The organism is Sphingomonas endophytica (genome assembly GCF_014199415.1).
Taxonomy (GTDB): domain Bacteria; phylum Pseudomonadota; class Alphaproteobacteria; order Sphingomonadales; family Sphingomonadaceae; genus Sphingomonas; species Sphingomonas endophytica.
In genome coordinates this window covers 225408-338280 of the sequence record NZ_JACIJN010000002.1, presented here as the reverse complement: position 1 = coordinate 338280, position 112873 = coordinate 225408, and the positions used below count along the sequence as shown (strand labels likewise).

The 112873-nt window shown below is 69.0% G+C and carries 103 protein-coding genes (2 of these 103 only partly in view); 54 read left to right on the top strand and 49 right to left on the bottom strand.

Translation table 11 applies throughout. The annotated features are described in order from the left end of the window. Positions 1-778 carry the 3' portion of a GGDEF domain-containing protein gene (locus tag FHS97_RS04370; protein ID WP_246346476.1) on the top strand. It extends 389 nt beyond the left edge of the window, so only the last 778 of its 1167 coding nucleotides appear in the window; the start codon falls outside the window, past its left edge; the stop codon is at positions 776-778. A gap of 44 nt (positions 779-822) precedes the next feature. On the opposite strand, the gene FHS97_RS04365 is transcribed toward FHS97_RS04370, so the two are convergent. Both FHS97_RS04365 and FHS97_RS04360 read right to left on the bottom strand, forming a co-directional pair. Beyond that, entirely contained in the window at positions 823-2043 is a 1221-nt protein-coding gene (locus FHS97_RS04365; protein WP_184033574.1) for a pyridoxal-dependent decarboxylase, exosortase A system-associated, read from the bottom strand. After that, the gene (locus tag FHS97_RS04360; protein WP_184033572.1) at positions 2040-3539 is read right to left on the bottom strand and encodes an AMP-binding protein; all 1500 of its coding nucleotides are present in this window, start codon (positions 3537-3539) and stop codon (positions 2040-2042) included. Before FHS97_RS04360 ends, FHS97_RS04365 begins: the two co-directional genes overlap by 4 nt. Positions 3540-3636: 97 nt before the next feature. Here FHS97_RS04360 and FHS97_RS17400 point away from each other — a divergent pair, with 97 nt between their 5' ends. Further along, positions 3637-3909 (top strand): phosphopantetheine-binding protein, encoded by a 273-nt coding sequence (locus tag FHS97_RS17400; RefSeq protein WP_184033570.1) that lies wholly within the window; start codon positions 3637-3639, stop codon positions 3907-3909. Positions 3910-4113: 204 nt separating this feature from the next. Here the strand turns inward: FHS97_RS17400 and trxB are convergent, their stop codons facing one another. Further along, positions 4114-5082, bottom strand: coding sequence for a thioredoxin-disulfide reductase (gene trxB / locus FHS97_RS04350; RefSeq protein ID WP_184033567.1), 969 nt, complete (start codon positions 5080-5082; stop codon positions 4114-4116). Between the two features lie 79 nt (positions 5083-5161). On the opposite strand from trxB, the gene FHS97_RS04345 reads away from it, so the two are divergent. Continuing rightward, a complete protein-coding gene (locus tag FHS97_RS04345; RefSeq protein WP_184033564.1) occupies positions 5162-6547 on the top strand; it encodes a leucyl aminopeptidase family protein in 1386 nt (461 codons plus the stop codon). A gap of 447 nt (positions 6548-6994) precedes the next feature. On the opposite strand, the gene tpiA is transcribed toward FHS97_RS04345, so the two are convergent. After that, positions 6995-7738 (bottom strand): triose-phosphate isomerase, encoded by a 744-nt coding sequence (tpiA, locus tag FHS97_RS04340; protein ID WP_184033561.1) that lies wholly within the window; start codon positions 7736-7738, stop codon positions 6995-6997. Between the two features lie 106 nt (positions 7739-7844). Between tpiA and FHS97_RS04335 the strand changes: the two genes are divergently transcribed. Together FHS97_RS04335 and trpE are read left to right on the top strand one after the other, a co-directional pair. Then, positions 7845-9779, top strand: a complete 1935-nt coding sequence (locus FHS97_RS04335; RefSeq protein WP_184033558.1) for a peptidylprolyl isomerase — start codon at positions 7845-7847, stop codon at positions 9777-9779. After that, on the top strand, positions 9760-11277 hold the full coding sequence (trpE, locus tag FHS97_RS04330) for an anthranilate synthase component I (RefSeq protein ID WP_184033555.1): 1518 nt from the start codon (positions 9760-9762) through the stop codon (positions 11275-11277). The genes FHS97_RS04335 and trpE overlap by 20 nt, the downstream gene beginning before the upstream one ends. 58 nt (positions 11278-11335) lie before the next feature. Here the strand turns inward: trpE and FHS97_RS04325 are convergent, their stop codons facing one another. Beyond that, the gene (locus FHS97_RS04325) at positions 11336-12394 is read right to left on the bottom strand and encodes an NAD(P)H-dependent flavin oxidoreductase (protein ID WP_184033552.1); all 1059 of its coding nucleotides are present in this window, start codon (positions 12392-12394) and stop codon (positions 11336-11338) included. A gap of 122 nt (positions 12395-12516) precedes the next feature. Further along, positions 12517-12954 (bottom strand): hypothetical protein, encoded by a 438-nt coding sequence (locus FHS97_RS04320; RefSeq protein WP_246346436.1) that lies wholly within the window; start codon positions 12952-12954, stop codon positions 12517-12519. Between the two features lie 158 nt (positions 12955-13112). On the opposite strand from FHS97_RS04320, the gene FHS97_RS04315 reads away from it, so the two are divergent. From FHS97_RS04315 to lexA, 6 genes are read left to right on the top strand one after another with little or no spacing between them, the layout of a single operon-like run. Further along, on the top strand, positions 13113-13703 hold the full coding sequence (locus FHS97_RS04315) for an anthranilate synthase component II (protein WP_184033550.1): 591 nt from the start codon (positions 13113-13115) through the stop codon (positions 13701-13703). After that, positions 13700-14695 carry an anthranilate phosphoribosyltransferase gene (trpD, locus tag FHS97_RS04310; RefSeq protein WP_184033547.1) on the top strand — a complete coding sequence of 332 codons (996 nt, stop codon included), beginning with the start codon at positions 13700-13702 and terminating at the stop codon, positions 14693-14695. Before FHS97_RS04315 ends, trpD begins: the two co-directional genes overlap by 4 nt. Beyond that, positions 14692-15477 carry an indole-3-glycerol phosphate synthase TrpC gene (trpC, locus tag FHS97_RS04305; protein ID WP_184033544.1) on the top strand — a complete coding sequence of 262 codons (786 nt, stop codon included), beginning with the start codon at positions 14692-14694 and terminating at the stop codon, positions 15475-15477. Before trpD ends, trpC begins: the two co-directional genes overlap by 4 nt. A 1-nt stretch (position 15478) precedes the next feature. Continuing rightward, complete coding sequence (moaC, locus tag FHS97_RS04300) at positions 15479-15949, top strand: cyclic pyranopterin monophosphate synthase MoaC (protein ID WP_184033541.1); 471 nt, start codon at positions 15479-15481, stop codon at positions 15947-15949. Continuing rightward, the gene (locus FHS97_RS04295) at positions 15946-17121 is read left to right on the top strand and encodes a molybdopterin molybdotransferase MoeA (protein WP_184033537.1); all 1176 of its coding nucleotides are present in this window, start codon (positions 15946-15948) and stop codon (positions 17119-17121) included. The genes moaC and FHS97_RS04295 overlap by 4 nt, the downstream gene beginning before the upstream one ends. Positions 17122-17179: 58 nt before the next feature. Beyond that, entirely contained in the window at positions 17180-17842 is a 663-nt protein-coding gene (lexA, locus tag FHS97_RS04290; protein ID WP_159757719.1) for a transcriptional repressor LexA, read from the top strand. Between the two features lie 227 nt (positions 17843-18069). Here the strand turns inward: lexA and FHS97_RS04285 are convergent, their stop codons facing one another. After that, positions 18070-20292, bottom strand: a complete 2223-nt coding sequence (locus FHS97_RS04285) for a ComEC/Rec2 family competence protein (RefSeq protein WP_184033534.1) — start codon at positions 20290-20292, stop codon at positions 18070-18072. Positions 20293-20321: 29 nt separating this feature from the next. Between FHS97_RS04285 and gltX the strand changes: the two genes are divergently transcribed. Genes gltX through FHS97_RS04270 form a run of 3 tightly spaced genes read left to right on the top strand, consistent with a single transcriptional unit; the run spans position 20322 to position 23273 of the window. Next, the gene (gltX, locus tag FHS97_RS04280) at positions 20322-21770 is read left to right on the top strand and encodes a glutamate--tRNA ligase (RefSeq protein WP_184033531.1); all 1449 of its coding nucleotides are present in this window, start codon (positions 20322-20324) and stop codon (positions 21768-21770) included. Positions 21771-21782: 12 nt separating this feature from the next. Continuing rightward, on the top strand, positions 21783-23066 hold the full coding sequence (gene gltA / locus FHS97_RS04275) for a citrate synthase (RefSeq protein WP_184033528.1): 1284 nt from the start codon (positions 21783-21785) through the stop codon (positions 23064-23066). A gap of 6 nt (positions 23067-23072) precedes the next feature. Beyond that, positions 23073-23273 carry a hypothetical protein gene (locus tag FHS97_RS04270; RefSeq protein ID WP_184033525.1) on the top strand — a complete coding sequence of 67 codons (201 nt, stop codon included), beginning with the start codon at positions 23073-23075 and terminating at the stop codon, positions 23271-23273. Here the strand turns inward: FHS97_RS04270 and FHS97_RS04265 are convergent. From FHS97_RS04265 to FHS97_RS04255, 3 genes are read right to left on the bottom strand one after another with little or no spacing between them, the layout of a single operon-like run. Further along, on the bottom strand, positions 23241-24602 hold the full coding sequence (locus FHS97_RS04265; protein WP_184033522.1) for an ATP-binding protein: 1362 nt from the start codon (positions 24600-24602) through the stop codon (positions 23241-23243). The two genes, FHS97_RS04270 and FHS97_RS04265, sit on opposite strands and share 33 nt — an antisense overlap. Then, positions 24599-25699, bottom strand: coding sequence for a DUF2336 domain-containing protein (locus tag FHS97_RS04260; RefSeq protein ID WP_184033519.1), 1101 nt, complete (start codon positions 25697-25699; stop codon positions 24599-24601). Before FHS97_RS04260 ends, FHS97_RS04265 begins: the two co-directional genes overlap by 4 nt. Positions 25700-25740: 41 nt before the next feature. Beyond that, positions 25741-26919, bottom strand: a complete 1179-nt coding sequence (locus tag FHS97_RS04255; protein ID WP_184033516.1) for a hypothetical protein — start codon at positions 26917-26919, stop codon at positions 25741-25743. 227 nt (positions 26920-27146) lie between these two features. Between FHS97_RS04255 and FHS97_RS04250 the strand changes: the two genes are divergently transcribed. Further along, positions 27147-29345: a coiled-coil domain-containing protein gene (locus tag FHS97_RS04250; RefSeq protein WP_343053362.1), complete on the top strand. Its 2199-nt coding sequence runs from the start codon at positions 27147-27149 to the stop codon at positions 29343-29345. Between the two features lie 23 nt (positions 29346-29368). Here the strand turns inward: FHS97_RS04250 and FHS97_RS04245 are convergent, their stop codons facing one another. Next, on the bottom strand, positions 29369-30061 hold the full coding sequence (locus FHS97_RS04245; protein WP_184033510.1) for a PAS domain S-box protein: 693 nt from the start codon (positions 30059-30061) through the stop codon (positions 29369-29371). Between the two features lie 138 nt (positions 30062-30199). Then, on the bottom strand, positions 30200-31024 hold the full coding sequence (locus tag FHS97_RS04240; protein WP_184033507.1) for a class I mannose-6-phosphate isomerase: 825 nt from the start codon (positions 31022-31024) through the stop codon (positions 30200-30202). Positions 31025-31143: 119 nt separating this feature from the next. Between FHS97_RS04240 and FHS97_RS04235 the strand changes: the two genes are divergently transcribed. Both FHS97_RS04235 and recN read left to right on the top strand, forming a co-directional pair. Beyond that, complete coding sequence (locus tag FHS97_RS04235; RefSeq protein WP_184033504.1) at positions 31144-32142, top strand: outer membrane protein assembly factor BamD; 999 nt, start codon at positions 31144-31146, stop codon at positions 32140-32142. 64 nt (positions 32143-32206) lie between these two features. Then, entirely contained in the window at positions 32207-33862 is a 1656-nt protein-coding gene (gene recN / locus FHS97_RS04230; protein WP_184033501.1) for a DNA repair protein RecN, read from the top strand. 41 nt (positions 33863-33903) lie between these two features. Here recN and FHS97_RS04225 read toward each other — a convergent pair whose 3' ends face one another. Further along, a complete protein-coding gene (locus FHS97_RS04225; RefSeq protein WP_184033498.1) occupies positions 33904-34227 on the bottom strand; it encodes a winged helix-turn-helix transcriptional regulator in 324 nt (107 codons plus the stop codon). 126 nt (positions 34228-34353) lie between these two features. On the opposite strand from FHS97_RS04225, the gene FHS97_RS04220 reads away from it, so the two are divergent. Further along, the gene (locus FHS97_RS04220; protein ID WP_221233103.1) at positions 34354-34995 is read left to right on the top strand and encodes a glutathione binding-like protein; all 642 of its coding nucleotides are present in this window, start codon (positions 34354-34356) and stop codon (positions 34993-34995) included. A 47-nt stretch (positions 34996-35042) separates the two neighbouring features. On the opposite strand, the gene FHS97_RS04215 is transcribed toward FHS97_RS04220, so the two are convergent. Both FHS97_RS04215 and FHS97_RS04210 read right to left on the bottom strand, forming a co-directional pair. Beyond that, entirely contained in the window at positions 35043-35387 is a 345-nt protein-coding gene (locus FHS97_RS04215; RefSeq protein ID WP_184033495.1) for a hypothetical protein, read from the bottom strand. Positions 35388-35398: 11 nt separating this feature from the next. Further along, on the bottom strand, positions 35399-36850 hold the full coding sequence (locus FHS97_RS04210; RefSeq protein ID WP_184033492.1) for a L,D-transpeptidase family protein: 1452 nt from the start codon (positions 36848-36850) through the stop codon (positions 35399-35401). A 208-nt stretch (positions 36851-37058) separates the two neighbouring features. Between FHS97_RS04210 and FHS97_RS04205 the strand changes: the two genes are divergently transcribed. Beyond that, positions 37059-39788 (top strand): TonB-dependent receptor, encoded by a 2730-nt coding sequence (locus FHS97_RS04205; RefSeq protein ID WP_184033489.1) that lies wholly within the window; start codon positions 37059-37061, stop codon positions 39786-39788. A gap of 159 nt (positions 39789-39947) precedes the next feature. Here FHS97_RS04205 and FHS97_RS04200 read toward each other — a convergent pair whose 3' ends face one another. From FHS97_RS04200 to FHS97_RS04170, 7 genes are all read right to left on the bottom strand, one after another. After that, a complete protein-coding gene (locus tag FHS97_RS04200; protein WP_184033486.1) occupies positions 39948-40595 on the bottom strand; it encodes a glutathione S-transferase family protein in 648 nt (215 codons plus the stop codon). Further along, a complete protein-coding gene (locus FHS97_RS04195; protein WP_184033483.1) occupies positions 40592-41455 on the bottom strand; it encodes a class I SAM-dependent methyltransferase in 864 nt (287 codons plus the stop codon). The genes FHS97_RS04200 and FHS97_RS04195 overlap by 4 nt, the downstream gene beginning before the upstream one ends. Before the next feature lie 31 nt (positions 41456-41486). Next, the gene (gene recA / locus FHS97_RS04190; protein ID WP_184033480.1) at positions 41487-42560 is read right to left on the bottom strand and encodes a recombinase RecA; all 1074 of its coding nucleotides are present in this window, start codon (positions 42558-42560) and stop codon (positions 41487-41489) included. A 113-nt stretch (positions 42561-42673) separates the two neighbouring features. Next, entirely contained in the window at positions 42674-43507 is an 834-nt protein-coding gene (locus FHS97_RS04185) for a 4-(cytidine 5'-diphospho)-2-C-methyl-D-erythritol kinase (protein WP_184034097.1), read from the bottom strand. After that, the gene (locus tag FHS97_RS04180; RefSeq protein ID WP_246346433.1) at positions 43507-45201 is read right to left on the bottom strand and encodes a tetratricopeptide repeat protein; all 1695 of its coding nucleotides are present in this window, start codon (positions 45199-45201) and stop codon (positions 43507-43509) included. The genes FHS97_RS04185 and FHS97_RS04180 overlap by 1 nt, the downstream gene beginning before the upstream one ends. A 963-nt stretch (positions 45202-46164) precedes the next feature. Then, entirely contained in the window at positions 46165-46626 is a 462-nt protein-coding gene (locus FHS97_RS04175; RefSeq protein WP_184033477.1) for a VOC family protein, read from the bottom strand. 356 nt (positions 46627-46982) lie between these two features. Next, positions 46983-48641 (bottom strand): 4Fe-4S dicluster domain-containing protein, encoded by a 1659-nt coding sequence (locus FHS97_RS04170; protein ID WP_184033475.1) that lies wholly within the window; start codon positions 48639-48641, stop codon positions 46983-46985. Positions 48642-48759: 118 nt separating this feature from the next. Between FHS97_RS04170 and FHS97_RS04165 the strand changes: the two genes are divergently transcribed. From FHS97_RS04165 to moaB, 3 genes are all read left to right on the top strand, one after another. After that, a complete protein-coding gene (locus FHS97_RS04165) occupies positions 48760-49497 on the top strand; it encodes a uracil-DNA glycosylase family protein (protein WP_184033472.1) in 738 nt (245 codons plus the stop codon). A 38-nt stretch (positions 49498-49535) separates the two neighbouring features. Continuing rightward, positions 49536-51323: a lytic transglycosylase domain-containing protein gene (locus FHS97_RS04160; protein WP_184034094.1), complete on the top strand. Its 1788-nt coding sequence runs from the start codon at positions 49536-49538 to the stop codon at positions 51321-51323. A gap of 319 nt (positions 51324-51642) precedes the next feature. Continuing rightward, a complete protein-coding gene (moaB, locus tag FHS97_RS04155) occupies positions 51643-52170 on the top strand; it encodes a molybdenum cofactor biosynthesis protein B (RefSeq protein WP_184033469.1) in 528 nt (175 codons plus the stop codon). Between the two features lie 135 nt (positions 52171-52305). On the opposite strand, the gene FHS97_RS04150 is transcribed toward moaB, so the two are convergent. Further along, positions 52306-52638 carry a VOC family protein gene (locus tag FHS97_RS04150; protein WP_184033465.1) on the bottom strand — a complete coding sequence of 111 codons (333 nt, stop codon included), beginning with the start codon at positions 52636-52638 and terminating at the stop codon, positions 52306-52308. 56 nt (positions 52639-52694) lie between these two features. On the opposite strand from FHS97_RS04150, the gene FHS97_RS04145 reads away from it, so the two are divergent. Continuing rightward, positions 52695-53771, top strand: a complete 1077-nt coding sequence (locus FHS97_RS04145; protein WP_184033462.1) for a PA0069 family radical SAM protein — start codon at positions 52695-52697, stop codon at positions 53769-53771. Positions 53772-53872: 101 nt separating this feature from the next. On the opposite strand, the gene FHS97_RS04140 is transcribed toward FHS97_RS04145, so the two are convergent. Further along, the gene (locus tag FHS97_RS04140) at positions 53873-54304 is read right to left on the bottom strand and encodes a monooxygenase family protein (protein ID WP_246346432.1); all 432 of its coding nucleotides are present in this window, start codon (positions 54302-54304) and stop codon (positions 53873-53875) included. 86 nt (positions 54305-54390) lie between these two features. Here FHS97_RS04140 and FHS97_RS04135 point away from each other — a divergent pair, with 86 nt between their 5' ends. After that, the gene (locus FHS97_RS04135; RefSeq protein WP_184033455.1) at positions 54391-54936 is read left to right on the top strand and encodes a TetR/AcrR family transcriptional regulator; all 546 of its coding nucleotides are present in this window, start codon (positions 54391-54393) and stop codon (positions 54934-54936) included. A 125-nt stretch (positions 54937-55061) separates the two neighbouring features. Here the strand turns inward: FHS97_RS04135 and dnaE are convergent, their stop codons facing one another. Then, positions 55062-58562, bottom strand: a complete 3501-nt coding sequence (gene dnaE, locus FHS97_RS04130; protein WP_184033452.1) for a DNA polymerase III subunit alpha — start codon at positions 58560-58562, stop codon at positions 55062-55064. Between the two features lie 103 nt (positions 58563-58665). On the opposite strand from dnaE, the gene FHS97_RS04125 reads away from it, so the two are divergent. Then, a complete protein-coding gene (locus FHS97_RS04125; RefSeq protein WP_184033449.1) occupies positions 58666-59256 on the top strand; it encodes an HdeD family acid-resistance protein in 591 nt (196 codons plus the stop codon). 201 nt (positions 59257-59457) lie between these two features. Here the strand turns inward: FHS97_RS04125 and FHS97_RS04120 are convergent, their stop codons facing one another. The 5 genes from FHS97_RS04120 to FHS97_RS04100 form a co-directional block, all read right to left on the bottom strand. After that, positions 59458-59937: a glutathione peroxidase gene (locus FHS97_RS04120; RefSeq protein ID WP_184033446.1), complete on the bottom strand. Its 480-nt coding sequence runs from the start codon at positions 59935-59937 to the stop codon at positions 59458-59460. Next, on the bottom strand, positions 59934-60527 hold the full coding sequence (locus FHS97_RS04115) for a GNAT family N-acetyltransferase (protein WP_184033444.1): 594 nt from the start codon (positions 60525-60527) through the stop codon (positions 59934-59936). Before FHS97_RS04115 ends, FHS97_RS04120 begins: the two co-directional genes overlap by 4 nt. After that, complete coding sequence (locus FHS97_RS04110) at positions 60524-61207, bottom strand: ABC transporter ATP-binding protein (RefSeq protein ID WP_184033442.1); 684 nt, start codon at positions 61205-61207, stop codon at positions 60524-60526. The genes FHS97_RS04115 and FHS97_RS04110 overlap by 4 nt, the downstream gene beginning before the upstream one ends. Beyond that, positions 61200-62450, bottom strand: coding sequence for a lipoprotein-releasing ABC transporter permease subunit (locus tag FHS97_RS04105; protein WP_184033440.1), 1251 nt, complete (start codon positions 62448-62450; stop codon positions 61200-61202). Before FHS97_RS04105 ends, FHS97_RS04110 begins: the two co-directional genes overlap by 8 nt. Positions 62451-62974: 524 nt before the next feature. Continuing rightward, positions 62975-65425, bottom strand: coding sequence for a TonB-dependent receptor (locus tag FHS97_RS04100; protein ID WP_184033438.1), 2451 nt, complete (start codon positions 65423-65425; stop codon positions 62975-62977). A 204-nt stretch (positions 65426-65629) separates the two neighbouring features. Between FHS97_RS04100 and FHS97_RS04095 the strand changes: the two genes are divergently transcribed. Next, positions 65630-66097, top strand: a complete 468-nt coding sequence (locus FHS97_RS04095; protein WP_184034091.1) for an Hsp20 family protein — start codon at positions 65630-65632, stop codon at positions 66095-66097. Positions 66098-66217: 120 nt separating this feature from the next. Here FHS97_RS04095 and FHS97_RS17395 read toward each other — a convergent pair whose 3' ends face one another. The 3 genes from FHS97_RS17395 to secG all read right to left on the bottom strand — a co-directional run bounded on the left by FHS97_RS17395 (position 66218) and on the right by secG (position 69462). Continuing rightward, positions 66218-67207 carry an SGNH/GDSL hydrolase family protein gene (locus tag FHS97_RS17395; protein WP_184034089.1) on the bottom strand — a complete coding sequence of 330 codons (990 nt, stop codon included), beginning with the start codon at positions 67205-67207 and terminating at the stop codon, positions 66218-66220. Positions 67208-67365: 158 nt separating this feature from the next. Next, positions 67366-69003: a CTP synthase gene (pyrG, locus tag FHS97_RS04085; RefSeq protein WP_184033436.1), complete on the bottom strand. Its 1638-nt coding sequence runs from the start codon at positions 69001-69003 to the stop codon at positions 67366-67368. Positions 69004-69087: 84 nt separating this feature from the next. Further along, positions 69088-69462: a preprotein translocase subunit SecG gene (gene secG, locus FHS97_RS04080; protein ID WP_184033434.1), complete on the bottom strand. Its 375-nt coding sequence runs from the start codon at positions 69460-69462 to the stop codon at positions 69088-69090. Positions 69463-69728: 266 nt separating this feature from the next. Here secG and FHS97_RS04075 point away from each other — a divergent pair, with 266 nt between their 5' ends. The 8 genes from FHS97_RS04075 (at position 69729) to eda (ending at position 77249) form a co-directional block, all read left to right on the top strand. Further along, complete coding sequence (locus tag FHS97_RS04075) at positions 69729-70073, top strand: MarR family transcriptional regulator (RefSeq protein ID WP_184033431.1); 345 nt, start codon at positions 69729-69731, stop codon at positions 70071-70073. Next, positions 70018-70380: an SH3 domain-containing protein gene (locus FHS97_RS04070; protein ID WP_246346431.1), complete on the top strand. Its 363-nt coding sequence runs from the start codon at positions 70018-70020 to the stop codon at positions 70378-70380. The genes FHS97_RS04075 and FHS97_RS04070 overlap by 56 nt, the downstream gene beginning before the upstream one ends. Next, on the top strand, positions 70377-71306 hold the full coding sequence (gene argC / locus FHS97_RS04065) for an N-acetyl-gamma-glutamyl-phosphate reductase (protein ID WP_184033428.1): 930 nt from the start codon (positions 70377-70379) through the stop codon (positions 71304-71306). Before FHS97_RS04070 ends, argC begins: the two co-directional genes overlap by 4 nt. A gap of 14 nt (positions 71307-71320) precedes the next feature. Beyond that, entirely contained in the window at positions 71321-72784 is a 1464-nt protein-coding gene (zwf, locus tag FHS97_RS04060; RefSeq protein WP_184033425.1) for a glucose-6-phosphate dehydrogenase, read from the top strand. A 110-nt stretch (positions 72785-72894) separates the two neighbouring features. Then, entirely contained in the window at positions 72895-73602 is a 708-nt protein-coding gene (gene pgl, locus FHS97_RS04055) for a 6-phosphogluconolactonase (protein ID WP_376699660.1), read from the top strand. Positions 73603-73733: 131 nt separating this feature from the next. Further along, positions 73734-75563 (top strand): phosphogluconate dehydratase, encoded by a 1830-nt coding sequence (edd, locus tag FHS97_RS04050; RefSeq protein WP_184033419.1) that lies wholly within the window; start codon positions 73734-73736, stop codon positions 75561-75563. Between the two features lie 115 nt (positions 75564-75678). Beyond that, positions 75679-76647: a glucokinase gene (gene glk, locus FHS97_RS04045; RefSeq protein WP_184033416.1), complete on the top strand. Its 969-nt coding sequence runs from the start codon at positions 75679-75681 to the stop codon at positions 76645-76647. Between the two features lie 17 nt (positions 76648-76664). Then, positions 76665-77249: a bifunctional 4-hydroxy-2-oxoglutarate aldolase/2-dehydro-3-deoxy-phosphogluconate aldolase gene (eda, locus tag FHS97_RS04040; protein ID WP_221233136.1), complete on the top strand. Its 585-nt coding sequence runs from the start codon at positions 76665-76667 to the stop codon at positions 77247-77249. Positions 77250-77347: 98 nt separating this feature from the next. Here the strand turns inward: eda and FHS97_RS04035 are convergent, their stop codons facing one another. From FHS97_RS04035 to FHS97_RS04025, 3 genes are all read right to left on the bottom strand, one after another. After that, a complete protein-coding gene (locus tag FHS97_RS04035; RefSeq protein WP_184033410.1) occupies positions 77348-77482 on the bottom strand; it encodes an entericidin A/B family lipoprotein in 135 nt (44 codons plus the stop codon). A gap of 60 nt (positions 77483-77542) precedes the next feature. Next, complete coding sequence (locus FHS97_RS04030) at positions 77543-78424, bottom strand: hypothetical protein (RefSeq protein ID WP_184033409.1); 882 nt, start codon at positions 78422-78424, stop codon at positions 77543-77545. Positions 78425-78486: 62 nt separating this feature from the next. Further along, entirely contained in the window at positions 78487-78855 is a 369-nt protein-coding gene (locus FHS97_RS04025; RefSeq protein WP_184033408.1) for a CsbD family protein, read from the bottom strand. Positions 78856-79096: 241 nt separating this feature from the next. Between FHS97_RS04025 and FHS97_RS04020 the strand changes: the two genes are divergently transcribed. Both FHS97_RS04020 and FHS97_RS04015 read left to right on the top strand, forming a co-directional pair. Next, positions 79097-81880 carry a TonB-dependent receptor gene (locus FHS97_RS04020; protein ID WP_246346430.1) on the top strand — a complete coding sequence of 928 codons (2784 nt, stop codon included), beginning with the start codon at positions 79097-79099 and terminating at the stop codon, positions 81878-81880. Between the two features lie 152 nt (positions 81881-82032). Continuing rightward, positions 82033-83364: an amidohydrolase gene (locus FHS97_RS04015; protein ID WP_184033407.1), complete on the top strand. Its 1332-nt coding sequence runs from the start codon at positions 82033-82035 to the stop codon at positions 83362-83364. 85 nt (positions 83365-83449) lie between these two features. Here the strand turns inward: FHS97_RS04015 and FHS97_RS04010 are convergent, their stop codons facing one another. Further along, entirely contained in the window at positions 83450-83878 is a 429-nt protein-coding gene (locus FHS97_RS04010; protein WP_184033406.1) for an NIPSNAP family protein, read from the bottom strand. 131 nt (positions 83879-84009) lie between these two features. On the opposite strand from FHS97_RS04010, the gene FHS97_RS04005 reads away from it, so the two are divergent. Together FHS97_RS04005 and FHS97_RS04000 are read left to right on the top strand one after the other, a co-directional pair. Further along, positions 84010-84195: a hypothetical protein gene (locus tag FHS97_RS04005; RefSeq protein WP_184033405.1), complete on the top strand. Its 186-nt coding sequence runs from the start codon at positions 84010-84012 to the stop codon at positions 84193-84195. A gap of 32 nt (positions 84196-84227) precedes the next feature. After that, the gene (locus FHS97_RS04000; RefSeq protein WP_184033404.1) at positions 84228-85181 is read left to right on the top strand and encodes a 2-hydroxyacid dehydrogenase; all 954 of its coding nucleotides are present in this window, start codon (positions 84228-84230) and stop codon (positions 85179-85181) included. A gap of 45 nt (positions 85182-85226) precedes the next feature. Here FHS97_RS04000 and FHS97_RS03995 read toward each other — a convergent pair whose 3' ends face one another. Continuing rightward, on the bottom strand, positions 85227-85880 hold the full coding sequence (locus FHS97_RS03995) for a hypothetical protein (protein ID WP_184033403.1): 654 nt from the start codon (positions 85878-85880) through the stop codon (positions 85227-85229). Positions 85881-86006: 126 nt separating this feature from the next. On the opposite strand from FHS97_RS03995, the gene FHS97_RS03990 reads away from it, so the two are divergent. Next, positions 86007-86669 carry a response regulator transcription factor gene (locus FHS97_RS03990; RefSeq protein ID WP_184033401.1) on the top strand — a complete coding sequence of 221 codons (663 nt, stop codon included), beginning with the start codon at positions 86007-86009 and terminating at the stop codon, positions 86667-86669. Beyond that, the gene (locus FHS97_RS03985; protein WP_246346429.1) at positions 86666-87991 is read left to right on the top strand and encodes an ATP-binding protein; all 1326 of its coding nucleotides are present in this window, start codon (positions 86666-86668) and stop codon (positions 87989-87991) included. Before FHS97_RS03990 ends, FHS97_RS03985 begins: the two co-directional genes overlap by 4 nt. An 82-nt stretch (positions 87992-88073) precedes the next feature. Here FHS97_RS03985 and asd read toward each other — a convergent pair whose 3' ends face one another. Next, on the bottom strand, positions 88074-88913 hold the full coding sequence (asd, locus tag FHS97_RS03980) for an archaetidylserine decarboxylase (protein ID WP_184033399.1): 840 nt from the start codon (positions 88911-88913) through the stop codon (positions 88074-88076). 53 nt (positions 88914-88966) lie between these two features. On the opposite strand from asd, the gene FHS97_RS03975 reads away from it, so the two are divergent. Next, on the top strand, positions 88967-90625 hold the full coding sequence (locus FHS97_RS03975; RefSeq protein ID WP_184033397.1) for an aminotransferase class III-fold pyridoxal phosphate-dependent enzyme: 1659 nt from the start codon (positions 88967-88969) through the stop codon (positions 90623-90625). 196 nt (positions 90626-90821) lie between these two features. Here the strand turns inward: FHS97_RS03975 and FHS97_RS03970 are convergent, their stop codons facing one another. Together FHS97_RS03970 and FHS97_RS03965 are read right to left on the bottom strand one after the other, a co-directional pair. After that, positions 90822-91469 (bottom strand): hypothetical protein, encoded by a 648-nt coding sequence (locus tag FHS97_RS03970; protein WP_246346428.1) that lies wholly within the window; start codon positions 91467-91469, stop codon positions 90822-90824. Then, positions 91466-92098, bottom strand: coding sequence for a class I SAM-dependent methyltransferase (locus FHS97_RS03965; RefSeq protein ID WP_246346427.1), 633 nt, complete (start codon positions 92096-92098; stop codon positions 91466-91468). Before FHS97_RS03965 ends, FHS97_RS03970 begins: the two co-directional genes overlap by 4 nt. A gap of 252 nt (positions 92099-92350) precedes the next feature. Here FHS97_RS03965 and FHS97_RS03960 point away from each other — a divergent pair, with 252 nt between their 5' ends. After that, entirely contained in the window at positions 92351-92731 is a 381-nt protein-coding gene (locus FHS97_RS03960; protein ID WP_184033393.1) for a hypothetical protein, read from the top strand. Positions 92732-92851: 120 nt separating this feature from the next. Here FHS97_RS03960 and ald read toward each other — a convergent pair whose 3' ends face one another. After that, complete coding sequence (ald, locus tag FHS97_RS03955) at positions 92852-93940, bottom strand: alanine dehydrogenase (protein ID WP_184033391.1); 1089 nt, start codon at positions 93938-93940, stop codon at positions 92852-92854. Between the two features lie 110 nt (positions 93941-94050). On the opposite strand from ald, the gene FHS97_RS03950 reads away from it, so the two are divergent. After that, on the top strand, positions 94051-94533 hold the full coding sequence (locus tag FHS97_RS03950; RefSeq protein ID WP_184033389.1) for an Lrp/AsnC family transcriptional regulator: 483 nt from the start codon (positions 94051-94053) through the stop codon (positions 94531-94533). A gap of 206 nt (positions 94534-94739) precedes the next feature. After that, the gene (locus tag FHS97_RS03945; protein WP_184033388.1) at positions 94740-96185 is read left to right on the top strand and encodes a methyl-accepting chemotaxis protein; all 1446 of its coding nucleotides are present in this window, start codon (positions 94740-94742) and stop codon (positions 96183-96185) included. Between the two features lie 87 nt (positions 96186-96272). On the opposite strand, the gene FHS97_RS03940 is transcribed toward FHS97_RS03945, so the two are convergent. After that, the gene (locus FHS97_RS03940) at positions 96273-97268 is read right to left on the bottom strand and encodes a Gfo/Idh/MocA family protein (RefSeq protein WP_184033387.1); all 996 of its coding nucleotides are present in this window, start codon (positions 97266-97268) and stop codon (positions 96273-96275) included. 145 nt (positions 97269-97413) lie between these two features. Then, complete coding sequence (locus tag FHS97_RS03935) at positions 97414-98367, bottom strand: MDR/zinc-dependent alcohol dehydrogenase-like family protein (RefSeq protein ID WP_184033386.1); 954 nt, start codon at positions 98365-98367, stop codon at positions 97414-97416. Between the two features lie 38 nt (positions 98368-98405). Here FHS97_RS03935 and FHS97_RS03930 point away from each other — a divergent pair, with 38 nt between their 5' ends. Continuing rightward, complete coding sequence (locus FHS97_RS03930; RefSeq protein WP_184033385.1) at positions 98406-98915, top strand: DUF1003 domain-containing protein; 510 nt, start codon at positions 98406-98408, stop codon at positions 98913-98915. On the opposite strand, the gene FHS97_RS03925 is transcribed toward FHS97_RS03930, so the two are convergent. Both FHS97_RS03925 and FHS97_RS03920 read right to left on the bottom strand, forming a co-directional pair. Then, positions 98890-99807: a glycosyl hydrolase gene (locus FHS97_RS03925; protein ID WP_184033384.1), complete on the bottom strand. Its 918-nt coding sequence runs from the start codon at positions 99805-99807 to the stop codon at positions 98890-98892. The two genes, FHS97_RS03930 and FHS97_RS03925, sit on opposite strands and share 26 nt — an antisense overlap. After that, positions 99804-100592, bottom strand: coding sequence for a TIGR04290 family methyltransferase (locus FHS97_RS03920; protein WP_184033383.1), 789 nt, complete (start codon positions 100590-100592; stop codon positions 99804-99806). Before FHS97_RS03920 ends, FHS97_RS03925 begins: the two co-directional genes overlap by 4 nt. 120 nt (positions 100593-100712) lie before the next feature. On the opposite strand from FHS97_RS03920, the gene FHS97_RS03915 reads away from it, so the two are divergent. Next, on the top strand, positions 100713-101624 hold the full coding sequence (locus tag FHS97_RS03915; RefSeq protein ID WP_184033382.1) for a glycosyltransferase family 9 protein: 912 nt from the start codon (positions 100713-100715) through the stop codon (positions 101622-101624). Next, positions 101581-101979, top strand: a complete 399-nt coding sequence (locus tag FHS97_RS03910) for a DUF6165 family protein (RefSeq protein ID WP_184033380.1) — start codon at positions 101581-101583, stop codon at positions 101977-101979. The genes FHS97_RS03915 and FHS97_RS03910 overlap by 44 nt, the downstream gene beginning before the upstream one ends. Before the next feature lie 177 nt (positions 101980-102156). Here the strand turns inward: FHS97_RS03910 and FHS97_RS03905 are convergent, their stop codons facing one another. After that, positions 102157-102738 (bottom strand): histidine phosphatase family protein, encoded by a 582-nt coding sequence (locus FHS97_RS03905; RefSeq protein WP_184033378.1) that lies wholly within the window; start codon positions 102736-102738, stop codon positions 102157-102159. A 165-nt stretch (positions 102739-102903) separates the two neighbouring features. Between FHS97_RS03905 and FHS97_RS03900 the strand changes: the two genes are divergently transcribed. The 7 genes from FHS97_RS03900 (at position 102904) to FHS97_RS03870 (ending at position 109771) form a co-directional block, all read left to right on the top strand. Next, the gene (locus tag FHS97_RS03900) at positions 102904-104016 is read left to right on the top strand and encodes an NAD-dependent epimerase/dehydratase family protein (protein ID WP_184033376.1); all 1113 of its coding nucleotides are present in this window, start codon (positions 102904-102906) and stop codon (positions 104014-104016) included. Continuing rightward, a complete protein-coding gene (locus FHS97_RS03895; RefSeq protein ID WP_184033374.1) occupies positions 104013-105068 on the top strand; it encodes an SDR family NAD(P)-dependent oxidoreductase in 1056 nt (351 codons plus the stop codon). The genes FHS97_RS03900 and FHS97_RS03895 overlap by 4 nt, the downstream gene beginning before the upstream one ends. Before the next feature lie 14 nt (positions 105069-105082). Then, positions 105083-106150 (top strand): glycosyltransferase family 4 protein, encoded by a 1068-nt coding sequence (locus FHS97_RS03890; RefSeq protein WP_184033372.1) that lies wholly within the window; start codon positions 105083-105085, stop codon positions 106148-106150. Then, positions 106147-107259, top strand: coding sequence for a CgeB family protein (locus FHS97_RS03885; protein ID WP_184033370.1), 1113 nt, complete (start codon positions 106147-106149; stop codon positions 107257-107259). Before FHS97_RS03890 ends, FHS97_RS03885 begins: the two co-directional genes overlap by 4 nt. After that, entirely contained in the window at positions 107256-108344 is a 1089-nt protein-coding gene (locus tag FHS97_RS03880; RefSeq protein WP_184033368.1) for a glycosyltransferase family protein, read from the top strand. The genes FHS97_RS03885 and FHS97_RS03880 overlap by 4 nt, the downstream gene beginning before the upstream one ends. Continuing rightward, positions 108344-109411 carry a CgeB family protein gene (locus tag FHS97_RS03875; RefSeq protein ID WP_184034078.1) on the top strand — a complete coding sequence of 356 codons (1068 nt, stop codon included), beginning with the start codon at positions 108344-108346 and terminating at the stop codon, positions 109409-109411. The genes FHS97_RS03880 and FHS97_RS03875 overlap by 1 nt, the downstream gene beginning before the upstream one ends. A gap of 87 nt (positions 109412-109498) precedes the next feature. Then, positions 109499-109771 (top strand): CsbD family protein, encoded by a 273-nt coding sequence (locus FHS97_RS03870; protein WP_184033366.1) that lies wholly within the window; start codon positions 109499-109501, stop codon positions 109769-109771. Positions 109772-109846: 75 nt separating this feature from the next. On the opposite strand, the gene FHS97_RS03865 is transcribed toward FHS97_RS03870, so the two are convergent. Continuing rightward, positions 109847-110245 carry a response regulator gene (locus tag FHS97_RS03865; protein ID WP_343053360.1) on the bottom strand — a complete coding sequence of 133 codons (399 nt, stop codon included), beginning with the start codon at positions 110243-110245 and terminating at the stop codon, positions 109847-109849. Beyond that, positions 110238-112873 carry the 3' portion of a CheR family methyltransferase gene (locus FHS97_RS03860; protein ID WP_343053359.1) on the bottom strand. 829 nt of this gene lie beyond the right edge of the window, so the window shows 2636 of its 3465 coding nt (coding positions 830-3465); the start codon falls outside the window, past its right edge; the stop codon is at positions 110238-110240. Before FHS97_RS03860 ends, FHS97_RS03865 begins: the two co-directional genes overlap by 8 nt.

Here is a 112873-nt window from a genome sequence, read left to right as displayed (position 1 = left end):
TCTGGCAATGACCGGCGACTTGCTGCGCCGCCGCCATGCGCGCACCGCGCCGACGCGCTGGCTGACGGGCGGGCTGCTCCTGCTGGTCGCCGCCGCGTCGCTGGCGTTCGCCGCCGATGCGGGGCGGCACAGCGTAGCGGTTGCCTCGCTCGTCAGCATCCCGTCGCTGCCGGCGCTGTGGCTGCTGTTCCACACCACCATCTACGTCACCCTGGTGCTGTCGCTCACCACGCTCGAACTCGGCAACGAGGCGCAGCGCCAGCGCGAGGCCGCCACCACCGACTCATTGACCGGCCTGCTCAACCGCCGCGCCTTCATGGAGCGCGCCACCCCCGCCGCCGGGCATCCGCGCGGCGCGACGCTGCTGATGCTCGACATCGACCATTTCAAGCAGGTCAACGATCTGTGGGGCCATTCGGCGGGCGACCGCGCGCTGGTGCTGTTTGCGGGCGCGCTGCTCGACGCGACCGGTGGCGTGCTCGGCGCGTTTGCGGCGCGGATCGGCGGCGAGGAATTCGCGGTGCTGCTGCCCGGCCGTTCGCGCGACGAAGCGGCGGCGCTGGGCCTGCGCATCGCGGCGCGGGTCCGTGAGCTGCGCCACACGCCCGGCGCGACGCGGATGACCGTCAGCATCGGACTCGCCGAAAGCGGCACGGCGATGGCGACGCTCGACGAGCTGCTGAGCGGCGCCGACCGCGCGCTCTACCGCGCCAAGCGCGGGGGACGCGACCGCCTCGAGCAGGACAGCGCGCCCTTCGCACCCAGCCTCGCCGCCTGACACTCTTTCCTTCGTCACCCCGAAGCTGATCGGGAGCGACGATCTCACACCACGATCTCTGCCGGCGCGGGGTGCCCGAGAAACGCCGCCGGGCTCGCGGTCGCACCATAGGCCCCGGCGAGAAAGATCGCGATCACCTCCCCCACCCCGACCGGCGGCAACGCTACCCGGTCGCCGAGCCGGTCGAGCGGCGTGCACAGGCAGCCGACCACCGATACCTCGCCGTCCGCCGTCGACCCCATCCTCGGCGCCACCGCGAGCGGATAATTGCGGCGCACCACCGTCCCGAAATTGCCGCTCGCCGCCAGTTGGTGGTGCAACCCGCCATCGATCACGACGAACGTCTCGCCGCGGCTCTGCTTCACGTCGACGACGCGCGTCAGATAGACGCCCGCCTCCGCGACCAGCCAGCGTCCGAGTTCGATCGCGAACCGGCTGTCGCGCAGCACGTCGGCGCGCGCCGCCAGCGCCGTATCCAGCGCCGCCCCGACCGACGCGACATCCAGCGGCGCATCACCGGCGAAATACGGCACCCCGAACCCGCCGCCGAGATTGACGAGCGGCGGTACTGCGCCGGCCTCTTCCGCCAGCCGCGCGGCGAGCGCCAGCGTCGCCGCCTGCGTTTCGCTCACCGCCGCCGCGTCCAGCGCCTGCGATCCGGCGAAGATGTGGAAACCGCACCAGTCCGCGCCCGCCGCGATCACCTCCCGCACCACCGCCGCCGCATGCTCGGCGTCGATGCCGAACGGCGAGGCGCGCCCGCCCATCTTCATCCCCGACCCGCGCAATTCCAGATCGGGGTTCACCCGCACCGCCAGCCGCGGCACGATCCCAAGCCGCTCGCCCGCCGCCAGCGCGCGCCGCGCCTCGCCCGCCGATTCGAGATTGATCGTCGCGCCGGCGGCGATCGCCGCCGCCAGTTCGTCGTCGCGCTTGCCCGGCCCCGCGAAGCTGATCGCCGATCCCGGTTTCACCGCCAGCGCGCGCGCCAGCTCGCCCGCCGAGGCGACGTCGAGCCCGTCGACCAGCGGCGCGACCCGCGTCAGCAAGGCGGGCAACGGATTGGCCTTGATCGCATAATGCAGATCGACCCCGGCCGGCATCGCCGCGCGAAACCGCGCCACCTGCGCCGCGACCAGCGCCGCATCGTACACGAACAGCGGCGAGCCATGCGCTGCGACCAGCGCCGTCGCGTCCTGCCCGCCGATCGTCAGCGTGCCGGTCTGCGCGGCAAAGGTCGGCGGGATCGGCCCCATCGGCTTCATGCCTTTGCCTCCCTCACCGCCGCCGCGATGGCGGCGCGGTCCAGCTTGCCATTGGCGTTGCGCGGCAGTTCCGCGCGCCACTCGATGCGCACCGGTTGCATGTAAGCGGGCAGCTCGCGCTTCAGCCGCTCCCGCAACGCCGTCTCCGACGGCGCGGCGCCGCGCGCGACCAGCACGATCGCCTGCCCCAGCCGTGCGTCGGGCACTCCGACCGCCACCGCCTCGGCGGTCTCGGTGCCGGCGGTCGCGGCCTCCTCGACCTCTTGCGGGCTGATGCGATGCCCGGCGCTCTTGATCATCTCGTCGTCGCGCCCGACGAAACGCAGCAACCCGTCGCCATCCGCCACCACCGTGTCCCCCGACCACACCGCCGTCCCGCCATAGCGCGACCCCGCCGGCGCAGGCCGGAAGCGCAGCGCGGTCCGCTCCGCATCGCGCCAATAGCCGTGCGCGACCAGCGGCCCGGCATGGACCAGCTCGCCCGGCTCCCCCGCCGCCGCCAGCGCGCCATCGGGCCGCACGACCAGCACCTCGGCGAACGGCACCGCGCGCCCGATCGAGTCAGGATGCGCATCGACCAGATCGGGATCGAGATAGGTCGAGCGGAACGCCTCGGTCAGCCCGTACATCGGGAACAGCCGCGCCGCCGGGAACCGCGCCCTGAGCGCCCGCACCATCGTCGGCGTCAGCGCGCCGCCCGAGTTGGTCAGCCGCCGCAACTGCCCCGCCATTGCGTCGGGCCAGTCGCTCTCCAGCAGCTGCGTCCATAGCGGCGGCACCCCGGCCAACGTCGTCGCCCCGACCCGCGCCACCGCCTTAACGACGTCGCGCGGCGTCAGATAGTCGAGCGGCGCGACCGCCGCCCCCGCCGCCCAGGTCGAGAGCAACTGGTTCTGTCCGTAATCGAACCCGAGCGGCAGCACCGCAAGCACGCGGTCGTCGGGCGTTATCGCGAGGTAATCCGCGACGCTGATCGCCCCCAGCCACAAATTGGCATGGCTGAGCATCACGCCCTTCGGCCGCCCCGTCGACCCGGAAGTATAAAGCAACGCGGCCAGTGCCTCCGGATCGGCGTTCGAGCGCGGCAAGGCATCCCCCGCCCCCGCGTCGGTGACCAGCCTACACCCGTCCGGCACGTCACCCGCCGCCAGCGTCGCCGCGCGTGCGTCCTGCGTCAGCAACAGCGCCGCCCCGCTGTCGGCAAGGATGTGCGCGACCTGCGCGCGCCTGAGTACCGGATTGACCGGCACATGCACCAGCCCGGCGCGCGCCGTTGCCAGCGGCATCCAGCACGCCACCCGCGTCTTCGGCAGCCAGGTCGCGACCCGCGCGCCGGCGGCGAGCCCCAGCCCGGCCAGCCACCCCGCCAGCCGCGCCACCGCGTCTTCGGCGGCGGCATAATCGACCACCCCCTCGCGATCGATCAGCGCGGGCGCGTGCGGTTGCCCACGGAGCACATGGTCGATCGGGCGCGGCGTAGCATCAGGGGACACCATGAGAGTGGCTTCTAGGCTCAGGCGTTGCGGAATCCACCCCTTGCGCCTAACGCGGCGCCGGCTCGCCGACCAACCGTGCGGCAAAGGTGGAGGTTGCGTGATTCCCGAAGGCACGAGCGAGATCGAGGCGACCGTGCGCGCGGTGCTGGTCGACGTACTGGCGCTCGACCGCGCGCGCGTCGCGACCTTCCGCGCCGACACCCCGCTGTTCGGCGCGTTGCCCGAGCTCGATTCGATGGCGGTGGCGGGCGTGCTCACCGAGCTGGAGGACCGGCTCGGAATCGTCATCGAGGACGACGAGGTCGATGGCGAAATGCTCGAGACGTTCGGCGCGCTGGTGACCTTTGCGGCCGGCAAGGCGCTGGTCTAGAACCAAAAGCCGTTATCCGCGCGAAGGCGGGGATCCAGAACCTCTGACCTCGGGGTCTTTATGAAGACCTGCGCGTCTGTATTCCCGCCTCCGCGGGAATGACGGTTGTTCGTCGCCCCGGCCTTGAGCCGGGGTCCCGCTTCTTCTTCGCGCCGCGGGCGAAAAGCGGGACCCCGGATCAAGTCCGGGGGGACGAGAAAACAACTACTCCGCCGCTTCCCTGACCGCCTCGAACTCCGCCGCGGCGAGGAACCGCTCGGCATCCAGCGCCGCCATGCACCCGGTCCCCGCCGCGGTCACCGCCTGGCGATAGACCTTGTCCATGACGTCGCCGCACGCGAACACCCCCGGCACGCTGGTGCGCGTCGACCCGGTCTCGACCGCGATATAGCCATCCTCGTCGAGCGCGAGATGCCCCCGGAACAGCTCGGTCGCCGGATGGTGCCCGATCGCGACGAACCCGCCCGCGACATCGATCCGCGAAGGCGCGCCGGTGACGGTGTCCTCCAGCTCCAGCGCGACCAGCCCGGCGTTGCCGCCGCCGTCGACGAACTCACGAACTTCCTTGTTCCACAGCACCTTGATGCCCGGATGCGCGAACAGCCGCTCCTGCAGGATGCGCTCGGCGCGCAGCGTGTCGCGGCGATGGATCAGCGTCACGTCGTCGCTGTGGTTGGTCAGGTACAACGCCTCCTCGACCGCGGTATTGCCGCCGCCGATCACCGCCACCTTCTTGCCGCGATAGAAGAAGCCGTCGCAGGTCGCGCACGCGCTGACGCCCTTGCCCTTCATCGCATCCTCGCTGTCGAGCCCCAGCCACTTGGCCTGCGCGCCGGTCGCGATCACCAGCACCTCGCCCTCGTAGACGTCGCCGCCGTCGCCGATCAGCCGGAACGGGCGCGCGGTCAGGTCGACCTCGACGATCGTGTCCCACATCAGCCGCGTGCCGACATGCTCGGCCTGCGCCTGCATCTGCTCCATCAGCCACGGCCCCTGGATCACTTCCTTGAAGCCGGGATAATTCTCCACGTCGGTGGTGGTGGTCAGCTGGCCGCCGGGCTGGATGCCCTGCACCACGATCGGCGCCATCCCGGCGCGCGCGCCGTAGATCGCGGCGGACAGCCCGGCCGGGCCCGAGCCCAGGATCAACATGCGAGTCGAATGTGTCGTCATGCGCGCGATGTAGGATGGCGCGCCGCGCAAGGGAACCGCGCGCGTTGCGCCCCGCGCCAAGTCCTGCTTTGGTCCGGCGATGACCGACTTTAGCGCCTTGCTCCAGCCCGACCGCGGCCAGCCCGCTCGCGACCTCCACGTCGTCCACCCCGACCGCTTCGCCGATTGGCTGGCCGGGCAGCCGGTCCGCGTCCGCACCGCGGTCGAAGCCAACAAGGTGACGGGCCGCCCCGGCAACCGCGCGATCCTGCCCGGCGAGGCGGCGGACGACTGGGCGATGCTGCTGGTCTGCGACGAGCCGCTCGACTCGCCGTGGCGGATCGCCTCGCTCGCCGACACGCTGCCCGAGGGCACGTACCGGCTCGCGAACGGCGGCGCGACCGGCGCGGCCGGGCTCGGCTGGCTGCTCGCGCAGCACCGCTTCACCCGCTACCGCAAGGTCGAGCCCGCCGCGCTGCGCGTGCTGCTCACCAGCGACGTCGCCGCGATCGACGAGACCGTCCGCCTCGCCGCCGCCACCGCTCGCGTCCGCGATCTGGTCGACACCGGCGCCAGCGATCTCGGCCCCGCCGAACTGGAGGCGGAGGCCGACGCGCTTGCCGCGCAGCATGGCGCGACCGTCACCGTCACGCGCGGCGACGCGCTCGCCACCGGCTATCCGATGATCCACGCGGTCGGACAGGCGGCGAGCAAGGACCGCGCGCCGCGGCTGATCGAACTCGAATGGGGCGACCCATCTGCTCCCCGCGTCGCGCTGGTCGGCAAGGGCGTGTGCTTCGATTCGGGCGGGCTCGACATCAAGCCGTCGGCGGGAATGCGGCTGATGAAGAAGGACATGGGCGGCGCCGCGCACGCGCTGGCGCTCGCCGCGCTGGTGATGCAGGCGCGCCTCAAGGTGCGGCTCCACCTGCTGATCCCCGCGGTGGAGAATGCCATCGCCGGGAACGCCTTCCGCCCCGGCGACGTGCTGACGACGCGTAAGGGGCTGACGGTCGAGAACACCAACACCGATGCCGAGGGCCGGCTGATCCTCGGCGACGCGCTCACCAAGGCGGTCGAAAGCGCGCCCGATTTGCTGATCGACTTCGCGACGCTGACCGGCGCGGCGCGCGTCGCGCTCGGACCGGACCTGCCCGCGACCTTCGTGCAGGACGAGACGCTGGCGACCGAGCTGCTTGCGGCAGGGAAGGCGGTCTACGACCCCTTGTGGCGGCTGCCGCTGTGGGACGGCTATGACGACATGCTCAAGTCGGACGTGGCCGACATGGTCAACGCGCCGGACGGCGGCTTCGCGGGCGCGATCACCGCGGCCTTGTTCCTGCGCCGCTTCGTGCCGGCGAGCGTGACATGGGCGCACCTCGACACCTTCGCATGGCGACCGTCGCCGCGCCCGGGTCGGCCGAAAGGCGGCGAGGCGTATGGCTTGCGCGCGGCATGGGCGCTGCTGAAGAAGCGCTTCGGCTGATTGGGTTATGTCATCCCGGACTTGATCCCGGATCCCGCTTCTTCTTGCCCGGCTGCCAGGAGGAAGCGGGGCCCCGGATCAAGTCCGGGGCGACGTAGAGGCAGCACCAAAGCCCCCAACTCCGTCGCCCCTGCGCAGGCAGGGGCCCATGTCTGCATCGTGCCGCGGACCGCTTGACAGACAGACCACGACCCCTGTGTCAAACGGCCCGAGAAACGAAACAGCCATAGGCCCCTGCCTGCGCAGGGGCGACGGCGCATTATCCGACCGTCGCCAGCACCCTCACCCCGCCGCCTCGATGATCGGCACGAACTTCTCTGCATCGTGCCGCGGACCGCTTGACAGACAGACCACCACCCCTGTGTCAAACGGCCCGAGAAACGAAACAGCCATAGGCCCCTGCCTGCGCAGGGGCGACGGTGCATTATCCGACCGTCGCCAGCACCCTCACCCCGCCGCCTCGATGATCGGCACGAACTTCGCCGCGGTCAGGCTGGCCCCGCCGACCAGCGCGCCATCGACATCCGGCACCGCCATGATCGCGCGCGCATTGTCGCCGGTCACCGAGCCGCCGTATAAAATCCGCACCGCATCCGCCGCCTCGCCGATCAACTGCCGCATCTTCGCGCGCGCGATCGCGTGAATCGCGGCGATCTCCTCCAGCGTCGGAGTCCGCCCGCTGCCGATCGCCCAGCGCGGCTCATAGGCGAGCGTCAGCCAGTCGCCGTTCGCCTGCTCCGGCAGCGATTTTTCGATCTGCGCCTGCACCACCCGCTCGGCGCGCCCGGCATCGCGCTCCGCCCCCGTCTCGCCGCAGCACAGAATCACCGACAGGCCCTGCCGATGCGCCGCCGCCGCCTTCGCCCACGCATCCTGGCTGGTCTCGTTCTGATATTCACGCCGCTCCGAATGACCGACGATCGTGAAGCGCGCCCCCGCCTCGCGCACCATCGGCGCCGAAACGCTGCCCGTGTAAGCGCCGCTGTCCGCCTCGTGGACGTCCTCGGCACCGATCGCCAGCCCCGGCGCGCGCTGCACCGCCGGCGCGATCAGCGTCGCGGGCACCGCCATCGCCACATCGACCCCCGGATGCGCCGCCGCCGCCGCCGCGATCGCGTCCAGCTCCGCCAGCAGCGCCAGATCGCCGTTCATCTTCCAGTTGCCCGCCACCAGCCTGCGCCGCACCGTCATTCTCCCAGCTTCGCTGTTAAACCTGTTAGACGCGTGCGCGGCTTGATGCCAGCCGGACGTGTGCCTAAAGCGGCGAGCTTCACTCCTGTCCCGGTCTGCCTCTTCCATGCTCAGCTTCCTCCGCGGCATCATCCATTCGAAGGTCGGCATGATTGTCACCTTCGGCATCCTGATCGTGATCGCGCTGGCGTTCGCGGCCGGCGACGTCACCGGTCTGGCGAGCGGCGGCGGCATCCTCGGCCACCCGCTGGCCAGCGTCGACGGCGAGAAGGTCACCGCGGACGACATCCGCCGCCGCGCGCAGGACGAAATCCGCAGCGCGCGCCAGCAGCAGCCCGATCTGGACATGGCGACGTTCGTCCGCGCCGGCGGGGTGGAGAGCCTCATCACCCGCTCGCTGACCGGGCTGGCGCTGGAGACGTTCGGCGAGGAACAGGGGATGCGCGTCAGCCGCGCCTTGGTCGGCAGCGAGCTGAAGGCGATCCCGGCGTTCGCGGGCGCAACCGGCCAGTTCGACCAGCAGGCGTATCTGCGCCTGATCGCGCAGCGCGGGATGACCGACGCGCAGGTCCAGCGCGAGATCGCGCGCGAGACGATGGCGCAGTTCCTGATCGTGCCGACGGTCGGCGCCAGCCAGGTGCCGCAGCAGCTCGCGCTCCGCTACGCCTCGCTGCTGCTCGAGCGCCGCGTCGGTCAGGCCGCGCTGATCCCCGCCAGCGTCGCCGGCCCCGCGCCGACCGACGCCGAGGTGCAGGACTGGTACAAGCGCAACGTCGCGCGCTACACCACGCCCGAGCGTCGCGTGATCCGCTACGCTTTGGTCACCCCGCAGCAGGTCGCGGCGCAAGCCGTGCCGAGCGACGCTGAAATCCAGAAGGCCTATGACGCCGACAAGGCGAAATACGCGCCCAAGCCGCTCCGCGACGTGACGCTGGCGACCGTGCTCGACCAGAAGGCGGCACAGGCGCTCGCCGACAAGGTCAAGGCCGGCACCCCGCTCGCCGCCGCCGCACGCGCCGCCGGGCTGGAGGCGCGCACGATCACCGCGGTCGAGCAATCCGCGCTCGCCACCCAGACCTCGCCCGCGGTCGCCGCCGCTTTGTTCGGCGCGGCGCAGGGCAATGTCGTCGGCCCGCTGCGCGGATCGATCGGCTTCGTCGTCGCGCGCGTCGAGAAGGTCACGCAGGACCCCGGCAAGACGCTGGCGCAGGCCCGCCCGGAGATCGTCGCCGCGCTGACCAAGCAGAAGGCGAACGACGCGATCGGCAAGATCCGCGACGCGGTCGAGGATGCGCTGGCCGACAACGCCAACATCGCCGAGGTCGCGCGCGACCAGAAGCTCAATGTCCAGACCACCCCGGCGGTGCTGTCGAGCGGCATCAACCCCGACCAGCCGCAGGCGCAGCCCGACGCGACGCTCGCGCCGGTGATCGCCGCCGGCTTCGCCGCCGAGGACGGCGACACCCCCACGACGGTCGGCATCGGGCAGGACGGCGGCTTCGCGATCGCCGCGCTCGACCGGATCGTTCCCGCCACGCCGATCCCGCTCGCTCAGGCGCGCGCGAAGGTCGTCGCCGATCTCACCGCCGATCGCGCACGCCGCGCCGCGCAGGCCGCCGCCAACGCGATCGTCGCGAAGGTCAACACCGGCACCCCGCTCGCCGCTGCGGTCGCACAGGCCGGCGTCAAGGCACCGGTCGAGCGCGTCGAGGCGACCCGCGCGCAGATCACCGCCAATCAGGGGCAGGTGAACCCGGTGCTCGCAATGATGTTCGGGATGAAGCAAGGCAGCGCACGTGCGATCCAGGCCCCCGACGGTCGCGGCTGGCTGGTGCTGCGCGTCGAGCAAATCGTGCCGGGCGACGCCAGCAAGCAGCCCGCGGCGATCCAGGCGACCCGGGCCGATCTCGGCCGCGCGATCGGCGGCGAATATGCGCAGCAATTCGCCAATGCCGTCGCCGCCGCGCAGGGCGCCAAGCGCTATCCCGACGCCATCGCCACGCTGAAGAAGGACCTCGTCGGTGGCGACGCCGGCCAGTAATGCCCCCGATGCGACGGCCGCGGCGCTCGCCGCCGGTCGCCCCGCGCTCGTCTGGCGGCGGCGGATCGCCGACACCGAGACGCCGGTCGCCGCTGCGCTCAAGCTGATCGAGCCCGGGCGCGGCGACTTCCTGCTCGAATCGGTCGAGGGCGGCGCGGTGCGCGGTCGCCACTCGATGATCGGCCTCGCCCCCGATCTCGTGCTCCGCGCGCAGGGCGACCGCGCCGAGATCAACCCGCGCTGGCTGGAGGATCGCGACGCGTTCGCGCCCTGCGCCGCGCCGACGCTGACCGCGTTGCGCGACCTCGTCGCCTCGATCCGCATGGATCTGCCGCCCGAACTGCCGCGCGCGCTGGCGTGCCTCGTCGGCTATTTCGGTTACGAGACGATCGGGCTGGTCGAGAAGCTGCCGCAGCCGGAGCAGGATGCGCTCGGCCTGCCCGACCTGATGTTCGTGCGCCCGACCGTGATCCTGATGTTCGATCGGCTCGCCGACGAATTGTTCCTCGTCGCGCCGGTCTGGCCGGACACCGCGCAGACGCCGGACCGGCAGATCGCCGATGCCGAGAAACGCCTCGATGCGGTCGAGGCGCGGCTCGCCGCCGCCGCGCTCCCGCCGCGCGCGCGCGCCCAGCAGACCGAGGTCGCGCTCGCCCCGACGCTCGCACCCGGCCGCTACGCCGAGATGGTCGCGCGCGCGCAGGATTATATCGCCGCCGGCGACATCTTTCAGGTCGTGCTCGCGCAGCGCTTCACCGCGCCCTTCCCGCTCCCGGCGTTCGAGCTGTACCGCGCGCTGCGCCGCATCAACCCGTCGCCGTTCCTCTACCATCTCGACCTGCCCGGCTTCGCGCTGACCGGATCGAGCCCCGAGATCCTCGTCCGCGCGCGCGACGGCGAGGTCACGATCCGCCCGATCGCCGGCACCCGCCCGCGCGGGAAGACCGCGCTGGAGGACGCCGCCAACCGCGACAGCCTGCTCGCCGATCCCAAGGAACGCGCCGAGCATTTGATGCTGCTCGACCTCGGCCGCAACGACGTCGGGCGCGTCGCGTCGCCGGGCACGGTGCAGGTGACCGACAGCTACGGCATCGAATTCTACAGCCACGTCATGCACATCGTCTCGAACGTCGTCGGCCGGCTCGCCCCCGAGCATGACGCGATCGATGCGCTGTTCGCGGGCTTCCCGGCCGGCACGGTCAGCGGCGCGCCCAAGGTCCGTGCCTGCCAGATCATCGCCGAGCTGGAGCCCGAGAAGCGCGGCGCCTATGCCGGCGGCGTCGGCTATTTCTCGCCCGACGGATCGATGGATTCGTGCATCGTGCTGCGTACCGCGGTGGTCAAGGACGGCACGATCCACGTTCAGTCCGGCGCGGGCATCGTCGCCGACAGCGATCCGGCCTATGAGCAGCGCGAGTGCGAGGCGAAGGCCGGCGCGCTCCTCGCCGCCGCGCGCGAGGCGGTGCGGCACGCGTCGACGCCCGACTTCGGGCAGTAGACCGACGCGCTACGTCATCCCGGGCTTGACCCGGGACCCCGCTTCGTCCTGCCCGACATCACCGCCGACTGGCTGCCAGTTCCTCGCCGAGCGTGCGGACAAGCGCCGCCGCCGGCATCGCCCGCGCCAGCGGCGCGCCCTGCCCCGCCCAATATGCGCCGAAGCCATGCTCGCCCTTCGCCACCGCGGCGGCATGGAGCGCCTTCCCCGCGTCATAGGCGATCGGATAATCGGGCGGGCGGCACCCGGAGCGCTGCTCGCCCAGCGCGGTGAAGCGATTGGCGAGCGCCCGCGCCGGCCGTCCCGAGATCAGCGAGGTGAGAACGGTATGATAGCCGCCCTCCCCCGCCAGCGCCGCCCGATAAGCGTCGCTCGCCGTCGACTCGGGGCAGGCGATGAACGCCGTCCCGAGCTGCGCCGCGACCGCGCCCAGATCGAGCGCGGCGGCAATCCCCGCACCGTCCATGATCCCGCCCGCCGCGACCACCGGCAGCGATGTCGCGCGCACCAGTAACCGCGTCAGCGCGACCGTCCCCAGCGCATCGTCCGGTGCCTCGGGATCGAACACGCCGCGATGCCCGCCCGCCTCGATGCCCTGTGCCACGACCGCATCGATCCCTGCCGCCGCGATCCGCCGCGCCTCGTCGAGACTGGTGGCGGTCGCCATCGTATAGACGCCGCGCGCCCGCAGCGCCTCGATCACGTCCCTGCCGGGCAAGCCGAAGTGAAAGCTCACCACCGGCGGCGCGACCTCGAGCAGCATTGCCAGCATGTGTGGATCGTCGGCGAAGCTCTTGTATATCTCCCGCAACGCGGTCGGCGGGGACGCACCGAATTCCGCGAAGAGCGGCGCGAGCCACGCCAGCCACGCCGCCTCGCGCGCCGGGTCGGGAGTCGCCGGCTGGTGGACGAACAGGTTGACGTTGAACGGCCGGCGGGTGCGTTGCCGCAGCTCCGCGATCATCGCCTGCGCCGCCCCGGCATCGACCGCGCCGACCCCGATCGAGCCGAGCCCGCCCGCCTCGGACACGCACGCCGCCAGCAGCGGAGTGGAGACCCCCGCCATCGGCGCCTGAACCACGGGCAGATCGAGTTTCAGCCGATCAACAAACGACATGCCGAACGCCCCGAAGGATCGACACCATCTTCGTCATCGGAACTCCCACTGGTCGCTCTGACCGCTGGGGAAAAGCGGAACCCCGGATCAGGTCCGGGGCGACCGCGCGGGAAAACGCCCCCTCACCGTCCGCCGGGGATCATCGAGTCGTTCTTCTCCGCGGCGCGCCGCTCCGCCGCCCATGCGCGATTGATCGCCAGCGCACAGCCGGTCTGTCCGCCCGACCCGACCGGCGAGCACGTATCCGGCAAACCGCCCGCGACCCGGCTCACCTGATCGGCGGTCGCGACGCGGTTGGTCCACGCCTGGTTCTTCGCCGCCGGCTCGGCGCTGTCGCGCAGTGGCTTGGGAATACGAAATTGCTCGTCGGGATTGAGGCGGCTGCACACCACCACTTCGTCGCCCTGCGCGACCGGACATTTCTCGTCGCCCTCCAGCGTCACGCTGCGCACCCGCTGCGGCGCGCGCCCGGTATCGCCCGCCGGTTCGACCTGCGCCATGGCCCCGGTCGGCAACACCAGCATCGCGGCACTCAGCAGAGCGATCATCGGATGGCGCATCGTCTTTCTCCTTGGTCCCGCGAACGCGCAGGGCGGCGCTTTTTCTCCGCCCCGCGCTTTGCCCTGCCATGACGAATCTTTGCGCCCGTGCAACATTCCTGCGGCGCGCGGAGGCGCTGGGCGGTTGCGGTCGGCGACGCATCGGCTATGGCGGACCGATGATCCTGGTGGTCGACAATTACGACAGCTTTACGTGGAACCTGGTCCATTACGTCATGGAGCTGGGCGCGGAGGTCCGTGTGGTCCGCAACGACGCGCTCACCGCCGCCGAGGCGCTGGCGAGCGGCGCGCAGGCGATCCTGATCTCGCCCGGCCCCTGCACCCCCAACGAAGCGGGGGTCAGCCTCGACCTCGTCGCCGCCTGTGCGGAGGCGCGCCGCCCGCTGTTCGGCGTCTGCCTCGGCCATCAGGCGATCGGCCAGCATTTCGGCGGCAAGGTCGTGCGCGGCGGGCTGATGCACGGCAAGACCTGCCCGGTCGAGCATGACGGCACCGGCGTGTTCGCCGGGCTGCCCGCGCCGTTCACCGCGACACGCTATCACTCGCTGATCGTCACCGACGTGCCCGACAGCCTCGTCGTCAACGCCACGGCCGGCGACGCGTCGGTGATGGGGCTGCGCCACCGCGAGCTGCCGATCCACGGCGTGCAATTCCACCCGGAAAGCATCGCCACCGAGCACGGCCACGAGCTGATCGCCAATTTCCTGCGACTCGCCGGCGTCAACCATGCGGGGCGGATCGCCGCGTGACGAGCGTGGCGTTGCTGCCCGATCCGTCGTCGCCGCTCGCGCGCGAGTCGGCGGCGCAGGCGTTCGCCGACATCCTCGACGCGAAGACCAGCGAGGACGCGGTCGCCGACTTCCTGATCCGCCTCGCCGAGCGCGGCGAGACCAGCATCGAGATCGCCGAAGCCGCGCGCGCCTTGCGTCAGCGGCTGATCCCGATCGCCGCGCCCGCCGACGCGATCGACGTCTGCGGCACCGGCGGCGATGGCCAGCACACGCTCAACGTCTCGACCGCGGTCAGCCTCGTCGTCGCCGCCTGTGGCGTGCCGGTCGCCAAGCACGGCAACCGCGCCGCCTCGTCCAAGGCCGGCGCCGCCGACACGCTGGAGATGCTCGGGCTCGACATGGAGCGCGCAGGGGCACAGGCCGAGGCGACGCTGCGCGAGCTCGGCATCTGCTTCCTGTTCGCCGCCAACCATCATCCGGCGATGCGCCGCATCACCCCGATCCGGCGGAAGATCGGGCGGCGGACGATCTTCAACCTCATGGGACCGCTCGCCAATCCGGCGCATGTCACGCGCCAGCTGATCGGCATCGCGCGCCCCGATTATGCGCCGATCTATGCCGAGGCGCTGGACCAGCTCGGCAGCGACGCCGCCGCGGTGGTCGCGGGCGAGGAAGGGCTCGACGAAATCTCCGGGGCCGGCCCGACGCGCGTCGTCACGGTCGGCGCGGTCCCGCTACCCGCACGGATCGTTCCCGAGGATGCCGGGGTCGCGCGCCATCCGACGATCGCGATCCGCGGCGGAGATCCGGCCTATAACGCCGCCGCGCTCCGCCGCCTGCTGACCGGCGAGCATGGCGCGTATCGCGACGCCGTGCTGCTCAACGCCGCCGCGGCGCTGGTGCTCGCCGGCCGCCAGACCGACCTGCGCGCCGCCGCGGCGCAGGCGGCCGAGGCGATCGACGCCGGCCACGCCAACACGCTCCTCGATCGCTGGATCGCCTGGTCATGACCATCCTCGCCGACATTTGCGCCACCAAGCGCGGCGAGGTCGCCGCGCGTAAGGCCACCACCTCGCTCGCCGACCTCACCGCGCGCGCCGCCGCGCAGAGCGCCCCGCGCGGCTTCCGCGCCGCGCTCGACGCGACCGTCGCCGCCGGCCGCCACGCGCTGATTGCCGAGATCAAGAAGGCCAGCCCGTCCAAGGGGCTGATCCGCGCCGACTTCGACCCGCCCGCCCACGCCCGCGCCTATGCCGAGGGCGGCGCGACCTGCCTGTCGGTGCTCACCGACGCGCCATATTTCCAGGGGCATGAGGATTATCTGATCGCCGCGCGCGCCGCCTGCGACCTGCCGGTGCTCCGCAAGGATTTCACCGTCGATCCGTGGCAGGTCGTCGAGGCGCGTAGCATCGGCGCCGACGCGATCCTGCTGATCGCCGCCGCGATCGACGACGCCTGTATGGCCGAGTGCGAGGCCGCCGCGATCGAACAGGGGCTCGACGTGCTCGTCGAGGTCCACGACGCCGCCGAGATGGAACGCGCGGGGCGGCTGAAGTCGCGGCTGATCGGCGTCAACAACCGCGACCTGCGCACCTTCGCGGTCGACTTCCGCCTCACCTACGATCTGGTCGCACACGCGCCCCCCGGCTGCACCTTCGTCGCCGAAAGCGGCCTCACGGCCCGCACCGACCTCGACGAACTCGCCGCGCATGACGTGCATTGCTTCCTGATCGGCGAAGCGCTGATGCGCCACGCCGATGTCGCCGCCGCGACGCGCGCGATGGTCGGCTAGGGTGACGACGCTGACCCATCTCGACGCCGACGGCGCCGCGCACATGGTCGATGTCGGCGACAAGGCGGTCACCCGCCGCGAGGCGATTGCGACCGGCACGATCACGATGTCCGCCACGGCACTGACCGCGATCCGCGACGGCGCGGTTAAGAAGGGCGACGTCCTCGCGGTCGCCCGCGTTGCCGGGATCATGGCCGCCAAGCGCACCAGCGACCTCATTCCCTTGTGCCATCCGCTCCCGATCACGCGCGTATCGCTCGATCTTGAACCGGTCGCGGACGGCATCACCGCCACCGCGACTGTCGCGACCGACGGCAAGACCGGTGTCGAGATGGAGGCGCTGACCGCCGTCTCCACCGCTTTGCTGACCGTCTACGACATGGCGAAGGCGATCGACAAAGCCATGACGATCAAGGACATCCGCCTGCTCGAAAAGCGCGGCGGCCGCTCCGGCGACTGGCGCGCGGCGTGACCCTGCTCCCGGTCGCCGAGGCGCAGGCGCGCGTGCTCGCGCTCGGCCGCCCGGTCGAATCGATGGAAGTGCCGCTCGATCAGGCACTTGGCCGCTGGGCCACCGCCCCCGTCATCGCCCGCCGCACCCAGCCATCCGCTGACCTGTCGGCGATGGACGGCTATGCGCTGCGCTTCGCCGACCTGCCCGGCCCGCTGCGCGTGATCGGCGAAAGCGCGGCCGGCGCGCCGTTTTCGAGCATGGTCGGCGCGGGCGAGGCGATCCGCATCTTCACCGGCGCCGCGATGCCTGCGGGCGCGGACACCGTGCTCGTGCAGGAAGAGGCCGCACGCGACGGCGACGCGCTCACGCTCGACGGCGAAGGCCCGGCGCACGCCGGCCGCAACGTCCGCCGCCGCGGGCTCGACTTCGCCGAGGGCGACGTGCTCGTCGAACAAGGTCAACGGCTTACCCCGGCGCGGCTCGCGGTCGCCGCGACCGGCGGGGTCGCAAAGATCAAGGTCGCGCGCCCGGTTCGCGTCGCGCTCGCCGCGACCGGCGACGAGCTGGTCGAGCCCGGCACCCCCGGCGACGCGCTTCCCGAATCGAACCGCCTGTTGCTCCGCGCCTTGCTCGCGGGCACCGGCGTCGAGATCGTCGACCTCGGCATCCTCCCCGACCGGCTCGACCGGCTGACCGACGCCTTCGCCACCGTCGACGCCGATATCCTCGTCACCACCGGCGGCGCGTCGGTCGGCGATCACGATCTCGTCCGCCCCGCGCTGCTCGCGGCCGGCACGACGCTCGATTTTTGGCGAATCGCGCTGCGCCCCGGCAAGCCGATGCTCGCCGGTCGGCGCGGCGACATGGCGGTCGTCGGGCTGCCCGGCAATCCGGTATCGGCGTTCGTCACTGCTTTGCTGTTCGTGCGCCCGCTCGTCGCGCATCTCGCCGGCGCGAGCGACCCGTTCCCGCCCGTTTCCCGGGCCTTGCTCGGCGAGGATATGCCCGCGAACAACGAGCGGACCGATTACCTCCGCGCCGAACTGCGCGACGGTCGCGCCTTCGCTTCGACCATTCAGGACAGCTCGATGCTGCGCACGCTGGCGCGCTCGACCTGCCTGATCGTCCGCGATCCGCACGCCCCGCCGGCACACGCGGGCGACTCGGCGGAAATCCTGATGATCGCTTGACGGACAGCGCTATGTTCCATAAAGGTTCGCACTCCGTTCACTAGGAAGGCGCCGGGACATGCTGACGCGCAAGCAGCACGAGCTGATCTGCTTCATCGAGGACCGCCTCGCCGATACGGGCGTCTCGCCCTCGTTCGAGGAGATGAAGGACGCGCTGGAGCTGAAGAGCAAGTCGGGCGTCCACCGCCTGATCAGCGCGCTCGAGGAACGTGGCTATCTGCGCCGCCTCCCCAATCGCGCGCGCGCGCTCGAGGTCATCAAGGCCCCCGAGCGTGGCCCCGAGGCGAAGCGCCCCGCGCCGCCCTCGGTCAAGCGCACGATGCCCGAACCCGCCAACGACGTGGTCGAGATCCCGCTGCACGGCCGAATCGCGGCGGGTGTGCCGATCGAGGCGTTCGAGGGCTCGACGATGCTCCCGGTGCCCGCCGCGCTGCTCGGCGCTGGCGAGCATTTCGCGCTGGAAGTCGCGGGCGACTCGATGGTCGAGGCCGGCATCTTCGACGGCGACTATGCGCTGATCCGCCGTCAGGAAGTCGCGCGCGACGGCGAGATCGTCGTGGCGCTGATCGAGGACAGCGAGGCGACGCTCAAATATTTCCGCCACGAAGGCGCGATGATCCGCCTCGACCCCGCCAACCGCGCCTACGACCCGCAACGCTATGCCCCGGCGCAGGTCCGCGTGCAGGGCAAGCTCGCGGGACTGCTGCGCCGCTATTCGTAAGGCGCGGGAAACCAGTCCCAAACCGTCGCCCCGGGCTCGACCCGGGGCCCGGCTTCTTCTCGATCTCGAAGCGCACCGGCGCAACCTTCGCAAACATCGAAGCGTCCGCAACGCTTATACCACCCCATCCCGGCGAACGCCGGGGGCCAGTCGGGCGAACGTCGGCAAAGAGTTAGCGCGGTCCACCAACTGATTGCTCGACCCACGCAGCACCTCAAGCGACAACGTCACGGTCGCTTCGCTTCCAAGTCCATACCAGGCAACATCGACAACCATCCCGCCAACATCGGCGACCTTCCGACACCGTCCCGCGCTCCGGGGAGCATCCACGGATGCGCATCCCCCGCCGTCCGCACCGTCGCCACCCGCCCGGTTGCAAACGTCACCCGCACCCCGCCGGTCGTCGCGAGCGTCGCCCGGTCGAGCGTCAGCCACCGCCCTTGGCATCCACGCGGCAATCGCCGCTCGCTGACCACCACGTCCGCCTGACGACACAGCAATATCAGCTCGTTGGCCGGCACCAGATAGAGGCTCCGCGTCGCCAGCACCCGCCAGACGCGCCCATCGACCCGCCGCACCATCCAGCACAGATCGCGATTGCACCGCGCGCCCCGCGTCTCGCTCAACAGCTCGGGTACCCCGTCCAGCCCGCCCGCCTCGGCGAGCAGGTCACGGACGTAATCCCCTGTCCGATCACGCAAAATCGCCACGCCGCCGTCATCGCCGCGCAGCGCCAGATGGCGTCCGTCGCCGGTGACGATCAGGTCCGGCACCGGCGTCGCGATCGTCCACACCGCCCCGATCGCCACCGGCACCAGCCCGGCATAGCGCCATCGCGTCCGCCAGATCGCCAGCCACAGCCCGCCCGCCACCATCGCGCCGAACGCCGCCAGCGGCATTACCGGCAGCGCCGTCACCGCCCCCGGTGCCGCCGCTACCGTCCTCGCAATCCAGAGTAAAAGCGCCAGCGCCCGATCCGCGACCCACCACGCCGGTGCCCCCGCTCCAACCGGATCGAGCAGCAACGCCACCGCCTCCGCCGGCATCACCACGAAGGTGGTCAGCGGGATGGCGACGATATTGGCAACCGCCCCGTAAAACCCAGCCTGATGAAAGTGATAGACGGCGATCGGCATCAGCGTCAGTTCGACGAGCAGCCCGGTAAGCAACAGCGACGCTGCCCCGCGCAGCACCGCCCGCCACCGCGGCTCCTCATGCGCCCCGAACCACGAGCGCACACGCGGATGCTCGTGAAAGGCGATGATCGCGGTCACCGCCGCGAACGACAGCTGGAAGCTCGGCCCCACCACCGACTCGGGCCAGCACAGCAGCACCACCACCGCCCCCGCCGCGACCAGCCGCAACGTCAGCGCCTCACGCCCCAGCACCAGCGCCACCAGCACCATCAGCGCGGCGACGCAGCTGCGGATCGTCGGCACCTGTGCGCCGGTCAGCCAGGTATAGCCGATCGCCGCAACCGCGCCCGCTGCCGCGGCGATCAACGGCAGTTGCCCGGTCAGCGCCAGCCGCGGCGACAGCGCGAGCAGCCGCAGCGTCAGCCACATCACCAGCCCGACCGCGGCGGTGATGTGCAACCCGCTGACCGACAGCAGATGCGCCAGCCCGGCTCGCCGCATCGCCTCGGCATCGGTCTCGTCGATCGCCCCGGTGTCGCCGGTCGCGAGCGCCGCCGCGATCCCGCCCGCGCTACCCGCCAGCCGCACCTCGATATGCCGCGTGAGCGCCGCGCGCACGTCGGTCGCACCGGCCGCAGCGGGCATCACGACCTGAACCGGCGCAAAGCCGCGCCCGGTCGCGCCCAGCCCCGCAAACCACGCCACTCGCGCGAAATCATAGGCGCCGGGCACCGCGGGTGGTGCTGGCGGCATCAGCCGCGCCCGCACCCGGATCATCGCGCCGCGCGCCAGCCCGGGCGGTGCGGTCCGCGCGTCGAGGTTGATCCGCACCCGTGCCGGCGCGCTCCCCTCCCCGTCCCACGCCTGCACCGCCAGCGTCACCCGCGTCAGCCGGCGCGCGGGGAGCGGCTCGACCTGCTCGACGCGACCGGTCACCCACGCGATCGTCGGCCGCGCCAGCACCGGCGCCGCGACCCGCTCGGCGCGCGCCCACGTCAGCGCCAGCCCGATCGCCACCGCCAGCGACAGCACCGCCACCAGCACCGGCGCGCGCCCGCCGCGCGCCACCACCAGCGCCGCCAGCGCGGTCGCCAGCGCGAGCAACAGCGACGCCGCCCAGGCGCGCGGATCGGGCAGCACGAACCATGCCGCCGCCCCTGCCCCGAGCGCGACCGGCACCCACAGGACGAGCTGGTCGCGTTCTGCCTCCAGCCGCTGCTCCAGCGCATCCTGTATCAAAGCGCTGCCGTACGCGGCGCGGGTTTGAAGCGCCGACGATGCTTTGCTAGAGGCGGGCGCGGCTGAACTGGCCATCCGATTATCCAGCCTGGGAGCAAGCGCGCTTGAGCGCAACCGACAAAACCGCCAGCGCGGACGGCCGCGCCGTCGTCACCCGCTTCGCCCCGTCGCCGACGGGGTTCCTTCACATCGGCGGCGCGCGAACCGCGCTGTTCAACCTCTTGTATGCACGCCATCACGGCGGCACGTTCCGGCTGCGGATCGAGGACACCGACCGTGCGCGCTCGACCCAGCCCGCGATCGACGCGATCCTGTCGGGGATGCGCTGGCTCGGGCTCGATTGGGACGGCGAGGAGGTCTATCAGTTCGCCCGCGCCGACCGCCACGCCGCGGTCGCGCAGACGATGGTCGCGCACGGTCATGCGTACCGCTGCTATCTGACGCAGGAGGAGCTGGACGCGATGCGCGCCGCGGCGCAGGCCGCCAAGCAGCCGCTGCGCATCCGCTCGCCGTGGCGCGACCGTACCGACTATCCCGCCGACAAGCCCTATGTCGTCCGGCTGCGCGCGCCGAACGAGGGCGCGGTGACGATCGAGGATCGCGTTCAGGGCAGCGTGACCGTCCAGAACGCCGAGCTCGACGATCTCGTCCTGCTCCGCTCCGACGGCACGCCGACCTATATGCTCGCGGTGGTGGTCGACGATCACGACATGGGGGTGACGCACGTCATCCGTGGCGACGATCACCTCAACAACGCCTTCCGCCAGTTGCCGATCTATCGCGCGATGGACGCCATCGAAGGGGGCTGGCCCGATCCGGTCTATGCACACATCCCGCTGATCCACGGCAGCGACGGCGCCAAGCTGTCGAAGCGCCACGGCGCGGTCGGGATCGAGGCGTATCGCGACGAGCTGGGCATCCTCCCCGAGGCGCTCGACAATTACCTGCTCCGGCTCGGCTGGGGGCATGGCGATGCCGAGATCATCTCGCGCGACGAGGCGACCGCATGGTTCGACCTTTCCGGAGTCGGCAAATCGCCGAGCCGCTTCGACCTCAAGAAGCTCGAGAACCTCAACGGCCATTACATCCGCGCCGCCGACGACGCTCGGCTCGCCGATCTCGTCGCGGAGCGACTGGGGTTCGATCACGACGATACCCGTCGTTCGATCCTGCGCACGGCGATGCCCGCGCTGAAGCCACGCGCCGCCAATCTCAACGAGTTGACCGAGGCGAGTGGCTTCCTCTTCGCCGCGCGCCCGCTCTCGGTCGAGGAAGCCGCGCAGCCGCTGCTCGCCGGCGAGGCGCCCGCCTTGCTCTCGCGCCTGCACACGGCGCTTGACGCGGTGCACAACTGGGATACGGAGACGACCGAAGCGGTGGTGCGTTCGGTGGCCGAAGACGCGGGCGTCAAGCTCGGGCAGGTCGCCCAGCCGCTCCGCGTCGCGCTGACCGGCCGCAAGACATCGCCGGGCATCTTCGACGTACTCGTCCTTCTAGGACGCGCGGAAAGCCTGGCCCGCATCGCGGACCACATGACCCCGACAGGGGCCTGACAGGAGAAGATCATGACCGAAGCCGCAAAAGTCACGCTGTCGGGCAACGCGCTCGACTATCCGGTCCTTTCGGGCTCCGTCGGCCCGGACGTGGTCGACATTCGCAAGCTGTACGCGCAGACCGGCGCCTTCACCTACGATCCGGGCTTCACCTCGACGGCGTCGTGCCAGTCGAAGCTGACCTATATCGACGGCGACGAGGGCGTCCTGCTCCACCGCGGCTACCCGATCGGCGAGCTGGCCGAACAGTCGAGCTTCATGGAAGTCTGCTACCTGCTGCTCAACGGCGAGCTGCCCGATCAGGGCGAGCTGGACTCGTTCTCGCGCACGATCACCCGTCACACCATGGTCCACGAGCAGCTCGCGCAATTCTTCCGCGGCTTCCGTCGCGATGCGCACCCGATGGCGATCATGTGCGGCGTCGTCGGCGCGCTGTCGGCCTTCTACCACGATTCGACTGACATCCACGATCCGCAGCAGCGGATGATCGCGTCGCATCGGCTGATCGCCAAGATGCCGACGATCGCGGCGATGGCGTACAAGTACAGCGTCGGGCAGCCGTTCCTGTATCCGGACAATTCGCTGTCCTACACCGGCAATTTCCTGCGCATGACCTTCGGCGTCCCGGCCGAGCCCTATGTGGTCAATCCGGCGGTTGAAAAGGCAATGGACCGGATCTTCATCCTTCACGCCGATCACGAACAGAACGCCTCGACCTCGACCGTTCGCCTCGCCGGCTCGTCGGGCGCAAACCCGTTCGCGTGCATCGCGGCGGGCATCGCCTGCCTGTGGGGCCCGGCGCACGGCGGCGCGAACGAGGCGGCGCTCAACATGCTGCACGAGATCGGCACCCCCGAGCGCATCCCCGAGTTCATCGCGCGCGCGAAGGACAAGAACGATCCGTTCCGCCTGATGGGCTTCGGCCACCGCGTCTACAAGAACTACGATCCGCGCGCGACGGTCATGCAGAAGACGGTGCGCGAGGTGTTCGAGGCGCTCAACGTGCAGGACCCGCTGTTCGAGACTGCGCTTCGGCTGGAGGAGATCGCGCTCAACGACCCGTATTTCGTCGAGAAGAAGCTGTTCCCGAACGTCGATTTCTATTCGGGCGTGATCCTGTCGGCGATCGGCTTCCCGACCAGCATGTTCACCGTGCTGTTCGCGCTGGCGCGCACCGTCGGCTGGGTGGCGCAGTGGAACGAGATGATCACCGATCCCGACCAGAAGATCGGCCGCCCGCGTCAGCTCTACACCGGCCCGACGCAGCGTTCCTACATCCCGGTCGGGCAGCGCTAAACCCGCATGTTCCGGCTCCGCCCGCTTCTGACGGTCGTCGGCGTGCTCTGCACGCTGATGGGCGCGTTATGGATCGCGCAGGGGCTGGGCTATGTGAACTGGCCGCGCTCCAGCTTCATGCTGGGGCGCGGCATCTGGGCCGATTACGGCAGCGGCCTGGCGATCTTCGGCTTGCTACTGGTCCTGCTCGCCCGCCGCCTGCGCTGACGCAGCCGGCAGCGCCAGGGTGAAGCAGGCGCCCTGCCCGATCTCGCTCTCGACGGTCAGCGTGCCGCTCATCGCCTGCGCCAGTCGCCGCGCGATATAAAGTCCCAGCCCGCTGCCGCCCGGCACGCTGTCGTCGCCGCGCACGAACTTCTCGAAGATCCGCGCCTGTTCGTGGATCGCGATCCCGCGTCCCTGATCGCAGACCTGCAGCCGCACCTGACCGTCGCGCTGCCGGGCGCGCAGCCGTACCACCCCGCCGGCCGGTGAATATTCCACGGCGTTGCCGAGCAGATTGACGACGATCTGCAACGTGCGACGATAGTCGCCGATCGCCGTCACGGCCGCGTCGCCGGCCAGCGGCGCGATCGTCACGCCCCGCTCGGCTGCGCGCGCCGCGAGCAGTGCGGTCCCCTCCCGCGCGACCGCAGCCAGCTCGACCCGGTCGTGCGCCACCGCCAGATCGCCGCGCTCGATCGCCTCCATGTCGACCAGATCGTCGACCAGCCCGAGCAGGTGCCGCCCGGCGCTGGCGATATCGGCAGCATAGTCGCGATAATGCGCTTCGAGGCCGCCCTCGCCCGCGCCGCTGATGCTTTCGGCCTGGGTGATGATCGTGTCGAGCGGCGCACGCAGCACGCGGTGCAGCCGCGAATTGAACGCGCCGGTCAGCCCGTCGCGCACCCCGGCGGCGACCCCGGTGTAAACGCCGCCCACGAACCCCGCGAAGCCGCCCGCGGCATCATGGCGCACCCGCCCGGCCAGCGCGACGCGCGCGCCGCTGGCACGCACCACCGCGGCCTGCCCGGCGAAGTCGCGCACGTTTGACATCGCCTCGAGCAACGGCATCGCGCCATCGCTGCGCGCCTCCAGCACGAACAAGGCGGTCAGCGGCTGTCCGAGCACCGCGACCGGATCGATGCCGTGCCGCGCGATCGCCGCGGTATCGATCCGGATGACGCGCAGCCCGGCGTCGACCTCCCACGACCAGGCCGCGTCGGCGGGCGGCTCGGCGACAGCGATCGTCCCTGCGGCCAGCATCGCACCGGGCCGCTCGCGCAGCAGCGTGGCGGCGAGTGCGACGGTTGCGTCGTCGCCGGGCACCGCCCGGACATGCCAGTCGCCGTCGCTATCCTCGTCGCCGATCACGATCATCCGCGCGACCGGGACACGCAGCCCGCGCGCGATCCGGACCAGCGCCGCGACCGCCGCGAGCGCCAGCCCCCCGCCGGTCTGCCCGCCGGCGCGGTCGTTGAGTTCGGCGAAACGCGCGTCACCGCTCAGCACGCGGTCGTCCGCGTCGAGCAACGCATGGAACGACCCGCGCGTCACGCGCCCGTGCGCTTCACGGGCGCGCGGCGGGCGAGCGCGCGGACCGCGGCGCGGAAGTCGCCGGGCAGCCGCAGCGTCGCGATCGCCTCTGCCGCCGCGTCGGGAGCGAGCGCGCCGAGTGGGTCGAGCACTTCGATCAGCATCGTCAGGTCGCGCTCGCGATCCGCTTCGGACAGCAGGAAGCCCGCGCGCGCGATCGCATCGCGATTGAGCCCCGCCGCGCGCAGCGCCAGCCACAGCCGGTCGCTGGCCGAATCGAGCACCAGCGACAGCGCAGCGTCCGCGTCGACCCCGATCGCCTCGGCGAGCAACGCCGCGAACAACGGGGTGCGCGCGCTTTCCAGCGCACGGACCATCAACGTGCCACGATTGCCCTCGGACGGTGCCATTGCCCGTACCAGCCGCGCCGCGGCCTCGCGGATCTGCCCCTCGCCGGCGCGCGCGATGCGATGCTGCGCCGCCTCGCACAGCGCGGCATCCGCTTCGACGCCGCCGTCGCCGCCCAGCCGCTCGCGCAATGCCGCGGCCACCCACCAGACGATCCGTGCCTGCACCGCCGCCGGCAGGATTGCGCGACGCCCCTCGGCCCCGACCCGCCGCATCCCGTCGGCGAGCAGATAATCGCTCGCCGCCGCGCGCTGCGCGGTGTCGCCATGCTCGATCAGCATCGTCACGATCGTCATACCCGCATCGGGCGCGCGCAACGCCGCAAGCGACTCGTCGAGCAGATCCACCCGCGCCTGCGCGATCAGCGCGCCGATCAGTTCGGCATCGCGCATCAATCCCGCGTCGAGCAGCCGCGGCCATGCCAGCGAGCGGTTCGAGCCCAGCACCGCCGCCGCCTCCCGGCGGCCCACCGCCATCAGCGCACGCGCCGCATCACCCGATACCTGTTGCTCGGTCGCGCCGATCGTCGCCTCTGCGAGCCGCAGCGTGGCGGCGCGGGTGCGGTCGTCCAACCGCCCGGGTTGCGAGAGGAAAATATCCTCGACGGCCACGGCCATGCGCTGCTCCGCTGCCCGTTCGGCGTCGGCGGCATAGGATACGAGCCGCGCGGGATCGCCCATGACACTGGCATGAGGAGAGGAGGCCGACATGCCCCCCGCCTTACCGTGCGTTCGTTAAAGCACGGCTAAGTCTAGCGAAGCCGCTCCACCGCCGCGATCAGCGTCGCGACGGCGTAGATGGCCACGACCGCGATGCCGATCGTCGGATAACCGAGCAGCGCGAACAGCGTGAGCACAGCGAGATAGGCAGGGGCGACGCCCCACCACGGCTGACGTCCCCCGGCGCTCGCCGCGCGTTCGCCCACCCCGCCGGCGACCAGCCCGAGCACCGCGAGCAAACGCGCGGTGGTCGTCGCCGCCGCGGTATCGACGACATGCGCGAGCAGCAGCAACACCAGTGCCGGCGCGACGAGGATCGCGATCCGGCCCGCGCGCAGCAGGCCCGGCTCGTCGCGGAACAGCGCGAGCGCCCCGGCCAGTTCCGCGGCGAGCACGCTGGCCAGCACCAGCGCCAGCCCGACCCCGGTGAACCCCGCCCCGACCGTCACCAGCCCGGCGAGCATCGCCGCTCCCGCCGCGGCGCTGCACGCCTCGGTGCCGATGCCGTGCCGCGCGATCCACGGGATCGCCATCCGCGCGAGCGGCCGCAGCACCAGCCGCTCGAACCAGCTCGGCCGCACCGCCATCGACGCCGACAGCACCGCGCGCCCGCGTTCCTCCAGCGCCACCGCGCGGCGTTCGATGCCGTGCCCCATCGCCATATTGTCGAGCCGCAGCGTCACGTAGCGTGCGCCGGCCTGTTCGGCGGCGTGGAGCAGGGTCGATTGCAGGTCGTAATCCTCGGGCAGCCGTGCGGCATCCGCGACGCGACCGGCGTCGATCCGCGCCACCCCCGCCCAGGCCGCCCCGCCGCCGACGCGCTCGAACGTGGTCCCAGCCTGCGTACCCGGCACCACGAGCAACGCGTCGCCCGCCTCGCCCGCCATCCGGCTGACGACATCCTCGGTCGTGACCAGCCCGTCGGCGATCATCACGACGCGCGCCAGCGGGTGCAGTTTCGCCAGCGCGTCGGCGGCGCTGCGGACCGTGTCCACCGCCACCCCGCGCCGCCCGATCCGCGCGAGCGCCCCGATCAGCTCGGGGGTAAGCCGCGAGACCACGACGACGATCTGCGCCGCGTCGCATGCCACCAGCAACCGCGCCTGATACTCGATCAGTGTCGCCGCTGCGAACGGCAGCGTGGCCGCGAGCATCCCGGAGCGATCCTCCGCTTCATGGGTCGCGAATAACAGGCCAGCCAGCATGGTCATGGCTGTTAGGGGGGCGATGAACCGCTGGCAACAATCCCCGACACGACCGCCGCTTGCGCCGAACCGAGCGACGGACGTCACCTGAAACGGGTTCCCGCGGACGGTAAACGTGTTACACCCATGCGATGAACGGGGGGCCGTCTTCCATTTTCGACATTCGACCGGCTGGCGCCGCGACGCCGGCAGAGCAACTCGTCCTGACGCCGTCTGCGGAGCCGCAAGAATACGTGACCGATCCCGTCTTCTCCGACGACGAGAGCGCCGCTCGGCCGCTGCGTCGTCGCACCGTGCTGGGCTGGATCGCGGTGACGGTTGCCGCGATCTGGGTCGCGGCGCTTTCGTGGGTCGCCCGCGGCGCGATGGCGACGATGTCGCCGCTGGAGCTGGCGCAATTCGGCGCCGCCGCCGCGACGGTGCCGACGCTGGCCGGGATCATCTGGCTGCTGGCGCTGCGCACCAGCGATGCCGAGGCGCGCCGCTTCGGCGCGACCGCACGCGCGATGCGGAGCGAATCGCTTGCGCTGGAGGGCGCGGTCGCGGCGCTGGGCGACGAGATTGAGGAGCGCCGTACCGCGCTCGCCGAACAGGTGCGGCTGCTCACCGCGCTCGGCGATGCGGCGACTGCGCGGCTGACCGCGATCGGTCAGGATCTGTCGACCGAGATCGCGCGCGCCGACGCGCATGCGCGCGCGCTTTCGAACGCGACCGGCCACGCCGCCGAACAGCTCGACGCCTTGCTCGCCGCGCTGCCGCGCGCCACCGACGAGACCCGGACGCTCGCCGCGACGATCGATCAGGCCGGGCTGGTCGCCTACGAACATAGCGCCGCGCTCGACGCGCAGGTCGCCACGCTTGCCGCGCGCGGGCGCGAGGCCGAGAGCGTCGCCGGCGGCGCCGCTGAGAAGCTCGCCGCTTACATGCAGCGGATGGAGGCGACCAGCGCCACCGCCGGGCTGCGGCTCGAAGGCGTCACCTCCGATGCCGCGGTCGCGGTCGATGCCTTGCTCGAACGCACCGCGGTCGCGATCGACGAATCGCGCAAGGGGATCGTGGCGCAGGGCGAGGCGATGCTGGCGATGGTCACCGCCAGCCAGCAGGCGCTCGATCATGCCGCGCGCGGCAGCGCCGAGGCGCTCAGCGAACGGATCGCACTGGTCGAGGTGGTGATCGAGCGGATCGCGGCGCGGCTGGATGCGCAGCGCGGCGCGGGCGAGATGCTGTTCAGCACGCTCGACGATGCGATCGACCAGGCGGCGACGCGCTTCGACACGCTCCATGCCGACGGCACCGAGCGCAGCCGGCAGCTCGCCGCGACGATCAGCGCGCTGCAGGCGAGCACCGAGGCGCTGATCGCGGCGATGGACAGCGGCAACGGCACCGCCGAGCGGACGATCGCCACGACCGAGCATCTGCTCGTCGCGCTCGACGCCGCCGCGCGCGAGATGGACGAGACGATGCCCGACGCGATCGCGCGGCTGGAATCGCGGGTCGGCTCGACCAAGCAGGTGATCGTCGCCGCCAAGCCCGAATTGCTGGCGCTCGTCACCGCCGCCGAGAGCACGCATGACGCGATCGAGGCGGTGGCGCAGGTCGTCGCCGAGCAGCGCCAGACGGTCGAGACGCTCACCGCGCGGCTCAGCGAAGGGCTGGAGCGCGGTCGCGCGCAGGCCGGGCTGATCGGCGACGCGGTCGAGGACGCCACCCGCCGCGCCGACGATCTTGCCGAGGAAGCCGCGCCGCGCCTGCTCGAGGCATTGCTGCGGGTTCGCGAGACGGCCGCGGCGGCGGCCGAACATGCGCGCGAAGCGCTGGCGCGGGTTATTCCCGAAGCCGCCGACGCGCTGGAGAGCGCCGGAGTCAAGGCGCTGGAGCGTGCGGTCGAGAGCGGCGTGCAGCAGCAGGTCGAGCAGGTCGCGCGCATCTCCGAGACCGCGGTGGTCGCGGCGAGCCGTGCCGGCGAACGTCTCCAGACCCAGCTCGACGGGATCGAGGCGACGATCGCGCTGATCGACCGCCGGCTCGAGGAAGCTCGCACCGCCACCGAAGAGAATGAGCGCGACACTTTCGCGCGCCGTGCGTCGCTGCTGATCGAGTCGCTCAATTCGGCGTCGATCGACCTCACGCGCACCTTCGCGCCGGAAATCTCCGACAGCGCCTGGGCGGCCTATCTCAAGGGCGATCGCGGGGTCTTCACCCGCCGCGCGGTACGGTTGCTGGATGGCTCGGAGCAGCGCGACGTGGCGCGGCTGTATGACGAGGACGGCAACTTCCGCGAGCAGGTCAACCGCTACATCCACGATTTCGAGGCGATGCTGCGCACGATCCTCGCGCAGCCCGACGCATCGCCGCTTGGCGTGACCTTGCTGTCGTCGGACATGGGCAAATTGTACGTCGCGCTGGCGCAGGCAATCGAGCGCCTGCGCTGACCCCTCCTTGATCTAGCTGATCCCTAGAGGTTTTCGGCTGCGAGCAGATAGTCGCGCATCCGCAGCGATCCCGCTGCCGTCATCCGCAGTCGGATGCGGCGGCGATCGTTCGGATCGGGATCGCGCACGATCCAGTCGCGGTCGACCAGCATCGCGATCTGGCGGAGTGCCGTGGTCAGCGGCGCGCCGGACGCCACCGCCGCGCTGGTCGTATAGGTGTCGCGCCCGGCGAGATCCTGCGCGAACAGGTCGAGCAGCAGGTCGAACGCCGGCTCACCGAACATCTCGTCCTCGAAATAATGCGTTCGAAGCCGCCGCTTGGCGAGGATCCGCTCGGCCGCCCTGCGCAGCATCCGCGTTTCGTCCTCGGCCGGCGGGCCGTCGATCAGCTCGACCGTCGCCATCATCCGCCGCGTGGTTCCGGTATGGAAGAGGCTGATATGGTTGGTAACCCATAGAAAGCGCCCGTCGGCGCCGATGTAGCGCTTGGTGATCGAGAAGGGCGCACCGCCCGCGATCAGCGCATCGGCGCGCTCGCGATTGACCTCGCGGTCATCGGGATGGGTCAATTCCAGAACGTCGCGCCCCACCAGCGCGTTGCGCGCATAGCCGAGCGCCGTCCCGTAATCCTCGTCCGCATCGACGATGCGCAGATGCTCGTCGGTCAGACAACTCAGCAACTTCCGCGCCCCGGCCCGGTCGACGGCCCGATCCATGTCCCCGATTTCCCTGTTCTGTTTGGACGCGCCCGGCCGGCGACCGGGCGCATTTCACGGGAACATCACAAGAAATTAATTGCAGCGCAACATGGTAATAGTCGCATAAGTCACCGTCCTCGGCTGGGCGCGACGGCGTCAGACGCGCCGATCGCCCGGATAGGCGAAGAGCAGGTCGGCGTCCTCGGAGGCGTGGAGTTCCTCGCGGCCGGTCACCGTGACGCATTCCCCCGCCTTCCATGCAACACCCGCCACGACGCCCTCGCCCCGGATCGGCACCAGCCAGCCGGTCGTGCCGTCGGGCAACGCGATGTCGCGCTTTCCGCCGGTCCAGCGCTCCAGCACGAATTTCGGCCCCTCGACCAGGATCGTACGCCCCGGCGCGACCTCGCCCGGCTGCGGTGGGGCGACATAGGGGTTGAGGTCGGCGACCGCGACGCCGTCGTCGAGGTGCAGTTCTCGCGGGCGGCCATAGTCGAACAACCGGTAGGTGGTGTCCGAATTCTGCTGCACTTCGATCAGGGTCAGCCCGGCTCCGATCGCGTGGATCACCCCGGAATGCGAATAGTAAAAGTCGCCGGCTTTCACCGGCTTCCAGTCAAGCTTGTGCTCGAGGCTGCCGTCCTCGGCCGAGGCGCGCAGTTCCTCGCGCGTCATCGGCGCCAGCGGCCCGACCGCGATCGTCGAATCGGGTTCGGCGGCGAGAATCGTCCAGCATTCGTCCTTGCCGCGCGCCAGGCCGCGCTTCTGCGCCTCTTCATCGGACGGGTGATCCTGAACGGACAGCTTCTCGCTCGTAAAAAGATACTTGATGAGCAGTTCCGGCTCCTCCGGATGCGGCGACTGGAACCAGATCTCGCCGATCGGTTCGCCATCCGGCGCCGGATCGGCGAAGCCGGGATACAGATGATGCCGTCCCCACGGCTTTTCGACGCGCTTGGTGGCGAGCAGGGTCGCGGGCATGAGCGTAATCCTTCCTTCCGGGGCGCTGACGGGCGCATCAACGCCTTCCCGCTAGCCACTGTTGCGCGTGCGCGAAAGCCGTTGTTCGCGGGGGTTCCTCTAAGCTAAGAGCCGAGGCGATGCGTATCCTCACCCTTCGCCCGCTCCCCACCCGTTCGCTTGCGATCGGGGTTGCTGCTGCCTTGGCCGTGTCGCTAGCCGGTTGTGCGGGCGGTTCGCGCAACCGCGCCGACCTCCCCTATGTCGCGCGCGACGTCGGCACGCTCTACTCGGCTGCCAAGCAGCGGCTCGACCAGGCGCGCTACAAGGAGGCCGCGGCGCTGTTCGACGAGGTCGAGCGCCAGCATCCCTATTCGGTGTGGGCGCGCCGCGCGCAATTGATGGGCGCGTTCAGTTATTATCTGAGCGGCGATTATACGCAGGCGATCCAGGGCGCGCAGCGTTTCCTGTCGGTCCACCCCGGCAACCGCGACGCGCCTTATGCCTATTATCTCGTCGCGATGAGCTATTACGAGCAGATCAGCGATGTCACCCGCGACCAGAAGATCACGCAGCAGGCGCAGGATTCGCTGGGCGAGCTGATGCGCCGTTATCCGACGTCGCGCTACGCCGCCGACGCGCGGCTGAAGCTCGATCTGGTCCGCGACCATCTCGCGGGCAAGGAGATGGAGATCGGCCGCTTCTACGAGCGTCGCCGCCAGTGGCTCGCCGCGACGCTGCGCTTCCGCCGCGTCGTCGACCAATATCAGACCACGACGCACACGCCCGAGGCGCTGCTGCGGCTGACCGAGGGCTATCTCGCGCTCGGCGTCCGCAACGAGGCGGAGAAGTCGGCGGCGGTGCTCGGCGCCAATTACCCCGGCACCGACTGGTACAGCCGCGCCTACAAGCTGATGAAGGACAACCCGCCCGCGACGATCGCGCCGCTGGCACCCGGTCAGCTGATCGTCCCGACCCCGGTGCGCGCGGCGGTGCCCGGTGAGGCGACCGGCGCCGCGCCCAAGGCCGATGCGCCGCTCCCCAACACCCCGACCACCACCGGCGGCGACGCACAGGCCGGGGTGCCGGCGCCCGGCGTCAGCTCGCCGTCGCCCGCGACGACCCCGATCGGCGGCTGACCGCGCGCCGCCGGAACAAAAAGGGTAACAAAGCACGTTTTTTGCGGGTAAGGAGCGGCTGCCTATGCTGACCGCGCTTGCCATTCGTGACGTCGTGCTGATCGACGCGCTGGAGCTGGAGTTCGGCCCCGGCCTCGGCGTGCTGACCGGGGAAACCGGCGCGGGCAAGTCGATCCTGCTCGACGCGCTGGGTCTCGCGCTCGGCCGCCGCGGCGAAAGCACGCTGGTGCGCGCCGGCGCGACGCAGGCGGTGGTGACCGCAACCTTCGACACGCCGCCTGCCGTTGCCGCCCTGCTCGCCGACAACGGGCTGGAGATCGACCCCGGCGAGCCGCTCATCATCCGCCGGCTGGTCAAGGCCGACGGCGGCAGCCGCGCGTTCGTCAACGATCAGCCCGCCTCTGCCGCGTTGCTGCGCGAGATCGGGCCGATGCTGGTCGAAATCCACGGCCAGCATGATGACCGCGGGCTGCTCGCCGCGGCCGGGCACCGTGCGCTGCTCGACAGCTATGCCGGCCAGGGGGTGCGCGACGTCGCCAGCGCCTATGCGGCGTGGCGCGACGCGCGAACCGCCCTGACGACGGCGCGCGCCGGGATCGCGGCGGCGCAGGCCGATCGCGACTGGCTGGAACATGCCGTCGCCGAGCTGGAGGCGCTCGCCGCCGAGCCCGGCGAGGAGGAAGCGCTCGCCGAACGCCGCCGCACGATGCAGCGCGCCGAGAAGAGCGCGAGCGAACTGGAGGCGGTGACCGAGCATCTGGAGGGCAGCGCCGGCGCGCTGAGCCATTTGCGACAGGCCGCGCGCGTGCTGGAACGGATCGCCGACGATCATCCCGCGCTCGGCGAAGCGCTTGCGGCGATCGATCGCGCGCTGATCGAGGGCGGCGTAGCGGAGGAAAAGCTGCGCGATGCCGCGGTGGCGCTGCTTTACGATCCGCGCCAGCTGGAAGAGGATGAGGCACGACTGTTCGAGCTGCGTGCGATGGCGCGCAAGCACCGCGTCCAGGCCGATGCGCTCGCCGCGCTCGCCGCCGAGCTGCGCGAGCGGCTCGTGCGGCTCGATGCCGGCGAACAGGGGCTGGCCGATCTGGAGGCTGCGGTGGCGCGATCGCGGGCGGCCTATGATTGCGCCGCGGAGCAGCTCACCGCGATCCGCACCGCGGCCGCGACGCGGCTCGATGCGGCCGTGGCGGGTGAGCTGGCACCGTTGAAGCTCGACGCGGCGCGGTTCCGCACCGTGGTGGCGCCGCTGCCCGAGAGCGACTGGTCGGCGGCGGGCCGTGACCGGGTCGAGTTCGAGATCGCCACCAACCCCGGCGCGCCGTTCGGCCCCCTGGCCAAGATCGCGTCGGGCGGCGAGTTGTCGCGCTTCATCCTCGCGTTGAAGGTCGCGCTCGCCGAACAGGGCGGCGCGGCGACGATGATCTTCGACGAGATCGACCGCGGCGTCGGCGGCGCGGTGGCGAGCGCGATCGGCGAGCGGCTCGGACGGCTGGCGGAAACAACGCAATTGCTGGTCGTGACGCACAGCCCGCAGGTCGCGGCGCGCGGCGCGACGCATCTGCTGATCGCCAAGGCCAGCGACGGGACGGTGACGCGCACCGGCGTGCGCCCGCTGGATACCGCCGGGCGCCGTGAGGAAATCGCGCGAATGCTGTCGGGCGCAACCGTCACCGCGGAAGCGCGCGCGCAGGCGGAGCGGTTGCTGGAGACGGCCTGAGCGGTGCCGCAGATCGGATTTGCGGCTTCCGCTTGGCCCGATCACGCGCGATCGCGCTCTTTCAGCCAAAGACCAAAGCTCCGCATAACCTCGACGACCGGGACGAGGCGCAAGCCATCGACGGAGAGGCCATATTGTACGGTCACGGGTACCGTCGGGAAAACCGTCCGCTCGACGAGATCGGCCTCTTCCAGCGCGCGCAAGTCGAGCGTCAGCATGCGTTGCGAAATGACAGGAAGACAGCGCCGCAACTCACTGAAACGTTTGGGTCCGCCAACAAGATAAAAGATAATCAGCAAACGCCAGCGAACACCTAGCAGCCGCATCGCTTCCTCGACCGAACATCCCGTCGCACTATGCTTCATCGCCACCGACCACAGGTATAAAGTTTGTCGCTACGCCACATTATACTGCCTCCTTCCAAATCTGCAGCATGACGCCAGGATCTTGGAACCGGGTCCTGTTGGTCCCGGATCAGGATGGAGCCGTTCGTGAAGCTATATTACATACCCGCCGCCTGCTCGCTCGCGCCACACATCGTGCTTCGCGAGCTGGATCTGACGTTTGACCTCATCAAGGTAGACCATCACAGCCGCCAAACGGCAGATGGGCAGCATTACAATGACCTGAACCCGTTAGGGTACGTCCCGCTTCTTCAGCTCGACGACGGTTTGTTGCTGCGCGAAGGCCCAGCCATCGTGCGATATCTTGCGGACCTGAAGCCCGGCATGGGGCTTGCTCCCGATAACGGCACGATCGCGCGCTACCGTTTGCAGGAGTGGCTGAACTTTCTTGCCTCGGAAATCCACAAGGGCTTCATTCCGCTCCTCTACGCCCGGCTCGCCGGGACCTATGGCACGGCCACCGCCAAGCCGAAGCTGGAAGCGCGCTTCGCGTGGCTCAACGATACGCTCGCCAAACGTCAGTATCTGATGGGCGACACGTTCACGGTGGCGGACGCCTATCTCTATTCGCTCATGCAATGGGGACAAGCGACATGGCTCGAAGACCTATCGCGCCGACATCCATTACGACGAGCTGGAGCATCTTGGATCATGGTATGGACGGGTCAGAGCACGTCCCGCCGTGCGTCAGGCGCTCGATGTCGAGGGACTGCGCTGAGCTCCGGGTAAGCGTCATGCGATGGAGGAACCGACGATCCTCCATCGCCATCGCCACCTCAGTCGCGGCGTCGCGTCTCGACCGGCGCGGTGTCGAAATCGTCGCCACGACCGCTGCGGTCGCTGCGGGCGGTCATGCCGGTCACCGACGCGTCGTCCATCATCTGCGCGTCCGGGGCGGTGTCCTCGGCGGGCGGCAGGATCGCGGTGTCGTTGCCTGGCGTCGGCGTCGGCGTCGGGATGGCGACCGGCGTCGGTTCCTCGGTCGGGGTCGGCTCGGGGGTGGGCTCGAGCTCCTGCACGGTCATGTTCATCTCGGGCGGCTCGGGCTCGGACTTCGAACAGCCGGCCACGCCCAGACCCAAGAGCGCAACCAACGCCAACCGATGCCGCCATACCGTCATTCGTACTTCCTTCACTTCGCCGCCAGCGCCTGCGCGGCGGAACGTCGCTCGACCGTAGCAGCCAGCTTGCCGTCCCAGCCATAGGGATCTTCGCGGAACCCGACCTGCCCGTCCGCGCCGGCGAACGCCGACCAATAGAGCAGATAGACGCTGACCGGCTCGGCCATCTTCGCGCGCACCGTCTTGCCGGCGGCGACCGCCGCGTCGATCGCCTCGGGCTGCCAGTCGGGCGTGGTCGCCATCAGCAATTTGGCGAGATCCTCGGGTTTCTCCAGCCGGACGCAGCCGTGGCTGGCGAGCCGGTCGAACTTCGAGAATCCCGAGCGCGCCGGCGTGTCGTGGAGATAGACCGCGAAATCGTTCGGGAAATCGAATTTGAACCGCCCCAGCGCGCTCTGTTCGGACGCCTGTTGCAACCGCTTGCCGCCGTTGCCGGTGTCGATCACGCGAAAGCCGTTGCGCTTCAGATAGCCCGGATTGGCGCGCTCCTTCGGCCACAATTCCTTGGTCGCGATCGAACTTGGCACGTTCCACGGCGGGTTGATGACGATGCTGCTGATCTGCGACACCAGCATCGGCGTCTCGTTGCCCGGCCGCCCGGTGACCGCGCGCATCGACATGATCGGCCGGTCGCCGTCGAACGCGGTCAGCACCGCCGCGGCGATGTTGACCTGCACGCGTCGCCGATCGAGCGTCGGCGGCAGCCAGCGCCACCGCTCCAGATTGGCGAGGATCGACTGGATGCGCTGCTCGACGGGAACGTTGAGCGCGGCGAGCGTCTGCGCACCGACCTGCCCGGCCGGGTTGAGGCCATAGCGGCGCTGCGCACGCCGCACCCCCTCCAGCAACGCGGCGTCGAAGCGGTCGCCGGTGCCGGTCAGCTCCGGGTCCTCGATCGCAAGCCGCTCGCGGAGCCGCCCCACCGCCGGGCCGCTGCTGCCATAGGCCGGTGCGACCGTCAGCATTGGCCAGCCGCCCGCGGCCACAATCTTGCGATAGCGCGCCAGCCCTTCGACCAGCGCGTCATAGCCCTGATAGGGCGGCGGGAGCGAGCGGACCCAGGTCGTCAGCCGGTCGCGCGCGACCGCGTCGACGAAGCCCGGCAGCGGGTCATAGGCGGTCGGCCGAATTCCCCAGTCCTTCTGGAAATCGGACGGCATCAGCCGCCCGCCGTGCACCGCGCGCGCATGGTCGAGCGCCACGCGCGCCAGCGACGCGTTGTCGAGCCGGTCGAGATCGCTGCGCGGCGTGCGGCTCAGCCCCTGCGCGACCTCATCCTTGGCGATCAGCCGCGCAAGCTCCTGCCGTTGCGCGTCACTCAGCGTCGGCAGCGGCAGTTGCGGCTGGACGAGCGGGATCGGCGTCGGCGCGGCGGTCTCCGGCGTGACCGGGACCTGCGCGGCGGAGGGGGCCGCGGCAACGAGCGCGGCAAGCAGGAGGCTTCGTGAGGCAAACGACATCATGGCAGCCGGCTTATCACCTTTGATTCGTCGGGTTGAGAGGCCGAATCGCGCAATCTCGATTGCGGACGATGCAGCCGTGGCGTCATGCCGGTCCCAACGAGCGGGCCGGCGAAAGGACTCGCAGGCAAAATGGCGCATTAACCAGTCCTTATTCCGCATCCCCTACCAGCAGCGCCATCATTCCAGAGTGACGTTGGGGGAGTAACTGATGCGGAAGGCGCGTTTGTATCGGTCGGTTGCGGTGTTCGCGATCATCGCGGCGCCCGCCGCGGCGCAGGACCTGCGCGGATCGGCGGCCAACCAGCCCAAGGACGCGACCCAGGCCGCCTCCCCCAATACCGCGGATATCGTTGTCACCGCCACCCGCCGCTCCGAGCGGCTATCGAACGTGCCGATCGCGGTGTCGGCCTTCGGGCAGGCGGCGCTGCAGAATTCCGGCGCGACCGACATCCGCCAGATGACCCAGATCGCACCGTCGCTGCTCGTCTCCTCGACCGGCAGCGAGGCGAATGCCTCCGCACGCATCCGCGGCGTCGGCACGGTCGGCGACAACCCCGGCCTGGAAAGCTCGGTGGCGGTGTTCATCGACGGCATCTATCGCAGCCGCACCGGCGCGGGGCTCAACGATCTTGGCGAGGTCGAGCGGATCGAGGTGTTGCGCGGGCCGCAGGGGACGCTGTCGGGCCGCAATTCGTCCGCGGGTGCGATCAGCATCTACACCAAGCTGCCCGAGTTCAAGTTCGGCGGCATGGGCGAGGTCAGCTACGGCAATTACAATGCGGTCCGCGTGCAGGGTGCGCTGACGGGGCCGGTCATCAAGGATCTGCTCGCCTTCCGGATCGACGGTGTCGCCAGCCGCCGCGATGGCTTCCTGACGGACGTGGTCAACAAGACCGACTTCAACAACCGCGATCGTTATTTCGTGCGCGGGCAGTTGCTGTTCACGATCACCCCCGATCTCGCGGTGCGCTTCATCGGCGATTATACGCGGCGCGACGAAAAGTGCTGCGGCGCGGTTTATGTCGACACCCGCCAGAAGGTCGACCCGACGCCGGGTACGCCGGGCGATTACGCGATCAGCGCCGCCAACCCGATCACCGGCATCCTGCGCAGCCTCGGCGGCGTGCTGCCGAGCGAGGGCGATCCCTATAATCGCCGCATCGCGCAGACCGCCGGCCGCGCCTACAGCAACCTGACCACAGACGGTGGCGTGTCGATGCGCGTACGCTGGAACCTCGGCGCGACGCAGCTCACCTCGCTGACCGCGTATCGCGAGTATAAGTCGGGCGGCGCGGGTGACATGGATTATTCCAACGTCGACCTGGTCTATCGCCCAGACGACGGAAACAATTATCGCCAGTTCAAAGTCTTCACCCACGAAAGCCGCTTCTCGGGCACGATCCTCGACAACCGGCTCGACTGGCTGGTCGGCGGCTATTACGCGCACGAGAACCTCGCGCTGGTCGATAACCTGCAATTCGGCGCGCAATATGGCGCGTTCGCCGCGTGCCGCGCGGTGCTGTCGATCAACCCCGCCGCCGCACTGCGCAACGCCGCCAATCCGGGCTGCCTCAGCACCGCCGGCCGCGCGGCGCTGACCGCCGGGATCGGCGCGATCGCGGTGGGGGGGATCGACCGGCTGAGCACGCTCAGCAATCTCGGCAGCCTGCGCGACGTCTACCGCCAGACCAGCGAGAATTTCGCCTTCTTCACGCACAACATTTACCGGCTGACCGACCGGCTCAGTGTGACCGTCGGGTTGCGCTACACCAATGAGCACAAGACGCTGGCGGCCGGGTTCAACAACAACAACACGATCTGCCCGGCGCAACAGGCCGCGCTGCGCTCGCTGCTCGCCAGCAGCAACGCGACGCTGCGCTCGGTCGCGGGCGGGATCGTCACGCTGTCGTGCATCGGCAATTCGAGCGCGGCGCTGACCGATGTCGCGCTGCGCGACCAGATCCGCGAGGGCCAGCTGACCGGCACCGGCGTCGTCTCGTGGAAGCCGGTCGCCTCGACCTTGCTCTACGCCTCCTATGCGCGCGGCTACAAGGCAGGCGGGTATAATCTCGACCGCTCCGACCTCAGCGAGACGGTGCTGACCACCCCGCCCGCGTCGAACGTCCGCAACCTGCGCTTCGACCCCGAGACGGTGAATGCCTATGAGCTGGGGCTGAAATATTCGTCGCGCCAGTTCACCGCCAATGTCGCGGCGTTCCGGTCGGAGTTCACCAACTTCCAGCTCAATACCTTTAACGGCACCAGTTACATCGTCCAGAATATCGGCGGCTGCGACACGTCGCTGAACGGCGCGGACCGCGACAATTCGAGCGCGACCGGCGGGTGCGCGGGCAAGGTCGGCAAGGGGCTGGTGACGCAGGGCGTCGAGCTGGAGGTCGGCATGTACCCGACTCCCGACGTGACGGTGAATCTCGGCTACACGCTGACCCACGCCGATTATGCGCGCAACCTCGTGGGCAGCAAGGCGGGCGAGCCGCTGAGCCCGGCGCTGTTCCTGCTGCCCGGCGCGCAGATGTCCAATGCGCCGCGGCACACCGTGACCAGCTCGATCGGCTGGACACCCGAAATCGGCGGCAACGGGCTGCGCGCGCTGTTCTACGTCGATGGCCGCATGACCAGCGACTACAACACCGGCTCGGACCTGTTCATCGAGAAGATGCAGGACGGCTTCTTCCTGATGAACGCGCGCATCGGGTTGCGCGGCGATCAACAGCGCTGGGCGGTCGAACTCTGGGCGCAGAACCTGCTCGACACCAACTATCAGCAGATTGCCTTCACCGCGCCGTTCCAGGGCGCCGGGTCGCAATCGCAGGTGCAGGCGTTCGGCAGCCCGAGCTTCGCGAGTGCCAATTCGCTGTTCACCTCGTTCCTCGGCGAGCCGCGCACGTACGGGCTGACGTTGCGCACGCGCTTCTGATCGCACGGGCGAGGCAGTCGAGCCTCCTTGCCAACCCCAGCCGTCGCTCCGGAAACCATCCGGGGCGGCGGCTTCTCCGACCCGCTTACGCCGTCACGCCCCGCTCGGTCACCGGGGGCCTGATCCGGAAGCCCGCTTCATGCCGATGCCGACCAGCGATCACGCATAGGCATAAGGCCCGCCCGCCGCGAGCGCGCGCTGATAGGCCGGGCGCGCGTGGATACGCTCGAGCCAGCCCATCGTATTGGGGCGGCTGGCATCGAGCCCGGCGCGACTGCGCGCGGCCTCCAGCGGGAAGCTCATCATGATGTCGGCGGCGGTGAACGTATCGCCGGCGAACCACGGGTGTTCGGCGAGCGACGCCTCGACATAATCGAGATGGCGGTCGATCATCGGCTGGATCTGCGTGGCGACGCGGTTGCCGACCAGCGGGATGCGCGAGACGACCAGCTTGACGAGCAGCGGCGGCATCAGCGAGCCCTCCGCATAATGAAGCCAGAAGCGGTAGGCGAGCGCCGCGTCGCGCTTGGACGGCGCGCCCAGCTTTCCGTCTGCGAGGTCGACGAGATATTCGACGATCGCGCCGGTCTCCGCGATGACGCGCGATCCGGTCACGCCCTGCGCCGCCTGGTCCTCGATCACCGGCGACTTGCCGAGCGGATGGACGCGGCGCAATTCGGGGGGCGCGAGCATCGTCGCCTTGTCGCGCTCGTAGCGCTTCACCTCATAGGGGAGATCCAGCTCCTCGAGCATCCACAGGATCCGTTGCGAGCGGGAATTCTCGAGGTGGTGGACGATGATCGTCATGCAGCTTCCTTCCCCGCGCGCGCGGTTACCACCAATATCGTGGCGGAGAACGTCACCGCGCCCTCGCGTATCCGCGCGGCGAACAGATCGCGGAGCACCGCCTCATATCGGTCGCGATCGCGGTTCTGGCTGGCGGCGAGGAGCGAGGCGAGCGGCCCGATGCGGCGGTAGAAAGCCAGCGCGCTTTCGACCGGCGCGTCACCGCTCCCGACGGGATAGTCGACGCGGTGGCGGACGATCCGTACGTCACGCCAGCCGCTCCGTTCGAGCAGCGCGCGCGTGAAAACCTCATCACCGAGCGCAAACGGCCCCGGCGCATAGCCGCTCGCAAGCATGGGATCGAGGGTCAGCGCGGCTTCGGGGGCGGTGACCCAGTCGTTCTCGCCCCGCGCGGCGAAACAGGAGAAGACCAACGGCGCATCTGCCGCCGCCGCTTTGCGCAATGCGGTGAACGCGACGTCCGGATTGGCGAAGAACATCAGCCCGTGGCGCGAGACCAGCAGGTCGAGCGGCGCCAAGGCCGGCACAAGCTCCACGATGTCGCCGCAGACGAAGGCCGGAGCTTGCGCCCCTGAGACGGTCGGTGCGCCCGCCACTGCCGCAGAGCGCCGCGCTACCGCGATCAGCGCCGCGGACAGGTCGATGCCGGTGACCCGCAGATGCGGCCGCATGCCGGCAAGCGCCAGCGTGGTGCCGCCGACCCCGCAGCCGAGATCGACGGCCCGCCCTTCATGGGGCGCGACGGCGGCGATCGCATTGCCGAGCGCCGCGGCGATACCGCTGAAGGCCTGCTCGGTACGCGCATGTTCCTCCGCCCAGACGTCGCCGACCCGCCCGCGCCAGTCGCTGCCGCTCGTCATCCAAGGCAGGTCCGGGGTCGCACGACCGCGATCAGACGTCGTCGTCCTCGCTCGGCCCGGCCATCATCCCGTCGGCGACTTGCTCGGTACGGCCGCGGATCGCTTTTTCCAGACGGTCCTTCATCTCGGGGTTTTCGCGCAGGAAGTTCTTGGAATTCTCACGCCCCTGCCCGATCCGCACCGAATCATAGGAGAACCACGCACCCGCCTTCTCGACCAGCCCGGCCTTGACGCCGATGTCGAGGATCTCGCCGATCTTCGAGATACCCTCGCCGTACATGATGTCGAACTCGACCTGCTTGAACGGCGGCGCGACCTTGTTCTTGACCACCTTCACGCGGGTCGCGTTGCCGATCACCTCGTCACGATCCTTGATCGCGCCGGTGCGGCGGATATCGAGGCGGACCGAGGCATAGAATTTCAGCGCATTGCCGCCGGTCGTCGTTTCGGGATTGCCGTACATGACGCCGATCTTCATGCGGAGCTGGTTGATGAAGATCACCATGCAGCGCGAGCGGCTGATCGAGCCGGTCAGCTTGCGCAGGCTCTGCGACATCAATCGCGCCTGCAGGCCGACGTGGCTGTCGCCCATCTCGCCCTCGATCTCGGCGCGCGGCACCAGCGCGGCGACCGAGTCGACCACCAGCACGTCGATCGCGTTCGAGCGCACCAGCGTGTCGACGATCTCCAGCGCCTGCTCCCCGGTATCGGGCTGCGACACGATCAGTTCGTCGATGTTGACCCCGAGCTTCTTGGCATAGACCGGGTCGAGCGCATGCTCGGCGTCGACGAATGCGGCGGTGCCGCCGCCCTTCTGCGCCTCGGCGATGACGTGCAGCGCGAGCGTCGTCTTGCCCGAGCTTTCCGGGCCATAGACCTCGATCACGCGCCCGCGCGGCAGTCCGCCGACGCCGAGCGCGATGTCGAGCCCGAGCGACCCGGTCGAGATCGCCTCGACCTGCATCGTCTCCTTCTGCCCCAGCTTCATCGCCGAGCCCTTGCCGAAGGCGCGATCGATCTGTGCCAGCGCGGCGTCGAGCGCCTTTTGACGGTCTGAATTCGCGGTTGCCATGCCGGTATCGATCACCTGAAGTTTGGCGGCCATTGCCGTGGAGCCTTTCGCTAGAGCAACCGCGCGCCGCATTCAACGCGCCGCGCCGTTGTATTCAGTTTGTTCCATGAGAACAAGTAGCGAACTTTCGCCTGAATACAAGCTTTTCAGCCGATCGTGGTTGGACACAGCCACCAATCGGGCGCCGCTTCAGCGATCTGCGCGGCGGCGGAGTCGCGTGCGGCAGCGTCGTGGAACAGCGCGAAGCAGGTCGCGCCGGAACCGGACATGCGCGTCAAAACCGCACCCGGTGCCGAGGAAAGTCGGGAAATAACCGCCTCGATCACGGGCGCGATCGCCTCGGCGGGCGGTTGGAGGTCGTTCCGGCCCGCGATGGCGCGTTCCAGTGTCGTTCCGGTGAGAGCGAGCGCGCCGCGGTCGATGCCGTCCCAATGCGCGAAGACCTGCGCAGTCGACACCGCCACGCCGGGGTTCACCAGCAGCGCCGGCATGTCGCCCAGCCCCGCGACCGGCGCGAGCGCGTCGCCGCGCCCGCGCCCGAAGGTCGGGCGGCCGAGCAGGCAGGCCGGCACATCCGCGCCCAGCCCCGCCGCAATCGTCAGCAAGCGCGGCGTGTCGACGGGCAGGCCATGCAGCCGGGCGAGCGCGCGGAGCGTCGCGGCGGCATCCGCCGAGCCGCCACCGATCCCCGAGGCGACCGGCAGATGCTTGTCGAGCGTTACCACATGCACCGCGTCGGGCGCGAACGCCTGCCGGAACGCCGCCTCGGCGCGGGTGACGAGATTGTCGGCGACCGGGCCGACCGCGGCGGCGAACGGGCCGGTGACGGTGAAGCCCGGCGCCGATGCGGGTGTGACCGTCACGCGGTCTCCATCGCGCGCGAAGACGAACAATGTCTCCAGCTCGTGATAGCCGTCCGCCCGCCGCGCGCGGACATGCAGCGCGAGGTTGAGCTTGGCGGGGGCGGTTTCGGCGATCATCACTGCGGCAATCCCTGTTCGATCTTGGTGGCGAGCCGCGCGGTCTCGACCGGGGTCGCGGTCGCCTGCGCCGCGGTCCAGGCGTAGCGCGCCTCGTAGCGGCGCCCGGCCTGCCAGTAGAGGTCGCCGAGATGCTCGCCGATCTCCGCGCTGAGCGGATCGGCTTGCGCGGCGCGTTCGACCAGCGGCAGGGCACGCACCGGCTGCCCGCGCAGGTACAGCGCCCAGCCGAGCGAGTCGGCGATCGCGGCATCGTCGGGCTTGAGCCGCGCCGCCTTCTCCAGCATCGCCTGCGCCTCGTCGACGCGTTCGCGGTGCTGCGTCAGCGCATAGCCGAGATAGTTGAGCGCGAGCGGCTGGTCGGGGCCCTTCGCGACCGCCTTCTCCAATGCATCGCGCGCCGCGGGCCAGCGCCCCGCCCCGTCGAGCGCCGCGCCATATTGCAGCCAGTCGGTCCAGTCCGCGCCTGCGCCGGCCTGTTTCACCAGCCGCGCATAGAGCGGCACCGCCTGCGCCGGGCGGTCGAGCCGCATCTGCAGATCGGCGAGCCGCTGGAGGTCGCCGACCGGTGTCTTCTTCGTCACCGACAGCGCGTCGAGCGCGGCCAGCGCGGCGTCCTCGCGTCCATCATCGGCGAGCATCTGGACGCGCCCGGTCGCGGCGAGCGAGGCATACGGACTGTCCGCGGGCACTTCGGCGAGCAGCGCCAGTCCGGCATCGAGCGCATCGTCGCGCGCGAGCACCCCGGCGAGCAACAGCCGTGCGCGATCGTTGGCGGGATCGGCGCGCAGCGCGGCGCGGAGCAGCGTATAGGTGAGCACGCCGGGGTCCTCGCCCGTCGCCAGATCGGCGGCGATGCGCGTGAACAGGTGCGACGCGCCGAACGCGAGCGTCGGGCGCGCGCCGCGGTTCGGCTCGATCCGCAGCGCGGTCGCGCCCGCCTCATCGTCGAGCAGGGCGCGTGCCGCCTTGTCCTTGCCCTGCCCGATCAACAGCCGCGCCGCCGCGACCCGCTCGTCCAGCGCAGCAAGCTCCGCCGCCCCGCCGAGCGCGCGCACCGCCGCCACGCCTTCGTCGGTGCGGCCGGTGGCGATCAGCAGCAGCGCGCGCGTCTCGGCGGCGAAGCGCCGCGCGACCGGCTCGTCGGGGGCCTGCGCCAGTGCGGCGAACGGATCGCCGCCGCGCTCGAGCGCGAGCCACGCGCGCAGCGGCGGCGCGAGGATGCGCAGCCGGTCGCCGTCGAAACGCCTGAGCGCCGCCTCCGCACCGGTGACGTCGCCATCGCGCGCGGCGCGGGCCAGCGCCAGCAGCGCGGTGTCGGAGGGCGCGGCTTTTTGCGCGGCGAGCGCGGCGGCGGCGCGGTCGGCGAGCGGCATGTCGCCGGCACGCACCGCGGCGCGGAAGGTGCGCAGCGCGATCGCGATGTCCTGCGGATCGTCGGCGAGCACGCGCGCATAATCCTGCGCCGCGCTGGCGACGGCGCCGTCCGCTTCGGCGATCCGCGCGCGGGCATAGGCGGCCGGGTCGACCGTCGCGGCGGACGCGGGCAGCGCGGTGCCGGCGAGCGTCGCGGCGAACGGGAGCGCGAGGCGGCGGATCAGCGTGATGGCGGTCTTTCGGATGCGGGCGGTCGAGGGCCGATCGGGGTAGAGGCGGTGGACGGCGAGGTCCAGTGGCGGCGGGCGGCGGGTCATGCGTGGCTTAACACGCGAGCGGGCCGGTGCGTTCAGGGGGGATGCTGCGTCAGGGTCGATCGACATTCGACCGCGGCACGCTGGACGTTGGAAGAAGGTTCGGTTCACGCACAGGCGCGGAGGCGCAAAGGTGTACCGCGTGGGGCGTATTTACCCTGTCATTCGAGATCGAGAGAGGATGAGCGCCAGATCCGGCGAGCGCAGTATCGCTGCGTCCTCCGCGCCTTTGCGAGAATACCCCCTTTACAGCAGCCTGAATGTCAACCGGTTCAAGGACGCGGATGGTTGCTTGGGGAGCGCCGCTTCCTGTGCAGGATAGCCGACGGCATTGGCGGACAACATGCGTTCCCGGTTTCCGAAAAGGATCGCAATCGGCCTCTCAAAACCCATCGTCGGCAGGTATATCGAGAAGATTGACGGCGTTTGGAACGACAACAAATGGTGGGAAGCGGACATAGCATCCCGGCCTACGGCTTCCGAACGCTCACGAGCTTCTCAATCAAAACGGTGCGGGTTCCGTCTCCTAAATACCGTTTCTCACGCCGAGCAGTGCTTACCCGTCCTAAAATCTCGACGGTGAACGTTCCCCAAACCGGCTCCGGCTTCGTCCACCGAGCCGCCTTCCGAGCGGCGACGTCAAGCTCCTTACAGCTCTGCGCTACGCATTCGATGGACGCGCCTTCGTCCAAAACGGGAGCGATGTTTCCGGGAATGTGACACTGCACAAACCTGCTGTTCTCAAAATTGCTGAACCAATCGCAAATGAGGAGTTGCTGTGGACCGAAGGAAGTCCCCTTGATCGTCAGGGGTTGGCTTGCCTGCGGGGATGCCGATGCCAGAATGGCTGCGATGACCTGCCACATCCCGCTACCCTAAGGCCGACACCAATGTCCGCAAGTAGGCGACTGCGGACAGGCACCGTTTTCGCGAGGATGGTCAAGCGGGAAAACGTCCGTAAGCCCATTACGGGGCTGGCGGCTGCATAAGCTCGATCGTGACATGATCGGGGCCTGAAACATAGGCCACTAAAGTACCCTTCCGTGGACCACCCGCGATCGGTAGCGGACTACCCTTGGCCTTCCATCCTGCCGCCTCGACACGGGCAATGGCGGCATGAATATCCTTGACGGTCAGAGCCAGGTGGGCCGCTCCGATCGCCCCCGCGCTATTGGGCACCGCCCCGTTCTGGCGCCCTTTCGAATATTGCAAAAGTTCGACCACAAAGCCGTCCGGCGCGCTGACGATCGCCGTTTTGACATTGGGGTCATCGACACCTGTAACCTGATGCAGGAAATCGCCCCCCATCTCCGACTGACGATCGAGCTTGAAGCCGAGTGCTCCGGTCCAGAACCGAATGGCTTCATCCAATGACGATACAGCGAAGCCTGTGTGGTCCACGGCAATCACGTTTGCGGCATCTGTCATCACTGCACTCTCACTAGGCCGTGCTTGCGGTGTTCAGGCTTGCGCCCCGGCTGCAACCGACACCAACAGCATGACGAACTTGATCTTCATGGTGACGCTTTAACGCTTGGCCGTCTTCCCGAAAGGGAACCTGCGAAATGGCAATTCCGCCGCGCCGATCGCGTTGACGGACCCGCACGGCTCACGCTTTTCCGACACCTGTTCCCTATTGTTCTTTCCCGCACCGGCGATTGCGAGACGGGGAAACGAGAACGGTGATCTCCGATGCAGCAGCCGATCCGGCACGCCGCTTCCCGGCTTCATGGCGACAAACTAACCACAGCCCCGGATCAGGTCCGGGGCGACGATAGACCCGCTCACATGTTCGGATAGTTCGGGCCGCCGCCGCCCTCCGGCACCACCCAGTTGATGTTCTGCGTCGGGTCCTTGATGTCGCAGGTCTTGCAGTGGACGCAATTCTGCGCGTTGATGACGAACTTCGGGTCGCCTGCCTCTTCCCCGACGATCTCGTACACGCCGGCCGGGCAGTAACGCTGCGCCGGTTCGTCGTAGAGCGGCAGGTTGTAGGTGACCGGAACGTCCGGATCCTTGAGCGTCAGGTGGACCGGCTGGTCCTCCTCGTGGTTGGTGTTCGACAGGAACACCGACGACAGCCGGTCGAAGGTCAGCACGCCGTCCGCCTTGGGATAGGCGATCTTCTTGACCAGATCCTTGCGCCACAGCGTCTCGTGATCGGGGTGGTGATGCAGCGTGAACGGCATCTTGAGCCCGAGATATTCCGCCCACATCGTCACGCCCGCCAGCCCGGAACCGAGGAAGTCGCCGAACTTCTTGACCAGCGGCACGACGTTGCGGACGATCGACAGCTCCTTCTTCACCCAGCTGCGCTCGAACGCTTCTGGATAGGCGATCAGCTCGTCACCGCCGCGCTGCGACAGGATCGCGTCAACCGCGGCCTCGGCAGCCATCATCCCGCTCTTCATCGCGGTGTGCGTGCCCTTGATGCGCGGCACGTTGAGGAAGCCGGCGCTGTCGCCGATCAGCGCGCCGCCAGGGAAGACCAGCTTCGGGATCGACTGCAACCCGCCGTCGCTGATCGCGCGCGCGCCGTAGCTGACGCGCTTGCCGCCCTTCAGCAGCGCCGCGACCTCCGGGTGGGTCTTCCACTTCTGCATCTCCTGGAACGGGGAGACATAAGGGTTGGAATAGTTGAGCCACGTCACGAAGCCGATCGACACCTGCCCGCCAGCCTGGTGATAGATCCAGCCGCCGCCGTTGCCGCCATGCTCGCTGAGCGGCCAGCCCTGCGTATGGACGACTTTGCCGGGTTCGTGGAGCGCGGGGTCGATGTCCCACAATTCCTTGACGCCGAGGCCGTAGACCTGCGGATCGCAATCGCGGCGCAGGTCGAAGATCCGCATCAGTTCCTTGGAGAGATGCCCGCGGCACCCCTCGGAGAAGAAGGTGTATTTGGCGTGTAGTTCGAGGCCGGGCTGGTAATCGGGCTTGCGCGTGCCGTCGCGCGCGACGCCCATGTCGCCGGTCGCGACGCCCTTCACGCTGCCGTCGTCGTTGAACAGGATCTCGGCGGCGGCGAAGCCGGGGAAGATCTCGACGCCCAGTTCCTCGGCCTTGCCTGCGAGCCAGCGGCACAGGTTCGCGAGCGAGCCGGTGTAGGTGCTCTTGTTGTGGAGGAACGGCGGCGTCCACAGGTGCGGCAGGTTGATCTTGCCCGATTTGGTCAGCACCCAGTGGAGGTTCTGCGTCACCGGCACCTCGGCGAGCGGGCAGCCATCCTCGCGCCACGTCGGGAGCAGTTCGTCGAGCGACTGCGGGTCGATCACCGCGCCCGACAGGATATGCGCGCCGACCTCGGAGCCCTTTTCGAGCACGCAGACCGAAATGTCGGCATCGCGTTCGGCGGCGCGTTGCTTGAGGCGGATCGCCGCCGACAGTCCCGCAGGACCGGCACCGACGATCACCACGTCATAGGGCATGGATTCGCGGTCGCTCACTTCGTCATCTCCTGCGCGCGCACCCGCACCGGGCGCTCGTCGTATCGTGCCAACGTTCTATCGGCATCGGCGGTGCCAGTAAGTTGACCTTCGCGTCAACTCTCCATCCTATGGCGGCATGGGGGCCGATCAGAATCTCGACTGGACGAAGGCGGCGGCCAGCGCGCTCGACTGGTGGCACGATGCCGGGGTCGACGTGGTGGTCGGCGACGAAGGGTTCGCATGGCTCGACAGCGCGGCGCAGCAGCTCGCGGCGCGGCAGGCGGTGCGCCCGATGGCGGCCGAGGTCGCGCGAGCCGGCGACGCGCTGCCCGGAGACGCGGCGGCGTTCGCGGCGTGGCGGGTCGGCGAGGCCGCGCCCGAGGCGCGCTGGGGCGGCGGCGCGATCGCGGCGAGCGGGCCGGCGGATGCCGAGCTGATGGTGTTCGTCGACTGTCCCGAGCGTGACGACCGCGAGCTGCTGATGGAGGGCGAGGTCGGGCGGCTGTTCGAGCGGATGCTCGCCGCGATCGGGCGGACGCGCGCCGATACGGCGCTCGCCTCGGTCTGCGTGCGGCGTCCGACCACGGGCCGCGTGCCGCGCGACATCGAGGCGCGGCTCGGCGAGATCGCGCGGCATCACGTCGCGCTAGCCGCACCTAAACGGCTGCTGGTGATGGGGGATGCGGCCAGCCGTGCGATCCTGACGATGAACGTCGCGGATGCGCGCGGGCGTTTCCACACGCTTAACCATAAGAATGGCAGGGTCACGCAGGTCGTGGCGAGCCATCATCCGCGCTTCCTGCTCGATCGGCCCACCGCCAAGGCGGAAGCGTGGAAGGACCTGTTGTTGCTGACCGGGGAGGTCGAATCGTGAAAATTGCCTATGCCTCCGGGCTGATGGTCGCGAGCGCCATGGCGCTGGTCGCGCCGGCACGGGCGGCGCCGGTCGGCGGCGGGCTGCCGGTGGTGGCGCCCCCTGCCCCGCCGCCGTCGGCGAGCGAGGATGCCGGCATCCCGGCGCAGCTCACCCCCGAACAGCGCAGCGCCTATCGCGCGGTGTTCGCGGCGCTCCACGAAGGTCGGTGGACCGACGCACAGCTGGCGCTCGACGCGATGGCGACCGGCCCGCTCCACGCTTATGCGCGCGCCGAGCTGTACACCGCCAAGGGCTCGCCCAAGGCGGACGGCGCGGCAGTGGCGCGGTTGCTCGCCGAGGCGCCGGAGCTGCCGCAGGCGGAGTCGCTACTGCGTGTCGCCAAGGCGCGCGGGCTGAGCGACCTGCCTGCAATTCCCGAACAGCAGCGGTTGATCTGGAACGACGGCGCGCCGATCCGCATCCGCGCCAAGGCGACCGCGAGCGACCAGATCGCCGCCGATCTTGCGGTCAAGATGCAGCCGCTGGTCAAGGCCGATCTGGGGGCCGAGGCGCAGGCGTTGCTGGAGAGCACCGTCGGCCTGTCACCCGAGGCGCAGACCGAATGGCAGGCGCGGATCGCGTGGATCTATTTCCTGCAAGGGTTGGACCTTCAGGCGCGCGACATGGGCGCGAAGGCCGCGCTGGGCAGCGGCGACTGGGCAATCCACGGACGCTGGACGCAGGCGCTGGCAGCGTGGCGGCAGCAGGATTGCGCGACGACGCAGACCGAATTCGAGAATGTCGCGGCGCGCAGCCCCGATATCGACCTGCGCGCCACCGCGCTGTTCTGGGCGGCGCGCGCCGACATGGCGTGCGGGCGGCCCGACAAGGTCGAGGCGCGCCTGAAGATCGCGGCGCAATATGGCGAGACCTTCTACGGGCTGCTGGCGCGGCAGGCGCTGGGGCTCGGGATGCCGGCGGTACGCGCGCAGCGGGTGTCGGCCGACTGGACGCGGCTCGAGCGGCGGCCGAACATCCGCGTCGCCGCCGCGCTGGCCGAGATCGGCGAGAGCGACGATGCCGATCGCGTGGTGCGGCAACAGGCGCGGATCGGCTCGCCGGGCGAGTTCACCAGCCTCGTCCGCTTCAGCGAGTCGCTCAACCTGCCCGCGACGACCGTCTGGCTGGCGCACAATCTGCCGCAAGGCGCGGTCGCAACCGCCGACACGCGCTATCCGATGCCGAACTGGACGCCGGATACCGGCTGGCGGATCGACAAGGCGTTGGTCTACGCGCACACGCTGCAAGAATCGGGCTTCCGCAACAAGGTGCGCAGCCCGGCCGGCGCGTTCGGGCTCATGCAGATCATGCCCGCCGCCGCGACCGATTACATGCGCGAGCGTGGGCTGACGATCGATCAGAATGCGCTGGCGCGGCCGTCGACCAATATCGACATCGGTCAGCGGCATATCGAAAAGCTGCGCGACATGGGGCTGACCGGCGGGCTGCTCCCCAAGGTGATCGCCGCCTATAATGCCGGGCCGAAGCCGGTCGGCGAATGGAACGCGCTGGTCCACGATAACGGCGATCCGTTGCTCTATATCGAGAGCATCCCTTACTGGGAGACGCGCGGGTACGTGGTGACGGTACTGCGCAATTACTGGATGTACGAGGCGCAGGGCGGCAAGGCGAAGAGCCCGAGCCGTGCCGCGCTGGCGCAGGGCATGTGGCCGCGCTTCCCCGGCCTGCCGGGGGCGAGCGCGGTGCGGATGAACCCCGCGCCGAACACCGCACTGGCGGTGAACGCCAGCGTCGGGGTGCAGACGCCGATCCAGTCGAACTGAGGGCGACCGGCGTTAGGTCGTCGTCCCGGCCTTGATCCGGGATCCCGCTTTTCTCGCTGCGATCGTTGAAGACGAAGCGGGACCCTGGATCAAGTCCGGGGCGACTAGGCAGAACGGCCGGTCGACGCCCACCGGCATTCGTCGGGGGTAACGCGTCAACTTAGAGCGGGATGACGTCAAATCGATCTGTCATTGCGAGCGTAGCGAAGCAATGACGAACCGTACATTCGACCTTACGTCATCAGACTCTAGGTGAGTACGGTCCAGCCGAACGGCCCGCCCGCTGGACGCCTCTTCCCTACCCCGCTACCCCGACACGATGCCGATCGACGAAAGCCGCGCCTTCCTGCCCGTCCGCATTGCGGTGCTGACCGTCTCCGACACGCGCGGGCTGGCGGAGGATCGCTCGGGCGACACGCTGGTGGCACGCCTGTCCGATGCCGGGCATGTGCTCGCCGCGCGCGCGATCCTGCGCGACGATGTCGACGCGATCGTCGCGCAGCTTCATCGCTGGATCGACGATCCGCAGGTCGATTGCATCATCACCACCGGTGGCACCGGCGTCACCGGGCGCGACGTGACCCCCGAAGCGGTCGAGCGCATCGCGGACAAGATGATCCCCGGCTTCGGCGAGCTGTTCCGGTGGCTGAGCTTCCAGACGATCGGCACCTCGACGGTGCAGAGCCGCGCCTGCGCGTGCGTGGCGCGCGGCACCTATGTGTTCGCGCTGCCGGGGTCGACCGGCGCAGTGAAGGATGCGTGGGACGGTATCCTGTCCTCGCAACTGGATAGTCGCCACCGGCCGTGCAACTTCGTCGAGTTGATGCCGCGTCTGATGGAGCGGTAGGAGCGGGTCGACCGGCCTCTTACCGTCATCCCGGACTTGATCCGGGATCCCGCTTCTTACTTCAGGCGCCAGGAAGAAGGAGAAGCGGGGTCCCGGATCAAGTCCGGGGCGACGCGTGGAAGTGGCATCGAATCCTCACCCCGCCTGCGACGCCGCCAGTTCGTGTCCGTCGACATCGCGGAAGTGGAAGCGCCGCCCGCCCGGAAAGGCGAAGATCGGCACGGTGATCGTCCCGCCCGCCCGTTCGACCGCCGCCTGCGCCGCCTCCAGATCCTCGACCTCGATCACCGGCAACGGCGCTGCGACGCGGTCCGGTGCGGCGTCGAGGCCGACATCGGTATCGCCGCTGAGCGTCGCCGCATAATCCGGGCCGAAATCGGTGAAGGCCCAGCCAAACGCCTGCGCGTAAAAGTCCTTGGACGCAGCCCGGTCACGGGTCGGCAGCTCGAGATAATAAAGGCGGGCCACATCGCATCTCCCTGTTTGTTCTTGAAGTGTTCTATATGGCGCGATAGCCTTGCGCAATGGCGAATCCCCGGCCGCACCGCGGCGCGACCCTCAACTCGCAGAGTGCGCGCTTCAATCTGCCGCAGGCGGAAGAGGACGACGACTGGCGCGACGCGCGCACGCTGATCGACGGCGCGCCGCCGCCGGTCCGCACCACCGTCACGGTAGAGCATCCGCGCACGATCATCTCGCGCAATCAATCCCCCGACGTGCCGTTCGACCGCTCGATCAACGCCTATCGCGGCTGCGAACATGGCTGCATCTATTGCTTCGCGCGGCCGAGCCACGCGTACCACGATCTGTCGCCGGGGCTCGACTTCGAGACCAAGCTGTTCGCCAAGCCCGATGCCGCCGCGCTGCTGCGCGCCGAACTGGGCAAGCCCGGCTATGCGTGCGCGCCGATCGCGATGGGGACGAACACCGATCCCTATCAGCCGATCGAGCGCGAGTGGCGGATCACGCGATCGCTGATCGAGGTGCTGGCGGAATGCGACCACCCGCTGGTCATCACCACCAAGTCCGACCGGGTGGTGCGCGATCTCGACCTGCTTGGCCCGATGGCGGCGAAGGGGCTGGTAGCGGTGGCGATGTCGGTCACCTCGCTCGATCCGCGTGTCGCGATGACGCTGGAGCCGCGCGCGACCACGCCAGAGCGGCGGCTGGCGGCGGTCCGCACGCTCAGCGACGCCGGCGTGCCGACCTATGTCAACATGGCGCCGGTGATCCCCGCGATCACCGACAGCGAGGTCGAGACGATCGTCGCGCGCGCGGCGGCGGCGGGGGCGTTGGGCGTGTCGTACATCCCGGTGCGGCTACCATGGGAGGTCGCGCCGCTGTTCCGCGCGTGGCTCGACGAACATTATCCCGATCGCGCCGGCAAGGTGATGGCGATCGTCCAGTCGTTGCGCGGCGGGAAGGATAACGATCCGCGCTTCGGGATGCGGATGAAGGGTCAGGGGCCGTGGGCGGAATTGCTGCGCTCGCGCTTTCGGATCGCGCGCGGCAAGGCGGGGTTTCCCGACCGGCGGCGATCGCTCGACCTGCGGTGCGATCTGTTTCGCAAGCCGGCGGGCGCGCAGGGGGAGTTGTTCTAGCGGTTCAGCCGTCATTGCGAGCGTAGCGAAGCAATCCAGGGCGTCCTGATCCGGCTCTGGATCGCTTCGCTACGCTCGCGATGACGAATGGGGGTCTTGCCTCACCGCCCCAAGCGGCTGCGGCTCGACATCAGCCGCCCGTGCGCCGGCAGCGCCGGGGCGAAGGCGCCGAGGCCGGGGGCGTGCGGCATGTCGACGTAGATCGCCTCCATCCCGCCGCGCGCGGCATAGGCTTCGTGCCAAAAGCCGTTGCCGTGGCGATCGGCGAGAAAGTCCTTCCACCAGCCGGCGTGCGGCATCGAGCGGGTGAATGCCTCCAGCGCGTCGAGGTCGCGCCAATATTGGCGAATGCCGACATGGTTCCAGCCGTGCAGGCATTGGTGCGCGGCGAGCAATCCGTCGGGGGGCGATTGCGCGATCTCGCGCAGCCCGCGGCCGATGCGCAGGAAAGAGGGCAATCCGCGCAGGCTGCCGACGCGAAATCCGAGCATCACCACCACCAGATCCGGCCATGCGGCGAGATCGACGGTCATCCTTCTGGCATCGCTGGCTTGCATGATCGTCGCTCCGCTGCTTACACCGTACACATAGATGGCCATGTATACGGTGTAAACAGACAATGGTTCCTTTGGCGGGATTGCGTGACACGTTGCTCGACCATGCGATCGCGATGCTGGAGGCCGGCGAGGCGGAGCCGGGCATTCGCGCGCTGGCACGCGCGGCAGGGGTGTCGGCGATGGCGCCTTACCGGCATTTCGCGGACAAGGCGGCGTTGCTTTCGGCGGTCGCCGAGCGGGGGTTCGCGATGTTCCTCGCGGCCTTGTCGGCAGCGGATGCCGAGGGGAGCGATGCCGAGCGGCTGGTGGCGCAGGGGGTCGCCTATGTCGACTTCGCCTGTGCGCATCCGGCGCTGTTCCGCGCGATGTTCGCGTGCGGCGCGGGGGCACCCAAGCAGCCGGACGCGCCGGCGTTCGCGATCCTCACGCGGCGGGTCGCGGCGCTGGTGGGGGAAGACGATCCGGTCGCGGCCTTGGGCTGCTGGGCGATCGTCCACGGGCTGGCGACGCTGGCGCTCAATGGCGGGGTGCCGCTGGCGGCGGCGCAGGTGCGCGCGGTGTTGCGGACCTATGTCGCGGGGATTGTGGCGGGGGGGTCGACGGGCTGACTTTCGACGGACTTGTCACGAACAGTCCCGCGCTTCCTTCGTCATTGCGAGCGCAGCGAAGCAATCCAAGGACGGACCAGGACGCCCTGGATTGCTTCGCTGCGCTCGCAATGACGGGGACGGCGTCAGCCCACCGAACGCAGGCGGGTTTCCTCGACCTCGAAGTCGACCTTGGTCACACCGGGCAGCGCCTCGATCTGCTCGGCCAGCTCGGCGTCGAGCGCGAAGTCGCGGTCGAGGATCACCGTCGCGATCTCGCCTTCCCCGATCGGCACCTTGAGCGTCACCTTGCCACGCGCGCCGCGCAACGGGCCGATCAGCGCGGCGAGCCCCGCCACTGCGCTGGCATCGGCGACATGCACCTCCAGCGCGAAACGCGTCGACGTGGCGAGCGTCTCGAACGGCTTGATCGACTTGACCGTCACGCGCGGCGTTTCCTCGCCGGGGCGGCGGTCCAGCTCGACGGTCGCGAGCCCGCAGCCGCCGTTCTTGGCGGCTTCCTCGAGATCGGCGGCGGGGCCGTCGTCGAAACAGGTCGCGACGAATTGTCCGGTCGCGTCGGAGAGCGTCGCCATCATATAGCGCTTGCCGCGCGCCGAGGTGCGCCAGCGCGCGTCCTCGACCAGCACCGCCATCGTCGCCATCACGCGCGCGCCGTCTGCGATCTGCAACTCGCCGAGCGTAACGTAGGTGCGTGCGCCGTGCGTCTTGGCGAGGTGGCGGTAGCGATCGACCGGGTGCGCGGAGAAGTAGAAGCCGAACGCCTCCTTCTCCTGCTCCATCCGCTCGGCGAGCGACCAGCGCGCGTTGGCGGGGAGCTTGATCGCGTCGCCTGCACCGGCATCGTCGCCGAACAGCCCGCCCTGCCCGCTGGTCCGCCCCTCGTGCGTGCGCGCGGCGATCGCGAGCACCGTCTCGGCGACGGCGTGAATGCCCGCGCGGTTGGGCTCCAGCCCGTCGAACGCCCCCCCGGCGGCGAGCGTTTCGAGCTGGCGCTTGTTGAGCAGCCGCGGATCGACGCGCGCGGCGAGATCGTCGAGGCTTTTGAAGGGGCCCGAGGTGGTGCGCTCCTCGCAGAGCTTCTCCATCGCGCCCTCGCCGACCGACTTGAGCGCGGCGAGCGCGTAACGGACGGCGGGCTGGCCCTCGTCGTTGAGCTGGACGTCGAACTCCGCGACGCTGCCGTTGATGCACGGCGGGAGCAGCGGGATGCCGAGGCGGCGCGCATCGTCGACGAAGATTGCGAGCTTGTCGGTAAGGTGCAGGTCGTAGCACATCGATGCGGCGAAGAATTCCGCCGGGTGATGCGCCTTGAGCCACGCGGTCTGATACGCGAGCAGCGCATAGGCCGCGGCGTGCGACTTGTTGAAGCCGTAGCCGGCGAACTTGTCGATCAAGTCGAACAACTGGTTGGCGTAGGGAGCAGGGATCTGGTTGTGCTCAGCGCAACCGGTGACGAAGGTGGCGCGCTGCGCGTCCATCTCCGCCTTGATCTTCTTGCCCATCGCGCGCCGCAACAGGTCCGCGCCGCCCAGCGAATAGCCCGCCAGCACCTGCGCGGCCTGCATCACCTGTTCCTGATAGACGAAGATGCCATAGGTCTCGGCGAGGATCGGCTCCAGCAGCGGGTGCGGATAGGTGATCTCCTCCGTCCCCTGCTTGCGGCGTCCGAACGACGGGATATTGTCCATCGGGCCGGGGCGGTAGAGCGAGACGAGCGCAACGATGTCGCCGAAATTGGTCGGGCGCACCGCCGACAGCGTGCGGCGCATCCCTTCCGATTCGAGCTGGAACACGCCGACCGTGTCGCCGCGCTGGAGCAGTTTGTAGACGCCCTCGTCGTCCCACTGCAACGCATCGAGATCGACGTGGATATCGCGCTTCTTGAGCAGCTCGATCGCCTTCTTGAGCACCGACAGCGTCTTGAGCCCGAGGAAGTCGAACTTCACCAACCCCGCGCCCTCGACATATTTCATGTCGAACTGCGTGACCGGCATGTCGGAGCGCGGGTCGCGATATAGCGGGACCAATTGCGCGAGCGGGCGGTCGCCGATCACCACGCCCGCGGCGTGGGTCGAGGAGTGGCGCGGCAGCCCCTCCAGCTTGGTCGCGAGGTCCCACAGATGCCGGACCTGATTGTCGTTGGAATATTCCTTGGCGATCTCCGGCACGCCGTTCAGCGCGCGCTTGAGGTCCCACGGATCGGTCGGGTGGTTGGGGACCAGTTTGGCGAGCCGATCGATCTGGCCATAGCTCATCTGGAGCACGCGCCCGGTATCCTTGAGCACCGCGCGCGCCTTGAGCTTTCCGAAGGTAATGATCTGCGCGACCTGATCGCGGCCGTATTTTTCCTGGACGTAGCGGATCACCTCGCCACGCCGGGTTTCGCAGAAGTCGATGTCGAAGTCGGGCATCGACACGCGTTCCGGGTTCAGGAAGCGCTCAAATAGCAGGCCGAGCTTGATCGGATCGAGATCGGTGATCGTCAGCGCCCAGGCGACGACCGAGCCCGCGCCCGAGCCACGCCCCGGCCCGACCGGAATGTCGTGGTCCTTCGCCCATTTGATGAAGTCGGCGACGATCAGGAAATAGCCGGGAAAGCCCATCTGGATGATGACGTCGACCTCGAACGCCAGCCGCTGGCGATAGGTCTCGCGCCAGTCGGGATCGCCCTCGGGCTGCGCGCCGAGTTCCTCGATCCGGTCGAGCCGCGCCTCCAGCCCGGCGGCGGCATCGTTGCGCAGCATCGCCGCCTCGCCCTCGCGGTCGCCCGCGAGGCTGGGGAGGATCGGCTTGCGCTTCGGCGCGGCGACCGCGCAGCGTTGCGCGACGACCAGCGTGTTCGCGAGCGCCTCGGGCAGATCGGCGAACAGTGCGGCCATGTCGATCGCCGGCTTCATCCACGCATGGCCGCAGCTGCGCGGACGATCCTCGCTTTCGACATAGCTCGACGAGGCGATGCACAGCATCGCATCATGCGCGTCGCCGAAATCGGCTTCCTCGAAACAGCACGGATTAGTGGCGACGATCGGCCAGTTGCGGTCATAAGCGAGGTCGAGCAGCAGCGGCTCGGCCTTGTCCTCGATCGCGTCGTCGCGCCGGCACAGCTCGATATAGAGCCGGTCGCCGAAGATGGCGTGGAGGCGATCGGCATAAGCGGCGGCGCGCTCGGGCTGGTCCTCGGCGAACAGCCGCGCCACCCCGCCCTCGCCGCCGGCGGTCAGCGCGATCAGTCCCGCGGAATGGCGCTCCAGCACGTCGAACCCGACATGCGGCGCGAGTTCGAGCGGGCGATCGAGGTGCGCGTGGCTGACGAGCGCGCAGAGATTGTCGTAGCCAACCTCGTCCTGTGCATAGAGCGCGATCCAGTCGGTCGCGGTCGCGATACCCTCGGGCATGTCGGGACGCGCGACACCCAGCATCGTGCCGATCACCGGCTGCACGCCCGCGCCCATCGCCGCGTCCGAAAACGCCATCGCGGCGTACAGCCCGTTGCGGTCGGTCAGCGCCGCGGCGGGGAAGCCGAGCTTCGCCGCACGCTTGGCGATCGCCTTCGGCTCGATCGCGCCATCAAGCATGGTGTAGCTGGAGAAGATGCGGAGTGGCACGAACCCGGAATGCGGCATCGCTGCAACCTAGGCCCGGCGACCCGATTCGACCATCCCCGACGACCCGTGCGGAACCGCAAACACGCCGACCCGTTCGCCCAGCCGGAATGGAGTGATCGACATGGCACAATTCGGAGCTTCATCGGAACGCGGGTTCGGCATTCCCGGCACCAAGGCGACGGGCGCCGGCTGGGGCTGGATCATGGCCTACGGCATAGTGTCGGTGTTGCTGGGGTTGGCGGCGTTCGTCTGGCCGTTCGCGGCGACCTATGCGGCGACGGTGGTGATCGGCGTGCTGCTGTTCGTTTCGGGCGTATTCTCGATCGCCGCCGGGCTGTTCGGTCAGGGGCATGAGGGGCGCATCTATGCGGTGCTGTTCGGATTGCTGTCAGTGATCGTCGGCGCGGTGATGGTGTTCGAGCCGGCGACCGGCGCGCTGTCGCTGACCCTGATGGTCACGGTATGGCTGCTGGTGCGCGGGGTCCTGGAGGTCGTGCTCGGCTTCCGCATGCGGCGACGGCGCGGGCTGATGATCGCGCTGGGCGTGGTCAACATCCTGCTTGCGGGCTTCATCCTCGCGACGGTGCCGTGGTCGGCGCTGACGCTGCCGGGGTTCATCCTCGGGGTGAGCTTTCTGGTCGGCGGCGTGACCGCGATCACCGCGGCGAGCGATCACCGCAAGGGTGCCGACGCGTTCGCGATGCCAGGGTGAACGCCACGCCCGTCATTGCGAGCGTAGCGAAGCAATCCAGCGTCGGATCAGGGCGCTCTGGATTGCTCCGCCACGCTCGCGATGATGATCCGTTTAACGCGCCGCGACGTGCACCAGCGCCATCGCGACCAGCAGCAGGGCGAGGAGCGCGAGGATCAGCGCGAACATGCAGCCGAGCACCACGCGATCGCCGAACATCGGCTAGAGCAGCGCCTCGATGTCGGCGGTGATCTCCTCGGGCTTCGTCGTGGGCGCGTAGCGGCGGACGACCTTGCCGTCGCGGTCGATCAGGAATTTGGTGAAGTTCCACTTCACCGCCTTGGTCCCGAGTACGCCGGGCGCCTCCGCCTTCAGCCGCTCGAACAGCGGATCGGCGTGCGCGCCGTTGACGTCGATCTTCGCGAACATCGGGAAAGTCACGTCATAGGTCAACGAACAGAAATTCGCGATCTCCGCCGCATCACCCGGCTCCTGTGCGCCGAACTGGTTGCAGGGGAAGCCGAGCACCGCAAAGCCGCGCTCGGCGTAGCGGCGCTGAAGCGCCTCCAGCCCTTCATATTGCGGCGTGAACCCGCATTTGGACGCGGTGTTGACGATCAGCAGCACCTGTCCGCGAAACTGCGCGAGCGGGACCGGCGCGCCGTCGGCGCCCGTCACCGTCAGATCGGTGATCGCCGTCATAGCGGATGCTCCAGCAGGTAGTCGAGGTTGCGCCGGATCTCCGGCCAATCCTCCGCGGGGATCGAATAGACCACCGTGTCGTGCACCTCGCCGTTTCCACTGACCGAATGCCAGCGCAGCACGGCATCCTTCCGCACGCCGAGCCGCTCGATCACCAGACGTGAGGTGGGATTGCGCCAGTTGGCGCGCAATTGCGCACACTGACAGCCGAGCCGGTCGAACGAATGCCCGAGCAACAGCCGCTTCATCTCGGTGCTGAGCGCGGTGCGCTGCACGCGACGCGCGTAGAGCGTGCCGCCGATCTCGGCACGGTGATGGCCCGGGCTCATCCGCAAAAGCCGCGTGGTGCCGGCGACCTGCCCGTCGGCATCGAGCAGGGTGAAGGGCAGCACGCGCCCCGCATCCCGCTGCGCCTCCAGCGTATCGAACCAGCTATCGATCGTCGCCGGACCGGGGACGGCGGTCGCGAAGACCTGCGTCAACCCGCTGAACGCCGACAGCAGATCGGCGCGGTCGGCGCGGTCCAGCGGACGCAGCGTCACGTGTCGTCCGACCAGGGTCGGCACGGTCCGCCACGCATCGGCACTCATCCAGCAATCTCCAACTGCCCTTCGTGAAGCCGGACGACGCGGTCCATTCGCGCCGCCAGCCGTTCGTTATGCGTCGCGACCAGCGCCGCGGACCCCTCCCCGCGCACCAGCCGCAGGAACTCAGCCAGCACGCGGTCGGCGGTGGCCTCGTCGAGGTTGCCGGTCGGCTCGTCGGCGAGCACCAGCGCCGGGCGGTTGGCGAGCGCGCGCGCGACCGCGACGCGCTGCTGCTCGCCTCCCGACAGCGCCGAGGGACGGTGCGTCAGCCGGTGCCCGACGCCGAGCGCGGTGAGCAGTGCCGCCGCGCGCTCCTCGGCAGGCGCACGCTCCGCCCCATGGATCAGTTGCGGCAGGACGACATTCTCGATCGCGTTGAAGTCGGGCAACAGATGGTGGAACTGGTAGACGAACCCCAGCCGGTCGCGGCGCAGCGCGGTGCGCCCGGCGGCATCGAGCCTGGCCGCCTCGGTCCCCGCGATGCGGATCGAGCCCGAGAAGCCGCCTTCGAGCAACCCCACCGCCTGCAGCAGCGTCGACTTGCCCGACCCCGATGGCCCGAGCAGCGCGACGATCTCGCCGGGGCGCACCGCGAGATCGACGCCGCGCAGGACGTGGATCGTCGTCTCGCCCTGCGTGAAGCTGCGCGCGAGTCCGGTGGTTTGGAGAACCGCATCACTCATAGCGCAACACCTCGACCGGATCGGTATTGGCGGCCTTGAGCGCCGGATAGACGGTCGCGAGGAACGTCATCAGCAACGTGATGATGACGATCGCGGTCACCTCGACCGGATCGACCTTCGACGGCAGCTCGGTGAGATAGCGGATCGAGGGGTCCCAAAGATTTTGCCCGGTCACCAGCTGCACGAAATTGACCACCGACTGGCGGAAGAACAGGAACAGCGCGCCGAGCAGCAGGCCGGCGAAGGTGCCCAGCACCCCGATCGTCGTGCCGACCGTCATGAAGATCCGCAGCATCGCGCCGCGGCTCGCGCCCATCGTGCGCAGGATCGCGATGTCGCGGGTCTTGGCGCGCACCAGCATGATGAGCGAGCTGGCGATGTTGAACGCGGCGACGAGGATGATGATGCACAGCACCACGAACATCGCGACCCGCTCGACCGCGAGCGCGTCGAACAGCTCCGAATTGAGCCGGCGCCAGTCGCTGACCACGCCATAGGGCTGCACCTGCCTGGCGAGCGGGGCGAGGATCTCGCCGACCTTGTCGGCATTGACGGTCTGCAGCTCGATCATGCCGACCGTGTCGCCGGTCAGCAGCAAGGTCTGCGCGTCCTGCAACGGCATGATGACATAGGCCTTGTCATAATCGTAGACGCCGACCTCGAAGACCGCGCCGACCGTATAGATGACGCTGCGCGGCACCGTACCGAACGGGGTCGAGCGGCCGAGCGGGCTGATGACCGTGATCTGCGAGCCGATCGTCGCGCCGAGCTGCTCGGCGAGCCGCGCGCCGATCGCGACATTGCCGCTGTTCGGGGTCAGCGTCGCGAGGCTGCCGGCGACGATCTTGGTGCGGATCGTGGCGTTGGTGCGGATGTCCTCGGGGCGCATCCCGCGCAGCAGGATCGCCTCGGCACGGCCGTTGTAGGTGGCGAACAGCGGCTGCTCGATCATCGGCACCGCGGTGGTCACGCCCGGCGTCGCCTTGGCGAGTTCGACGACGCGCCGCCAATTGTCGAGCTTGTTGTTGTAGCCCTGCACCACCGCATGGCCGTTGAGCCCGACAATCTTGTCGAACAGCTCGGCGCGGAAGCCGTTCATGACGCTCATCACGATCACCAGCGCGGCGACCCCCAGCATCACCGCGCCGAGCGAGAAACCCGCCACCAGCACGATGAACCGTTCACCCTTGCCCGGCAGCAGATAGCGCCGCGCGATCATGCTCTCATAGCCGGACAGCAACATGCCGGCTGCGATAGGGAGCCACCCGGCGATGCGCAATGGGGGCTGTTGCGGAATCGTCACATAGTCGCCGCAATCGGTTCTGCTGCCGTTCATTTGTATCGACAGCGAACAAGGGCCGCCGCATACCTGCGGGCACTGGCACACAGGCAAAAGGCCGTGGTTCGGGGAACGCCATCAAGCCCCGCTGATCCTTCGGGAAAGGCGTGCGGGCGAAGGGCTGGATAGGGGGCTGACGAGCGATCGTCACGCAGGCGCCCGGGTCGTGGATAACGGCCCGGGCGTTTGCCGTTCGGTCGCAGCCCGGTGCCAGCACCGGGCGTCGCGAAGCGGCGACCGAACCGGCCGGCGGGTCGGCCCCGGCCGATCCCGTCCGACGTCATGCCGGCGGCTTCGCCGTCGGCGTCTGGCTGCGCGACCGAGCATCCGGCACAGACTTCGCACTGAGCCTCGCCTTCGCCGGGGTTATTGTGATTGCGCCGTTCCTCCGTCATCGCGCACTTGATCCGGGACGACGGTGTGAAGCGTCAGAACCCGAACCCGACCGTCAAGCCGTACGTCCGCAGGTCGCCGACATTGCCCGCGATCAGCCCGGTATTCCCCGGCGTCGTCACCAGCACCTCGTAATATTCGGTATCGAACAGGTTGCGCACCCAGCCGAACACGTTGACGCCGCTGTCGGTACGGAAGCCGAGCCGCGCATTCACCAGTGTATAGCCGTTGACGTCGGTATAGATCGACCGCGAGGCATTGGACGAGAATTTGGTCCGCGAATTGGCATCGACGCCCACATAGGCCTCGCCCGACTCGCCGAGCACGATACCGGGCAGATTATATTCGCCGCCATAGGAGAAGGCGAACTTCGAGATGCCCGGCAGCCACTGACCGGAAATGTCGCACGCGACCGGACTGTTGGTGCCCGGCTGCCCCGGCGCGCCGATCGTGGCGCCGCTGCCGCCGCCCGACAGCTCGGGCGGGCACGGGGCATTCTTGAAGTCGACATATTTGTGGTCGGTGAACGCGCCGTTTGTGTAGAGGTTGAAGCGGTCGCTCGGCCGCACCGAGAAGTCAGCCTCGACGCCCCGCACGCGCACCTTGCCGGCATTGGCGAGATAGCCGCGCAGCGTCGAGGTCGAGCTGTTGTTGACGACCGCCTGATAGTCGCTGATCTCGGTCCAGAAGCCGGTGACGTTGAACGTGACCTTGCGATCCCAGAATTGCGACTTCGCACCAATCTCGAAATGGTCGACCTTCTCCGGCGCGACCTGCGCCAGTTGTGTCTGCACCACGCCGCCGACCACCGGCACGCCGTTGAGGTTGAGCCCGCCCGATTTGAAGCTGTGCGCATAGGTACCGTACAGCAGCACGTCGCGCGACGGCTTGTACGAGGCGGTCAGGTCATACGAGACGTTCCATTCACGGAATTTCTGATCGCGGAATTCCTGCGGCTGGATCGCGTCGCGCTGCGCCGCCTGCCGCGCGTTGCCGCCGGTCGCGGGGACGAGATTGCCCTGCCCGTCGCGCACCACGCTGATGTAGCTGCCGGTCTTGTCGTCGTAGTTGAGCCGCACGCCCGGCGACAGCGTGAAGGCATCGGTCAGGTTCCAGTTAAGCTTGCCGAAGATCGCGCCCGAGAAGTTCTTGAGGCGGATGTCGTTGGCGGCGGTCAGGCCGTCGAGCACCGACGGGTCGCGCGACAGGGCGCTCGACGGGTTGATGAGCCAGCGGCTCGCCGCCGGCCCCTGCCGCTGCGTGCCGGTGGTGTGGATCGTCTGGTAGAATCCGAACAGCCCCAGCACGTAATCGAAATGCTCGGCCTTGCCGGCGTAGCGGAATTCCTGCGTATATTGATCCTGCCGGGTCGGGTTCTGCGACAGCGTCGTGATCGGCAGCCCGGTGAAGTCGCGATCGTTGGCGGGCAACCAGTCCCAGAAACGATAGGCGGTGATCGAGGTCAGCGTCCCCTCGCCCAGCCGCTGCTCGCCGCGCAGCGACAGCCCGCCAAGCTGGTTGCGCGCGCTGAGCTTCGCGTCGAGATCGGTCAGCCGGTCGAACGGATTGCGGCTCGGCGGCTCATAGCCCTGCGCGGCGGCAAGCTGGTCGAACTGGCGGTTGAGCGGACGCTGCGTCTGACCGAGACGCACGAAGATCTGCGCGCAGCAATCCGGGTTCTGGCGCGAGTAATCGCCCGACAGCGTCAGATCGAGATCGTCGGTCGCCTTCCACAGGATCGCGGTGCGCAGCCCGAGATTGTCCTGCGCGTTGACGTAATCGTTGGTCGCGACATTGTAGATCGTGCCGCGGCGGCTGGTGGTCGACACGCCGAGCCGGATCGCGACGTTATCGGTAAGCGGGCCGGAGATCGACGCCTTGGCCTGCTTGAAGTCGAGATTGCCGACCGACACTTCGGCGCGGCCCTGCAACGTGAAGCTCGGCGCCTTGCTGGTGATGTTGATCGCGCCCGCGACGGTGTTCTTGCCGTAGAGCGTTCCCTGCGGGCCGCGCAGCGTTTCGATCTGTTGAACGTCGAGGAAGTCGAGCGTCGCCGCCGCGACGCGGCTAAGATAGACCTGATCGATATAGATGCCGACGCCTTGCTCAATCCCGTCGTTGGTGAGCCCGAGCGGCGCGCCGAGCCCGCGAATGTTGACCGAGGAATTGCGCGGGTTGGTCGAATAGAATTGCAGCGTCGGCTGGAGTTGCTGGAGCCGCTGGACGTTGAAGCTACCGGTCGCGTCCAGCTCCTTCACCCCGACCACCGAGATCGGGATCGGCACGTTCTGCGCCGATTCGGCACGCCGCCGCGCGGTGACAACGACGTCGGCGGCGGCGGAGCTGCGCTGCACCTGCTCCTCGGTCCGCTCGGGATCGCCCGGCGTGGTCGGGGCCGACTCGCGCTTCCCGACGACGACCGGCGTGGACGGCGGCTGCTGCGCGGTCGCCTGGGCGGCCAGCAGCAAGGCGAGCGTGACGGACATGCGGTTACCCCTTTTGAATCCTCGAAACGGCTCTGTGCCGCACCCCGCATATCCCATCAACAAACTAGGGGTTTGTCGACCCCTTGAAACGCTTCGCATCGGCCCCAAATTCACAGGCGTGCGGTGCCGGACACCGGGCCGCACGAAACAGGCGTCGCGCAACAGCGGGCGCCGCTTTCAAATAGCTCATTGGAGGATTTGACGATGCGTTTCGACCTGACCCCCTATCGCCGCTCCACGATCGGTTTCGATCGGCTGTTCGACCTCATCGAGGCCAACGCACGGAGTGCCGCGGAAAATTACCCGCCGTTCAACCTGGAGCGCGTGGCGGACGACCGTTACCGCATTACGCTGGCCATTGCCGGGTTCAGCCGTGACGAGATCGAGATCGTCGCGCAGCAGAATCTGTTGCTGGTGACCGGCAAGAAGGACGACAAGGCGGACAACAACCAATTCCTCCACCTCGGCATCGCCAACCGTAGTTTTGAACGACGGTTCGAACTGGCCGACTTCGTGTTCGTGGAGGACGCACGGCTGAACGACGGCCTGCTGGTGATCGATCTGGTCCGCGAGGTGCCCGAGGCGATGAAGCCGAAGAGCATCGCGATCAAGACCGGCACGCCGCTGGCCGCCGTCGAGAACAAGGCGGCCGACGAAGCGCAGGCCGCCTGACCGGGATCGGCGTCTCTTTGCTCCCTTTCGAGGCGCCGGTGGGGGCGTCCGGGCCGCAAGGCTCGGGCGCCTTTCCTTTTGCCGCGGCGACCCGGTTGATGTCCGGGGCGCCGCGGATCGTTACCGGGCGAGCAGCCGCCGTCGGTCGCGGCGCAGTGCCGCGCCCACCGTGGCGAAGCCGAGCAGCAGCATCGCCCAGGTCGCGGGTTCGGGCACGGCGCTCAATCCAAACCCGAACTTGCTGTTGATGTCGTTGAACAGCGCCTGGTGGATCGCCGCCGTCGGGTGGGTGCCGTCGAACGAGAAATAGCCGGTGCACGCCGGAAGGGCGCCCGCCCCCTGGCAGGTGGTCAGCGGCTTCTTGTCCTCGGGCAGGATCAACGGTGCCGGCAGGCCGAAGGCGGCCGGGTTCGCCTGCACGCGCCCGAAGAAATCGAGATAGCTGTAGCGCATCAGACGGGTGTCGGCCGCCAGCTTGAGCTTGGCGAGTTCGTCGCCCAGCGCGATCTCGGCCTTTATCGAATAGGCGAGCGGCGCGCCTTCGGTCGCGACCGGGAAGCCGGTCAGCAGGATGTTGCGCGCGCCCAGCTTGTTGAGTGCCTCGACCGCCTCGGCATAGTTCTGCGCCGCGGACAGCAGGAAGGCGGCGGGATCGGTGACGCCCGCATCGACACCCTTCACCGCCGCGAACACGTCGTTGCCGCCGAAATTCAGCACATAAAGGCCGTTGGGATCGACCTTCCCGCCCTTGTCGATCACGGCCTTGTAGAGCGCCACTTGTTCCAGTGCATCGGGCACCGGCGTGGTGTCCGTCGCGCGCGCACCGCCATAGGCGAAATTGCTGCCGCCGTTCAGCGACGCGACCGTCGGCGTACCGTACATCGCGAGGCTCAGCAGGTCGGTGTAATCATAGCCATTGGTGAAGCGCCCGTCGACATAGCCGAGCGCCGGATCGGCGCCGAGGCCGAGCTTGCGGATATTGCCCGCATCGACGAGGCTGTCACCGAACACCGTCAGCGACGAAAAGGGCGGCACGCTCGTCTGCGCCGTCGCCGGGACCGCTACCGTCATCGCCGCCGCGCACAGCAGCGCCGCCACCCGTCCGATCATGTCACCCTCCCATTTATCTTTGTAAACGAGAGGTTAACGTGGACGTAAGCGGTAAGCAATGGGGTGGGCAGTTCGTCATTGCGAGCGTAGCGAAGCAATCCAGGGCGTCCTGATCCGGCCCTGGATTGCTTCGCTACGCTCGCAATGAGGGAAGGGCTTTAAACCAGCCGGCTCTGCTTGACCGCGGCGGCGATGAAGCTGGCGAACAGCGGGTGCGGCTCGAACGGCTTGCTCTTCAGCTCCGGGTGGAACTGCACGCCGACGAACCACGGATGGTCAGGACGCTCGACGATCTCGGGCAGCGTGCCGTCCGGCGACATGCCCGAAAACACCAGCCCGCCCTTCTCCAGCGCCTCGCGATACGAGGTGTTCACCTCGTAACGGTGGCGATGCCGCTCGCTGATCGAGTCGCTGCCGTAGATCGAGCCGACGACGCTGTTGCCGGCCAGCGCGGCCGGATAGGCGCCGAGCCGCATCGTGCCGCCCAGATCGCCGTTCTCCGCGCGCTGCTCCAGCCCGCGCTCGCTCATCCATTCGGTGATGAGCCCGACGACCGGCTCCGGGGTGGGGCCGAACTCGGTCGACGACGCCGTGGTGATCCCGGCGAGATCGCGCGCGCCCTCGACGCACGCCATCTGCATCCCGAAGCAGATTCCGAAATAAGGCACGTTGTGCTCGCGCGCGAAGCGGACCGAGGCGATCTTGCCCTCCGCGCCGCGCGACCCGAACGCGCCGGGGACGAGGATCGCGTGGCACGGCTCGAGATGCGCGGCGATCTCGCCGTCATCGTCGCCCTCGAACAATTCGGCGTCGATCCAGCGGATGTTGACCTTGACGCGGTTGGCGATCCCGCCGTGAACCAGCGCCTCGTTGAGCGACTTGTACGCGTCCTGCAGGCCGACGTACTTGCCGACGACGCCGACCGTCACCTCGCCTTCGGGATGCATCAGCCGCTCGACGATCTCTTCCCAGCGGCTGAGGTCGGGGGCCGACGACGGGGTGATGCCGAAGGCGCGCAGCACCTCCGAGTCGAGCCCTTCGCCGTGATATTGCAGCGGCACCGCATAGATGCTCTTGGCGTCGAGCGCGGGGATGACCGCGCTTTCGGGGACGTTGCAGAACAACGCGATCTTGGCGCGCTCCGATTCGGGCAGCGGCTGTTCGCAGCGGCAGACGATCACGTCGGGCTGCACGCCGAGCGCGGCGATCTCGCGGACCGAATGCTGGGTCGGCTTGGTCTTCAGCTCGCCGGCCGCGGCGATATACGGCACCAGGGTGACGTGGATGCTGATCGCATTGCCGCGCCCGACCTCGTTCTTGAGCTGGCGGATCGCCTCGATGAACGGCAGCGACTCGATGTCGCCGACCGTGCCGCCGATCTCGCACAGCACGAAGTCGAGGTCGTCGGTCTCGGCGCGCGCGAACGCCTTGATCGCGTCGGTGACGTGCGGGATCACCTGTACGGTCGCGCCGAGATAGTCGCCGCGCCGCTCGCGTTCGATGATCGTCTTGTAGATGCGCCCCGAAGTGACGTTGTCCGACTGGCGTGCCGAGACGCCGGTGAAGCGCTCGTAGTGACCGAGGTCGAGATCGGTCTCCGCCCCGTCGTCGGTCACATAGACCTCGCCGTGCTGATACGGGCTCATCGTGCCCGGATCGACGTTGAGATACGGATCGAACTTGCGGATGCGGACGCGATAGCCGCGTGCCTGCAGCAGCGCCGCGAGGCTCGCCGCCATGAGACCCTTGCCGAGCGAGGAGACCACGCCGCCGGTGATGAAAATGTACCGCGCCATGGGACGCAACCCCTAACCTTCAAATGCGCAAAAGGGCAAGCGCGCGGGAAGCCCGCGCGCGACGAAACGACGATATTGTCGCGATCAGCGGGCCAGCGGCACGCCGTTGTCGGCCGGCGCCGGGGCGACGGCATTGTCCGCGGTCGCCGGCGCCGGCTGCGCCGCGACCGGCGGCTGGGCCTGCGTCTGCGCGGCCGGCGCGCGCCGCTGGAGCGAGGTGTCGACCGACACCGCGCCGCGGCTCGCCGCGAGGAACGCCAGCAGGATGCTCATCAGGATGAACAGCCCGGCCAGCACCGAGGTGGCGCGCGTCAGGAAATCGGCCGCACCGCGCGCCGACATCAGCCCCGACGGGCTGCCCGACGAGGTCAGGCCGCCGCCTTCCGACCGCTGCATCAGGATCACGGTGACGAGCGCCGCCGCGATAATGGCCTGGAGGACGATCAGAAAGGTGAACATGGGCTGGGCGCGATTCCGAAGCGAGAAACAGCCGGCGGTCCGCGCTGCGGCGCCCCCGGATCAACGGCCACATAGGGGAGCCGCGCGCCGGGATCAACCGCGCCGCCCGCCCCTGCCCGGACAAGCAGCGTGCCAAATTCGTGACATAGCTGAAACCAGCCGTGAAAGCGGGCGTTAATCCGCCGACAGGTCCGGGATGATCCGGCCTTCTTTCGATGCGGGACGAGGACGTGGCAACATTGGCTCAACCCGAACTGAGTTCGTGGATGAATGCACTGGTCGATTACGTGCGCTCGGGCGAGCCCGATCTCACCAATCGCCAGATGGCGCTTTTGCTGGTGGTCTATCTGCGGCCGGGCCCGCATACCGTGCGCGGATTGGCGCGCATATTGAACGTGTCGAAGCCGGTCGTGACGCGCGCCTTGAATCGGCTGGGGGCGCTGGGCTATCTGCGCCGGCAACGCGACGACAGCGACAAGCGCAACATCTTCGTCGCCCGCACGACCGAAGGGGCAGATTTTCTTGAAGAGTTCGGCCAGTTCATCGGCGAAGGGGATGCCGCCCCTGCCGCCGTCCGCGCCCACGGCACCGGGGACGCGGCCCGAGCGTAACGGTTTCGCGCTCACCGGCCGGTCGCGCGTGCTCGACCCGCGCACCCATGCCGTGCGCCCCGACATCGCCGACGTCCGTCTCGCCGATCGCGTCTTCGCGCCTCATTATGCCGCCCCGCTGCGCCGTACCGTGCTGCGCGAAGCGGTGTTGCGTGAGGCCCGCGACCGCGCCGCCGCACCGCTCGCCACGCTGCCGGCGGGCGCGCCGTTCGATCTGCTCGACCTGACCGGCGGGGTCGCCTGGGGAATTGCCGTGGACAATGGGACGGTCGGCTATCTCGACGCCGACGTGGTGCAGCCGCAATGACGGTCAAGGTCTTCATCGACGGGGCGGTCGGCACCACCGGGCTCGAGATCCGCGAGCGGCTCGAATCGCGGCGCGACATCACGCTCATCACGCTCGACGAGGCACGCCGCAAGGACGAGGCGGCGCGGCGCGAGGCGATCAACGACGCCGATTACGTGGTATTGTGCCTGCCCGACGATGCCGCGCGCGAGGCGGTGGCGATGATCGCCAACGATCGCACGCGCACCGTCGACGCTTCGACCGCGCACCGCGTCGCCGACCGCTGGACCTATGGCTTCGCCGAGCTGGAGCCCGACCAGGCCGAGCGGATCGCGGGCGCACGCTTCGTCAGCAATCCGGGCTGCTATCCGACCGGCTTCCTCGCGCTCGTCCGCCCGCTGGTCCGCGCCGGGCTGCTCGGATCCGATGCGCTGCTCAGCGTCAACGCCACCTCGGGCTATTCGGGCGGCGGCAAGGCGATGATCGCCGAGTTCGAGGGCGGCGAGACCAGCACCGCCTTCCGCCCCTATGCTTTGGGGCTGAACCACAAGCACGCGCCCGAGATGCGCCGCCACGCCGGGCTGACCCATGCGCCGATCTTCCAGCCGGCGGTGGCGCGCGCCTATCGCGGGATGGTGGTCGAGGTGCCACTGCATCTGGCGCAGCTGTCGCGTCGCGCGACGCTGACCGACGTCGCCGAGGTGCTGGCGAGCGCCTATGACGGCAACCGCGTCGTCCGCTTCGCGCACGAGGCGACGACGATGGTGCGGATCGAGGACGACGCCAACACCGATCGCATGACGCTGCGCGTCACCGGCAACGAGGCGACCGGGCAGGCACTGCTGATCGCCACGCTCGACAATCTCGGCAAGGGCGCGGCGGGCGCGGCGGTGCAGAATCTGAACATCATGGCCGGGCTCGATCCCGTGGCCGGCCTGACGCTGTAAGAAGGAGACGCGAGTTGGAGCGCAACCCGGTCGGCAAGCTGCTGTTGTTCGGTGCGACGGGCGATCTCGCCAAGCGGATGCTGTTGCCGTCGCTGTACGGCCTGCACGCCGACGGACTGCTGCCCGAGGGGCTGACGATCACCGGCTCGGCGCGCGGCGACCTGTCCGACGACGATTTCCGCGCGGTGACGCGCAAGGCGCTCGACGAGTTCCTGCCCGCCGATCGCAAGGACGAGAGCGCGCTGTCGTCGTTCCTCGACCGGATCTTCTTCCAGCCGGTCGATCTCTCGGACGCCTCCACCTATCAGGCGCTGGCCGACAAGATCGGCGACGTCTCGGGCGGGCTCGCCATCTATCTGTCGACCGCGCCGTCGCTGTTCGAGCCGGCGGTCAAGGGTTTGCAGAGCGTCGGGCTGGCCGGCGAGACGGTGCGGATCGGGCTGGAGAAGCCGCTCGGCTACGATCTCGAATCGAGCCGCGAGATCAACGACACCGTCGCCTCGGTCTTCCCCGAGGACCGCATCTTCCGCATCGACCACTATCTCGGCAAGGAGACGGTGCAGAACATCCTGACGCTGCGCTTCGGCAATTCGATGTTCGAGCCGATCTGGAACGCGCAGGGCATCGACAACGTCCAGATCACGATCGCCGAGACGGTCGGGCTGGAGGATCGCGCCGGCTATTACGAGGGCGCGGGCGCGTTGCGCGACATGGTCGCCAACCATATGCTGCAGCTGGTCGCGCTGATCGCGATGGAGCCGCCGGCGCTGTACGACGGCACCGCGATCCGCGACGAAAAGGCCAAGGTCTTCCGCTCGATGCGCAAGATTGCGCCCGAGGAAGTGCAGCAGAACACCGTCACCGGCCAGTATGAAGAGGGCGCGGTCGGCGGCAAGGTCGTGCGCGGCTATGACGAGGAGCTCGGCTACGACAGCGACGTCGAGACGTTCGTCGCGATCAAGGCGCATATCGACAATTGGCGCTGGCAGGGCGTGCCCTTCTACCTGCGCACCGGCAAGCGCATGGCCAAGCGCCGCAGCGAGATCGCGATCCAGTTCAAGCCTGTCCCGCACTCGATGTTCTCGGGGCGCGGCGGGCTGCTCCAGCCCAACAAGCTGGTCATCCGGCTCCAGCCCGAAGAATATGTCCAGCTGCTCGTCATGACCAAGGAGCCGGGGCTGGATCGCGAAGGCGTGCGGCTGCGCGAGGTGCCGCTGAACCTCAGCCTCGACGCCACCTTTGCGGGCAAGCGCCGCCGCATCGCCTATGAGCGGCTGCTGCTCGACCTGATTGAGGGCGACCAGACGTTGTTCGTTCGCCGCGACGAGGTGGAGGCGCAGTGGCGCTGGATCGACGCGATCCGGGCCGGCTGGGCCGCGAACCAGACCAAGCCCAAACATTATGCCGCGGGCACCTGGGGCCCGGCCGGCGCGATCGCGCTGACCGAGCGCGACAACGTGACGTGGCAGGACGATTGACCTGATTCACGTCGCCCCTGCGCAGGCAGGGGCCCATGTCTTTCGCCTCCGGGCGGAGTGGCATGAGGATACAGACATAGGCCCCTGCCTCCGCAGGGGCGACGAGGTAGATGATGACCGAAATCGAATGGTGGGAATATGACGACGCCGCCGAGCTGGCCGATGCGGTCGCGGGCGACATCCAGTTCGTCATCGAAAGCGCGATCGACGCGCGCGGCTCGGCGGTGATCGCGCTGGCGGGCGGCAAGACCCCCCTGCCCGCCTATGAGAAGCTGGCCAAGGCCAAGCTCGACTGGAAGCGCGTGACGATCATCCCCGGCGACGAGCGGATCGTGCCGCTGGGCGACGCGCTGTCGAACGTCACCGCGCTGGGCAAGATCTTCATTCCCAAGGGCGCGCGCGTGATGCCGATCGTCCCCAAGGCGACCGACGATTACAAGGCGGCGGGGCGCTCGGCCGACGCGCTGATGCAGGACCTGCACTGGCCGCTCGACCTGTGCCTGCTCGGCGTCGGCGGCGACGGGCATACCGCGTCGATCTTCCCCGGCCCGGACTATGACGAGGCGCTCAACGGGCCGAAGGAGCGCCGCGCGATCGGGGTGATGCCCGATCCGCTGCCGCCCGAGGCGCCGGTCGCGCGCGTGTCGCTTACCCGGCAGGGCATCGTCACCGCGCGCGCGCTGATGATCGCGGTCACCGGCGACGCCAAGCGCAAGGTGATCGAGGATGCGATCAAGGAAGGTGCGGGGTCGCCCTATCCGATCGGGCGCGTGCTGGCCGACGCCGAGCTGCCCGTCGACATCCACTGGGCCGCGTAAACCCGCGAATACGTATGCCGGTCGTCGCCGCGCCCTTGTTCCGAAGGGCGTGGTGACGCAAAGGCTTACCCCTACGGCCCCGCGGGGTCGCAGGCGCCGGGACGCCCCCGGCTTGACGAGGACCGACCATCATGAACCCCGCCGTCAGCGCCGTCACCGACCGGATCATCGCACGTAGCCGCCCGACGCGGCAGGCGTATCTCTCGCTGATCGAACGCGAGCGGCAGGGCTGGATCGGCCGCCCGCGGCTCGGCTGCGCCAATCTCGCCCATGCCTATGCCGGCACGCCCGAAGACCGCGAGGCGATGAAGACGCAGCATCAGGCGATGAACATCGGGCTGGTGACCGCGTACAACGACATGCTCTCCGCGCATGCGGTCTACTATCGCTATCCCGAGCAGATGAAGGTCTGGGCGCGCGAGGTCGGAGCGACCGCGCAGGTCGCGGGCGGCGTGCCCGCGATGTGCGACGGCGTGACCCAGGGCTATGCCGGGATGGAGCTGTCGCTGTTCAGCCGCGACACGATCGCGCTGTCGACGGCGGTGGCGCTGAGCCACGGCACGTTCGAGGGCGCGGCGCTGCTCGGCATCTGCGACAAGATCGTGCCCGGGCTGCTGATGGGCGCGCTGCGCTTCGGCCATCTGCCGATGATCCTGATCCCCGGCGGGCCGATGCCCTCGGGCCTGCCCAACAAGGCTAAGGCGGCGGTGCGCGAGCGCTTCGCAACCGGCGATTGCGGGCGCGAGGAGCTGCTGGAGGCGGAGATCGCCGCCTACCATACGCAGGGCACCTGCACCTTCTACGGCACCGCCAATACCAACCAGATGATGATGGAGGTGATGGGCCTCCACATGCCGGGCGCGGCGTTCGTCAATCCGGGCACCAAGCTGCGGCAGGAGCTGACCCGCGCCGCGGTCCACCGGCTCGCGAAGATCGGCGCGCAGGGCGACGATTACCGCCCGCTCGGTGCGTGCGTCGACGAGAAGGCGGTGGTCAATGCCGCGGTCGGCCTGCTGGCGACCGGCGGGTCGACCAACCATTTGCTCCACCTCCCCGCGATCGCGCGCGCGGCGGGGATCGTGATCGACTGGGAGGATTTCGACCGGCTGTCGGCGGCGGTGCCGCTGATCGCGCGCGTCTATCCGAACGGCTCGGCGGACGTGAACGGCTTCGAGGCGGCGGGCGGGATGCCCTATGTCATCAAGGAGTTGCTGGCGGGCGGCTATCTGCACCGCGACATCATGACGGTCGCGGGCGACGACCTGACCGCCTATGCCGCCGCGCCGACATTGGACGGCGACGCGCTGACCTGGACACCGGCCGGCGAGAGCCGCGACGAGACGATCCTGCGTCCGGCCGACGCGCCCTTCTCGCCCGATGGCGGGATGCGCATCCTGCAGGGCAATATCGGGCGCGCGTGCATCAAGGTCTCGGCGGTCGAGCGCGACCGCTGGATCGTCGAGGCGCCGGCGCGCGTCTTCGCCGACCAGCTGGAGGTGCTCGAGGCGTTCAAGAACGGCCAACTGGAGCAGGACGTCGTCGTCGTCGTCCGCTTCCAGGGGCCGCGCGCCAATGGGATGCCCGAACTGCACAAGCTCACCCCGCCGCTCGGCGTGCTCCAGAACCGCGGGTTCAAGGTCGCGCTGGTCACCGACGGGCGGATGTCGGGCGCGAGCGGCAAGGTGCCGTGCGCGATCCATTGTTCGCCCGAGGCGCTGCCCGGTCTGAACGGACGCGGCGGTGCGATCGGGCTGATCCGCGACGGCGACCTGATCCGCGTCGATGCCGAAGCCGGGACGCTGGAGGCGCTGGTGCCCGCCGACGAATGGGCGGCGCGCGAACAGGCGCCAACGCCAGCCCCGGCCAGCGGCATGGGCCGCGAATTGTTCGGCATGTTCCGCGGCTTGGCGGATGAGGCCGAGAAGGGCGCGAGCGCGGTGCTGGCCGGCGCGGGGCTTTGATGTTTAAGCCCTCTCCCCCGTGGGGAGAGGGTTGGGAGAGGGTCTGCCACGAGCGGTGTCGCCTGAGGCGACCCCTCACCCCAGCCCTCTCCCCACGGGGAGAGGGAGTAAGTATATGCAGGTCGTAGCGGTCGATATCGGGGGCACGCACGCGCGCTTCGCCATTGCGGAGGTCGAGGGCGGGCACGTCGTCTCGCTGGGCGAGCCGACCACGCTCAAGACCGCCGAGCACGCCAGTCTTCAGACCGCCTATGAGGCGTTTCGCGAGCGGATGGGCGGAACCCTGCCCGACGCGGCGGCGATCGCGGTCGCCTCGCCGATCACCGGCGACGTGATCCGCCTCACCAACAATCCATGGGTGATCCGCCCGTCGCTGATCCCCGAGCGGCTCGGCGCGGCGACCTGGACGATCATCAACGATTTCGGCGCGATCGGCCATGCGGTCGGTCAGCTGCCCCATGCCGACTTCGAGCATCTGTGCGGCCCCGACACCCCGCTGCCGACCGATGGGGTGACGACGGTGTGCGGCCCCGGCACCGGGCTGGGCGTCGCACAGGTCTATAAGCAGGACGGCCGGTACCGCGTGCTGCCCACCGAAGGCGGGCACACCGATTACGCCCCGCTCGACGGGATCGAGGACGCGCTGCTCAAGCGGCTGCGAAAGACCTACACGCGCGTGTCGGTCGAGCGGATCGTCGCCGGGCCGGGGATCGTCGCGATCTACGAGACGCTCGCCGAGCTGGAGGGCCGCGCCTATATCCACAAGGACGACAAGGCGATCTGGAGCGAGGCGCTGGACGGCACCGACTCGATCGCGCTCGCCGCGCTCGATCGCTTCTGCCTCGCGTTGGGCGCGGTCGCGGGCGACCTCGCGCTGGCGCATGGCGCGAAGGGCGTCGTGATCGCCGGCGGTTTGGGCCTGCGGATCAAGGACAAGTTGCTGCGCTCGGGGTTCGACCAGCGCTTCGTCGCCAAGGGCCGGTTCCAGTCGCTGATGTCGGCGATCCCGGTCAAGCTCATCACCCATCCGCAGCCGGGCCTGTTCGGGGCCGCGGCCGCCTTCGCGCAGGAGCATCAATCGTGAGCCAGATCGAAACCGTTATGCGCACCAGCCCGGTGATCCCGGTGCTGGTCATCCACGACGCCGCGCAGGCGCGTCCGCTCGCCGAGGCGCTGGTCGCGGGCGGGCTGAAGGTGCTGGAGGTGACCTTGCGCACCCCCGCCGCGCTCGACGCGATCCGCGAGATGAAGCAGGTTCCCGGCGCGATCGTCGGCGCGGGCACCGTCGTGTCGACCGAGCAGGTCGCGCAGGTCAAGGAGGCGGGTGCCGAGTTCATCGTCTCCCCCGGCCTGTCGACCAAGACCGGCGCGGCGATCCTCGAAGCGGACATTCCATGGCTGCCGGGTGTCGCGACCGCGGGTGACATCATGCGCGGGCTCGATCTGGGCCTCGGGCATTTCAAGTTCTTCCCGGCCGAGACCAGCGGCGGGGTGAAAGCGCTCAAGGCGCTCGCCGCGCCTTTCTACCAGTGCAAATTCTGCCCGACCGGCGGCATCACCGAGGCCAGCGCGCCCGACTGGCTGGCGATCGGCCCGGTGCTGTGCGTCGGCGGCAGCTGGGTGACCGAAGGCACGCTGCCCGAGATCGAGGCGCGCGCCCGCGCGGCGGCGTCGCTGGGAAGGTAATCCGACGTCGAACGGCCCGCCGCGACGAACGTCGCAGCGGGTCGTGACAGGGCGATCGGAAGCGCGCCCAACGCTAAGCGGCGCGCTTCATGAGCGGCCTATTTCTCACCCGAGGCCTTCGTCACGGTCTTTCCGGCGGAGCTCAGATCCTTGCCGGCGCCGTGAACGGTGTTGCAGGCCGACAGCGCCAGCATCGCGAAGGTCGCGGCGGCGAGAGCGATCGTGCGAGTCATGTTCGTCTCCTTTCACGAAACGGGTGCGGCGGGCCGGATACGCAGGCCCGCCGCGGGCACTCAGCGCAGGCGGCGGCGGGTGGCCGTCGTCGCGCCAAAGGCGGCCGCACCGGCACCGGCGAGCAGCGCGAGCACGAGGATGAACGAGGTGCCGGCCGCTGCCCCCGCGGCGGCATCGGTCGCCGATTTGGCGGTCGCGACCGCGTCGTTCTTGGTTTCGACGAACTGCGCCTTGGCGCGCGTCACCTGCGCCTGCGCCTGCTCGCGGCTGATCTTCCGCTGTGCGGCGACCACGTCGACGATGCGGTTCTCGGCGCGCTGGCCGGCGGCACCGCCGTGCGCGAGCGCCGGGAGCTGCCGCGCAATTTCGGTCTGCGCCTGCTCCGCGGTCATCTGGGCCGGATCGTTCGGCGCGTCCGACAGATAGGCCGAGGCCTCCTGGCGCACGTCACGCGCATCGATGCCGGCGACCTGTGCCGCCCGCGGTGCGACCGCACCAACCGTGGCGCCCGCCGCGCCTGCGACCGATCCGACGGTGCGGAACGCGCCGCCGATCAGCCCGCCGACCGCCGAGGTCAGCAGATACAGCGTCAGGATCAGCGTGACGCCCCACACGACCAGCCCGTGCGACAGCGCATCGAACTTCTCGGTCACACCCGACAGCCGCGCAGCGGCATAGCCGCCCGCGCCCAGCGCGATCACGGTCGTGATCAGCCAATAGATGCCCGCACCGATCCCGAACCCCGTCGCCCCCGGCGTCGTGCCTTCGACCGGATCGACCATCGACAGCCCGATACCGGTGCCGAGGATACCGAGCAGCAACTGCACCGCCACGGCGATCACCACGCCCGCGAAAATGGCACCCCATGACACGCGCCGTCCGGCGCGCGCGATTACCTGCTCGTCCAGCGGCATTCTGCCTGCCGAATAGTTCGTTGCCATACGCACTCCTGTTACTCTTGTCTCGATAGCGCGGCGACCGGGACGACCGCCGCCGCTCCCCGTCAGTCGCGCCGCGCGAACAGCAGCCAGCCGAGCGCGACACCACCCAGCGCCGCGACCAGCGCCAGCGAGGTCGCGCGGTGCTCGCGGACCGTCGCGCCGGCGACCTGCGTGCCGTGCCGCGCTGCGGCCCCGGCGTGGTCGACCGCGTCGCCGATCCGCTCACGCGCCTCGTCGATCACGCCCGGCGCCATCTCGGCGACGTCGCTCGCGACCGACTGCGCGCGACCGAGCAGATTCTCGGCCCCACCCGCGATCTGGTTCAGCACGCCGTCGCTCTGCCAGTCACGCCGCTCGGCGACGTCGCCGACCGTTTTCTCGACCTTGCCACCGACATAGCGTGCACCACCGTGCAGCTCGTGCTTGTTCATGCTCGTTCCTTCGGAAATAAGGGGAGCGGGGTCACCCTGCCCGTCCGATAACAGTAACCTGCTTTGGATTAGTAAGTTCCATTAAATGCATGGTTCGCTTTGGTCAGGGCAAAATGCTACCGCTGTAAAACCAATTGACAGACCGGTCTTACCAAAGCACCGTAGCGGCGCAGGAGGAGCAGGACCCGCGACCGGACAAACCGGCCGGCGTCACATGCTTGATCTATCGGGGGTAGGGAAAATGGCTGTTGTTGTTCGCGAACCGGCGCGCGTGGCGCGTGCGGTGAAGACGATGCTGCTCGGCACCGCGGGGCCGGTATTGTGGTTCATGGCGCCCGCCGCGCTGGCGCAGACCGTTCCGATCGATCCCAACGCGCCGGTTACCCCCACCCCGGCGACCAGCGAGCCGATCGCCGCCGCTGACGCCGCCGAGGAAGCGGGCGAGGTCGTCGTCACCGGGTTCCGCGCCTCGATCGCCACCGCGCTCGATGCCAAGCGCCGCGACACGCGCGTCAGCGACGGCATCTCGGCGGAGGATCTCGGCAAGTTCCCGAGCCAGAACATCACCGAATCGATCCAGCGCATCTCCGGCGTGCAGATGCAGAACATCAACGGCCGCGGCGCGACGATCAGCATTCGCGGGCTCGGCCCGCAATATGCGCTGACCACGATCAACGGCCAGACCTTCAAGAGCGCCGACTTCACCGACGGCTTCCGCTACGACATCATCCAGACCGAACTGGCCAACGCCGTGCAGGTGCTGAAGTCGCCGACCCCCGACATGGACAGCGGCGGGCTTTCGGGGACGATCAACATCCAGACCGTCCAGCCGCTCGATTACAAGAACCGCAAGATCGTGCTGTCCGCCAAGGCGCAGAACAGCGAATATGCCGGCAAGACGATCACGCCCAAGTTCGGCGCCAGCTATGTCGACCAGTTCGCGGACGGTCGCGTCGGCGTGTACGTCAACCTCGGCTATCAGAAGCTCGAGGATCGCGCCGACTATCTGTTCCAGGATCGCTGGGCGACGCAGACGATCAACGGCGCCGTCATCGCCGTCCCGCGCCGCCCGCGCTATCGCCGCATCGACCGCTCGATCGAGCAGCTGACGGGGAGCGGCGGCGTGCAATGGCGACCAACCGACCGGCTCGAGATCGACGCGACCGCGATCTATGCGCGCGACGACACCAAGTACGACGTCAACCAGCAGGTGTTCCTGTTCAACACCGCGCGGCTGACCGCCGGCAGCATCAGCGACGGCGCGTCGAAGGTGACGACCGCGACCAACTTCACGCTGGAGAACAACCGACAGGAGGAAAGCCGCAAGCTGTCGAGCCAGGGCTATACGCTGGCGATGAAGTGGAAGGACGAGGACGGGCTTGCCGTCCGCGCGGTCGGCAATTTCACGCGCGGCTACGCCTATTCGCGCGAGGATGCCGCGATCCTCGGCGTTACCATCCCGTCGGCGACGCTCGACATCACCGACCCGCGCAAGCCGAAGTACACCGTCGCGGCGAACCTGTCCGATCCGGCGCTCTACAATCAGGCGACGCTGGTGCGGAACGAGTTCCCGAACGGCGCGACCCGTCGCACCACCGGCAAGGAAGTTTCGACGCAGGTCGACGTCACCAAGGACGTGACGCTTGGCCCGATCTCGCAATTCGCGGCCGGCACCAAGTTCCGCCACGAAAGCTTCGTGCGCGATGTCGGCCGCCACGATCTCGGGTCGATCGCCAACCGTCCGGGGCCGACCAGCACGTTGTTCCCCGCGCTGTCGGCGGCCAGCTATGGCGTCGGCGGGTTCCTCGACGGCAACGGCAACCTGCCCAATGCGTGGATCGCGCCCGATACCGCCGGCTATCGTCAGGCGCTCGCCAACGCCGGGATCGCGGTGCCCGACCTGCCCGCGCCGGAGGGCAGCTATACCGTCGATCGCTACATCCCCGCCGTCTATGCGATGGCGTCGCTCGACAGCATGGTGTTCGGCGCAACGCTGCGCGGCAATCTCGGCGTGCGCTACGAACATACCAAGCAGGTCGTGAACGGCAACATCACCCAGCCGCGCACCGGCAGCTACACCGACGTTACGCAGAAGATCGGCGAATATGTCGAGACGCAGGAATATGACAACGTCCTGCCGAGCCTGAACCTCGTGCTGGAGCCGACGCGCACGCTGCAGGTGCGCTTCGCCGCCGCCAAGGTGCTGGTGCGCCCGATCCTCGATTCGCGCAGTTCGCTGGCGCAGACCACCTCGTCGACCGCCAACACCTTCCCGGTCGGCACGCGCACGCTGACGGTCGATCTCGGCCAGTCGGGGCTCAAGCCGCTGACCGCCGATCAGCTCGATTTGGGTGTCGAATGGTATTACGGCCCGGCCAGCGCGCTGTCGATCAACGGCTTCTACAAATGGGTGAAGAACGGCACCTTCTCGTCGCTGGTCTGCCCGTCGGCCTTCAACGGCACCGCGCTGTCCCGCGCCAGCAGCGGCGCGACCAACGGCGACTGCGTCGACGCCGCGGGCAACATCTATAACATCACCCAGACCTCGAACGACCCCAGCACGATCCGCATCCGCGGCGTCGAGGTCAGCTGGAACCAGTCGTTCGACCGCTGGTTGCCGGTCGACGGCTTCGGGTTGCTCGCCAACTATACGCGCGTGATCCCGACCAAGGTGGCGATCGGCACCGGCTTCACGGTGCGCAACTTGTCGAAGAACACCGCGAACATCACGCCTTACTGGGAGGACCGGCTGTTCAGCCTGCGGCTGTCGGCCAATTACCGCAGCTCCTACGAGCAGAATGGCGCGGACAGCTTCTTCGCGACCGAGGGCCATACGGTGCGCGCGCGGACGCAGTTCGACCTGTCGGCGGGCTTCACTCCGACCGATTATCTCAGCTTCGCCGCGGGGGTCATCAACCTCAACAACAGCCGCGAAGAGGCCTATTACAACAACAATCCGTCGATCTGGCAGGAGAGCAGCTTTTACGGCCGCAGCTTCTATCTGTCGGCGACGCTGCGGATGTAACCTCCGTCATTGCGAGCGTAGCGCGGCAATCCAGGGCGTCCTGATCCAACACTGGATTGCTTCGCTCCGCTCGCAATGACGATCGGACCGACAGGTCGCTTGTTGTCGACCTGCGACGCCCCTACCCTTCGGAAAACAACGGGGGTCCTGCCATGCGTTCTCTGCTTCTCGCCGCCGCCGCGCTCGGTGCGTTCGCGCCGCCGGCGTCCGCCGAGCCCGATTATGCCGCCGCGATCCGCGCCGATTACGACAAATCGCTCGCGACGATGTGGGACGACTTCCACCGCCACCCCGAACTGTCGTTCAAGGAAGAGCGCACCGCCGCGAAGATGGCGGCGGCGCTGCGCGCAATTCCCGGCGTGCAGGTCACCGAGAAGGTCGGCGGCACCGGCGTGGTCGGCGTGCTGAAGAACGGCAACGGCCCGGTCGTGCTGGTCCGCGCCGACATGGACGGCTTGCCGGTCGAGGAGAAGTCCGGGCTCGCCAACGCCAGCATTGTCCGGCAGGCCGGCATCGACGGGGTCGAGGCGCCGGTGATGCACGCCTGCGGGCATGATACGCATATCGTCGGGCTGGTCGCGACCGCGCGCCGGCTGGCGGCGATGAAGGATCGCTGGGCCGGGACGGTCGTCTTCGTCGTCCAGCCCGCCGAGGAACGCGTCGGTGGCGCGGCGGCGATGGTCAAGGACGGGCTCTACACGCGCTTCCCCAAGCCCGATTATGCCTTGGCCTATCACTCCAATTCCGAAGGGCTGGCGGGCACCGTCTCGGCGTCCGAAGACATCCAGTACAGCTCGTCGGACAGCGTCGACATCGTCGTCCCCGGCATCGGCGCGCATGGCGCGAGCCCGCAGGCGGGCAAGGACCCGGTCTATATGGCCAGCCAGCTGGTCATCGCGTTGCAGGGGCTGGTCAGCCGCGAGCGCCAGCCGCTGCGCCCGGCGGTCATCACCGTCGGCAGCTTCCACGCCGGGCTGAAGCACAACATCATCTCGGATCAGGCGAAATTACAGGTGACGGTGCGCGCCAACGACGAGGCGACGCGCGCGCAATTGCTCGCCGGGATCCGGCGCGTCGCGCGCGGCATCGGCGAGCTGAACGGGATGCCGGCGGACAAGATGCCGGTCGTGACGGTCATCGAGGGCACGCCGACAACGGTCAACGACGCCGCGCTCGCGCGCCGGCTCAACGCGGTGATGGCGACCACGCTGGGGGCGGACAAGGTGATCCCCTTCCAGCAAAAGGGGATGGGCGCGGAGGATTTCGCCGCCTTTATCGAGCCGAAATACGGCATCAAGGGCTATTATTTCGCGGTCGGCGGCACGCAGCAGGCGGCGTTCGATGCCGCCGCGAAGGGTGGGCCGCCGATCCCCTCGCACCATTCGCCGTTGTTCAAGGTCGATCCGCAGGCGGTGGTCGCCACCGGCGCGACCGCGATGACCGCCGCGGTGCTCGACCTGCTCAAGCCGGGCGGCGCGGCGTAATCGTCATTGCGAGCGTAGCGAAGCAATCCAGGGCGGCCTGATCCGGCACTGGATTGCTTCGCTACGCTCGCAATGACGAACAAGGTTATTTCGGCAGAATACGCGGCGAGTAGTCCGTGGCGGCCATGAACACGCTGTCGACCTTCGTCACCAATTTGCCCGCCGCCTCGGAGGCGGCGACGACCTTCTGCCACTCGGGATCCTTCCCGAACGCCGCCCAGTCTTCATCGCGCGCCGCGCGGCTGGGATAAGCGAGCACATACACGACCCGCCCCTCGGGCGCGGCGTCGGTGGCGATCTCGTTCCAGTACGCGACATTCGTCATGCCGTGCTTGGCGAACAGCCCCAGCGTATGTTCGCGGAAGCGCGCGTTCAGCGCCGCCGCCTTGCCGGGTGCCGGGTAATAGGTGCGCAATTCATAGACCGCGGTCTTCGCATCGAGCTTCGCCGGTTCGGCCTGTGCCACTCCGTTGGCCAGCACCGCCGCCACGCCCGCCCACAATATCCGTCGCATCCAGCCCCTCCTTGTGTTCTTCACCAACATATCGCCGCTAAACTGTTGAACGGACAAGCCCTTCCTCTTTCCCTCACACAAAGAAGGGCTTAACCTCGGTCATGCCCGATCGTCGGGCTGGAGGATGTCCGATGCTTCGTTTGCTCGCCGTTGCCGCCGCGCTGACGCTTGCCGCCCCGCCGGTCGCCGCCGCGCCGTGCAAGGACCCGAAGACCGGCAAGTTCGTCAAATGCCCGCCCGCCAAGGCGACACGCTGCAAGACCGCCAACGGCAAGTTCGCCAAATGCGGCACGCCCGGGGCGCGTCCGGTCGGCTGACGCGCGGCGCACGACGCGCTACACTGGCGGGCATGACCGACACACAGATCCTCATGTCCGCCCCGATGCCCGCCGCGGTGATCGCCGCACTCGAGGCGCGCTTCACGCTGCACCGCTTGTGGGAGCAGCCCGACGCGGACGCGTTCCTCGCCGAACATGGTGCGGCGATCCGCGGACTCGCCGCCAATACGCTCGCCGGCCGGGTCGATGCCGGGTTGTTCGACCGGCTGCCCGCGCTGGAGATCGTCGCCAATTTCGGCGTCGGCTATGACAATATCGACGCGCAGGCGGCGGCGGCGCGCGCGATCATGGTCACCAACACCCCCGGCGTGCTCGACGCCGAGGTCGCCGACCTCGCGCTCGGGCTGTTGCTCGCGACGATCCGCCGCCTGCCGCAGGCCGACCGCTATGTGCGCGAGGGGCGCTGGGAACAGGCATCGTTCCCGCTTTCGCCGACGTTGCGCGGGCGGACGGTCGGCATCCTCGGGCTCGGCGCGATCGGGCAGCAGATCGCGCGGCGGCTGGACGGGTTCGATGTCGGGATCGCCTACCACCAGCGGACGCGGCGCGACGACGTGACCTATGCCTATCACGACAGCCCTGTCGCGCTCGCCCAAGCCTGCGACGTGCTGATCGCGATCGTGCCCGGCAGCGCGTCGACCCGGCATCTGGTCAACGCAGAGGTGCTGGAAGCGCTCGGCAGGGAGGGCATCTTCATCAACGTCGCGCGCGGCAGCGTCGCGGACGAGCCGGCGCTGATCGCGGCGTTGCAGGCCGGAACGATCCTCGCCGCCGGGCTTGACGTCTATGCCGACGAGCCACATATGCCGGCCGAGCTGCGCGCGATGGACAATGTCGTGCTGCTGCCACACCTCGGCTCGGCCTCCGAACAGACCCGCGCGGCGATGGGGCAGTTGGTGGTCGATAACCTTATCAGCTGGTTCGACACCGGCGCGGCGCTGACCCCGGTCCCCGAAACCGCCTGACGCACGAAAGGGGAGCAGCGCGCGTGGCGCTGCTCCCCGATGAGATTACGCGCGCGGTGCGACCGGCGCGAGGGGGACCTGCCCGTTCACCGGCGGCGGCGGAGCGCCGGCACCCGGCGGGGGCGGAGGCGATGCGCCAGCGCCCGGTACGGGCGGCGGAGGCGGAGCGCCCGCACCCGGCGGAGGGGGCGGCGGGGCACCGGCACCCGGAGGCGGAGGCGGCGGCGCACCGGCCCCCGGTGCGGGCGGCGGTGGCGCACCGGCATCCGGCGGCGGAGGCGCACCGGCCCCCGGTGCGGGCGGCGGCGGCGGCGGGGCGCCGACCTCGCGCACCCCACCCTGATCGGCGAGGAAGCGCGCACGCAACTGCCCGTCGTCGAAGCGGCCCTGCACCAGCACCGGCGCGCCCTTGGTCAGCGTGCCCGCACCGCGCCCGGCATCGACCAGCGTCCGCCCGCTGGCATCCTCGACCAGAAAGCGCGTGCCATAGACACCCGCGACGCGCCCGCGCACCGTCACGATGCCGCTGGTGGCGGGCAATTTGGCGATCGCGGTCGGCACGGTCGGCGCCATCTCGACGCTCGGCCGGGTCAGCTGCACCGCCCCCGCGCCGCCCGCGGCGCCCATCGCCAGCAAGGCCGCTCCACCCAGCGCGATACGCTGGCCGCGCGACAGATGCGGGATCATCGAAGCCTTCATCACTCACTCCTCTTCGGGTTGATGAGCGATGTTTAGGCGCGCCCCCTGCCACCCGCGCTGAACCGGATCGTTCAGTTTCGGTTTAAGCGATCGGCATAGGGCGCGGCGCAGGAAGGAAGGGGCACGATGCGTATCCTGCTGGTCGAGGACGACCGCGATCTGGGGCCGGCGATCGCGCGCGCGCTGCGCGAGGAGAATTTCGCGGTCGACCTCGCCACCGATGGCATCGACGCCGCGCATCTCGGCGAGACCGAGCGGTTCGACGCCGCAGTGCTCGACCTCGGGCTGCCGGGGCGCGACGGCATCTCGGTGCTCAAGGCGTGGCGCGACGCGCACCGCGACCTGCCGGTGCTGATCCTCACTGCGCGCGACGGCTGGTCGGACAAGGTCGCGGGGTTCAAGGCCGGCGCGGACGACTTCCTCGTCAAGCCGTTCCGCGTCGAGGAACTGGTGATGCGGCTCCGCGCCTTGATGCGCCGTGCGGCCGGCCATGCGCAGGCACTGGTCGCGTGCGGCCCGCTGTCGTTCGATTCGCAAACCGGCGTGTTCGAACTGGACGGTTTGCCCCTCAAGCTGACCGCCTTCGAATGGCGCGTGCTGTCGCAGTTGATGCTTCATCGGAACGCGGTGATCGAACGGCTCGACCTGCTCGAGCGGGTCTACGAGGGCGATGCCGATGTCGATTCGAACAGCCTCGAGGTGATCGTTGGGCGGCTGCGCAAAAAGATCGGCGCGACGCTGATCGAGACGGTGCGCGGACGCGGCTATCGGCTGGTGTGCCCGGCATGATCCGCTGGGCGCCGCGGTCGCTACAGGCCCGGATGCTGCTGGTGTCGGCAGTGGCGACGTTGCTCGCGCTGGTGCTGGCGGGGGCGGTGATGGCGGGGCTGCTCGGGCGGTTCGTGACCGAGGGGCTCGACCGGCGGCTCGACGCGCAGCTGCTGGTGCTCGCCTCGGTCGTCGATGACGAGGGACGCGTCGACCGCGCGCGACTGACGCAGCGCGTCGCGGCGTTCGGCAGTGATCCCGGCTGGCAATGGCGGATCGTGGGACCGGACGGCGCGATCGGCGCTGCCGATGTTCCGACCCCGCCGGCCGGACCGCCCACGCCGCCGGCACCCCCTGCTCCGCCCGCCCCGCCCGGCCCGCATCCGGTCGAGGCCAAGGCGGTGGACGGCGGCGCGCTCCACGCCCGCACGATCACGCTCGCCACGCGCCGCGGCGATGTCACGCTGACCGCCGCCGCGCCGCGCGCGGTGATCGCGCGCCCGATCGAGGGCGCGCTTGCGCCGTTGCTGATGGCGCTCGCAGGCGTCGCGGCGCTGCTGACCGCCGCGTTGCTCGTCCAGCTCCGCGTCGCGCTGCGGCCGCTGCGCCGGTTACGCGAACAGGTCGCGGCGATCCGCAACGGCGCGCGCGAGCGGGTCGACGACGATCAGCCCGCCGAACTTGCGCCGCTCGCCACCGAACTCAACGCGCTGACGACCGACAACGCCGCCGCGCTGGCGACCGCGCGCGCTTCTGCCGCCAACCTCGCCCATGCGCTCAAGACCCCGGTAGCGGCACTGGCGATCGACCTTCGTGACCAGCCGCGCCTCGCGGCGACGGTGGCACGGATCGACCGCACGATCCGTCACCATCTCGCCCGCGCGCGCGCCGCCGCGGTCAACCGCCGCGTCGCTACACCGCTCGCGCCTGCGGTCGCGGACATCGCCGCGGTGGTCGAGCGGCTCCACGACGGCCCGCCTCTGACGATCGTGCGCGAAATCGCGGACGACCTCGGCGTGGCGGTGGATGCGCAGGATCTCGACGAACTGCTCGGCAACCTGCTCGACAATGCCGCACGCCACGCCGCGTCGCGGATCGGCGTCACCGCGCGGCGTGACGGGCGCAGCGTCACGCTGACGATCGCCGACGACGGCCCCGGCATCCCCGCCGCCGCGCGCGCGCAGGTGCTGCAGAAGGGCACGCGGCTCGACGAGCGCGGCGACGGCCACGGCTTCGGGCTGCCGATCGTCGCGGAACTGGCGGCGCTTTATGGGGGTGGAATAACGCTGGCGGAGAATGCGCCGCATGGCCTTTCGGTCACGCTGACGTTGCCGGCCGCCTGAGCCGTCATTGCGAGCGCAGCGAAGCAATCCAGGGCGTCCTGATCCGGCTCTGGATTGCTTCGCTGCGCTCGCAATGACGGCTTCACCACTCAGCGATCGCCTCCCCCGCCCGGATCGCCTGCCCCTCCTGCAACCCTGACCGCAGTCGCGCCGCACCCGGCAGGAACATGACAATCGTCGAGCCATGCTCGAACCATCCCATCTCCGCGCCTTTGGACACCGCCACATCGCACGTGCGGCGCCCCGGCCCATGCTCCCGCAACGTTCGCGCGGTATCGAGGAAGGTCAGCCGGATGCTCGCCACCAGTATCGCCGCGACCGGCACCAGCAGCAATTCGCGCCCGCCCGTCGCGCGCGCCTCGATCACCGCGCGCTCGTTGCGGCAGAACAGCCGCTCGACGCGGCGCAGCGCGATCGGGTTGACGTTCCAGCAATCGCCCGACTGATAGGTCACCGCCTCGACGGTCAGATCGACCGGCGCATGGAAGCGGTGATACATCCCCGCGGTCAGCCGCAACGTCACGAACCACCCATCCGCGAACCGCGCCGCCAGCGCCGCATCGGGCACCAACTCGTCGAGCCGGTAGGGAAAGCCCTTCACCTGATAGAGTTGCCCGTTCTCGATCCGGCCATGTGCGCCGACGATCGCGTCGCACGGGCTCGCCACCACCTCGTCACCGCCCGCGAACACCCGCGCCCCGTCGCGCAGCCGCCGGATGAACCCGTCGCGCAGACTCGCGAAGCGCGTCGTCTCGGCATCGCGCAGGTCGACGTCGCAGAAGAACCGCCACGCCGCCAGCGCCGGCTTCGCGACCAGCGGATGCTCGATCGCGGCGATCCGTCCGACCATTTTCGTCGCCCAGCGCCGCGGCAAGCGATTGGTCAGCAGGAAATTGAGGTCCTCCTGCATCAGGACGCGCATGAGTCCGCCTCGCATTGTCACACCTGCGTCATCGCGGCGCGCGTAGTGGCGCCATGAAGAAAAAGACCCTCGCCGCCGTCGCCGGGCTCGTCGCCGGCACCCTGTTCGCCGCGACCAAGGGCCGCGAACGGCTCGCGCTGTCGCGCGCCAAGCATCCCGGCCCCGGCGGGCACGTCCGCATGGCCAAGCGGATCGCCGGGCAGATCGCTTATTATGCGCATGTCGACGAACGCTTCTTCCGCGCCGACGGATGTGACGCGAGCGTCGCCGCGCGCCGCCGCGCCGGGTTCGAGCGGCTGGCGGCGCTCTATGCCGAGCGCTTCCCGAAGACGCTCGCGCTGACCGCCGAGACGCGCGAAGGGCTTTCCGACCTGCAATTCACCGGCCGCTACCGCGTGCCCTTCCCGTTCGCGGCGACGGTGCGCCAACACCTTCCGATCGGCGCGTTCATGGCGCGCGCGGACGGTGCGTGGCTGACCGATCTCGACGGCAATCGCTTCATCGACCTGACCGGCAGCTACGGCGTCAACGTGCTCGGCAACGATTTCTACAAGGCGACGATGCGCGAAGCGCTCGAGTCCGCCGAGCCGCTCGGCGGGGTGCTGGGCAGCTATCACCCGGCCGTCGCCGACAATGTCCGCCGGCTGCAGGCGCTGTCGGGGCTCGACGAAGTGTCGTTCCACATGTCGGGCACCGAGGCGGTGATGCAGGCGGTGCGGCTGGCGCGCTATCACACCGGCAAGCGCCGGCTGGTGCGGTTCGCGGGCGCGTACCACGGCTGGTGGGGCGAGGTGCAGCCCGGCATCGGCAACCCCGTCCCCGCCGACCACACGCTGACGCTGGCCGACCAGTCCGAACAGACGCTGGCGGTGCTCGGCAAGCGCACGGACATCGCCTGCGTGCTGGTCAATCCGTTGCAGGCGCTGCACCCGAACCGCGGCGCGCCCTCGGACAGCCAGTTGGTCGACAGCGCGCGCACCGCGGGCGCGGACCTGCCGGCGTATATCGCATGGCTCCACCGGCTCGCCGAAACGTGTCGCGCCAACGGCATCGTGCTGGTGTTCGACGAAGTCTTCATGGGCTTCCGCCTCGCACCGGGCAGCGTCGCGCGCGCCTGGGGGATCGATCCGGACATGATCGTCTGGGGCAAGACGCTCGGCGGCGGGCTGCCGATCGGCGTGCTCACCGGGCGCGCGGCGCTGATGAAGCGCTGGCGCGACGATCGCCCGGTCGACATTTGCTTCGCGCGCGGCACCTTCAACGCGCATCCTTATGTGATGGCCGCGACCGACGCCTTCCTGCGCCGGCTCGACTCGCCCGAGGTCGCCGCGCTGTACGACGGCATGGCCGAGCGCTGGGACGCGCGCGCCGCGCGGCTCAACGCGCTGTTCGCGGGCAACGGCCTGCCGCTGGCGGTCGCCCATCTCGCGACGGTGTGGACGATCCTCTACACCCGCCCGTCGCGCTACAATTGGATGCTGCAATATTACCTCCGCGCCGAGGGGCTGGCGCTGTCGTGGGTCGGCACCGGGCGGCTGATCTTCAGCCTCGACATCGACGATGCGCTCTTCGAGCAGATCGCGGTGCGAATCGTCGCGGCGGCGCGTGCGATGCTGGCGGACGGCTGGTGGGACGGCCCGGCCGCGACCAACAAGCAGTTGAAGCGGCAGGCGTTGAAGGAGTCGCTTGGCGCCCGCTTGAGAGGCGGGTGACGGGAAGACCCTGCTCTCGTCCCCTCCACCACCGTCATCCCCGCGTAGGCAGGGATCCAGAACCCATGTCGTCACGGCGCTATCGAGACGATCGCAACCACCGTCCCGACCCTCATCGACCACCGCGCGTCTGGATCCCCGCCTTCGCGGGGATGACGGGAAAGGCAGGGGCAAACGGAAGCCCCGCCCCCCGCCATCACGCCGCCGCGTGCGTGTCGTCGCTGCGCCCGTGCTTGATCAACCGCGCCGGCGCGGTGCGGTACAGGCGGAAGTCGCTGAACGGATCGGTGACGATCTTGGTCGCCCAGACGATGCCGGTTTCCAGATCGCGCTCGAACCACAATTGCCCGACGCGGAACAGGATCGCCGCCACGCCGAAGAACAGCCACCCGAAGCCGACGTGGCGCAGGAAGTCCATCGCGCTGTCCGGCCGCTCCAGCGCGCCGAACAGTGTCGGGGAGAGCGCCAGCACCACCGGGATCGCCAGCCACAGCCCCATCAGCACATATTTGCGCATGAGATTATAGCCGACCTTCACCTCTTCCTTATATTCGTGGCTGACGCCATTCTCTTCGTCGTAATCGCGCGGCTCGAAGAAGAAATGCCCGGCCTGCCGGCTGGTCATCGCGACGCCCCATGCCAGCAGACTCGCCAGCGCGGCGTCGACGAACAGCAGCGCATAAGCGGTGATGAACGTACACGCGCTGACGAAATGCAGGCTCTGGTTGATCAGGTCGTGGTGATAATAGCGGTGATCGTCCCAGCGCTGCTCCTTCAATTGCGCGCGGAACCCGGGGTTGCCCTGCTCATCCTCGAAACGAAGCTTGCGAAGCGACGGCATCATGCCTTCTCCTTGGCGATGCGGACCAGCGAGAAATGTCCGAACGGCGGGATCGCGCGCCGCTCGGCCAGCGACACGTCGCTGCGCGTCGCGATCCAGTCGGTGTAGAGCGCGAACGGAAAATCGGTGCGGAAGCCGAGCCGCTCGGTGAGCGGCATCAGCGCGCGCTCGATCCCGCCGCGCAGCCCCTGTTCGGCACCGACGCGCGTGGTGATGACGATCTCGCCGCCGGGCCGGCAGACGCGCGCGAATTCATCCAGCGCACGCCGCGGGTTGGCGACCGCGCTCACCACATATTGCGCGACCACGACGTCGAAGGAAGCGTCCGGATAATCGAGCGCCTCGGCGTCGCCGACGCGGATCGCATCGACATTGGACAGGTTGAGCCGGCGCGTGCGCGCCCGCGCCTTGTCGAGCATGTCCTCGGAGATGTCGACGCCGGTCACCCGGCTGGAGGGGGCATAATGCGGCAGCGAGATCCCGGTGCCCACCCCGACCTCCAGAATGCGGCCGCCGATCCGGTCGGCGGCGCGGATCGCCGCTGCGCGCCCCTGCCGAAACACCGGGCCGAACACCAGATCGTACACCGGCGCCCACCGATCATAGGCCAGCGCCACGCCGGCTGTCGTCATCGTCGCTGTCATTCCCGCCGCTTACCTTCGTTGAAGAGGCCGTTTGGGGCCTTGGGATGGCGACCCTTGTGCGACGGGGAGGTGTCAGCGTGACGACGATTGGGTGACGGCCATCGTCACGGAAGCGACACGCGAGTGACACATGCCGGGAGCGAAAATCTTTATCTTCCAAGTTGATCTACATCAGGGAGCCAAGCGGATCGCCGCCTCGTTCGCTGCCCGGGACTTTTCCCCACCGAGAGGAAGCAGCCGATGGCCGTGAAATTCGCCGGAACCATGAACGCGATCAATCGCGGGCTCGACGAGACCAAGCCCGCCAAGGGCGTCGACATGATCGAGGATTGGGAAGCCGCGCTCGCCGATATCGACACGCCGGGCGCCAAGGGCATCCTGCGTGACCTGGGCTCGCTGCGCAAGCAACTGGAGAAGGACCAGCCCGACGCCGACCGCGTCCATGCGCTGCTCCACCGCCTCGGTGCGGCGACGACCAAGATCGCCGACAAGGCCGAGAAGTCGCAGGACAAGCTCAAGGCACTCGGCGAGGCGCTGACCGAGGCGGGCGAAGAGGAGCACGACGAGGAGGAAGATACCGAAGCGGCCGCCGCTCCTAAGCGCGCGCGCAAGAAGAAGTGATCGGGTGGAGGGCAGCCGACACGCTACCCTCCCCGTCGCCCCGGACTTGATCCGGGGCGCCGCTTCTCTCCGGCCTTGCGAGGAGAAGCGGGGTCCCGGATCACGTCCGGGACGACGCCGTCACCCCGCGACGCCGAGCGCCTCGGCCACCACCTTGTTGACGATCTTGCCGCCGCGCACGTTGACACCCGCCATCAGCCCGGCATCCGCCTCGGCCGCGGCATAGCCGCGATCGGCGAGCGCGAGCCCGTACGGCAGCGTCGCATTGTTCAGCGCATGGCTGCTGGTCAGCGGCACCGCGCCCGGCATGTTCGCGACGCAATAATGGATCACCCCGTCGACCTCATAGGTCGGCTCGGCATGAGTGGTCGCATGGCTGGTCTCGAAACAGCCGCCCTGGTCGATCGCGACATCGACGAGCACCGCACGCGGCTTCATCAACTTGAGCATCGGACGCGTCACCAGCTTCGGCGCCGAGGCACCGGGAATCAGCACCGCGCCGATCACCGCATCGGCTTCCGAAATCTCGTGCTCGATCGACTCCAGCGTCGATACGCGCGTCCGCACGCGGCCCTGGAACAGCTCGTCCAGCTCGCGCAGCCGCGGGATCGAGCGGTCGATGATCGTCACCTCCGCGCCGAGCCCGACCGCCATCCGTGCAGCGTGCGTCCCGACCACGCCGCCACCCAGCACGACGATCCGCGCCGGCTGCACGCCGGGGACGCCGCCGATCAGCACGCCGCGCCCGCCGTTGACCGCCTTCAGCGCGGTGCCGGCCGCCTCGATCGACAGCCGTCCCGCGACCTCGCTCATCGGCGCGAGCAGCGGCAGGTGGCCGCGCGCATCGACCACCGTCTCATAGGCGACCGCAGTGACGCCCGACGCCTGCAAGCCCTTCGCCTGCTCGGGATCGGGGGCGAGGTGGAGGTAGGTGAACAGGATCTGGTCCTCGCGGAGCTGCACCCATTCGCCGGGCTGCGGCTCCTTGACCTTGACGATCATCTGCGCGGTCGCGAACACTTCCGCGGCGGTGTCGACGATCGCGGCGCCGGCGGCACGATAGGCGTCGTCATCGGCGGCGATCCCGGCGCCGGCCCCGGTCTGGACGATCACCTCATGGCCGTGCGCGACATATTCGCGCACCGCGCCAGGGGTAAGCCCGACACGATATTCGTGGTTCTTGATTTCCTTGGGCACGCCGATGCGCATGGGTCCATCTCCTTGGTTGGCGACAGCATAGCGCGATCCGAACGGCGAAACCGGGCGAACTGCGCGACACCGGCGTGACTTTGCGGCGGAATCCGCCATGGTTCGGCCGCATGACGCAGAAAGGCTACGTTCCCGATCGAATCGACCGGCGGCTGATCGCGCTGCTGCTCGACAATGCGCGCGCCACCGCCTTCACGCTGGCGGAAGCGATTGGTCGCTCGGCGACTGCGGTCGCGCGACGGCAGCGCGCGCTGGAGGACGCCGGGATCATCACCGGCTATGCCGCGCGGCTCGATCTCGCACGGCTCGGCTGCGAGACGACCGTCCACATCAAGGTAACGCTGGAAAGCCAGCGTATCGACGTGCTCGACGCCTTCGAGACCGCGATCGCCGCCAGCCCGTCGGTCGTGCGGTGCGAGCTGATGTCGGGCAGCTACGATTATCTCGTCACGGTGCGCGCGCGCGACCTCGCGGATTTCGCGCACATCCACCGCGACGAACTGTCGCGGCTGCCGGGCGTCACGCAGATGGAAAGCGGGTTCGTGCTGCGCGAGGTGGTGGCGCCTCGCCTGCCACTTTCCTTGCTGGAATAAGGACATAGCTTATTTCTGGAGCCTTGATCGAAGTCAAAATGCCACAAAATCGGCACCTTGCCCTACTTCGCAGAGACTATACGCCTCCTCCTTGACGGTCGACGGCGTCTTCATCTTAACCCGCCTTTTAACAAGTGGCGGCAAAGACCTTCCATACTGATCTCCATTGGTCGACTTGCTTGGGACAGGACTCGGAAGGAAAAGAAATGCTCAAGTGGTTTCAGCAACATGCGCCGATTCGCACCAAGTTCACGGCTCTCGCGCTGGTCTATGGCGCGCTGTCGGCGCTGTCGCTCGGCATCACCGTCGCCGCGGCGCAGGCGCTGATACCGGCCATGGTCGCGATCGGCCTGGCCGTGGTCGTGCTGATGACGGTGGTCGCGGTCGCGGTCGGATCGCGCGCGCTGATCTGCAATCCGTATGTCGCGACCGTGATCCGCATGGAGGCGCTGGCGGCCAACGATCTCGATTCCGCGATCGCCTTCACCGATCATCACGACTGCGTCGGACGGATGACCAAGGCGATGGAGGTGTTCCGCAAGAACGGAAAGGCGCTGGTCACCGCGGCGCAGACCCAGCGCGCGGTGGTCGAGGCGCTCGGCAACGGGCTGGGGCACCTCGCCGACAACGACCTGACCTATCAGATCGAGCGGCCCTTCCCCGCCGATTATGACGCGCTGCGCACCAACTTCAACCGCGCGATGGCGGCGGTGTCGAACACGATCGCAGCGGTCGCGGCGGCGAGCAACGGCATCAACAGCGGTGCGGCCGACATCCGCCAGGCGTCTGACGATCTGTCGCAGCGCACCGAGCAGCAGGCCGCCTCGCTGGAAGAGACCGCCGCGGCGATGGACGAGATCACCACCACCGTCGGCGAAACCGCCGCGGGCGCACGCCGCGCCAACGACGCGGTAGTCGAGGCGCGCACCGAGGCCGAAAGCTCAGGCGACGTCGTGCGTCGCGCGGTGGAGGCGATGAGCGGGATCGAACGTTCCTCGTCGGAGATCAGCGAGATCATCAGCGTCATCGACGGCATCGCCTTCCAGACCAACCTGCTCGCGCTCAACGCGGGCGTCGAAGCCGCGCGGGCGGGGGACGCCGGCAAGGGCTTCGCGGTCGTCGCCAGCGAGGTGCGTGCGCTCGCGCAGCGCTCGGCGGATGCGGCAAAGGACGTCAAGACCAAGATCAACGCTTCCTCCGAACAGGTCCAGTCGGGGGTGACGCTGGTCAGCGAGACCGGCAAGGCGCTCCAGCGGATCATCGCGCGGATCGGCGAGATCAGCACGCTCGTGTCGACGATCGCGCAGTCCGCCGAGCATCAGGCGATCGGCCTGCAGCAGGTCAACACCGCCGTCTCGGAGATGGACGGCGTCACACAGCAGAACGCCGCGATGGTCGAGGAAGCGACCGCCGCCGCGCGCAGCCTCGCCGCCGAGGCCGATCGGCTCGCCACCGAAGTGGCGCGCTTCCGCACCGGCACCGCCGCCGCGCGCCCGGCGCTGTCGGTCGTCCCTTCCGCCCCGCCGGTCCATGAGCTTCAGGCGCGCGCCATCCAGGCCGGGCGCGATCTCGCCGGGGCGGCGCGCCGCCCGGTCACCGGCACGCGCGGCAATGCGCTGGCGGTGGCGGACGAAAACTGGTCTGAATTCTAGTCGCCGGTCGGCGGGGCACCGCGCCGCCGGTTCGCTCGCCGCCCCGGATCGCGCCCGGGTGGCGACGTTCAGCAGCCGCTAAAAGCCTTATCCGCGCCCCGCCGCATAGATCGCATCGAGCACCCGCGCGGTCGCGACATAGTCCTCGGCCGCGGCATCGAACCGCGCGCCGTCCGCCAGCCGCCGCGCCCAGTCGACCGCCGCGCGTCCGCCCCAGTCGTCGGGCGGCACCGCCAGCGTCTCGCGCGCGGTGCCGCGGAAATGCTCGGCGGTGAAGTCGTAGAACGAGCCGCCGACGTTGCGCAGCACCGCGCCGCCTTCGGTGCCGTAGAACGCCGCCTCGATCACCGCATCCTGCCCGGCGTGGAGCCGCCACGAACAGGCCAGCCGCACGATCACGCCATTGTCGAGCCGCACCGTCGCAGCGGCATAATCCTCGACCGCGTCCGCCGCGACCGGCGCACCGCCGGCGTAGAGCGCGGCATCGACCCGCTCGGCCGTCGCGCCCGGATTGAGCCAGAGCGCGAGATCGGCGAGATGGATGCCGAGATCCATGACGCACCCGCCGCCGGATTGCGCACGGTCATAGAACCACGGCTTGTCGGGACCGTAAGCATTGTGGAAGGTCAGATCGATCGCGAACACCCGCCCCAGCGCTCCGCTGCGCACCAGCGGCGCGATCGCGCGCATCCCCGCGGTGTGGCGATAGGACAGATCGACCCCCAGCAAGCGGTCCGCCCGCCGCGCCGCCGCGACCACCGCCACATTCTCGGCGGCGTCGCGTCCGAGCGGCTTCTGGCAGAACACCGCCACTCCGGCATCCAGCGCGGTGATCGACTGCGCGGCGTGGAGCGCGCTGGGGCTGGCGATCACCACCCCGTCGAGCCCGAGCGCCAACATCTCCTCCAGCGACGCGCAGACCTGCGCGCCGGGCGCGTCCTGCACCGCCGCCGCGACCATCTCGGGCGACGGATCGCTGATCGCGACCGCCTCGACCGCCCCGCCGGCGACCATCGCCGCCATCCGGTGCCGCCCGATCCAGCCGGTGCCGAGGAAGCCGATGCGGGGTTTGGTGTGGGTCATCTGTACGTATCCTGATTCTATTGCTCGTCATTCCCGCGACGGCGGGAATTCAGAACCCATGCCGTCTCGACAGAAGCGCGCCGTCGGCGTGTCTGGATTCCCGCCTGCGCGGGAATGACGGAGTTGGTGCGCTCGTCCTCTGCCCTCAGAACGTCACCACCGCCTTCACGAAGCCGGCGGGCTTGTCGCGGGTCGCGGCAACCGCCTCGTTCAGCTCCGCCAGCGAGAAGCGATGCGTCAGCAGCGCGGCAAGGTCGACTCGCCCGCCGGCCACCGCCGCCACCGCCTCGTTCAGCCCCCGGAGATTGACTCGCGGATCGCGTTCGTGCGCGTTGATCACGTCGATGCCCTTCCAGTTCCAGTCCTGCATGTTCACCTGCCGCGGCCCGTCCTGATGGTAGCCGGCGACCACCAGGCGCCCGCCGAAACCGACGATCGCCGAGGCGAGGTCGAGCGGCCATTGCTTGCCGACCGCCTCGATGACGCGCTCGCACAACGCCTCGCCGGTTAGTTGCCTGACGCGCTCGATGATCGTCCAGTGATCGTCCATCGCGATCGTCTCGGCGGCACCGTTCGCGCGCGCCAGCGCCAGCGACTCCTCGCGCCGCGAGATCGCGATCACCCGCGCGCCCGCATCGCTCGCCAGCTTCGTGAGCACCGCGCCGAGGAAGCCGATCCCGACGATCGCCACCGTGTGCCCGGGCAGCACGTCGGCGCGGCGGAAGATGTTCATCGCACACGCCAGCGGTTCGCCCGGAAACGCCTGTTCGTCGAGCGCAGCCGGCAGCCGCACCAGCTGGTCGACCGACGCCACGTCATACGGCGCGAAGCTGTGCCCCGACAGCATCGTCACCCGCTCGCCAATCGCGACGTCGGAGACGCCCTCGCCCAGCGCGTCGACCACGCCCCAGCCCTCATGCCCCATTCCACCGGCCTCGCTGGGATAGGTCGACCACGGCTGCCCCTCCCATGGCTCGACGTTCGACGCGCAGACCCCGCAGCCTTCGAGCCGCACGCGCACCTCGCCTGCCGCCGGCTGCGGCACCGGCGCGTCGCGCACCTCAAACCGGCCCGGCGCCACCAGCACCGCGGCGGGCATCATGCTTCCATTATCTTCCGACAATCGTTGGACTTTCCATGAATGAACCACGTGATCTCAACGGCGCGCTCGCCGACAACATCCACCGCCTCGCCGAACGCCAGCGCCGCGTCGAGGCCGATGCGCCGTGGGCCGACCGGCTGGCGGGACGGATCACCGGCTTTACCGGGTCGATGCTCTTCGTCGCGTTGCACCTGACGTTCTTCGGCGGCTGGATCGTGTGGAACCTGTACCTCACGCCCAAGTTCGACCCGACCTTCGTCGTGCTGGCGATGATCGCGTCGGTGGAAGCGATCTTCCTGTCCACCTTCGTCCTCATCAGCCAGAACCGTATGGCCGCGCAGGCGCAGGCGCGCGCCGACCTCGACCTCCACATCAACCTGCTCGCCGAACACGAACTGTCGCGGCTCACCGCGGTCGTCCGCCAGATCGCCGAACGCGTCGGGGTCACACCCCCTGACGACATCGCCGAGATCGAACGCGACGTGCGCGCCGAGGATGTGCTCGACACGCTCGACCGGGTTACGCCACCGCCTTCTGGTTCGTGACCGCCGCGGGCGCGTAGCGGTCGATCATCCACGCGCAGAAATCCGCGAACGCCTGCGGGTCGCGCGCCGCGCTGGTGTGATGCGGCTGGATGCCGAGATGCTCGGGCGTGAAGCAGAAGGTGACGGTCGTGTCGAACTCGGCCAGCGCCTCCATCTGGCGATCGAACCAGTCGGTCGCATTGGGGCGGAAGCTGTCCGCCCAGCTCAGCCCGGTGCGCAGCTTTTTCGTCCCCAGCCGCTTCATCCACGTCACCGCGTCGTCGAGCCGCGGGTCCTCGAAATGGAACCATTGCATCAGCCCCATCTCCGACGCGACCTTGGCATAGCTGTCGAGCGACGGCTTGGGGGTGCCGTCCTCGCGGATCAGCCCCATGTAGAAATGCCGGTAATAGCTCGACCCTTCCGCCTCGCGGTGGCGGGTGGTCGCGCCCCATTCCTGCGGCAGGTCGAACAGCGAATACCAATAGATGCGCGGCACGCGGCCGATCAGCAGCTCGGCGGTTTTCTCGACCCCGAACACCTGCACCTCCTCGGCGCCGAACGAGCCGACGCCGACCTCGGTCACCCATACCGGCTTGTCGGTCACCGCCTCGATTTCGGCGATCTTGGCGGGCCAATCGTGGATCGACCACAGATTCCAGTCGAGCGGGAAGCCGTGCACCGCGAGCACGTCGACCGCGTCGAGGCAGCCATGCGCCTCCAGCCGCTTCACCCACAACGGATCGATCGGCGACATGCCGCCCAGCACGCGCGTCACCGCCGGGTTGACCGCCGCGATCGACGCCCCCGCGCGCGACACGGTATCTGCGAACAGCGACCAGTCGGGATCGACCTCCGGGTCCCAGTGCGACTTGTTGTTCGGCTCGTTCCAGATCATCGCGGCTTCGATCACGCGCGCACTCCCCCCGTAGATGGATAGACCGCCGCCGGTCCGTGCTCCGCGAAGGGCACGTCGCTGATGCGGCAGAGATAGACGTCGTCCTGCGGATGCGCGGTCACCGTAAAGCCGGCGGCACGCAGCATCGCTTCCGAACAGGCGCGGTTGGGCGCCCACCAATTGGTCCAGTCGCCCGCAAACTTGCGCTCGATGAAGTGCAGTTTCGGATAGTCGCGATCGTCGAAATAGTCGGGCGGAGTCCAGGTGCCGGGCACGTAGAAGGGATGATCCTCGGGCACGACCGCATCGTCCTTCGAGCCCTGCTGCATCGTCTGGAACAGCATCAGATCGCCCGCGACATGCTCGCGGATCAGGTCAAGCGCCAGCAGCGGATGCCGCAGATGATAAAGCACCCCCATGAAGATCACGAGATCGAAGCGCTCGCCGAGCTGCGCGACATCATAGACCGACAGGTTGCGGAACTCGACGCTGTCGCCGAACCCCAGCGCCTCGCTCGCCAACCGCGCCTGCGCGAGATAACGATCGTCGGAGTCGATCCCCACCACCCGCGCCGCGCCGCGTCGCTTCATCTCGACCGAATAGAAGCCCGCGTTGCAGCCGATGTCGAGCACCGTCTTGCCGGTCAGATCCTCCGGCAGACAGACGCCGAATTCGGCGAACTTGTTGCCGGGATAATCGAGCAGGAAATGGTCGGGGGCGGTCTGCACGCCGCCGGGCAGGTGGATGTTGTGAAACCACGGGGCCAGCTCCGCGACCCGCGCACGCAAATCTTCGCTCATCAATCCCCCGTCACCCATCGCAAGCATCAACTATCCTCGGACAGCCGCGTTCCGTCGGCTTGATCTCGCTCAACTTAATAGTGTGGAACCGCCGCCCGGGTGTGCCGCGTTTGCGGCGGCATGAGCGATCACGGCTGGACCCGGGCGATGCGCGAGGAGCGCTACGAGGACGCCTGGGCGATCGAGCAGGCCGTCCTCGCCGCACGCGACCCCGTGACGCGCGACGACCCAACGCTCCCCTATCATCGGCGCTGGGTATGGGACGGCGGCGCGGTCGACGGCCGTGACGTGCTGGTGCGGTGCTATCACGGGCTCGGCGACACGCTGCAATTCGCGCGTTTCCTCCCGGTGCTGGCGCGGCGCGCCCGCACGGTGACGGTCGAGGCCCCCGCACGGCTGCACGCCTTGTTGCACTTCCCCGACGTAGCGCTCGCCGCCTTCGACGAGGCACACCCGCTGCCGCCATCGGACTGCGACATCGAAATAACCGAGCTTTGCGCCGCGCTCCGCTGTACGCCGGGTGACGTTCCCGTCCCTTATGTAAGCGCCGCCCCCGCCCCGCTGCCCGATGGGACGATCGGGCTCTGCTGGCAGGCCGGCGACTGGGATGCCGATCGCTGGGTGCCGCCCGCCTTGCTCGAACCGATCACGTCGCGGCACCGCTGCGTCTCGCTGGTCAGCGCGCCGACCACCCTCCCCGTCATCAATCCCGAAGGCTGCCCGTTCGACCTCGCCGCGACCGCTGCGCTGGTCGCCGGCTGCGCATTGGTCATCACCGTCGACACGATGATCGCGCACCTCGCCGGCGCGCTCGTACGGCCGACGTGGCTGCTGCTGAAGGCTGCGCCCGACTGGCGCTGGGACCCCGCCCGCCGCGACAGCGCCTGGTATCCACACACCCGCCTCTATGCGCAGCCGACCGCGGGCGACTGGCACACGCCACTCGCCATGATCGCGCGCGATCTCGACGTGATAGAAGGAGAAGATCATGGCCAGCCTCCCCAGCCCGTCCGTGCCCGTGTCCTGGGGTGAGTTGCTCGACAAGATCACGATCCTCGAGATCAAGCAGCATCGTATCGACCGCGCCGACGCCCGCGCCAATGTCGCGCGCGAACATTCATTGTTGTCGCGGATCGGCGCGGGGGTGCTCGGGCAGGACGATGTCGCGCCGCTGTATGCGCGGCTGAAGTCGGTCAACGAGGACCTGTGGGAGATCGAGGACGCGATCCGCCGCGAAGAGGCCGCGCGGAGCTTCGGCGGCGAGTTCATCCGGCTGGCGCGCGCGGTCTACGTCAAGAACGACGAGCGCGCGGCGCTGAAGCGCGCGATCAACGTCGCGCTGGAATCGGACCTGATCGAAGAGAAGAGCTATGCGGCGGTGAATTGATTTTTTTCCGACACCGAAGCGTAGCTGCCGGGGCGACTGCACCTCTGGATTGGGCAGACATGGGACCCTGCCTTCGCAGCGGCGACGGCGGCCAAACGAACCGTCGCCCCTGCGCAGCCAGGGGCCCATGTCTGTAGAGTTCATCTGCAACGCCGCCCCAACCACGCCGCCGATGTGTCAAGCAGAACGCTCGTTCAACGCCACCACCACCGCCCCCTCGCCCTGCAGTGAAAGCGTGGTCACCGACCCCGGATCGCAGCCCAGCGAAAAGATCCGGTCGAGCGGGAGTCCGAGATAATGCGCCACCACTCCGCGGATCACATCACAGTGCGACACGCATAACGTCACGCCTTCCCCGCACCCGGCGACGAACCCGACCGCACGCGCCACCGCCTCGCCCATCGTCTCCCCGTCCGGACAGCGCGCCGTCGCACGCTCGGCGTTCCAGCGCTGCCAGTCCGCATCCCTGTCCAGTGCCGCGAACGCGCGCCCAGTGAAATCACCGAAGTCGACCTCATCCAACTCCGCCGCGATCTCTACCGGCAGCGCCAGCGCCGCCGCGACCACCGCCGCGGTCTCGCGCGTCCGCGCCCGCGGACTGGAGACGATCCGCGTCACGCCGCGCGACGCGACCAGTCCTGCCAGCGCCTCCGCTTCCACCCGCCCCTGTCGATCGAGAGAAATATCGGAGCGTCCGCTCAACACGCGACCGACTTCTTGGTGATGCCCATGCCGGGCGAGAATAATACTTCTGGCCATCTCGGATTGATCTGCGTCAACTTACGACCCAGTTCAACGAAAATTACGCCAGCGCAATAATTTATCGGAACCAAGCTAAGTAGAAGATGTTCTTGTCACGCAATCAACCAGCAATGCGCGCGCGTGTCATTGATTGAGATCAAGTACGGGGCGGGAGGAATATTCGTGGAAACCATTCTCATCACCGGCGGGGCCGGCTTCATCGGGCGTTTCGTGGCCGATGAGCTGCTGTCGCGCGGCCACGAAGTGCGCGTGCTCGACAGTCTGATCGAGCAGGTGCACGGCGATTGCGAGCGCCCGCCGCTCCTCAACGACGCGGTCGAACTCATCCGCGGCGACGTGCGCAACGGCGACGTCGTCAGCAAGGCGCTCGACGGCGTCGACAGCGTCATCCATCTCGCCGCCGAGGTCGGGGTCGGCCAGTCGATGTACGAGGTCGAGCGCTATACCTCGACCAACGATGTCGGTACCGCGGTGCTGTTCGAGAAACTGATCGACAAGCCGGTGCGCCGCGTCGTCACCGCTTCGTCGATGTCGATCTATGGCGAGGGGCTGTACCGCGACGCCGACGGCAACATGGTGCAGGACGCCGAGCGCAAGGGGCTGCGCGACGGGCTGACCAACTGGGAGCCGGTCGACGCGCAGGGCCGCCCGCTCACGCCGGTCGCGACGCCGGAGTGGAAGCAGCCGAACCTCGCCTCGATCTACGCGCTCAACAAATATGTGCAGGAGCGCACCACGCACATCATGGCCGCGCCCTATGGGATCGAAGGCGTGTGCCTGCGACTGTTCAACGTCTACGGCCCCGGCCAGGCGCTCTCCAACCCGTACACCGGCGTGCTCGCGATCTTCGCGTCGCGGCTGCTCAACGGGCAGAAGCCGATGATCTTCGAGGACGGCGAACAGCGCCGCGACTTCGTCCATGTCAGCGACGTGGCGCGCGGCTTCGCCGATGCGTTGTTCCTTCCGCAAGCGGTCGGCGGCACGTTCAACATCGGCTCGGGCCATGACCGCTCGGTGACGGAAGTCGCCACCGAACTCGCCAAGGCCATGGGCAAGAACGACCTGACGCCGGAGATCGTCGGCAAGGCGCGTATCGGCGACATCCGCCATTGCTTCTGCGACACGACGCTGGCGCAGGAGCGGCTCGACTTCCGCGCCACGCAGGACTTCACCGCCGGGCTCGCCGAACTCGCCGAATGGGTCGCCGAACAGACCGCCGAGGACAAGGTCGCCACGATGCGCGCCGAGCTCGAGCGCCGCGGGCTGGTCGCATGAGCGGGCCGGTGCTGGTTACCGGCGGCGCCGGGTTCATCGGCTCCAACCTCGCCGACCGGCTTGCCGGCGAAGGGCATGACGTGGTGATCTACGACGCGCTGGCGCGCGCCGGGGTGGAGCGCAACCTTGCATGGCTGCGCGCGCGCCACGGCAGCCGCATCCGCTTCGTCCATGCCGATATCCGCGACGCCGCGCGGCTCGCCGACGAGGTCGCCAGCGCGGCGGCGGTGTTCCACTTCGCCGCACAGGTGGCGGTGACCACCAGCCTCGACGACCCCGCCGACGATTTCACCACCAACATCACCGCCACCTTCCAGTTGCTGGAGGCGATCCGCACCCGCGCGGCGCACGTGCCGTTGATCTTCGCCTCCACCAACAAGGTCTATGGCGATCTCGCCGACTTGGATTTCGTGCTGGAGGACGAAGCCTATCGCCCCGTCGACCCGCAGGTCCGCGCGCACGGCATCGGCGAGGCGCGGCCGCTCGACTTCCACACGCCCTATGGCGTGTCGAAGGGTGCGGCAGACCAATATGTGCTCGATTACGCGCGCAGCTTCGGGCTCAAGACCTGCGTCTTCCGGATGAGCTGCATCTACGGCCAGCGCCAGATGGGCACCGAGGATCAGGGCTGGGTCGCGCATTTCCTGATCCGCGCGCTCAACGGCGAGCCGATCACGCTTTACGGCGACGGCCATCAGGTCCGCGACGTGCTCGACGTCCGCGATGCGGTGAACGCTTATGTCGCGGCGTGGCGGCGGATCGACGAGGTCGCCGGCCGCGCCTTCAATCTTGGCGGCGGCCCCGACAATGCGGTCAGCCTGCGCCAGTTGCTCGCGCACATTGCGACGCTCACCGGCCGTCCGGTCGACGTGCATTATTCGGGCTGGCGCGCGGGCGACCAACGCTATTTTGTCGCCGACGCGCGCGCCGCCGCCGCGGCACTCGCGCTGCCCGACCGCCGCGACTGGCGCGAAGGCGTCGGCGCGCTCGCCGACTGGTTGCAGCGCGAACATGCCGCCGCCGAGACGCCGACAATCGAGGTCGCTGCGTGACAGGACGGCTGTTGATGACCGCCGACGCGATCGGCGGCGTCTGGCAATATGCGCTTCAGCTCGCCGGCGATCTGGTCCGCACCGGCTGGTCGGTCGACCTCGCCACGCTTGGCCCCGCCCCCTCGCCCGCGCATCACGCGCAGGCCGAAGCAGCCGGCGTCACCCTGATCGACACCCGCCTCCCGCTCGACTGGCTCGCCACCGACGCGCAGGCGGTTTCGGTCGCTGCCGATGCGATCGCCGCGCTCGCCGCGGCGCGCGCAGTCGATGTCGTCCAGCTCAACCAGCCCGCGCTCGCGATCGCCGATTTCGCGATGCCGGTCGTCGCGGTGGTGCATAGCTGCGTCGCAAGCTGGTGGGAGGCGGTCGAACATGGCCCGCTCCCCGCCGATCTCGCGTGGCAGACCGAGCTGGTCGCGCGCGGCCTCGCGCGGGCCGACGCGATCGTCTGCCCGACCCGCGCCTTCGCCGCGACGGTCCAGCGTCTCTACGCACTGCCCGCCCCGCCGCTGGCGATCCACAACGGCCGCACGCTGCCGGCCGCCACCGGCGCGCTGTACACACGGGCCTTTACCGCCGGCCGGCTGTGGGACCGTGGCAAGAACATCGCAACGCTCGATCGCGCCGCCGCCTTGCTGCCGCTGCCGTTCCGCGCCGCCGGCCCGGCGCGCGGTCCGCATGGCGAGCATCACAAGCTCCACCACCTCGAACCGCTCGGGCGGATCAGCGACGCCGCGATCGCCGCCGCACTCTCGACGCGCCCGATCTTCGCCTCGGCGGCTTGTTACGAGCCGTTCGGGCTGGCGGTGCTGGAGGCGGCGCTGACCGGCTGCGCGCTGGTCCTGTCCGACATCCCGACCTTCCGCGAATTGTGGGACGGCGTCGCGACCTTCGTCGCCGTCGATGATGCCGAGGGCTTTGCGCACGCGATCGCCGCGCTCGCCGCCGACACCGACCGGCGGCTCGCCCGCGGTGCGCTCGCCCGCAGCCGCGCGCTCGCTTACGCGCCCGAACAAACCGCGCGCGCCATGGCTGCGCTGTTCGATCGCGTCACCGCCACCGGCGCGCGAGCCGCCGCATGAAGCTGGTCTATTTCACCCACAGTCTCGCCTCGTGCTGGAACCACGGCAACGCGCATTTCCTGCGCGGCGTGCTCTCGGAGCTGATCGCGCGGGGACATGACGTGCGCGTCTACGAACCGGCCGGTGCGTGGAGCCTCGAAAACCTGCTCGCCGACAACGGCGAGGCCGGGCTCGACGCCTACCGCGCCGCCTATCCCGAACTGTCGTCGCAGACCTTTGCTCCCGACGCCGACCTGACCGAACTGGTCGACGGTGCGGACGTGGTGATCGTCCACGAATGGAACGCGCACGATCTGGTCGCCGCGCTCGGCAAACTCCGCCGCGACGGCGCGCGCTTCACCTTGCTGTTCCACGACACGCACCACCGCGCGGTCAGCGCGCCCGAGGAGATGCGCGCCTACGACCTCGACGGCTATGACGGCGTGCTCGCGTTCGGCGAAGCGCTGTCGCGCGTCTATCGCGACTGGGGCTGGGGCGATCGCGTCTGGACGTGGCACGAAGCCGCCGACACGCGCCGCTTCTTCCCCGTCGACGGCGAGCACCGCGATGGACTCGTCTGGATCGGCAATTGGGGCGACGGTGAGCGCACTGCCGAGATCGAGAATTATCTGCTCGCCCCCGCGCGCGATGCCGGGCTGCCGCTCGACATCTATGGCGTCCGCTATCCCGACGACGGCAAGGCGATGCTCGCGGCCTACGGCGCGCGCTATCACGGCTGGGCGCCCAATGCCGCCGCGCCCGCGCTGTTCGCGCGCGCGCTGGCGACCGTCCATGTGCCGCGCCGCTATTACACGACGATCCTGCCCGGCATCCCGACGATCCGAGTCTTCGAGGCCTTGGCGTGCGGCCTGCCGCTCGCCAGTGCGCCATGGGACGATGCCGAACACCTCTTCCGCCCCGGCACCGACTTCCTGTTCGCGCAAACGCCTGCGGAGATGACGCGCATCCTCCGCGATCTGCGCCACGACGCCGCCCTGCGCGCGTCGCTCGCCGCCGCCGGGCTCGACACCATCCGCGCGCGCCACACCTGCGCGCACCGCGTCGACGAACTGCTCGCGATCCTCGCGCAGCTCGACGCCCCCTCGCATTCACGGAGCATCCCAGCGTGAAGATCGCCTTTTACGGGTCCAGCCTGCTGTCTTCCTACTGGAACGGTGCCGCGACCTATTACCGCGGCATCCTGCGCGCGCTCGGCGAGCGCGGCTATGACATCACCTTCTACGAACCCGACGCGTTCGAGCGGCAGCAGCATCGCGACATCGATCCGCCCGCCTACGCCAAGGTCGTCGTCTATCCCGCGACGCACGACGCGCTGCGCGAGGTGCTGGCCGAGGCCGCCAACGCCGATATCGTCGTCAAGGCGAACGGCGTCGGCGTGTTCGACCGCGAATTGCTCGAAGGCATCATCGCGCACGCCCGCCCCGACGCGCTCAAGATCTTCTGGGACGTCGACGCCGCCGCGACACTCGACGAGATGCGCGCCGACCCCGATCATCCGGTCACCGCCGCGCTGCCGCACCTCGACATGGTGCTGACCTACGGCGGCGGCGATCCGGTCGTAAACGCCTATCGCGGCTTCGGCGCGGCGCAGTGCATCCCCGTCTACAACGCGCTCGATCCGCAGACCCACCACCCGGTCCCCGCCGACGACCGCTTCGCGTGCGACCTCGCTTTCCTCGGCAACCGCCTCCCCGATCGCGAGGCACGCGTCGAGGAATTCTTCCTCCGCCCCGCCGCGCTGCTCCCGCAACAAAGCTTCCTGATCGGCGGCAACGGTTGGGACAGCAAGGCGATGCCCGGCAACGTCCGCCACCGCGGCCATGTCTTCACCGCCGAGCACAACGCGTTCAACTGCACGCCGCGCGCGGTCCTCAACGTCGCGCGCGATTCGATGGCGCACATCGGCTTCTCGCCCGCGACACGCGTCTTCGAGGCCGCCGGCGCCGCCGCCTGCCTCATCACCGATGCGTGGGAGGGGATCGAGCTGTTCCTCACGCCCGACCGCGAAGTGCTGGTCGCGCGCGACGGTCAGGACGTCGCCGACCACCTCGCCGCGCTCACCACCGAGCGCGCGGAGGCGATCGGCCAGGCCGCGCTCAAGCGGGTGCTCGCCGAACACACCTATGACCTCCGCGGTGCGCAGGTCGACACGCTCTTCAAGGCGCACGCCGCCCGTCAGCGCGAGGCCGCGTGATGAAGCTCGTCGTGCTCGGCCTCTCGCTCAGCTCCAGCTGGGGCAACGGCCACGCCACCACCTTCCGCGCGCTGCTCCGCGCCTTCGCCGCGCGCGGGCATGACGTGCTGTTCCTCGAACGCGACATGCCCTGGTATGCCGCGCACCGCGACGAACCCGCGCCCGATTATTGCCGGCTCGAACTCTACGACAGCCTCGCCGCGCTGGCGGACTGGCGCGCCGAGATCGAGCAGGCCGATGCGGTGATGGTCGGCTCCTACGTCCCCAACGGCGTCGAGGTCGGCAAGCTGGTCCAGCAATGGGCGCGCGGCGTCACCACCTTCTACGACATCGACACGCCGGTCACGCTCGCCAAGCTGGCGCGCGGCGCGTGCGATTATGTCTCGCCCGAGGTCATCCCCGGCTACGACGTCTATTGTTCGTTCACCGGTGGCCCGACGCTGCGGCTGATCGAGGAACGCTACAAGAGCCCCGCCGCGCGCGCGCTTTATTGCTCGGTCGACGCCGATCGCTACCGCCCGACCGGCGCGGACAAGCGCTGGGACCTGTCGTATCTCGGCACCTACAGCGACGATCGCCAGCCGACGCTCGAGCGGCTGCTGATCGAGCCCGCGCGCCGCCATCCGGAGATGCGCTTCGTCGTCGCCGGGCCGCAATATCCCGACACGATCGACTGGCCCGCGAACGTCGAGCGGATCGAGCATCTCCCCCCTGCCGACCATGCCGATTTCTATTCGGCGAGCCGCGCGACGCTCAACGTCACCCGCGCCGACATGATCGCCGCCGGCTGGTCGCCCTCGGTGCGGCTGTTCGAGGCGACCGCCTGCGGCACGCCGATCGTCTCGGACCGCTGGCCGGGCATCGACGAACTGCTGACGCCCGACACCGAGATCCTGCTCGCCGACACCGGCGACGATGTCGCAGCGGCGCTCGGCCGCCCCGATCTCGACGCGATCGGCACCGCCGGCCGCGCGCGCGTCCTCGCCGAACACACCGCGCAGCACCGCGCCGCCGAGCTGGAAGCGCATCTGCGCGAGGCGGCGACCGCCAGGCTCGCAATCGCCTAGTTCGTCATTGCGCAAAGCCTGAAGCCGACGGAACGAACCGCCCTTGATCCCGGTTATGCCCGGCGAACCTAAACAAGGAGACGTTCGATGAACAGCGATACGCTGACCGGCACGACCACCGATCTGGGCGGCAAGCTCAAGGAAGGCCTCGGCAAGGCATTCGGCGACGACAAGCTGCGCGCCGAGGGTTCGGCCGATCGGGCCGAGGGCACCGTGCAGAAGACCTATGGCGAGGCCAAGGACAGTGTCCGTCCGCTGATCGACCAGGCGCGCCGCTTCATGAACGAGCGTCCGTTCGCCGCCGCCGCGGTGGGTGGCGTGATCGGTCTCGCGCTGCTCAACACGCTGCGCGGCAAGTAAAAGAAAACGGGGGGAGCGTTAGCTCTCCCCTTTTCCTCCGTCCCGAACCCGGTTCGGGTTTCCGCTTCTTCCTTCTCAGGCGCTACGCCGCCTCGCGCCGCCCCGCGCAGCCGCGCAGCCGCGCAGCGCCCGCGCCAACGCATCCGGCGCGCTCGGCTTGGGGCACACCGTCGCGCTGGGATAGCGCAGCCGCAGCGCCGCATCATCGGCATGGCCGGAATGGAACAGCAGCGGCACCCCCGCCGCATGTAGCCGGTCCGCGGCCGGAAACACCGTGCCGTCCGCCAGCCGCACGTCCAGCACCGCCGCGGCGAACCGCCCCGCGTGTCGCTCGATCGCCGCCTCGGCCTCGACCACCGTCGCGCACGGACCCACCACGCGGAACCCCGCCTCCTCGATCGTCTCCTGCAGATCGAGCGCGATGAACAATTCGTCCTCGACCAGCAGGACGTCGGTATTCGCGCGATCAGTCACGGGCAAGCACACTCGCAGGCAGTTTCATACGCAGCCGGAACGATCGCCCCGCCGCCTCGCTCCGTACCTCGCCAAGTAATTGTCGGACACTTGTGTCGACCAGCAACGAGCCGAAGCCGCGCTGCGGCGCATCGGCGTCAAGATCGCCGGGCCCGATCTCGTCCCAGTCGAGTTCCAGCCCGTCGCCGCTCACCCGCCAGCGCACCGTCAACCCGGTGCCGCCATCCGGCTCCCCGACGCGGTTCTCGCCGCATAGGGCACCGTATTTCACCGAATTGGTCGCCCATTCGTGGAGGATCAGCGCTAGTGACGACAGGCATTGCCGGTTCAGCGCAACCTTCGGCCCTTCCACGACGATGTGCGAATGGTCGCGATAGGGTGCGAGCGTCGCGGCGACCAGCTCGTCGAGCCCGATCGCCTGCGGCTGCCCGGCCGGCGAGGCCAGCGAGTGCGCGCTGCCCAGCGCCGCGATCCGGTGGCGCAGGTCGGTCGCGAACGGCCGCACCTCGTCATGGTTGCGCGCCGCGACGGTGATCATGCCGGCGATCACCGCGAACAGGTTCTTCACGCGGTGGTTCATTTCGCGCAGCATCAGCTCGCGCGTTTCCGCCAGCGTATATTCGGGGGTCACGTCGATCGACACGCCGACCAGCCGCGGCGGGTTGCTCCCCGCGATCACGCGCCCGAACCCCTTGATCCAGCGCGCCTTGCCCTCGATCGGGCGCAAGCGGAACGTCGCCTCGTAATCGCCGTTGCGCTCCACCGCGCGGCGCAGCGCGGTTTCCACCGCGCCGCGATCCTCGGGCTCGATCCGGTCGAGCAGCGGGTCGATGCGGGTCGCTTCCTCGCCGGCCATGCCGAACAGCCGCTGCTCGACCCCGTCGAGCACCGTCTCGCCGGTCTCGGGGCAATATTCCCAGACGCCGATCCCGGCCGCCTTGATCGCCAGATCGAGCCGTTCGCGCTCGGCGGCGAGCTGCCGTTCGAGCGACAGCGCCTCGGTGATGTCGGTCAGCACCAGCGTCGTGCCGTCGACCGCGCCGCTCTGCGTGCGATACGGCAGCACGCGCAGCGACAGCACGCGGTCGCCATCGCTGGTCGTCACACGCCGCTGCGTCGCGGGCGCGCCCGCCGCGACCGCACGCGCATCCTCCAGATAATCGCTGCCGCGCAGCCGGCTCGCCACATCGCTCAGCGGCCGCCCGCGGTCGGCGGGCTGCAACGGGAAGATCGACACCGCCGCGTCGGTATAGCTGCGCACCTTCAGCTCGGCATCCAGCACCACCACCGCCAGTTCGGTCGACTGATGGAAGTTGCGCAGGTCGGAGATCGCGACCGTCAATTGCTCGACCTTGCTCTTCAGCTCGTCGTTGACGGTCGACAATTCCTCGTTCGTCGATTGAAGCTCCTCGTTCATCGACATCATTTCTTCGTTGGAGCTTTTCAGCTCCTCGTTGGCGGTCTCCAGTTCCTCGATCGCGGTGCGCAGCCGGTGCCGCGTCAGCCGCAACTCGTCCTCGATCGCCTCCAGATGATCGTCGGTGGCGGTCAGGTCCTCCAGCTCGCCCTGATCGGCCGGGCGGAACGCGCCGCTGTCGCGGAACACGAACAGCAACGTGCCGTCGCCGAGCGGATCGCAGATCACCTCGACCGGCTGCACGCCATAATCGGTCTCGACCTCGACATCGCGCGCCACCACCCGCCGCCGCTCGTCGCGCGCCTGCCGCAGCAGCGGCCCGATCACGGTGCGCAGCCCGGGCCGTGCGAGATTGACCGCGCTGCTCCCGCCGGTGCGCGTCACCGGAAATTCGAAATAGCGGCTCAGCTTGCCGTAGGCGGCGGTGATCCCGCCGTCCTGATCGACGATCAGGCTGGCCGGGGCATAGCGATCGACGATCCGGCGGATCGCGACGCTCTCGGTGGTCAGCGCAGCGCTGTCGCCGCGCCCGTCGCGCTCGCGCCGCAGCCCGGTCGGGCGCGCGTTGCCGGGCAGGTCGATCGGATAGCTCGGCGCACCCGGCGCGCGCTCGAAAAGCCGCGCATGCTGATCGACGACGGTGAACAGATGCTCGAACCGCCCGATGCTCTCCGACGGCCCCAGGAACAGGAAGCCACCCGGACGCAGCGCGTAATGGAACAAGGGCAGCACCGATTGCTGCAAGCGATCGTCGAAGTAGATCAGCAGGTTGCGGCACGACACCAGATCGATCCGCGAGAAAGGCGGATCCTTGACCACGCTATGATTCGAAAAGCGGATCATGTCGCGGATCTGGCCCGCGATCGTGAACCGCTCGGCGTGCGGCACGGTGTAACGCTCGCGCAGCGCGGGCGGCAGGTCGACGAGCGCGGCGGCCGGATAGCTGCCCTCGCGCGCAATCGTCAGCATCTGCTCGTCGATATCGGTGGCGAAGATCTGCACCGCCAGCGGCTGGCCGGAGGTGCGCGCCGCCTCCGCGAACAGCATCGCGATCGTATAGGCTTCCTCGCCGCTCGAACAGCCGGGCACCCAGACGCGCAGGTCATCGTCGGTGGCGCGCTCGCGCAGCAGCGGCTCGACCACCTGCTGGCGCAGCGTCTCGAACGCCTCGGCATCGCGGAAGAAGCGCGTGACGTTGATGAGCAGGTCGC

What these genes read in the sequence shown, in the direction of transcription:
- FHS97_RS04365 (WP_184033574.1), bottom strand. Translation starts at nt 2,043, where the DNA reads ATGAAGCCGATGGGGCCGATCCCGCCGACCTTTGCCGCGCAGACCGGC.
- FHS97_RS04360 (WP_184033572.1), bottom strand. Translation starts at nt 3,539, where the DNA reads ATGGTGTCCCCTGATGCTACGCCGCGCCCGATCGACCATGTGCTCCGT.
- trxB (WP_184033567.1), bottom strand. Translation starts at nt 5,082, where the DNA reads ATGACGACACATTCGACTCGCATGTTGATCCTGGGCTCGGGCCCGGCC.
- FHS97_RS04345 (WP_184033564.1), top strand. Translation starts at nt 5,162, where the DNA reads ATGACCGACTTTAGCGCCTTGCTCCAGCCCGACCGCGGCCAGCCCGCT.
- tpiA (WP_184033561.1), bottom strand. Translation starts at nt 7,738, where the DNA reads ATGACGGTGCGGCGCAGGCTGGTGGCGGGCAACTGGAAGATGAACGGC.
- FHS97_RS04335 (WP_184033558.1), top strand. Translation starts at nt 7,845, where the DNA reads ATGCTCAGCTTCCTCCGCGGCATCATCCATTCGAAGGTCGGCATGATT.
- FHS97_RS04325 (WP_184033552.1), bottom strand. Translation starts at nt 12,394, where the DNA reads ATGTCGTTTGTTGATCGGCTGAAACTCGATCTGCCCGTGGTTCAGGCG.
- FHS97_RS04320 (WP_246346436.1), bottom strand. Translation starts at nt 12,954, where the DNA reads ATGCGCCATCCGATGATCGCTCTGCTGAGTGCCGCGATGCTGGTGTTG.
- FHS97_RS04315 (WP_184033550.1), top strand. Translation starts at nt 13,113, where the DNA reads ATGATCCTGGTGGTCGACAATTACGACAGCTTTACGTGGAACCTGGTC.
- trpC (WP_184033544.1), top strand. Translation starts at nt 14,692, where the DNA reads ATGACCATCCTCGCCGACATTTGCGCCACCAAGCGCGGCGAGGTCGCC.
- lexA (WP_159757719.1), top strand. Translation starts at nt 17,180, where the DNA reads ATGCTGACGCGCAAGCAGCACGAGCTGATCTGCTTCATCGAGGACCGC.
- FHS97_RS04285 (WP_184033534.1), bottom strand. Translation starts at nt 20,292, where the DNA reads ATGGCCAGTTCAGCCGCGCCCGCCTCTAGCAAAGCATCGTCGGCGCTT.
- gltA (WP_184033528.1), top strand. Translation starts at nt 21,783, where the DNA reads ATGACCGAAGCCGCAAAAGTCACGCTGTCGGGCAACGCGCTCGACTAT.
- FHS97_RS04270 (WP_184033525.1), top strand. Translation starts at nt 23,073, where the DNA reads ATGTTCCGGCTCCGCCCGCTTCTGACGGTCGTCGGCGTGCTCTGCACG.
- FHS97_RS04260 (WP_184033519.1), bottom strand. Translation starts at nt 25,699, where the DNA reads ATGTCGGCCTCCTCTCCTCATGCCAGTGTCATGGGCGATCCCGCGCGG.
- FHS97_RS04255 (WP_184033516.1), bottom strand. Translation starts at nt 26,919, where the DNA reads ATGACCATGCTGGCTGGCCTGTTATTCGCGACCCATGAAGCGGAGGAT.
- FHS97_RS04245 (WP_184033510.1), bottom strand. Translation starts at nt 30,061, where the DNA reads ATGGATCGGGCCGTCGACCGGGCCGGGGCGCGGAAGTTGCTGAGTTGT.
- FHS97_RS04240 (WP_184033507.1), bottom strand. Translation starts at nt 31,024, where the DNA reads ATGCCCGCGACCCTGCTCGCCACCAAGCGCGTCGAAAAGCCGTGGGGA.
- FHS97_RS04235 (WP_184033504.1), top strand. Translation starts at nt 31,144, where the DNA reads ATGCGTATCCTCACCCTTCGCCCGCTCCCCACCCGTTCGCTTGCGATC.
- recN (WP_184033501.1), top strand. Translation starts at nt 32,207, where the DNA reads ATGCTGACCGCGCTTGCCATTCGTGACGTCGTGCTGATCGACGCGCTG.
- FHS97_RS04225 (WP_184033498.1), bottom strand. Translation starts at nt 34,227, where the DNA reads ATGAAGCATAGTGCGACGGGATGTTCGGTCGAGGAAGCGATGCGGCTG.
- FHS97_RS04215 (WP_184033495.1), bottom strand. Translation starts at nt 35,387, where the DNA reads ATGACGGTATGGCGGCATCGGTTGGCGTTGGTTGCGCTCTTGGGTCTG.
- FHS97_RS04210 (WP_184033492.1), bottom strand. Translation starts at nt 36,850, where the DNA reads ATGATGTCGTTTGCCTCACGAAGCCTCCTGCTTGCCGCGCTCGTTGCC.
- FHS97_RS04205 (WP_184033489.1), top strand. Translation starts at nt 37,059, where the DNA reads ATGCGGAAGGCGCGTTTGTATCGGTCGGTTGCGGTGTTCGCGATCATC.
- FHS97_RS04200 (WP_184033486.1), bottom strand. Translation starts at nt 40,595, where the DNA reads ATGACGATCATCGTCCACCACCTCGAGAATTCCCGCTCGCAACGGATC.
- FHS97_RS04195 (WP_184033483.1), bottom strand. Translation starts at nt 41,455, where the DNA reads ATGACGAGCGGCAGCGACTGGCGCGGGCGGGTCGGCGACGTCTGGGCG.
- recA (WP_184033480.1), bottom strand. Translation starts at nt 42,560, where the DNA reads ATGGCCGCCAAACTTCAGGTGATCGATACCGGCATGGCAACCGCGAAT.
- FHS97_RS04185 (WP_184034097.1), bottom strand. Translation starts at nt 43,507, where the DNA reads ATGATCGCCGAAACCGCCCCCGCCAAGCTCAACCTCGCGCTGCATGTC.
- FHS97_RS04180 (WP_246346433.1), bottom strand. Translation starts at nt 45,201, where the DNA reads ATGACCCGCCGCCCGCCGCCACTGGACCTCGCCGTCCACCGCCTCTAC.
- FHS97_RS04175 (WP_184033477.1), bottom strand. Translation starts at nt 46,626, where the DNA reads ATGACAGATGCCGCAAACGTGATTGCCGTGGACCACACAGGCTTCGCT.
- FHS97_RS04165 (WP_184033472.1), top strand. Translation starts at nt 48,760, where the DNA reads ATGGGGGCCGATCAGAATCTCGACTGGACGAAGGCGGCGGCCAGCGCG.
- FHS97_RS04160 (WP_184034094.1), top strand. Translation starts at nt 49,536, where the DNA reads ATGGCGCTGGTCGCGCCGGCACGGGCGGCGCCGGTCGGCGGCGGGCTG.
- moaB (WP_184033469.1), top strand. Translation starts at nt 51,643, where the DNA reads ATGCCGATCGACGAAAGCCGCGCCTTCCTGCCCGTCCGCATTGCGGTG.
- FHS97_RS04145 (WP_184033462.1), top strand. Translation starts at nt 52,695, where the DNA reads ATGGCGAATCCCCGGCCGCACCGCGGCGCGACCCTCAACTCGCAGAGT.
- FHS97_RS04140 (WP_246346432.1), bottom strand. Translation starts at nt 54,304, where the DNA reads ATGACCGTCGATCTCGCCGCATGGCCGGATCTGGTGGTGGTGATGCTC.
- FHS97_RS04135 (WP_184033455.1), top strand. Translation starts at nt 54,391, where the DNA reads ATGGTTCCTTTGGCGGGATTGCGTGACACGTTGCTCGACCATGCGATC.
- dnaE (WP_184033452.1), bottom strand. Translation starts at nt 58,562, where the DNA reads ATGCCGCATTCCGGGTTCGTGCCACTCCGCATCTTCTCCAGCTACACC.
- FHS97_RS04125 (WP_184033449.1), top strand. Translation starts at nt 58,666, where the DNA reads ATGGCACAATTCGGAGCTTCATCGGAACGCGGGTTCGGCATTCCCGGC.
- FHS97_RS04120 (WP_184033446.1), bottom strand. Translation starts at nt 59,937, where the DNA reads ATGACGGCGATCACCGATCTGACGGTGACGGGCGCCGACGGCGCGCCG.
- FHS97_RS04115 (WP_184033444.1), bottom strand. Translation starts at nt 60,527, where the DNA reads ATGAGTGCCGATGCGTGGCGGACCGTGCCGACCCTGGTCGGACGACAC.
- FHS97_RS04110 (WP_184033442.1), bottom strand. Translation starts at nt 61,207, where the DNA reads ATGAGTGATGCGGTTCTCCAAACCACCGGACTCGCGCGCAGCTTCACG.
- FHS97_RS04105 (WP_184033440.1), bottom strand. Translation starts at nt 62,450, where the DNA reads ATGTTGCTGTCCGGCTATGAGAGCATGATCGCGCGGCGCTATCTGCTG.
- FHS97_RS04100 (WP_184033438.1), bottom strand. Translation starts at nt 65,425, where the DNA reads ATGTCCGTCACGCTCGCCTTGCTGCTGGCCGCCCAGGCGACCGCGCAG.
- FHS97_RS04095 (WP_184034091.1), top strand. Translation starts at nt 65,630, where the DNA reads ATGCGTTTCGACCTGACCCCCTATCGCCGCTCCACGATCGGTTTCGAT.
- FHS97_RS17395 (WP_184034089.1), bottom strand. Translation starts at nt 67,207, where the DNA reads ATGATCGGACGGGTGGCGGCGCTGCTGTGCGCGGCGGCGATGACGGTA.
- pyrG (WP_184033436.1), bottom strand. Translation starts at nt 69,003, where the DNA reads ATGGCGCGGTACATTTTCATCACCGGCGGCGTGGTCTCCTCGCTCGGC.
- secG (WP_184033434.1), bottom strand. Translation starts at nt 69,462, where the DNA reads ATGTTCACCTTTCTGATCGTCCTCCAGGCCATTATCGCGGCGGCGCTC.
- FHS97_RS04075 (WP_184033431.1), top strand. Translation starts at nt 69,729, where the DNA reads ATGAATGCACTGGTCGATTACGTGCGCTCGGGCGAGCCCGATCTCACC.
- FHS97_RS04070 (WP_246346431.1), top strand. Translation starts at nt 70,018, where the DNA reads ATGCCGCCCCTGCCGCCGTCCGCGCCCACGGCACCGGGGACGCGGCCC.
- argC (WP_184033428.1), top strand. Translation starts at nt 70,377, where the DNA reads ATGACGGTCAAGGTCTTCATCGACGGGGCGGTCGGCACCACCGGGCTC.
- pgl (WP_376699660.1), top strand. Translation starts at nt 72,895, where the DNA reads ATGATGACCGAAATCGAATGGTGGGAATATGACGACGCCGCCGAGCTG.
- edd (WP_184033419.1), top strand. Translation starts at nt 73,734, where the DNA reads ATGAACCCCGCCGTCAGCGCCGTCACCGACCGGATCATCGCACGTAGC.
- glk (WP_184033416.1), top strand. Translation starts at nt 75,679, where the DNA reads ATGCAGGTCGTAGCGGTCGATATCGGGGGCACGCACGCGCGCTTCGCC.
- eda (WP_221233136.1), top strand. Translation starts at nt 76,665, where the DNA reads ATGCGCACCAGCCCGGTGATCCCGGTGCTGGTCATCCACGACGCCGCG.
- FHS97_RS04035 (WP_184033410.1), bottom strand. Translation starts at nt 77,482, where the DNA reads ATGACTCGCACGATCGCTCTCGCCGCCGCGACCTTCGCGATGCTGGCG.
- FHS97_RS04030 (WP_184033409.1), bottom strand. Translation starts at nt 78,424, where the DNA reads ATGGCAACGAACTATTCGGCAGGCAGAATGCCGCTGGACGAGCAGGTA.
- FHS97_RS04025 (WP_184033408.1), bottom strand. Translation starts at nt 78,855, where the DNA reads ATGAACAAGCACGAGCTGCACGGTGGTGCACGCTATGTCGGTGGCAAG.
- FHS97_RS04020 (WP_246346430.1), top strand. Translation starts at nt 79,097, where the DNA reads ATGGCTGTTGTTGTTCGCGAACCGGCGCGCGTGGCGCGTGCGGTGAAG.
- FHS97_RS04015 (WP_184033407.1), top strand. Translation starts at nt 82,033, where the DNA reads ATGCGTTCTCTGCTTCTCGCCGCCGCCGCGCTCGGTGCGTTCGCGCCG.
- FHS97_RS04010 (WP_184033406.1), bottom strand. Translation starts at nt 83,878, where the DNA reads ATGCGACGGATATTGTGGGCGGGCGTGGCGGCGGTGCTGGCCAACGGA.
- FHS97_RS04005 (WP_184033405.1), top strand. Translation starts at nt 84,010, where the DNA reads ATGCTTCGTTTGCTCGCCGTTGCCGCCGCGCTGACGCTTGCCGCCCCG.
- FHS97_RS04000 (WP_184033404.1), top strand. Translation starts at nt 84,228, where the DNA reads ATGACCGACACACAGATCCTCATGTCCGCCCCGATGCCCGCCGCGGTG.
- FHS97_RS03995 (WP_184033403.1), bottom strand. Translation starts at nt 85,880, where the DNA reads ATGAAGGCTTCGATGATCCCGCATCTGTCGCGCGGCCAGCGTATCGCG.
- FHS97_RS03990 (WP_184033401.1), top strand. Translation starts at nt 86,007, where the DNA reads ATGCGTATCCTGCTGGTCGAGGACGACCGCGATCTGGGGCCGGCGATC.
- FHS97_RS03985 (WP_246346429.1), top strand. Translation starts at nt 86,666, where the DNA reads ATGATCCGCTGGGCGCCGCGGTCGCTACAGGCCCGGATGCTGCTGGTG.
- asd (WP_184033399.1), bottom strand. Translation starts at nt 88,913, where the DNA reads ATGCGCGTCCTGATGCAGGAGGACCTCAATTTCCTGCTGACCAATCGC.
- FHS97_RS03975 (WP_184033397.1), top strand. Translation starts at nt 88,967, where the DNA reads ATGAAGAAAAAGACCCTCGCCGCCGTCGCCGGGCTCGTCGCCGGCACC.
- FHS97_RS03970 (WP_246346428.1), bottom strand. Translation starts at nt 91,469, where the DNA reads ATGATGCCGTCGCTTCGCAAGCTTCGTTTCGAGGATGAGCAGGGCAAC.
- FHS97_RS03965 (WP_246346427.1), bottom strand. Translation starts at nt 92,098, where the DNA reads ATGACGACAGCCGGCGTGGCGCTGGCCTATGATCGGTGGGCGCCGGTG.
- FHS97_RS03960 (WP_184033393.1), top strand. Translation starts at nt 92,351, where the DNA reads ATGGCCGTGAAATTCGCCGGAACCATGAACGCGATCAATCGCGGGCTC.
- ald (WP_184033391.1), bottom strand. Translation starts at nt 93,940, where the DNA reads ATGCGCATCGGCGTGCCCAAGGAAATCAAGAACCACGAATATCGTGTC.
- FHS97_RS03950 (WP_184033389.1), top strand. Translation starts at nt 94,051, where the DNA reads ATGACGCAGAAAGGCTACGTTCCCGATCGAATCGACCGGCGGCTGATC.
- FHS97_RS03945 (WP_184033388.1), top strand. Translation starts at nt 94,740, where the DNA reads ATGCTCAAGTGGTTTCAGCAACATGCGCCGATTCGCACCAAGTTCACG.
- FHS97_RS03940 (WP_184033387.1), bottom strand. Translation starts at nt 97,268, where the DNA reads ATGACCCACACCAAACCCCGCATCGGCTTCCTCGGCACCGGCTGGATC.
- FHS97_RS03935 (WP_184033386.1), bottom strand. Translation starts at nt 98,367, where the DNA reads ATGCCCGCCGCGGTGCTGGTGGCGCCGGGCCGGTTTGAGGTGCGCGAC.
- FHS97_RS03930 (WP_184033385.1), top strand. Translation starts at nt 98,406, where the DNA reads ATGAATGAACCACGTGATCTCAACGGCGCGCTCGCCGACAACATCCAC.
- FHS97_RS03920 (WP_184033383.1), bottom strand. Translation starts at nt 100,592, where the DNA reads ATGAGCGAAGATTTGCGTGCGCGGGTCGCGGAGCTGGCCCCGTGGTTT.
- FHS97_RS03915 (WP_184033382.1), top strand. Translation starts at nt 100,713, where the DNA reads ATGAGCGATCACGGCTGGACCCGGGCGATGCGCGAGGAGCGCTACGAG.
- FHS97_RS03910 (WP_184033380.1), top strand. Translation starts at nt 101,581, where the DNA reads ATGGCCAGCCTCCCCAGCCCGTCCGTGCCCGTGTCCTGGGGTGAGTTG.
- FHS97_RS03905 (WP_184033378.1), bottom strand. Translation starts at nt 102,738, where the DNA reads ATGGCCAGAAGTATTATTCTCGCCCGGCATGGGCATCACCAAGAAGTC.
- FHS97_RS03895 (WP_184033374.1), top strand. Translation starts at nt 104,013, where the DNA reads ATGAGCGGGCCGGTGCTGGTTACCGGCGGCGCCGGGTTCATCGGCTCC.
- FHS97_RS03890 (WP_184033372.1), top strand. Translation starts at nt 105,083, where the DNA reads ATGACCGCCGACGCGATCGGCGGCGTCTGGCAATATGCGCTTCAGCTC.
- FHS97_RS03885 (WP_184033370.1), top strand. Translation starts at nt 106,147, where the DNA reads ATGAAGCTGGTCTATTTCACCCACAGTCTCGCCTCGTGCTGGAACCAC.
- FHS97_RS03875 (WP_184034078.1), top strand. Translation starts at nt 108,344, where the DNA reads ATGAAGCTCGTCGTGCTCGGCCTCTCGCTCAGCTCCAGCTGGGGCAAC.
- FHS97_RS03870 (WP_184033366.1), top strand. Translation starts at nt 109,499, where the DNA reads ATGAACAGCGATACGCTGACCGGCACGACCACCGATCTGGGCGGCAAG.